General features: G+C 72.4%; 97 protein-coding genes and 1 pseudogene (1 of these 98 running past the window's edge). 51 read left to right on the top strand and 47 right to left on the bottom strand.

Annotated features, from left to right (window positions below):
* The coding region (locus tag ABGB05_RS06455) for a tetratricopeptide repeat protein (protein WP_347652256.1) at nucleotides 1–1,198 on the top strand (1,198 nt) is incomplete at its 5' end.
* 62 nt (nucleotides 1,199–1,260) lie between these two features.
* Here ABGB05_RS06455 and ABGB05_RS06460 read toward each other — a convergent pair.
* Nucleotides 1,261–1,425: a hypothetical protein gene (locus ABGB05_RS06460; protein WP_347652257.1), complete on the bottom strand. Its 165-nt coding sequence runs from the start codon at nucleotides 1,423–1,425 to the stop codon at nucleotides 1,261–1,263.
* 80 nt (nucleotides 1,426–1,505) lie between these two features.
* Nucleotides 1,506–3,638 carry an N-6 DNA methylase gene (locus ABGB05_RS06465; protein WP_347652258.1) on the bottom strand — a complete coding sequence of 711 codons (2,133 nt, stop codon included), beginning with the start codon at nucleotides 3,636–3,638 and terminating at the stop codon, nucleotides 1,506–1,508.
* Nucleotides 3,639–3,863: 225 nt separating this feature from the next.
* Between ABGB05_RS06465 and ABGB05_RS06470 the strand changes: the two genes are divergently transcribed.
* From ABGB05_RS06470 to ABGB05_RS06485, 4 genes are read left to right on the top strand one after another with little or no spacing between them, the layout of a single operon-like run.
* Nucleotides 3,864–5,090 (top strand): DNA sulfur modification protein DndB, encoded by a 1,227-nt coding sequence (locus tag ABGB05_RS06470; protein WP_347652259.1) that lies wholly within the window; start codon nucleotides 3,864–3,866, stop codon nucleotides 5,088–5,090.
* 32 nt (nucleotides 5,091–5,122) lie between these two features.
* Complete coding sequence (locus tag ABGB05_RS06475) at nucleotides 5,123–7,588, top strand: AAA family ATPase (RefSeq protein WP_347652260.1); 2,466 nt, start codon at nucleotides 5,123–5,125, stop codon at nucleotides 7,586–7,588.
* A complete protein-coding gene (locus ABGB05_RS06480) occupies nucleotides 7,585–7,956 on the top strand; it encodes a hypothetical protein (protein ID WP_347652261.1) in 372 nt (123 codons plus the stop codon). The genes ABGB05_RS06475 and ABGB05_RS06480 overlap by 4 nt, the downstream gene beginning before the upstream one ends.
* Nucleotides 7,953–8,654 carry a hypothetical protein gene (locus tag ABGB05_RS06485; RefSeq protein WP_347652262.1) on the top strand — a complete coding sequence of 234 codons (702 nt, stop codon included), beginning with the start codon at nucleotides 7,953–7,955 and terminating at the stop codon, nucleotides 8,652–8,654. Before ABGB05_RS06480 ends, ABGB05_RS06485 begins: the two co-directional genes overlap by 4 nt.
* A gap of 89 nt (nucleotides 8,655–8,743) precedes the next feature.
* On the opposite strand, the gene ABGB05_RS06490 is transcribed toward ABGB05_RS06485, so the two are convergent.
* Complete coding sequence (locus ABGB05_RS06490) at nucleotides 8,744–10,219, bottom strand: hypothetical protein (protein WP_347652263.1); 1,476 nt, start codon at nucleotides 10,217–10,219, stop codon at nucleotides 8,744–8,746.
* 283 nt (nucleotides 10,220–10,502) lie between these two features.
* Here ABGB05_RS06490 and ABGB05_RS06495 point away from each other — a divergent pair, with 283 nt between their 5' ends.
* The 8 genes from ABGB05_RS06495 (at nucleotide 10,503) to ABGB05_RS06530 (ending at nucleotide 21,567) form a co-directional block, all read left to right on the top strand.
* The gene (locus tag ABGB05_RS06495; protein WP_347652264.1) at nucleotides 10,503–10,772 is read left to right on the top strand and encodes a hypothetical protein; all 270 of its coding nucleotides are present in this window, start codon (nucleotides 10,503–10,505) and stop codon (nucleotides 10,770–10,772) included.
* Nucleotides 10,773–11,132: 360 nt separating this feature from the next.
* Nucleotides 11,133–11,711, top strand: coding sequence for a hypothetical protein (locus ABGB05_RS06500; protein ID WP_347652265.1), 579 nt, complete (start codon nucleotides 11,133–11,135; stop codon nucleotides 11,709–11,711).
* A gap of 145 nt (nucleotides 11,712–11,856) precedes the next feature.
* Entirely contained in the window at nucleotides 11,857–13,158 is a 1,302-nt protein-coding gene (locus ABGB05_RS06505) for a tetratricopeptide repeat protein (RefSeq protein ID WP_347652266.1), read from the top strand.
* A gap of 268 nt (nucleotides 13,159–13,426) precedes the next feature.
* Nucleotides 13,427–16,072, top strand: coding sequence for a fibronectin type III domain-containing protein (locus tag ABGB05_RS06510; RefSeq protein WP_347652444.1), 2,646 nt, complete (start codon nucleotides 13,427–13,429; stop codon nucleotides 16,070–16,072).
* A 33-nt stretch (nucleotides 16,073–16,105) separates the two neighbouring features.
* On the top strand, nucleotides 16,106–17,101 hold the full coding sequence (locus ABGB05_RS06515; protein ID WP_347652267.1) for a MoxR family ATPase: 996 nt from the start codon (nucleotides 16,106–16,108) through the stop codon (nucleotides 17,099–17,101).
* Between the two features lie 13 nt (nucleotides 17,102–17,114).
* On the top strand, nucleotides 17,115–18,266 hold the full coding sequence (locus tag ABGB05_RS06520; RefSeq protein WP_347652268.1) for a DUF58 domain-containing protein: 1,152 nt from the start codon (nucleotides 17,115–17,117) through the stop codon (nucleotides 18,264–18,266).
* The gene (locus ABGB05_RS06525) at nucleotides 18,260–20,680 is read left to right on the top strand and encodes a transglutaminaseTgpA domain-containing protein (protein WP_347652269.1); all 2,421 of its coding nucleotides are present in this window, start codon (nucleotides 18,260–18,262) and stop codon (nucleotides 20,678–20,680) included. Before ABGB05_RS06520 ends, ABGB05_RS06525 begins: the two co-directional genes overlap by 7 nt.
* Before the next feature lie 56 nt (nucleotides 20,681–20,736).
* Entirely contained in the window at nucleotides 20,737–21,567 is an 831-nt protein-coding gene (locus tag ABGB05_RS06530; protein WP_347652270.1) for a DUF1028 domain-containing protein, read from the top strand.
* A 10-nt stretch (nucleotides 21,568–21,577) separates the two neighbouring features.
* Here the strand turns inward: ABGB05_RS06530 and ABGB05_RS06535 are convergent, their stop codons facing one another.
* The 3 genes from ABGB05_RS06535 to ABGB05_RS06545 form a co-directional block, all read right to left on the bottom strand.
* Nucleotides 21,578–22,258 (bottom strand): maleylpyruvate isomerase N-terminal domain-containing protein, encoded by a 681-nt coding sequence (locus ABGB05_RS06535; RefSeq protein ID WP_347652271.1) that lies wholly within the window; start codon nucleotides 22,256–22,258, stop codon nucleotides 21,578–21,580.
* A gap of 26 nt (nucleotides 22,259–22,284) precedes the next feature.
* Nucleotides 22,285–23,190 (bottom strand): phosphatase PAP2 family protein, encoded by a 906-nt coding sequence (locus ABGB05_RS06540; protein ID WP_347652272.1) that lies wholly within the window; start codon nucleotides 23,188–23,190, stop codon nucleotides 22,285–22,287.
* Between the two features lie 448 nt (nucleotides 23,191–23,638).
* Entirely contained in the window at nucleotides 23,639–26,548 is a 2,910-nt protein-coding gene (locus ABGB05_RS06545; RefSeq protein ID WP_347652273.1) for a glycoside hydrolase family 48 protein, read from the bottom strand.
* A 1,058-nt stretch (nucleotides 26,549–27,606) separates the two neighbouring features.
* Here ABGB05_RS06545 and ABGB05_RS06550 point away from each other — a divergent pair.
* Both ABGB05_RS06550 and ABGB05_RS06555 read left to right on the top strand, forming a co-directional pair.
* Nucleotides 27,607–29,103: a GH1 family beta-glucosidase gene (locus ABGB05_RS06550; protein ID WP_347652274.1), complete on the top strand. Its 1,497-nt coding sequence runs from the start codon at nucleotides 27,607–27,609 to the stop codon at nucleotides 29,101–29,103.
* A 73-nt stretch (nucleotides 29,104–29,176) separates the two neighbouring features.
* The gene (locus ABGB05_RS06555; protein WP_347652275.1) at nucleotides 29,177–30,205 is read left to right on the top strand and encodes a phosphotransferase; all 1,029 of its coding nucleotides are present in this window, start codon (nucleotides 29,177–29,179) and stop codon (nucleotides 30,203–30,205) included.
* Between the two features lie 48 nt (nucleotides 30,206–30,253).
* On the opposite strand, the gene ABGB05_RS06560 is transcribed toward ABGB05_RS06555, so the two are convergent.
* From ABGB05_RS06560 to ABGB05_RS06570, 3 genes are all read right to left on the bottom strand, one after another.
* Nucleotides 30,254–30,676, bottom strand: coding sequence for a roadblock/LC7 domain-containing protein (locus ABGB05_RS06560; protein ID WP_347652276.1), 423 nt, complete (start codon nucleotides 30,674–30,676; stop codon nucleotides 30,254–30,256).
* 3 nt (nucleotides 30,677–30,679) lie between these two features.
* Entirely contained in the window at nucleotides 30,680–33,241 is a 2,562-nt protein-coding gene (locus ABGB05_RS06565; protein ID WP_347652277.1) for a nitrate- and nitrite sensing domain-containing protein, read from the bottom strand.
* Between the two features lie 139 nt (nucleotides 33,242–33,380).
* The gene (locus ABGB05_RS06570) at nucleotides 33,381–34,751 is read right to left on the bottom strand and encodes an FGGY family carbohydrate kinase (RefSeq protein WP_347652278.1); all 1,371 of its coding nucleotides are present in this window, start codon (nucleotides 34,749–34,751) and stop codon (nucleotides 33,381–33,383) included.
* Nucleotides 34,752–35,072: 321 nt separating this feature from the next.
* Here ABGB05_RS06570 and ABGB05_RS06575 point away from each other — a divergent pair, with 321 nt between their 5' ends.
* Nucleotides 35,073–37,220: a chorismate-binding protein gene (locus ABGB05_RS06575; RefSeq protein ID WP_347652279.1), complete on the top strand. Its 2,148-nt coding sequence runs from the start codon at nucleotides 35,073–35,075 to the stop codon at nucleotides 37,218–37,220.
* A gap of 80 nt (nucleotides 37,221–37,300) precedes the next feature.
* On the opposite strand, the gene ABGB05_RS06580 is transcribed toward ABGB05_RS06575, so the two are convergent.
* Entirely contained in the window at nucleotides 37,301–38,332 is a 1,032-nt protein-coding gene (locus ABGB05_RS06580; RefSeq protein WP_347652280.1) for a TetR/AcrR family transcriptional regulator C-terminal domain-containing protein, read from the bottom strand.
* Nucleotides 38,333–38,461: 129 nt separating this feature from the next.
* On the opposite strand from ABGB05_RS06580, the gene ABGB05_RS06585 reads away from it, so the two are divergent.
* Complete coding sequence (locus ABGB05_RS06585) at nucleotides 38,462–39,106, top strand: GNAT family N-acetyltransferase (protein ID WP_347652281.1); 645 nt, start codon at nucleotides 38,462–38,464, stop codon at nucleotides 39,104–39,106.
* Nucleotides 39,107–39,202: 96 nt separating this feature from the next.
* On the opposite strand, the gene ABGB05_RS06590 is transcribed toward ABGB05_RS06585, so the two are convergent.
* The 5 genes from ABGB05_RS06590 to ABGB05_RS06610 all read right to left on the bottom strand — a co-directional run bounded on the left by ABGB05_RS06590 (nucleotide 39,203) and on the right by ABGB05_RS06610 (nucleotide 44,741).
* Nucleotides 39,203–40,075 (bottom strand): DMT family transporter, encoded by an 873-nt coding sequence (locus tag ABGB05_RS06590; RefSeq protein WP_347652282.1) that lies wholly within the window; start codon nucleotides 40,073–40,075, stop codon nucleotides 39,203–39,205.
* Between the two features lie 182 nt (nucleotides 40,076–40,257).
* Nucleotides 40,258–41,466 carry a sn-glycerol-3-phosphate ABC transporter ATP-binding protein UgpC gene (ugpC, locus tag ABGB05_RS06595; protein WP_347652283.1) on the bottom strand — a complete coding sequence of 403 codons (1,209 nt, stop codon included), beginning with the start codon at nucleotides 41,464–41,466 and terminating at the stop codon, nucleotides 40,258–40,260.
* Nucleotides 41,467–41,472: 6 nt separating this feature from the next.
* Entirely contained in the window at nucleotides 41,473–42,309 is an 837-nt protein-coding gene (locus tag ABGB05_RS06600) for a carbohydrate ABC transporter permease (RefSeq protein ID WP_347652284.1), read from the bottom strand.
* A gap of 115 nt (nucleotides 42,310–42,424) precedes the next feature.
* Nucleotides 42,425–43,429, bottom strand: a complete 1,005-nt coding sequence (locus ABGB05_RS06605) for a sugar ABC transporter permease (protein ID WP_347652285.1) — start codon at nucleotides 43,427–43,429, stop codon at nucleotides 42,425–42,427.
* A 73-nt stretch (nucleotides 43,430–43,502) separates the two neighbouring features.
* Nucleotides 43,503–44,741: an ABC transporter substrate-binding protein gene (locus ABGB05_RS06610; RefSeq protein ID WP_347652445.1), complete on the bottom strand. Its 1,239-nt coding sequence runs from the start codon at nucleotides 44,739–44,741 to the stop codon at nucleotides 43,503–43,505.
* A 676-nt stretch (nucleotides 44,742–45,417) separates the two neighbouring features.
* Between ABGB05_RS06610 and ABGB05_RS06615 the strand changes: the two genes are divergently transcribed.
* The 3 genes from ABGB05_RS06615 (at nucleotide 45,418) to ABGB05_RS06625 (ending at nucleotide 48,488) form a co-directional block, all read left to right on the top strand.
* Nucleotides 45,418–45,849, top strand: a complete 432-nt coding sequence (locus ABGB05_RS06615) for a hypothetical protein (RefSeq protein WP_347652286.1) — start codon at nucleotides 45,418–45,420, stop codon at nucleotides 45,847–45,849.
* 48 nt (nucleotides 45,850–45,897) lie between these two features.
* Nucleotides 45,898–46,182 (top strand): hypothetical protein, encoded by a 285-nt coding sequence (locus ABGB05_RS06620; protein ID WP_347652287.1) that lies wholly within the window; start codon nucleotides 45,898–45,900, stop codon nucleotides 46,180–46,182.
* A gap of 185 nt (nucleotides 46,183–46,367) precedes the next feature.
* Complete coding sequence (locus ABGB05_RS06625) at nucleotides 46,368–48,488, top strand: EAL domain-containing protein (RefSeq protein WP_347652288.1); 2,121 nt, start codon at nucleotides 46,368–46,370, stop codon at nucleotides 48,486–48,488.
* Nucleotides 48,489–48,575: 87 nt separating this feature from the next.
* Here ABGB05_RS06625 and ABGB05_RS06630 read toward each other — a convergent pair whose 3' ends face one another.
* On the bottom strand, nucleotides 48,576–49,538 hold the full coding sequence (locus ABGB05_RS06630; RefSeq protein ID WP_347652289.1) for an FAD-dependent oxidoreductase: 963 nt from the start codon (nucleotides 49,536–49,538) through the stop codon (nucleotides 48,576–48,578).
* A gap of 150 nt (nucleotides 49,539–49,688) precedes the next feature.
* Here ABGB05_RS06630 and ABGB05_RS06635 point away from each other — a divergent pair, with 150 nt between their 5' ends.
* On the top strand, nucleotides 49,689–50,729 hold the full coding sequence (locus ABGB05_RS06635) for a polyprenyl synthetase family protein (RefSeq protein ID WP_347652290.1): 1,041 nt from the start codon (nucleotides 49,689–49,691) through the stop codon (nucleotides 50,727–50,729).
* Between the two features lie 111 nt (nucleotides 50,730–50,840).
* Here the strand turns inward: ABGB05_RS06635 and ABGB05_RS06640 are convergent, their stop codons facing one another.
* Nucleotides 50,841–51,230, bottom strand: coding sequence for an FtsX-like permease family protein (locus tag ABGB05_RS06640; protein WP_347652446.1), 390 nt, complete (start codon nucleotides 51,228–51,230; stop codon nucleotides 50,841–50,843).
* A 333-nt stretch (nucleotides 51,231–51,563) separates the two neighbouring features.
* Nucleotides 51,564–51,926: pseudogene (locus tag ABGB05_RS06645) on the bottom strand (ATP-binding cassette domain-containing protein); the annotation flags it as partial.
* A gap of 168 nt (nucleotides 51,927–52,094) precedes the next feature.
* Here ABGB05_RS06645 and ABGB05_RS06650 point away from each other — a divergent pair.
* Nucleotides 52,095–53,021: an acetamidase/formamidase family protein gene (locus ABGB05_RS06650; protein WP_347652291.1), complete on the top strand. Its 927-nt coding sequence runs from the start codon at nucleotides 52,095–52,097 to the stop codon at nucleotides 53,019–53,021.
* A 125-nt stretch (nucleotides 53,022–53,146) separates the two neighbouring features.
* Here ABGB05_RS06650 and ABGB05_RS06655 read toward each other — a convergent pair whose 3' ends face one another.
* A complete protein-coding gene (locus ABGB05_RS06655; protein ID WP_347652292.1) occupies nucleotides 53,147–55,804 on the bottom strand; it encodes a glucosidase in 2,658 nt (885 codons plus the stop codon).
* Between the two features lie 116 nt (nucleotides 55,805–55,920).
* On the opposite strand from ABGB05_RS06655, the gene ABGB05_RS06660 reads away from it, so the two are divergent.
* From ABGB05_RS06660 to ABGB05_RS06675, 4 genes are all read left to right on the top strand, one after another.
* Nucleotides 55,921–57,885: an amylo-alpha-1,6-glucosidase gene (locus ABGB05_RS06660; RefSeq protein ID WP_347652293.1), complete on the top strand. Its 1,965-nt coding sequence runs from the start codon at nucleotides 55,921–55,923 to the stop codon at nucleotides 57,883–57,885.
* Between the two features lie 148 nt (nucleotides 57,886–58,033).
* On the top strand, nucleotides 58,034–59,350 hold the full coding sequence (locus tag ABGB05_RS06665) for a glycosyltransferase family 4 protein (protein ID WP_347652294.1): 1,317 nt from the start codon (nucleotides 58,034–58,036) through the stop codon (nucleotides 59,348–59,350).
* A 149-nt stretch (nucleotides 59,351–59,499) separates the two neighbouring features.
* Nucleotides 59,500–61,683, top strand: a complete 2,184-nt coding sequence (locus tag ABGB05_RS06670) for a protein kinase (RefSeq protein WP_347652295.1) — start codon at nucleotides 59,500–59,502, stop codon at nucleotides 61,681–61,683.
* A 135-nt stretch (nucleotides 61,684–61,818) separates the two neighbouring features.
* Nucleotides 61,819–62,628 carry a metal-dependent hydrolase gene (locus ABGB05_RS06675; RefSeq protein WP_347652296.1) on the top strand — a complete coding sequence of 270 codons (810 nt, stop codon included), beginning with the start codon at nucleotides 61,819–61,821 and terminating at the stop codon, nucleotides 62,626–62,628.
* Between the two features lie 365 nt (nucleotides 62,629–62,993).
* On the opposite strand, the gene ABGB05_RS06680 is transcribed toward ABGB05_RS06675, so the two are convergent.
* The 7 genes from ABGB05_RS06680 to ABGB05_RS06710 all read right to left on the bottom strand — a co-directional run bounded on the left by ABGB05_RS06680 (nucleotide 62,994) and on the right by ABGB05_RS06710 (nucleotide 70,856).
* On the bottom strand, nucleotides 62,994–63,593 hold the full coding sequence (locus ABGB05_RS06680; RefSeq protein ID WP_347652297.1) for a nucleotidyltransferase family protein: 600 nt from the start codon (nucleotides 63,591–63,593) through the stop codon (nucleotides 62,994–62,996).
* Between the two features lie 172 nt (nucleotides 63,594–63,765).
* Nucleotides 63,766–65,472, bottom strand: coding sequence for a bifunctional 3'-5' exonuclease/DNA polymerase (locus tag ABGB05_RS06685; protein ID WP_347652298.1), 1,707 nt, complete (start codon nucleotides 65,470–65,472; stop codon nucleotides 63,766–63,768).
* Nucleotides 65,473–65,553: 81 nt separating this feature from the next.
* Nucleotides 65,554–66,159: a GNAT family N-acetyltransferase gene (locus tag ABGB05_RS06690; RefSeq protein WP_347652299.1), complete on the bottom strand. Its 606-nt coding sequence runs from the start codon at nucleotides 66,157–66,159 to the stop codon at nucleotides 65,554–65,556.
* Nucleotides 66,160–66,259: 100 nt separating this feature from the next.
* Nucleotides 66,260–67,087: a carbohydrate ABC transporter permease gene (locus ABGB05_RS06695; protein WP_347652447.1), complete on the bottom strand. Its 828-nt coding sequence runs from the start codon at nucleotides 67,085–67,087 to the stop codon at nucleotides 66,260–66,262.
* A 118-nt stretch (nucleotides 67,088–67,205) separates the two neighbouring features.
* Nucleotides 67,206–68,138 (bottom strand): sugar ABC transporter permease, encoded by a 933-nt coding sequence (locus ABGB05_RS06700; protein WP_347652300.1) that lies wholly within the window; start codon nucleotides 68,136–68,138, stop codon nucleotides 67,206–67,208.
* A 20-nt stretch (nucleotides 68,139–68,158) separates the two neighbouring features.
* The gene (ngcE, locus tag ABGB05_RS06705; RefSeq protein WP_347652301.1) at nucleotides 68,159–69,661 is read right to left on the bottom strand and encodes an N-acetylglucosamine/diacetylchitobiose ABC transporter substrate-binding protein; all 1,503 of its coding nucleotides are present in this window, start codon (nucleotides 69,659–69,661) and stop codon (nucleotides 68,159–68,161) included.
* A gap of 232 nt (nucleotides 69,662–69,893) precedes the next feature.
* Complete coding sequence (locus ABGB05_RS06710) at nucleotides 69,894–70,856, bottom strand: MurR/RpiR family transcriptional regulator (RefSeq protein ID WP_347652302.1); 963 nt, start codon at nucleotides 70,854–70,856, stop codon at nucleotides 69,894–69,896.
* A 230-nt stretch (nucleotides 70,857–71,086) separates the two neighbouring features.
* Here ABGB05_RS06710 and ABGB05_RS06715 point away from each other — a divergent pair, with 230 nt between their 5' ends.
* Nucleotides 71,087–72,082 carry a BadF/BadG/BcrA/BcrD ATPase family protein gene (locus tag ABGB05_RS06715; RefSeq protein WP_347652303.1) on the top strand — a complete coding sequence of 332 codons (996 nt, stop codon included), beginning with the start codon at nucleotides 71,087–71,089 and terminating at the stop codon, nucleotides 72,080–72,082.
* Nucleotides 72,083–72,128: 46 nt separating this feature from the next.
* Here ABGB05_RS06715 and ABGB05_RS06720 read toward each other — a convergent pair whose 3' ends face one another.
* The 3 genes from ABGB05_RS06720 to ngcE (ABGB05_RS06730) all read right to left on the bottom strand — a co-directional run bounded on the left by ABGB05_RS06720 (nucleotide 72,129) and on the right by ngcE (ABGB05_RS06730) (nucleotide 75,464).
* Complete coding sequence (locus tag ABGB05_RS06720) at nucleotides 72,129–72,944, bottom strand: carbohydrate ABC transporter permease (RefSeq protein WP_347652448.1); 816 nt, start codon at nucleotides 72,942–72,944, stop codon at nucleotides 72,129–72,131.
* 95 nt (nucleotides 72,945–73,039) lie between these two features.
* On the bottom strand, nucleotides 73,040–73,948 hold the full coding sequence (locus tag ABGB05_RS06725) for a sugar ABC transporter permease (RefSeq protein WP_347652304.1): 909 nt from the start codon (nucleotides 73,946–73,948) through the stop codon (nucleotides 73,040–73,042).
* A gap of 100 nt (nucleotides 73,949–74,048) precedes the next feature.
* Nucleotides 74,049–75,464 (bottom strand): N-acetylglucosamine/diacetylchitobiose ABC transporter substrate-binding protein, encoded by a 1,416-nt coding sequence (gene ngcE, locus ABGB05_RS06730; protein WP_347652305.1) that lies wholly within the window; start codon nucleotides 75,462–75,464, stop codon nucleotides 74,049–74,051.
* 294 nt (nucleotides 75,465–75,758) lie between these two features.
* Between ngcE (ABGB05_RS06730) and ABGB05_RS06735 the strand changes: the two genes are divergently transcribed.
* Nucleotides 75,759–77,177 (top strand): acyltransferase, encoded by a 1,419-nt coding sequence (locus ABGB05_RS06735; protein ID WP_347652306.1) that lies wholly within the window; start codon nucleotides 75,759–75,761, stop codon nucleotides 77,175–77,177.
* A 111-nt stretch (nucleotides 77,178–77,288) separates the two neighbouring features.
* The gene (locus tag ABGB05_RS06740) at nucleotides 77,289–78,638 is read left to right on the top strand and encodes a hypothetical protein (RefSeq protein WP_347652307.1); all 1,350 of its coding nucleotides are present in this window, start codon (nucleotides 77,289–77,291) and stop codon (nucleotides 78,636–78,638) included.
* Nucleotides 78,639–78,669: 31 nt separating this feature from the next.
* Here ABGB05_RS06740 and ABGB05_RS06745 read toward each other — a convergent pair whose 3' ends face one another.
* Together ABGB05_RS06745 and ABGB05_RS06750 are read right to left on the bottom strand one after the other, a co-directional pair.
* Complete coding sequence (locus tag ABGB05_RS06745; protein WP_347652308.1) at nucleotides 78,670–80,367, bottom strand: PucR family transcriptional regulator ligand-binding domain-containing protein; 1,698 nt, start codon at nucleotides 80,365–80,367, stop codon at nucleotides 78,670–78,672.
* A 265-nt stretch (nucleotides 80,368–80,632) separates the two neighbouring features.
* Nucleotides 80,633–81,484 carry an RNA methyltransferase gene (locus tag ABGB05_RS06750; protein ID WP_347652309.1) on the bottom strand — a complete coding sequence of 284 codons (852 nt, stop codon included), beginning with the start codon at nucleotides 81,482–81,484 and terminating at the stop codon, nucleotides 80,633–80,635.
* Nucleotides 81,485–81,597: 113 nt separating this feature from the next.
* Between ABGB05_RS06750 and ABGB05_RS06755 the strand changes: the two genes are divergently transcribed.
* Genes ABGB05_RS06755 through ABGB05_RS06765 form a run of 3 tightly spaced genes read left to right on the top strand, consistent with a single transcriptional unit; the run spans nucleotide 81,598 to nucleotide 82,763 of the window.
* On the top strand, nucleotides 81,598–81,975 hold the full coding sequence (locus ABGB05_RS06755) for a glyoxalase superfamily protein (RefSeq protein ID WP_347652310.1): 378 nt from the start codon (nucleotides 81,598–81,600) through the stop codon (nucleotides 81,973–81,975).
* Complete coding sequence (locus tag ABGB05_RS06760) at nucleotides 81,968–82,297, top strand: metalloregulator ArsR/SmtB family transcription factor (RefSeq protein WP_347652311.1); 330 nt, start codon at nucleotides 81,968–81,970, stop codon at nucleotides 82,295–82,297. Before ABGB05_RS06755 ends, ABGB05_RS06760 begins: the two co-directional genes overlap by 8 nt.
* A complete protein-coding gene (locus ABGB05_RS06765) occupies nucleotides 82,287–82,763 on the top strand; it encodes an SRPBCC domain-containing protein (protein WP_347652312.1) in 477 nt (158 codons plus the stop codon). Before ABGB05_RS06760 ends, ABGB05_RS06765 begins: the two co-directional genes overlap by 11 nt.
* On the opposite strand, the gene ABGB05_RS06770 is transcribed toward ABGB05_RS06765, so the two are convergent.
* The 3 genes from ABGB05_RS06770 to ABGB05_RS06780 all read right to left on the bottom strand — a co-directional run bounded on the left by ABGB05_RS06770 (nucleotide 82,746) and on the right by ABGB05_RS06780 (nucleotide 85,404).
* Nucleotides 82,746–83,531 carry a hypothetical protein gene (locus tag ABGB05_RS06770; RefSeq protein WP_347652313.1) on the bottom strand — a complete coding sequence of 262 codons (786 nt, stop codon included), beginning with the start codon at nucleotides 83,529–83,531 and terminating at the stop codon, nucleotides 82,746–82,748. The two genes, ABGB05_RS06765 and ABGB05_RS06770, sit on opposite strands and share 18 nt — an antisense overlap.
* Nucleotides 83,532–83,815: 284 nt before the next feature.
* Nucleotides 83,816–84,925, bottom strand: coding sequence for an SPFH domain-containing protein (locus tag ABGB05_RS06775; RefSeq protein ID WP_347652314.1), 1,110 nt, complete (start codon nucleotides 84,923–84,925; stop codon nucleotides 83,816–83,818).
* Nucleotides 84,926–84,930: 5 nt separating this feature from the next.
* Nucleotides 84,931–85,404, bottom strand: a complete 474-nt coding sequence (locus tag ABGB05_RS06780) for an NfeD family protein (protein WP_347652315.1) — start codon at nucleotides 85,402–85,404, stop codon at nucleotides 84,931–84,933.
* A gap of 178 nt (nucleotides 85,405–85,582) precedes the next feature.
* Between ABGB05_RS06780 and ABGB05_RS06785 the strand changes: the two genes are divergently transcribed.
* Both ABGB05_RS06785 and ABGB05_RS06790 read left to right on the top strand, forming a co-directional pair.
* On the top strand, nucleotides 85,583–86,932 hold the full coding sequence (locus ABGB05_RS06785) for a serine hydrolase domain-containing protein (RefSeq protein WP_347652316.1): 1,350 nt from the start codon (nucleotides 85,583–85,585) through the stop codon (nucleotides 86,930–86,932).
* Between the two features lie 37 nt (nucleotides 86,933–86,969).
* Complete coding sequence (locus tag ABGB05_RS06790) at nucleotides 86,970–87,491, top strand: N-acetyltransferase family protein (RefSeq protein ID WP_347652317.1); 522 nt, start codon at nucleotides 86,970–86,972, stop codon at nucleotides 87,489–87,491.
* Between the two features lie 41 nt (nucleotides 87,492–87,532).
* Here the strand turns inward: ABGB05_RS06790 and ABGB05_RS06795 are convergent, their stop codons facing one another.
* Nucleotides 87,533–88,345, bottom strand: a complete 813-nt coding sequence (locus tag ABGB05_RS06795) for a DUF3097 domain-containing protein (RefSeq protein ID WP_347652318.1) — start codon at nucleotides 88,343–88,345, stop codon at nucleotides 87,533–87,535.
* Nucleotides 88,346–88,443: 98 nt separating this feature from the next.
* On the opposite strand from ABGB05_RS06795, the gene ABGB05_RS06800 reads away from it, so the two are divergent.
* Entirely contained in the window at nucleotides 88,444–89,235 is a 792-nt protein-coding gene (locus ABGB05_RS06800; protein ID WP_347652319.1) for a hypothetical protein, read from the top strand.
* Between the two features lie 69 nt (nucleotides 89,236–89,304).
* A complete protein-coding gene (locus ABGB05_RS06805) occupies nucleotides 89,305–90,324 on the top strand; it encodes an aldo/keto reductase family protein (RefSeq protein WP_347652320.1) in 1,020 nt (339 codons plus the stop codon).
* Nucleotides 90,325–90,382: 58 nt separating this feature from the next.
* Here the strand turns inward: ABGB05_RS06805 and ABGB05_RS06810 are convergent, their stop codons facing one another.
* The 6 genes from ABGB05_RS06810 to ABGB05_RS06835 all read right to left on the bottom strand — a co-directional run bounded on the left by ABGB05_RS06810 (nucleotide 90,383) and on the right by ABGB05_RS06835 (nucleotide 95,095).
* Entirely contained in the window at nucleotides 90,383–90,796 is a 414-nt protein-coding gene (locus ABGB05_RS06810) for a DUF2267 domain-containing protein (RefSeq protein ID WP_347652321.1), read from the bottom strand.
* A gap of 106 nt (nucleotides 90,797–90,902) precedes the next feature.
* Entirely contained in the window at nucleotides 90,903–91,202 is a 300-nt protein-coding gene (locus ABGB05_RS06815) for a hypothetical protein (protein ID WP_347652322.1), read from the bottom strand.
* Nucleotides 91,203–91,533: 331 nt separating this feature from the next.
* Nucleotides 91,534–92,313, bottom strand: a complete 780-nt coding sequence (locus tag ABGB05_RS06820; RefSeq protein ID WP_347652323.1) for an HAD-IIA family hydrolase — start codon at nucleotides 92,311–92,313, stop codon at nucleotides 91,534–91,536.
* Nucleotides 92,314–92,414: 101 nt separating this feature from the next.
* Complete coding sequence (locus ABGB05_RS06825) at nucleotides 92,415–93,467, bottom strand: ferrochelatase (RefSeq protein ID WP_347652324.1); 1,053 nt, start codon at nucleotides 93,465–93,467, stop codon at nucleotides 92,415–92,417.
* A gap of 90 nt (nucleotides 93,468–93,557) precedes the next feature.
* Nucleotides 93,558–94,334, bottom strand: coding sequence for an enoyl-ACP reductase FabI (gene fabI, locus ABGB05_RS06830; protein ID WP_347652325.1), 777 nt, complete (start codon nucleotides 94,332–94,334; stop codon nucleotides 93,558–93,560).
* A gap of 56 nt (nucleotides 94,335–94,390) precedes the next feature.
* Nucleotides 94,391–95,095: a beta-ketoacyl-ACP reductase gene (locus ABGB05_RS06835; RefSeq protein ID WP_347652326.1), complete on the bottom strand. Its 705-nt coding sequence runs from the start codon at nucleotides 95,093–95,095 to the stop codon at nucleotides 94,391–94,393.
* A gap of 165 nt (nucleotides 95,096–95,260) precedes the next feature.
* On the opposite strand from ABGB05_RS06835, the gene ABGB05_RS06840 reads away from it, so the two are divergent.
* The 5 genes from ABGB05_RS06840 (at nucleotide 95,261) to ABGB05_RS06860 (ending at nucleotide 100,075) form a co-directional block, all read left to right on the top strand.
* Entirely contained in the window at nucleotides 95,261–96,652 is a 1,392-nt protein-coding gene (locus ABGB05_RS06840) for a histidine kinase (protein WP_347652327.1), read from the top strand.
* Nucleotides 96,649–97,317, top strand: coding sequence for a response regulator transcription factor (locus tag ABGB05_RS06845; RefSeq protein ID WP_347652328.1), 669 nt, complete (start codon nucleotides 96,649–96,651; stop codon nucleotides 97,315–97,317). Before ABGB05_RS06840 ends, ABGB05_RS06845 begins: the two co-directional genes overlap by 4 nt.
* 132 nt (nucleotides 97,318–97,449) lie before the next feature.
* Nucleotides 97,450–98,367: an alpha/beta hydrolase gene (locus tag ABGB05_RS06850; RefSeq protein ID WP_347652329.1), complete on the top strand. Its 918-nt coding sequence runs from the start codon at nucleotides 97,450–97,452 to the stop codon at nucleotides 98,365–98,367.
* A complete protein-coding gene (locus tag ABGB05_RS06855; RefSeq protein ID WP_347652330.1) occupies nucleotides 98,364–99,659 on the top strand; it encodes an acyltransferase in 1,296 nt (431 codons plus the stop codon). Before ABGB05_RS06850 ends, ABGB05_RS06855 begins: the two co-directional genes overlap by 4 nt.
* Before the next feature lie 215 nt (nucleotides 99,660–99,874).
* On the top strand, nucleotides 99,875–100,075 hold the full coding sequence (locus ABGB05_RS06860) for a hypothetical protein (RefSeq protein WP_347652331.1): 201 nt from the start codon (nucleotides 99,875–99,877) through the stop codon (nucleotides 100,073–100,075).
* A gap of 82 nt (nucleotides 100,076–100,157) precedes the next feature.
* Here ABGB05_RS06860 and ABGB05_RS06865 read toward each other — a convergent pair whose 3' ends face one another.
* Genes ABGB05_RS06865 through ABGB05_RS06875 form a run of 3 tightly spaced genes read right to left on the bottom strand, consistent with a single transcriptional unit; the run spans nucleotide 100,158 to nucleotide 103,200 of the window.
* On the bottom strand, nucleotides 100,158–101,108 hold the full coding sequence (locus ABGB05_RS06865; RefSeq protein ID WP_347652332.1) for a VWA domain-containing protein: 951 nt from the start codon (nucleotides 101,106–101,108) through the stop codon (nucleotides 100,158–100,160).
* Nucleotides 101,105–102,052 carry a DUF58 domain-containing protein gene (locus ABGB05_RS06870; RefSeq protein WP_347652333.1) on the bottom strand — a complete coding sequence of 316 codons (948 nt, stop codon included), beginning with the start codon at nucleotides 102,050–102,052 and terminating at the stop codon, nucleotides 101,105–101,107. The genes ABGB05_RS06865 and ABGB05_RS06870 overlap by 4 nt, the downstream gene beginning before the upstream one ends.
* Nucleotides 102,049–103,200 carry a MoxR family ATPase gene (locus ABGB05_RS06875; RefSeq protein WP_347652334.1) on the bottom strand — a complete coding sequence of 384 codons (1,152 nt, stop codon included), beginning with the start codon at nucleotides 103,198–103,200 and terminating at the stop codon, nucleotides 102,049–102,051. The genes ABGB05_RS06870 and ABGB05_RS06875 overlap by 4 nt, the downstream gene beginning before the upstream one ends.
* 144 nt (nucleotides 103,201–103,344) lie before the next feature.
* Between ABGB05_RS06875 and ABGB05_RS06880 the strand changes: the two genes are divergently transcribed.
* The 3 genes from ABGB05_RS06880 (at nucleotide 103,345) to ABGB05_RS06890 (ending at nucleotide 105,696) form a co-directional block, all read left to right on the top strand.
* Nucleotides 103,345–103,575 carry a hypothetical protein gene (locus ABGB05_RS06880; RefSeq protein ID WP_347652335.1) on the top strand — a complete coding sequence of 77 codons (231 nt, stop codon included), beginning with the start codon at nucleotides 103,345–103,347 and terminating at the stop codon, nucleotides 103,573–103,575.
* A gap of 196 nt (nucleotides 103,576–103,771) precedes the next feature.
* The gene (locus ABGB05_RS06885) at nucleotides 103,772–104,278 is read left to right on the top strand and encodes a PH domain-containing protein (RefSeq protein WP_347652449.1); all 507 of its coding nucleotides are present in this window, start codon (nucleotides 103,772–103,774) and stop codon (nucleotides 104,276–104,278) included.
* Complete coding sequence (locus ABGB05_RS06890) at nucleotides 104,275–105,696, top strand: PH domain-containing protein (RefSeq protein WP_347652336.1); 1,422 nt, start codon at nucleotides 104,275–104,277, stop codon at nucleotides 105,694–105,696. The genes ABGB05_RS06885 and ABGB05_RS06890 overlap by 4 nt, the downstream gene beginning before the upstream one ends.
* Here ABGB05_RS06890 and ABGB05_RS06895 read toward each other — a convergent pair.
* Entirely contained in the window at nucleotides 105,680–106,831 is a 1,152-nt protein-coding gene (locus ABGB05_RS06895) for a phosphatase PAP2 family protein (protein ID WP_347652337.1), read from the bottom strand. The genes ABGB05_RS06890 and ABGB05_RS06895 overlap by 17 nt on opposite strands.
* Nucleotides 106,832–106,993: 162 nt before the next feature.
* Between ABGB05_RS06895 and ABGB05_RS06900 the strand changes: the two genes are divergently transcribed.
* The 5 genes from ABGB05_RS06900 (at nucleotide 106,994) to ABGB05_RS06920 (ending at nucleotide 111,899) form a co-directional block, all read left to right on the top strand.
* Nucleotides 106,994–107,569 (top strand): PadR family transcriptional regulator, encoded by a 576-nt coding sequence (locus ABGB05_RS06900; protein ID WP_347652338.1) that lies wholly within the window; start codon nucleotides 106,994–106,996, stop codon nucleotides 107,567–107,569.
* A complete protein-coding gene (locus ABGB05_RS06905; protein WP_347652450.1) occupies nucleotides 107,569–108,222 on the top strand; it encodes an ATP-binding cassette domain-containing protein in 654 nt (217 codons plus the stop codon). Before ABGB05_RS06900 ends, ABGB05_RS06905 begins: the two co-directional genes overlap by 1 nt.
* The gene (locus ABGB05_RS06910; protein ID WP_347652339.1) at nucleotides 108,219–110,561 is read left to right on the top strand and encodes an FtsX-like permease family protein; all 2,343 of its coding nucleotides are present in this window, start codon (nucleotides 108,219–108,221) and stop codon (nucleotides 110,559–110,561) included. Before ABGB05_RS06905 ends, ABGB05_RS06910 begins: the two co-directional genes overlap by 4 nt.
* Nucleotides 110,562–110,637: 76 nt before the next feature.
* A complete protein-coding gene (locus ABGB05_RS06915; protein WP_347652340.1) occupies nucleotides 110,638–111,072 on the top strand; it encodes a thioesterase in 435 nt (144 codons plus the stop codon).
* The gene (locus ABGB05_RS06920) at nucleotides 111,069–111,899 is read left to right on the top strand and encodes an MBL fold metallo-hydrolase (RefSeq protein ID WP_347652341.1); all 831 of its coding nucleotides are present in this window, start codon (nucleotides 111,069–111,071) and stop codon (nucleotides 111,897–111,899) included. The genes ABGB05_RS06915 and ABGB05_RS06920 overlap by 4 nt, the downstream gene beginning before the upstream one ends.
* A gap of 105 nt (nucleotides 111,900–112,004) precedes the next feature.
* On the opposite strand, the gene ABGB05_RS06925 is transcribed toward ABGB05_RS06920, so the two are convergent.
* Entirely contained in the window at nucleotides 112,005–113,033 is a 1,029-nt protein-coding gene (locus tag ABGB05_RS06925) for a PfkB family carbohydrate kinase (RefSeq protein ID WP_347652342.1), read from the bottom strand.
* Between the two features lie 140 nt (nucleotides 113,034–113,173).
* Between ABGB05_RS06925 and ABGB05_RS06930 the strand changes: the two genes are divergently transcribed.
* Both ABGB05_RS06930 and ABGB05_RS06935 read left to right on the top strand, forming a co-directional pair.
* Nucleotides 113,174–113,548 carry a nuclear transport factor 2 family protein gene (locus ABGB05_RS06930; protein WP_347652343.1) on the top strand — a complete coding sequence of 125 codons (375 nt, stop codon included), beginning with the start codon at nucleotides 113,174–113,176 and terminating at the stop codon, nucleotides 113,546–113,548.
* A gap of 370 nt (nucleotides 113,549–113,918) precedes the next feature.
* On the top strand, nucleotides 113,919–114,992 hold the full coding sequence (locus tag ABGB05_RS06935) for a lytic polysaccharide monooxygenase (RefSeq protein WP_347652451.1): 1,074 nt from the start codon (nucleotides 113,919–113,921) through the stop codon (nucleotides 114,990–114,992).
* Nucleotides 114,993–115,088: 96 nt separating this feature from the next.
* On the opposite strand, the gene asnB is transcribed toward ABGB05_RS06935, so the two are convergent.
* Nucleotides 115,089–115,343 carry the 3' portion of an asparagine synthase (glutamine-hydrolyzing) gene (asnB, locus tag ABGB05_RS06940; RefSeq protein WP_347652344.1) on the bottom strand. It continues 1,704 nt past the right edge of the window, so only the last 255 of its 1,959 coding nucleotides appear in the window; the start codon falls outside the window, past its right edge; it ends in the stop codon at nucleotides 115,089–115,091.

Below are 115,343 nucleotides of genomic sequence, written 5' to 3' on the forward strand. Positions count from 1 at the left end.
CACCCCCGCACAACCCTGCCCCGAGCAAGCCGACCACGTAATCGGCGAATCCACCCTGCCCCGAAACCACATCGGATCAAATCTATTCAACTGCGATCAACACGAACCGCATCGGTGGATCGAGGCTCAGACGACCGATGTCGATGTAGCTATGGCGGACAGCAGGAGGCGATGTGAACTCGGGGACCTGCGCGGTGCCCTAGAAGCCTTCCGGGGCGTGGCCGCCTCCGGGCAGCCAGATCTTCGAGCAGCGGCGCTCTTCGAGGCTGGATCGGTCGCGATGCAGATGGGTCTACTAGAGGAGGCCAGAGAAGCCTACGAAGAGAGCATCCTGTGCGCACAACCTGGCCACTCCGCGCAAGCCGCACTCAGTCTCGGCAGCCTACTGTGGGAAAAAGAGGCCCGCGACGCCGCTGGAGCAATCCGAGCCTGGACGACCGCAAAAGAGCTCGGCGACCAAGCGACACAGGCAAAAGCCTCCTTCAATATCGGACTCGCATACCATCATGCACAAAACTATCGCGCGGCCGTATCCGAACTTCAACACGCCATGAGACTGAGCGATTCAGGTTTCCAAGCCAAAATAGCCATAATGCTAGCTGAAGTCCACCAGTCCATGGACACTGAAGCCGTGATCGTCGACGACTACTACTACCAAGCACTGCGCGTCGGCGATCCCCACTACTCCCCAATGGCCGCCATCACACTCGGCAGTCGGATTTACTCTCGCGAAGGCCCCAGCCCCGAAGCCCTGAAAGTGACACGTTTAGCATTCACATCACAGAATTTAGAAGCACAAGGTGAAGCAGCCTGGCAACTCGGTCACATGCTGGAGGAGCGAGAGGAATTGGACGAGGCGATAAAAGCATATAAGACAGCAATCGATACCGGTCATGTGGACTGGGCACCTGCTGGACACTGCGCCCTCGGCTTGCTGCACGGCACACAGAACCGGACCAATATGGGAATGCGCCACCTCCGGACGGCCTACGACTCAAGGCATCCCGAATATCGTTTGGAAGCAGCCTACTGGATGGGCATGTTTTATTGGTGGGATGGCGCACACGGAAAGCAAGGAAAGCTCCAGAATGCGGTAATCATGCTTCGGCAAGTCGTGAACAGCGGGCACCCAAAATGGGGACCCCGTGCAAGCTCCGCACTATCCGATATACTGAAAAATCCCGAAGCTCGGGATTAAATAATTAATGACGACAGTGCACCCGGGGAACCACCCAAACTTCCGCGACGTCGCGGCCGCCGTCAGGCGGCGTCGGCTCGCGGCTCTGTCCGGCTTTCGACGATTCGGCGCAGCACGTCCAACGCGCGCACCGCCTCGTCGCGATCCACCGGCAAGCCGTTCAACGAGGCTTCGCCCACTTTGCCGCGTTGCCGGCGGCCTGCGTCGTACTCCTTGAGCCTCGGCAAGACGCTTCAACGAGAAGTGCGGCACCAGCTTCACCGACGAGGCCATCTGTACGGCGGACTGCCCCGACGCGGTGTCGGGATCAGGAGGCGCCGGGCGCGGGCGGCGGCAGCAGGGCGCCGCCGGTGAGGCCGGCCCCGAGGGTACGGGCCGACTCGTCGGCGAGCCGCCCCGCGAGTTCCGCGGCGGCCCGCAGGTCGTGCAGGTGCCGGAAGGCCCGACCGTACCGCCGCTGATCCACCAGCGGTAGCAACGGGACACGAAGCCGACGCGGGTCGAGTCGGACGATGGTGCTGCCGGTCGCCGCCGCCCGCACGTTCTCCTCCGCGCCAAGGAAGCCGGCGAGGAACCACGGGTCGAGCCGCCCCGGGTCCGGGCGCAGCAGGATCATCTGCCGTCCGAGTGGCGTACCGGCGTCCCGGTCGTCGGCGACCCAGGCCGACGACGCCCCGACGCCGGACGACAACCCGCCACGGAGCAGCTCAGGCAGCAGGACGTCGCCGGCCCGGACGGTCAGCTCCGGGTCGGTGGGCGCCTCGTCAAGATTCCGGGTCGTCGCCGGCGCGCGCAGCAGGGCGAGCGCGTTGCCGCGCAGCAGATCGGCGACGGTGGCGGTGCGCCAAGGCTGCCGCTCCTCCCCCGCCGGCGACCAGCCGTCGCCGCCGGTCAGCGCGGTCAGCTCCGCCGCCGTCGCCCGCAGCCGGGCCAGCAGCGCGGACCCGGCCTCGGCCAGCTCCTCCGGTGCGGCGGCGGCCGGTGCGGTCCGGACGTGTCGGGCCGGGGTCAGGTCGACGGTCTCGTCGAGCAGGTCGATGACCGGGACGGCCCGGGCAATCCCGGGTACGCCGTCGAACGTCTCCGGGTCCGCGCGCCAACGCTGCCACACGTCGAGCACGGTCTCCCGCAGGCTCGGCCAGTCGATCGCGGACCGGCCACCGGTCGACCCGCCACCGGTCGAGGTCGACGTGGTGCGGGCCGAACCAGACGTGACCCGCAGCGCGGCAGACGTGTCCGAGGCCAGCGGTGACGCCGGCTCGACCGGGTCGACGAAGAGCACCGTCTGCGGTACCGACTCCGCCGGGTCGGGGCGGCGCAGCAGCCAGAGTTGCAGTCCGACGTGCAGCGGGGTGGCGGCCCCGGCCGGCAGCGCCACGACCGCCCGCAGCGCGCCCTTGCGGAGCAGCTCGGCCCGCAGCCGCCGGCCGGCGGAGCGTTCGGCGGTGGCCGGTGACATCAGCAGCACCGCCGGCCCGCCAAGCTTGACGTGGGCCAGGCAGTGCTGCACCCAGGCCAACCCGGGTTCGCTCCTCGGCGGTAACCCGAACAGCCAGCGCGGGTCGCCGGCCAACTCGGCGTGCCCCCAGTCCCGGTCGCCGTACGGGGGTGCGCAGAGCGCGGCGTCGGCGGTCAGCTGCGGAAAGGCGTCGGCCCGCAGGCTGTCGCCGGCCGCCAGGCGGGAGGTGGCGGACGGGTCCAGCACCCGCAGGCGTACGCCGGTCAGCGCCGCCTGGACCGTCACTACATCCTGCCCGGACAGTTCCCGGGCCCCGAGACCGAGGGCGGCGACCAGCAGACTCCCCGCCCCGCACGCCGGGTCGAAAACCCTGGTCGGGTACGACGTTCCCGGCTCGGCGATCAGGGCCGCCATCAGCTCGGCCAGTGGTGCCGGGGTGTGGTAGCCGCCGCTGGCTCCGGTCACCTCGGTGTCGTGGTCGGCGAGCACCTCGGCGGCGGCGGTCGCCCCGTCCCGTCGTACGCCGTTCAGCAGTGCGCGGAGCAGGTCGGCGTGTGCGACGGGGAATGCTGGCGTGTCGTCCGTGCCGGGCAGTTCGTCGGCGGCCGACCGGGCCAGTTCGGTGGCCCGGGTGCCGAGTCGGGCATCGGACAGTTCGGCCAGGGCGTCGACCTGGTCGTCGGAGAGTCGGGAGACGGCGAGCACCAACGGCAGCAGTCGCAGCGGCAGGTGGTGGCCGTGGTCGTCGGCGGCCCGCAGTGCCACCCGCAACTCGTCGGCCGCGGAGTCGACCGGCAGTTGTCCCCGGCCCGAGAGCCAGCTCCGGACCGCCGCCAGGTCGTACGCCGGGCTCGCCTCGGTGCCGCCGGTCGGGGCCGGAAAGTCGGCGTGTCGTCGACGCCAGTTGCTGACCGTTGCCCGGGTGACGCCGGCCAGCCGAGAGATCTCGGCGGCGGTCACCAGCGCGCTGGACTTCGGCATCGGCACGTCCTGTCGGGGGCGGGGCAGCGGGTACTGCGGTGATCACCGTACACCGACAACCCTAGAACGCGTAAACGCGTTTGACAACGCTTTCACTGCATGGTCTCCTAGATGAGCTTTCATCGGTCGGCGCCCATGCCGCCGATACCGCTCCCCCCTGCCTGCCTGCCGTCAGATCGCCGGCTCCCCCTCCCGCACCAGTTGGCCTTCCGAAGGAGTTCCCTCGTGTCCATCACCCTGCCCACGGCCGCCGTCGAGGGCATCCAGCTGACCGTCATCCCGTTCCGCACCGATGCCGTGGTCGGCACGGTCGGGCTGCCCGCGCTGCTTCAGCTCGTACCGTCGCCGAAGCTGGAGGAGGACCGGCGGGCCATGCGGTACACCCCCGGCGCGATGCGCCGACACGCCGAGATCCGTAGCCTGGTCCAGCGCACCCTCAAGGCCACCCAGAAGGGGCGCAACGTCGAGGCGTACGCCCGCTACATCGCCGCCGGCATCTCCGGCGACTTCGGATCCGGCTGGTCGACGCCGCCGATCACCCTCTGGCTCGCCGACGAGCCGGGCGCGGTCAGCGAGGAACTCGTCCCGGGCAGCGGCATCCGGCGGATCACCCTGCTCGCCAACTCGCCGGTCGTGGCGATCGACGGCGAGACCCAGGTGACCGCCCTGCACGAGCTGTACGACGACCCGGAGCGCTTCGACCTCACCTACTCCGCCCTCGGCGCGGTCCGGCTGCCGTTCGAGCTCTACTGGGGACTTGCCGTCGAGGACGCCCGACAGATCTTCTACGACCGCAACGTCGAAGGCGTCCCGGTCGCCAAGAACCTCGCCATGTCCATGGACCAGCGCGACTTCGGCACCCAGCTCGCGCACCGGATCGCCGACTCGGTCAAGGTCGAACACGAGGGGCGGATCGTTTCCCTCAGCCGGCTCGTCCAGGCCCGCAAGCGCCAGCTGACCCGGACCGACCCCGAGTTGATCACCCTCTCCGCGCTGCGGGTCCTGGTGGTCACCACCATCTTCGGGCGAGCCGGCCTCGGTCGCTCCTCCGCCACCCTCCGCACCGCCGACCTGCCGGAGGGAACGTCGCCGGAGCAGGTCGAGCGACGGGTCGTACCGCTGCTCTCCACGCTGCTCGGTCACCTCTTCCCCCAGCTCGCCGCCCGGTCTGCCGTCTCCGCCCCGGCGGTCCTGGCCGGCCTCGGCATCGCGGCGCACCACGCCACCGGCTGGTCCTCCTCGGGCGGCCCGCTGACCGACGACGACCTGCTCAACCTGCTCGCCGACATCCGCTGGGAGCGCGAAGCCCAGTACTGGGACGGCATCGCCGCCAGCGCCAACGCCGCCGGAACGCTCAACTTCGGCGGAGGCGCCAAGGACTCCGGCGGTCGGGTTGCCGACGCCGTCCTCTACCCCGACACCGAGAGCGGTCGCAAGATCCGCGGCCGGTAGTCCCGCACCCCATCCGAATCCGGAGGTACGCCGTGCCGACCCCAGAACCGGAAACCGTCGACCAGCTCCTGGCCGACCACCTCGACCGCGCCGACCTGCCCGAGAACGCCGCCACCCTGGTCCTCGCCGCCCTGCTCGGCGAGGACGAGTTCCAGCAGGCGCTCGGCGGCAACCCGCCCACCCCGCCACCGACCACATCGGACGAGGCATCCAAAGCCGCCGAACCGATCGGCACCTACCTGACCAGCATCGAGGTGACCGGCTTCCGGGGCATCGGCCCCACCGCCACCCTAAACCTCAAACCCGAACCAGGGCTGACCATCGTCACCGGCCGCAACGGCTCCGGGAAGTCCAGCTTCGCCGAAGCCGCCGAGTACGCCCTCACCGGCGACAACAAGCGCTGGTCCGGCCGCAGCAGCATCTGGCAGGACGGCTGGCGCAACCTGCACGCCGGACAGAACCCGAGCATCCGGGTCCGGCTCGGCGTCGACGGCCACCGCAACGGCGCCACCGTCGAACACCACTGGCAGCCCGAGGACGGCCTCGCCGACGGTACGGCGTTCTTCCAGCTCGCCGGCGAGCCCCGACAGTCCGTCGCCGCCCTCGGCTGGTCCGCCCCACTGGAGCTGTACCGCCCCTTCCTCTCGTACGCCGAACTCGGCGGCCTGCTCAGCGGCCGCCCCAGCGAGATGTACGACTCCCTGCACCGCATCCTCGGACTCGGCCGAATCGTCGAGGTCGAAACCATGCTCAAGACCGCCCGCCGCGAGATGGACCGGCTCCGGAAGCTGCCCGCCGAGACCCTGCCCGCACTGCGTACCGCCCTGGCCGGGCTGGACGACGAACGAGCCCGGCAGGCCGAGGCGGCACTCGCCGGCAAGGTCGCCGACCTCGACCGGCTCACCGCACTGGCCACTGTGGAAAGCAACGACGACGACCGCGACGCCGTCGTACCACTGCGCCAGCTCGACCTGCTGGAACTTCCCAACCCGGACGAGGTCACCAGGCTCGCCGACCGACTCCGGACCGCACTGGCCCGGATCGAGGCTCTCGCCGCCACCCCGGCCGAGACGTCCCGGGCGGTCGCCGGACTGCTCCGCGACGCACTCCGGCACCACCACGAGCATCCCGACCAGCCCTGTCCGGTGTGCGGGGGTCGCACCCTGGACCGGGCGTGGGCCGAACAGGCCCAGCGGGAACTGGACCGGCTCACCCGGGAGGCCGAGGACCTGGAGGCGGCACACCGGACCGTCACCGAGAGCCGGCGGGCACTGCGGGAACTCGTCCCGCCGCAGCCGGCCGCCCTCGCGGCCGACCTCACCGCCGACGGGGTCACCACCGGCGACGTACGCCTGGCCTGGCAGCAGTGGACGGAGCTGGCAGCCGCCGACGACCCGGTGAAGGTCGCCGAGACCGCGCCGGCCGGCTACCTGGCGCTGCGCGCGGCGCTGGAACCGGTCCAGGCCGCCGCCCGGGAGGCGCTGCGGCGCCGCCGGCAGGCCTGGCAGCCGGTCGCCGACCAGCTCCGCGCCTGGGTCGAGAGCGAGCAGGCCGGCCGGCAGGCGGCCCGGATGTACGCCGCGCTGCGCAAGGCGGTCACCTGGCTGCAGCAGGTCGCCGACGAGATCCGCAACCAGAAGCTGGCCCCGGTCGCCGCCGAGGCGACCGGGATCTGGAACACGCTGCGTCAGGAGAGCAACGTCGACCTCGGCGGCATCCGGTTGGCCGGTGCCGGCCCCAGCCGACGGGTCGACCTGAGGGTGAGCGTCGACGGGGTGCCGGGAGCGGCGCTCGGGGTGATGAGCCAGGGTGAACTGCACTCCCTCGCACTCGCCCTGTTCCTGCCCCGGGCCACGATGCCGGAGAGCCCGTTCCGGTTCCTCGTCATCGACGACCCGGTCCAGTCCATGGACCCGGTCAAGGTGTACGGACTCGCCCAGGTGCTGGCCCGGGTCGCCGAACACCGGCAGGTGATCGTCTTCACCCACGACGACCGGCTCCCGGCCGCCGTACGCCACCTGGACCTCCATGCCCGGGTCCTCACCGTCAGCCGGCTGGCCCGCTCCCAGGTGACGGTCGGCGGCGAGGGCGGCAACCCGGCGCTGCGCTACCTCGCCGACGCGAAGACCATCGCATGTGACGAGGAGATGGCCGCCGAGGTCAAGGTGCCGGTGGTCGGCAACCTGGTTCGCGACGCCATCGAGTACGCCTGCCACGAGCGGGTCCGGGCCCGCGACTTCCGGGCCGGCCGGCCGATCGCCAAGACCGAGGCCGCCCTCGACGCGGTGCAGGGGCTGCGGGCGATCCTCGCCCTGGCCCTGCTCGGCGACCCGAAGCGGGTCGGTGAACTCGGTGAACCACTGCGCCGGCTGCACCCCGCCGCCCCGCACGTGGTCCGGGACGCCAACAGCTGCGCACACGGTGGTGGCACCGGCGTCGACCTGGTCCGGCTGGTCGACCAGGCCGGCCCGGTGGTAGAGAGGCTGGCCCTGCCGTGACCCCGCAGCAGTTCCTCGACGCCGCCGCGCGGCTGATGACCGCACCGACCCCGAGCACCCGCCGCTGCTGGCAGCGTGGCAGCGCCTGCCTCACCCGGATCGCCCTCGAACACGGACTGCGCGGGTTCTGGCAGCGGCAGGCCCCGTCGGTGCTCGGCTGCCGGATGCGGCAGCAGCTGATCGTGCTGTCGAGCCTGCTCGACGCCGAAACCGCCCGCACCGCCCGGGCCGCCTGGTACGGGCTGTCCCGGGCGATGCACCACCACACGTACGAGCTGGCGCCGACGGTCGCCGAACTCGACAGCTGGCACCGGGACGTGACCCGTCTGCTCGACCGCCTCGACAACCGCACGGAGGTGCAGCCATGAACCCGCAACCGCCCATCCCGCCGACGACCGGTGACGGCGTACCGGTGAGCCCGGGCGGTTCCGAGCCGCCGCCGCTGCTGCACATCGAGCGGCTGTCGACGCCCCCGACCCGGTCCAGCGCCCGCGGCCCGGTGCCGTGGATCGCCGGCATCGTCAGCGGCCTGGTCCTGGTCGGCGGCGGCATCGTCCTCGGGATCGGCATCGGGAGCAGCGGAAACGCCGGGCGGACCGAGGTCGCCGGTGGCATCGTGAGCACCCCGGCGGCCACCACCGCCGCCGCGACCCCGACCGGTACGCCGACGGCCACTCCCACCCCGGCCGCCACCCCGACGACGTCGAAGCCGAGCGCGCGGCCGACGTACCGGACGCTCAGCGCCCGGCAGTGGAAACTGCTGGCAAAGGACCCCGACTCGTACGTCGGCAGGACCTACCTGGTGTACGGGGTGGTGACCCAGTTCGACGCGGCGACCGGCGACGACACCTTCCGGGCCGACGTCGGGCCGAAGAACATGGCCGACGACTGGGACTACGAGACGAACACCCTGCTCACCGGCACAACCCGACAGTTGCGCAACGTGGTGGACGACGACGAGTTCCGGGCGAACGTGACCGTCCTCGGCTCCTTCTCGTACGACACCCAGGTCGGCGGCAACACGACGGTGCCGCTGCTCCGGATCGACAGCATCCGGATCCTCTGAGTCCGGGACTCCAGATCATGGAGCCGGATCGTCGTTCCCACGACGACCAGACTCCGCGTTCGGGAATCTCTCGGAATCGGGACGGCAGGCTATCCGAAGACGCGGCGGAACCGACGTGGCGGCAGCAGGGAGCGGAGCTTGTCGGCGGCGCCGGCGAAGTCGGAGATGTCGGTGAGGCATCCGTGGCCGGTGTGGGCAAGCCAGAGCGCGCCGTTGCGCTCCGCCACCAGCGCGTCGGAGAGCGGCACCGTGTGCACGTCGCCCTCGCCGTCCACCGTGGAGATGCTGTCCGCGCCGATGACCAGCGTTCCCCGGTTGCGGCGCCGTTTCAGCAGCGGCGGCCGGAGCACCTCGCCCGAGGGGACGTGACGGGTACGGGGACAGGGGTCCTCGGTGCAGCCCGACAGGCTCGGCCTCGCCCCGGACGGTACGACGATCGTCGCGGTCGACAGCCAGCCGGACATCAGGTCCCGCGCCGCCGCCGGGGTGAGGCCGCGAAGTTCGGCCCGAGCGTCCGGGATGTAGCTGTCAGCCGTACCGAACAGCTCCCGCCCGGTCGCGGGCTCGAGTTCCGCGATGTGCCACAGCCACGCCACCGACGCCAGCCTGGCCTGCAGTGCCTCCGGCAGAACCCGGTCGTGCTCCTCCGGCATCTCGTGGTCCAGCTCGGCCTGGTCGGGTCCGTCGCGGACCAGCCGGAGCAGCTCGGTCCAGAGCAGCTCGGCTGCGGCCGCCGCATCGGAATCCCTGGCTCCGCCGCCCTTCGGGCTGACCGTCAGGCCGAACTCGTGCCGGGTGCTGTCGACGGCCAGGAACACGGGATACGCCGTGAGGGCGAGTCCAGCCCGGTCCAGTGCCGCGCCGACCCGCGTCATCAGCACCCGCAGTAGCAGGACCACCGCCGCGCCGGGTTCGGCGCCGAAGGACAGCCCGGGGCCGAGCACGTCGTCGGCGTACCAGATGGGTCCGGTCTGGTGTCTGACCGGCGGCGTGGGGTGACTGACCCGCGGGCCCGGCGGCAGCGGCAGGCGAAGGTCCGGCGGCATGGCGGCGATCGTGGCCAGGACGGTGTTGCCGCTGGTGAAGTACGTCGTGACGTGTCGTCGGATCTCGTCGGCGGTGAAGAGCCGGTAGTCCACGACGGGCCAGCGGGCCAGGCCGGGGCCGGACGGTCCGAACCGTCGGGCGAGCAGCGAACCCCACGGATCCCGCAGGTTCTCGATGTCCGGAAGGTAGCGGTCCTCCGGGTCGACGTCGGCGACCGCGTCAGCCAGTTCCTCCCCCGGCAGGCCGCTGACGGCCGCGCAGATGGCGGCGAAGTGCTCCGCCAACTGCTCCGGCGACCCGGCCGCGGTGAACGACGTGTCGACGATCGAGGTCCCGGCGGTGGACCTGTCCACCCGGCCGGGTTCGGCCCGGCCGAGCAGCGCCTGCACCAGATGGGTCAGGCCGGTGGTGTCGAGTGCCTCGTCTCGGGCACCGCAGCCGACGGTCAGTGTCGCGGCCGGCACGCCCGGAAGGTCCTCCCGGAGGATGGTGACCCCGTCGATCTCACCTCGCCACATGCGCGGATCGTAGGCTGGCCGTTCAAGCCGGCAGCCACGTACGAGACCGGCTCCGCTCGTGGTCCGCCCCTCCGGGGCGGCGTCATCGACCGAGGTCAGCGCGGACACTCACCGGCAGATGACCCGGTGTCTGACATTTACCCGGGAGAGCCCCGGTTCGGCAGATCCGACCACCTCGACGTGTTGCGCGGATGGCGACAACCCCAGAACCCGGACGACCCCATCACATCTATGATCGTCTATCTTGCTCTGGTGATGTCCACCCGATCTCCATGGAGGCGGCATGCGTAGGGTACGGATGATGGCCGCGCTCGCGCTCGCGACCGGAGCGCTGCTGGTCGGCGCCGGCGCGCCGGCGCAGGCGGCGGCCCAGACGAGCGGCAAGCCGACCGTCGGCACCTCGTTCCATTTCGGCACCTACTACACCGTCGAGGCGTGCCGGTACTTCGGCGAGAGTCTCGTGTCGGGCCCGCAGTTCAACTCGTACAGCTGCTCGCCCTACTGGTACCCGAACGACCCGCAGATGTACTGGGCGCTCTACGTCTACCCCTGACCGGTCCACCCCTGACCGACGTGTCGCCGACGCGATCCCCGGCCCGGTCGCCCACCGTCGAAGCGTGGACGACCGGGCCGGGGCGGCACCGTGACCACTCCGGGGTGGGTCGGCGGAACCGGAAGTTCACCCTGAACAGCACATATCCTTCTTGGGGCACTCTGCCGGTCCGGTGGACGCGGAATACCGGACGTCGTCCGGTTCGTCGCCACCTGTCGAGAAACTCCGAGCCGTCGGGTACCTCCGCTGTCGCACGGCTGTGCAAGACTCCCTAGCTGCGTCAACGGACGACATCTCGAGGCCGCGCCCGGCGGTGGAACGACGTGGGCAGGCCGCAGACACAGAAGGAAACCCCCGAACATGCAACCTGACGTGCTCCAGGCCCAGAGCCAGTTCCACATCCGGCAGCGGATCCGGCTGATGGTCAACCAGTACGAGGTCCACAGCGTCAACCCGGACGGTTCCGAGGGCGGGCTGCTCGCCTTCGCCCAGCAGAAGCGGATGGCGTTCAAGGAACAGGTGACCCTCTACACCGACGACACCAAGCAGACGCCGGTCCTCGGCTTCAAGGCCCGCGCGGTGATCGACCTCGGCGCGACGTACGACGTCACCGACGCCGCCGGCAGCCCGATCGGCCTGTTCCGCAAGGACTTCAAGGCGTCCCTGCTCCGCTCCACCTGGCACGTCGAGCAGCCCGGCCTCGGCCAGGCCACCGGCCAGGAGCGCAGCATGCCCGTCGCGCTGCTGCGCCGGTTCGTCGAAGGACTCTCCTGGCTGCCGTACCACTTCGACTTCACCATCAACGGCCAGCCGGCGTTCGAGGTCGTGAAGAAGTGGGGCCTGCGCGACCGGTACGTCGTCACCATCCACCAGCCGCAGCTCGACCGGCGCCTGGTCATCGCGATGGCCGTCGCCCTCGACGCGCTGCAGTCCCGCTGACCTGACAGCGTCCGCCCCCGCACCGGTAAGCCGGGCGCGTCCCGCCTCGCGGGAACGCGCCCGGACCCGGCCGGTACGAGTTGACACCGCACCGCCCTGAGACCCGGCTGGCGCGGCACCCCCGGCAGAGGGCAGCATGACGGGCGTGTCCCAGCCTCCTCAGCTCGCCGCCGTCCAGGACCGCGCCCGGGCGCAGCACGGCGCCGGCGACCTCGCGGGCGCCCGCCGACTCCTCGGCCAGGCCCTCGACGCGGCCCGCCCCGCGTACGGCAACGACCACCCCGAGGTGCTCTCCACCGCACTCCTGCTGGCCCAGTGGCACCGTCAGGCAGACGATCCGGCAGCCGCCCGGCGAACCCTGGAGGAGGCGCTGACCGACGGCCAGCACCGCTGGGGCGATGCCGACCCGTTGATGCTCGCCCTCTCCTTCGAACTCGGTGCGGTCGCCGAGGAACTCGGCAACCGGCACGAGGCACGGCGCAACTTCACCCGGATCGCGACGATCGGTCCGGGGGTGCTCGGCGTCGACCACTGGCAGGTCCGGGCGGCCCGGGACTATCTCGGTGAGCCGCCCTCGACCGGCGCGTCCCCGGAGATGCCCTCGTCCGGCCTGCCGTCGGCCCCACCACCGCCGGTCCAGCCGGCAGCGGTCCCGCCGGCGCCGGTCGCCCAGCCAGGGCCGGTGGCACCGCCACAGCCCATTTCGGCACCGCACGCGCCGAACCCCGTCTCGGCGCCGCACGCCCCGAACCCCGTCTCGGCGCCGGTGGGTATGCCGGTCTCGTCGTCGCCGGCCAGTGCCGCGCCGTACCCGTCGAGCGGGGCGGGGTTCCCGACCAGCGGTACGCCGTACCCGTCCACGGGTTCGCCGGCGGTCCGCGCCACCGGACCCGGTTACGAGCCGGCGACGTACCCGCCGTACTCGGCGCAGTCGGCGGCGCAGCCGGAGACGTACCCGGTGGTCACGATGCCGGCCCCGACGCCCGTCGCGGAACCGGCACCACGGTCGTCGGGCCGGGGCTCGACGGTGGCGGCGGCGGTCGCGGCGGCCGCCGCGGTGATCGCCGCGATCGTGGTGGTGGTCGCCGTGGTGGCCGACAAGGACGCCCCGCCACCCCCGACCACCCAGGACGATCCCGGTGGCGTGGTCATCTCCGGCGAACCGCCGACCGAGGTGAAACTGCTCGACGAGGGGACCGCGATCACGATCACCTGGGCGGACCCCAGCGGTGGCACGGTGCCGTTCCTGGTCACCGGCGCGCAGCGCAACAAGGAGGCGCAGGCGATGGGGCGGGTCAGTGCCGGCGATCCGACGAGTTTCACGGTGAACGCGCTGAATCCCCGACTCGAATACTGCTTCACCGTGCTCGCGGTGTATTCGACGAGTGAATTCGCCCCGTCGGATCTCGTGTGTACCACCCGGGGCACCGGCGCAAGCCCGAACTGATCACGATTCGACACCAGCTTTACGTCGCTGACCTGCCCAAACAACCGTGACGGGAAGGCCAGTCCACAATTCGCGCGGGCTCTGTCCACAACGGCACGTTCCGGGTACCCGGCCGAAGAGGGCGGGCCATATGATGGCACCCGGTTTCGGGGAGATTCGCTGACGAGGGCGGTCGGAGACAGCACCGCCACGATGGGGAGGTCAGCCGGCTGTGGTCACCACAGGCAACGGCTTCACAGGCAGTGACGGCAATGCCGGAGGGGCGGCCGTGGTCGCGCCCGGCGGTCCCACCGCGCGTCGGCGGTCCCGCCGGCTCCGGGGCGGGCTCGTCACCGTCGCCACCGTGGCGGCGCTCGCCGCCGCGATGGGGCTGACCGTGCTCGGTCTGGGCGCGGCGGACAACGCGGTGGCGGGTTACGACGCCAGCTCCTGGCTGTGGAGCGCGGCCAAGAGCGAGCTGGCCCGGGTCAACGGGGTGACCGGCCGGGTCGACACCCGGATGCAGGTGCCGGACGGCCGTGGCCACCAGATGCAGGTCGTCCAGACCGACCGGCTGCTCATCCTGCGGGACCTGAACACCGGCACGATCAGCTCGCTCGACCTCGCCACCCTGCAGGTCATGGCCACCACGAAGAGCACCGCCGGGATCGGCGTCAACATCGCCCTGCACGAGAACTCCGCGTTTGTCGTCGACGCGGTGCAGGGCATCGTCCGACAGCTCGACCCGCGGTCGCTCACCCCGGTCGGTGAGCAGATCAACTATCCGCCGGGGATCACCGGCGGCGCCTTCGACGGCACCGGCAAGCTCTGGGTCGCCGTGCCGAGTCAGGGCACCGTCTCCGCGATCACCCCGGCGGAGCTGCCCGAGAACGCCAACGCCAACGCCGTCCAGGGCGGCGGCGGCTCCGCCGGCGGGATCAGCCCGAAGCAGATCCGCAGCGAGGCGGTCGCCGAGCCGAGCCACGACCTGAAGGTCTCGACCCTCGACGACGGCATCGCCGTGCTGGACCGGACCACCAACACCCTCACCACGCTGGCCGGCGAGGCCGCGCCGCAACCGGTCACGCTGCCGCTGACCGGCCCGGGTCAGCTGCCAACGCGGACCACCGGCGAGCAGATCCCGGTGACGGTGATCGACGACCGCAACGTCGTGGTGAGCGTCAACGCCGCCGTCGGGCAGCGGTTCACCGTCCCCGGTGAGGGGACCCAGCTCGACCCGGCGGTCGCCTGGGCCGGCCGGTTCTACTGCGCCGACCAGGGCACCGGCAAGGTCTACTCGTTCGACGAGGCGGGCAAGCTGCTGGAGACGATCGAGGTGCCGGGCACGAACGGGCCGCTGGAGCTGGAGGTCCGGGAGAACCACCTCTTCGTCAACGCGCCGAACTCCGACCGGGCCAAGGTGATCGACGACCACCACCAGGTCAGGGACGTCAACAAGTACGCCAACGACATCCTCGGCGGCGACCCGCCGCCGACCCCGCCGCCGCCTCCGCCGCCGAAGGATCCGGTGGTCAGCAAGCCGGGCGCGCCGCGCGCGGTGACCGCCTCCGCCGGCAACGCGCAGGCCCGGGTGAGCTGGCGTCCGGCGGCAGCGAACGGCGCTGCGATCACCCGGTACGTCGTCGAGGGCGCCGGGAAGACCTTCCAGGTCGGCGCCGACCAGCGGTCGTTGGAGGTCACCGGCCTGACCAACGGCGAGACCTACCGGTTCTCGGTGCACGCGGTGAACTCGAAGGGTGCCGGCCCGGCCCGGCGCAGCAACCCGGTGACGCCGACCTCCGAGGTGCCGGACCCGCCGGCCAGCGTCACCGCCGAGGCCCGGCCGGACGGCACGGTGGTGGTGAAGTGGCCGGAGGCCAACGGCCAGGGCTACAAGATCAACAAGTACGCGGTCACCGCCATCTCCGCCGGCGCGAACGCACCGGCCGGCGAGGCGACCGGCACCGAACTGGTCATCCCGGCCGGTGAACTCACCTACGGCAGCCAGTACGCCTTCACCGTCGTCTCGATCAACGAGAAGGGCGCCGGCTCGGCCGCCTCCCCGGTCAGCGGCACCGTCGTGCCGTTCACCACCCCGGAGGCACCGGTCAACCTCACCGCCGCCACCGTCGGCAACGCCAAGGGCACCATCTCGCTGCGCTGGACCGCCCCCGCCGACAACGGCCGACCGATCACCGGATACCGGATCGACGCGGGCGGAAAGACCAGCGAGGTGCCGGCGACCCAGACCCAGGCCACGGTCAACGGCTTCGCCGACGGCCAGAACGTCACGGTCCGGGTGCAGGCGGTCAACGAGGCCGGCGCCGGTGCCGCCGCCACCGGCACCGGCCGCACCGTCGCCCCGCCGACGGTCACGGTCACCGGAAGCAGCTCCGACGCCACCTCGGTCACGGTCAGCTTCACCGTGAACGCCGGCGGCGGCACCGCCACCTGCTCGGTCACCCGGTCCGGCGGCGGTGGAAAGGTGAACGGCAACTGCTCCAGCATCAGGGTCACCGGACTGACCCCGTCGACGACGTACACCCTGACCGTCACCGCGACCAACGCCGCCGGCAGCGGCACCGCACAGACCAGCCGGGCGACCGCCGCCGTCTACGGCATCGCCACCTGCAAGAACGGTGAGAACGGTGACACCGCGACGTACTGCGACCGGGACCGGGACGGCCGCAACGGCAACGAGATCTTCTCCGGCACCCAGCAGGACAACGACAAGCAGGTCGGCTGGGCGAGGCCCGGCACCCGGCTGCAGGCGTACTGCAAGAAGTCGGGCGAAGAGGTCTACGCCTACATCTACAACAACGACAAGCGCAGCACCTGGTGGGTCCAGGTGAACTACGAGGGCCGGAACTACATCCCGTGGGCCTGGCTCAACCTGGAGGGCGGGGACAACATCAACGTCCTGCCGACCTGCTGACCGCACCACCCGTACGTCAGGAGCACCACGACCGTGAACCACCACGAGCCGCTTACCCAGCACCATGTGCAGGGCTTCGCCAGTCTGGCCGCCCGGATCGCCGAGAACATCAACTCGGTGGTGCTGGGTAAGCCGCACGTGGTCCGACTCGCCCTGACCGCGCTCTTCGCCCAGGGGCACGTGCTGCTGGAGGACGTACCGGGGGTCGGCAAGACGACCCTGGCCCGGGCGATCGCGGCCACCGTGCACGGCCAGTGGCGCCGTATCCAGTTCACCCCGGACCTGCTCCCGGCGGACGTCTCCGGGGTGACCATCTTCAACCAGGCGAACCGGGCCTTCGAGTTCCATCCCGGGCCGGTCTTCGCCAACATCGTCATCGCCGACGAGATCAACCGGGCCTCGCCGAAGACCCAGTCCGCGCTGCTGGAGGTGATGGAGGAACGCAACGTCACCGTCGACGGTGTCCGGCACCCGGTGCCCCGACCGTTCCTCGTCGTCGCCACCCAGAACCCGGTCGAGATGGACGGGACGTACCGGCTCCCCGAGGCGCAGCTCGACCGGTTCCTGGTGAAGCTCTCGGTCGGCTACCCGGACGAGCTGGTGGAGATCGAGGTGCTGCGTGGTGCCACCGTCCGCTCCCCCGAGGCGTTGGAGCCGGTCACCGACACCACCACCGTCGGCGAGATGGTCCGGATGGCGCAGCGGGTGCACATCGCCGACCCGCTCTACGCGTACGCGGTCCGGCTCGCCGCCGCCACCCGCAACCATCCGCACGTCCGGGTCGGGGTCAGCCCCCGGGGCGTCATCGCGCTGACCCGGGCCGCCTGCGCGTACGCGCTGATCGACGGCCGGGGCTGGATCCTGCCCGAGGACCTCAAGCTGCTCGCCGAGCCGGTCTTCGCCCACCGGATCCTGCTCACCCCCGACGCCCAGGTCCGCGGAGTCACCCCGACCGAGGTGCTGCACGAGGCGGTGGCGTCGGTACCGGTGCCGCTGCCGTCCGGACAGCTCGCCACGGCGCAGACCTGACCGCCGGGGCACCATGACGATCACCTCGCGCGGCTTCGGTCTGCTCGCCGGCGCCGCCCTCCTGCTGCTCGTCGGGTTCCGTTTCGGCTACCCGGAACTCGCGCTGCTCGGCACCACCGCCGGCATCGCGGTCGGCTGCGCGGTCGGCAACGCCGCCTGGCGGCCCCGGCTCGACGTGACCCGGGTCGCCGACCCGGACCGGGTCGGCCGGGGCGAGCCGGCGACCATGACCCTGACCATCCGGAACAGTGCCCGGCTCCGCTCGGCCAACCTGGTCGCCGAGGACCGCTGCGGCAGCCGACCGGTGCCGGTGCCGGTGCTCCGGCTGCGGCCCGGACGGGACACCACGGTCAGCTATCCGGTGCCGACCCACCGGCGCGGGGTGGTCACCGTCGGGCCGCTGCGGATCACCGGCCGGGACGCGCTCGGTCTGATCACCGTCGCCCGCTCGCAGGGCGGCACCGCCCAGGTCTGGGTGCATCCCCGGATCCACCCGCTGACCGCCACCCCGGCCGGGGTGTCCCGGAGCATGGACGGCCGGGTCGACAAGGTCCCCCAGGGTTCGATCACCTTCGACTCGTTGCGAGAGTACGTCGTCGGCGACGAACTTCGCCGGGTGCACTGGCGGACCAGTGCCAAGGTCGGCGAGCTGATGGTCAAGGAGCAACTCGACACCAGCCTGCCCCGGATCGTCGTCCTGCTCGACAACCGGGCGGCGGCGTACCCGAGAGCGGTCGACGGGGTGGTCGAGACGTTCGAGTCGGCCTGCGAGGCCGCCGCCTCGGTGGTGGTGGCCGCCCGCCGCGAGGACCTGCCGGTGACGATGCTGCTGGTCGGCGCCGACCCCGGTGGCGAGGTCCTGGACCGGCTCGCCGCCACACAACTGACCCCGGGTGCCCGGGGCGGCGACGACGACCCGCTGCGTACCGCCACGCTCCGGCTGCGTCAGGAGCGGCTCGGCGACACCCTGGTCTTCCTCACCGGGCCGGCGGGCCGCGCCGACCTGGGCTACCTGAACGGGCTCCGGTCGGCGTACCCGTCGGTGGTCGTCGGGGTCTTCGGCGCCGACGGGCCGACGCCGGCCGGCGGGGCGGGTCTGGTGGTGGTCGACGCGGCGGACGGCGCGGAGTTCGCCGCCGAGTGGGACGGGGTCCGCCGGTGGTGAGATTCCTCAAGACGCTGGCGGTGCCGGTGGCGCTGGTCGTGATGATCGGGCTCGCCGGTGCCGTGCTCGGCCGGGTGTACGCCGGTCCGCTGCTCGGCCAGCTGGTCCTTGGCGCGGCGGTCGGCGCGGTCGGGGTCAGCCTGGCCACCCGGCGGGCGCCGTCCTGGCTGGTCGCCCCGCTCTCGGTGCTGGCCCTGCTCGGCTACACGGGTTTCACGCTCTGGTTCACCGCCCGGCGGGCCGACCTGCCCGGCGGGCTGCCCGACGTCGCCGCCGACGCGGTCCGCAACGGCATCCCCCGGCTGCTCACCGCACTGATCCCGATCGAACCGACCCCGGACACCGTGATCGTGCCGGTGGTCGCGGCCTGGCTGGCCGGACTCGCCGCCGCCGAGGTGGGGATCCGGGCGGCGAGGGTGCTGCTCGGGCTCGCCGCCCCGGTCGGCCTCTACGCCGGGGCGCTCTACGTCGTCGGCCCGAACGCCGAGTCGACACCGTGGCTGACCGTCGCCTTCGCCGGCGCCGCCGCGTTGGCGCTGGCCACCGGCGGACGACCCGACCGACGTGACCCGGCGAACGCGGCCGACGCCGGGGCCGGCCTGACGCCGGCGGTCCGGGCCGCGCTGCGGTTGCGGACCGCCGCCAGCACCGCCGTCGGGCTGGTCGTGGTGGTCGGGCTCGCCGCCGTGGTGGCCCCGGTGGTGGCCCGGCAGGTCGGCGCCACCCCGGTCGACCCGCGTCGCTACGTCGAGCCGCCGCAGGTGGAGAGTCTGGACGAGAACCCGCTGATCCGGATCTCCGGTTGGGCACTGCATCCGGAGCAGACCCTGCTCGAGGTACGAACCACCGGCGCACCGCCACCGGACGAGCCGCCGCCCACCGAGCCGGCTGCCGGTGACGGCGAGGAGGAGCCGCCCGAGGACGGCGAACCGGCCGACGAGGAAAGCCCGGCCGACGCCGCCGAACAGTCCCGTGCGGTACGGATCCGGCTCGCCGTACTCAGTGACTACGACGGGGTGACCTGGCGGGTCGGCGGCACCTACCGCAACGCGGGCCGGGTGCTGCCCGCCACGGAGCAGGTGCCGGAGCCGGCCACGGTGGACCGGATCGAGCAGGAGATCACCATCAGGGAGCTCAGCGGCCGGCTCCTGCCGGCGGTCCCGACACCTCGCGAGGTGACCGGTTCCCGGGTGGCGTACGAGCAGGCCAGCGGCACCCTGATCCGCCCGGAGGGGCTGACCGAGGGTCTGCGCTACACGGTCAGCTCGGAACGGGAACACCCCGACTACAACCTACTGCCGGCGGCGAACGTGCCGTTCGGGGACGCGGTGGCCCGGTTCCTCCGGGTCGAGCCGGGCGCGCCCGAGCAGGTGCAGCGCCTCGCTGACCAGTTGGCCGAGGAGAACGGCGCCCCGTACGACCGAGCGATCGCGATCGAGACGTACCTCGCCGAGCACTACCGGGTGGTCGCCGACGCGCCGAGCGGGCACGCCTATCCCAACCTGGCGTTTTTCCTCTTCGGACCGCCGAACGGGGGCGGGCAGCGGGGCACCTCCGAACAGTTCGCCGCCGCGTACGCGGTGCTCGGCCGGATGATGGGTCTGCCGACCCGGGTGGTGGTCGGCTTCAACTCGCCGACCGGTACCGGCCCGGTCCACGGCGCGGACGCGCTGGCCTGGCCGGAGGTGCTCTTCGAGGGTCTCGGCTGGGTGGCGTTCAACCCGCTGCCGCTGCCGAACACCCGACCCCGACCGGTGGAGGACGAGTTCAAGCCGGAGCCGGAGGATCCGACGCCGCCGCCGGAGGAGACCACCCCGCCCCCGGAGGCGACCCCGGAGGCGTCGGCGGAGGCGGTGGCCCCGCCGGGCGGCGGCAGTGGACCGGGCGTACCGGTGCTGGTCGGTGGCGGCACCGGCGGCCTGCTGCTGGTGCTGACCGGGTTGGCCCTGGTCGTGGTCGGGATGCGGCGGGCCCAACGTCGCCGTCGACTCGCCGACGGTCCGCCGGCCCAGCGGATCGCCGGGGCGTGGCGGGAACTGACCGACGCACTGCGGCTGGCCGGCAGGCCGGTGCCGGAGCATCTGGCCGCCACCGAGGTGGCCGCCCACGCCCGGTCGAGCCTGCGGGAGCCGGGGCAGCCGCTGCCGCCGGGCCCGGAGGCGGGATCGGAACCCTCGGGCGGCGTCGGGGCCGGACCGTCGACCGGTGGGCTCCGGCCGGCGGTACCCGGTGTCGACGACCTCGCCGAGTTGGTCAACCTGGCCGCGTTCGCGCCGGCCGTCGCCACCGACGAGCAGGCGCGACGGGCCGCCGAACTGGCTCTGGCGTACGCCGCCGAACTGCGGGCGAAGCGGTCTTGGTGGCGACGGATGGTCTGGTCCCTGCATCCCGGCCCGCTCCGCTGGCGGGACTGACGACATCCTCGGGCGGAGGCTCGGTACCCGGTGGACGGGAGCGGTAGTCTCGCCGCGTGACGTTCTCGATCGTGGCCCGCTCGGACGACGGCCGGATGCACGGTGTCGCCGTGGCCAGCAAGTTCCTCGGGGTCGGTGCCCTGGTACCGGCCGCCGAGGCCGAGGTCGGCGCGATCGCCACCCAGGCGCACGCCAACCTGGCCTACCGTCCGCAGGGGCTCGCCCTGCTCCGTACCGGGGTGGCCGCCGCCGACGTGGTGGCCGGACTCGTCGCCGCCGACGGTGGGCGGGCACAGCGCCAGCTCGGGGTGGTCGGCGCGGACGGTGCCGGTGCCAGCTGGACCGGGCCGGAGTGCCACGACTGGGCCGGTGGGCAGGCCGGCGACGGCTGGGCGGTCCAGGGCAACATCCTGGCCGGTCCGCAGGTTGTCGACGAGATGCGCGACGCCTGGCTGGGGCTGACCGACCACGGTTTCACGGAGCGGCTGCTCGGCGCGCTCCGGGCCGGTGACCTGGCCGGCGGTGACCGGCGCGGTCGGCAGAGCGCCGCACTGCTGGTGGTGGCCCGGGGCGGCGGCTACGGCGGCGGCAGCGACGTCGTGGTGGATCTGCGGGTCGACGACCATCCTGACCCGGTGGCCGAACTCGGACGGCTGCTCGGGGTGCACACCATGCTCTTCGGCAAGCCGGATCCGGCGACCCTGCTCGACCTGACCGGCGCGCTCGCCGACGAGGTGTCCACGCTGCTCGCCGCCGCCGGTCACCCGGACGACGGCTCCGGGCTGGACGCCCGGCTCGCCGCCTGGGCCGGCGTGGAGAACCTGGAGGAGCGGATCGTCCCGGCCAGAATCGACCCGGTGGTCCTGGCCCACCTCCGCAGAGGCTGACCGACCGAGGTCAACCGAAGGCGGGCCAGCGCACGCCTCGGCGGTCGACCACCTGTTGTTCGGCTCGGGTCAGCGGCGAGCGGCCGGTCGCCTTGGCGATCAGTGTCAACCGGTCCCAGCCCAGCTCGTCGGTGAGCCCGGCCCCGGCCGGGCCGGCGGCGTCGGTGAGCAGCCCGGCGACGAGTTCGGCGGCCGGTGTGGTCAGCCACGGCTCCCGGTCGAGGGCCGCCGCCAGGTCCAGCCCGTGTACGCCCAACTCCACCACCCGGGTGGCCAGGAAATCGTCGACGGTCATCGGATCCCCGTGCCGGGTCCGGACCACCCGCTCCCCCGGCACCCGACCCGTGACGTCGTACGCCTCGCGCCAGGTGCGGTCGAAGTCGGCGGCGAGTTCGCGGCCGGTGGTGAAACCGCTGCCGTCCCGGCGCGCGGCGTCGATCCGGGCCGTGTCGGTTTCGGGAGTGAACTTGGCCGGCCCGAAGTAGCTGGCCGGGTCGACCTCGGCCCGGGCCGGTGCCGGTTGGGCGAGCATGCCGACGATCCGGCCGGCGCCGGTACGTACGTGCCCGAGCAGGTCGCGGACCGACCAGGGTGGGCAGCCGGTGGGGCGGTCGAGGTCGGCCTCGGTGAGCCCGCCGAGCACCTCCGACAGTCGCCCGGCCTCGGCGCGGAAGGCGTCGCGGGTTCGCATGTCGCGACCCTACCCGCCAAGATCCGTCATTCCGTCGCCGCCGGGTCGGGTCGATTGATGCGTCGGGGCACCACCCGGTGCACCGTACGCAGCACCAACGCCATCACCAGCGCGGCGGTACCGGCGATGCCGGCGGCGCTGCCCGCGTACGCGACGAGGAGCCGTCGCCGGCCGAACTCCTCGATCGGGGTCATCCGCTCGCCGTCCGTCCAGCCGATCGCGACCGCCGCCGCGACCACCAGGACCAGGCCACCGATCGCGAGCACGTTTCGGACCACCAGGTGTCCGTCACCGGGCTCCACCTGCACGGTGTCGCCCTGGACCAGCAGCAGGACCAGGCTGGCCAGGCTCCCCCACGCGCCCACCACGAGCAGGGCGGCGACCGCGTCACTCGGCCGGTGCCAACCGGCGGACAGGGTGGCCACGCCGGCGGCCGCGGCGTAGCCGGCGCCGAGCAGGGCGCCCAGGCCGCGCAGTCGCGGCGGCAGGACCATCACCAGCGCGATCGCGACCGAGGCGGCGACCGTGGTGTGGCCACTGGGCAGGCTGTTGCCGGCCGCCGCCCGCTCCGGGTCGATGCCGAAGTCGGGCCGCTCGATGACGTACTTGAGCGCCTGGGTGGTCAGGTTCGCGCCGGCGATGAGCACGATGGTCACCACCGCCAGCCCGATCCGGCCCCGGATCAGCGCGATGAATCCGATCACGACGGTGGCGGCCAGCAACGACAGCAGGGAGACCGCGTTGAGTACGCCGCCGACCACTCCCACGATCCGGTGCTGGCCGATGGAGTTACCGGTGAGCGCGATCGTGTCGAGCAGTTGACCATGCTCGGTGCGGACGGCGAACCACCAGACCGCGACGAGGACCACCACCTGTAGCAGGGTCGACAAGCCGAGCCAACCCGCCGTCAGGACCGTCTTCCGCCCGCTCATGGCGGAAACCGTAGTCGGGCATCCGGTGCTCCGCACGGCGACCCCGGTCGGGTCGCGATTCGCCTGGTGGCGGGCGGTATGCCGGCGGCGGTGCGGGGCGCGGTCGCACCCGTCGGAGAAGCCGTGGGGAAACAGCAGAGGGAGAGGCCGCCACGGGGGAAGCGGCCTCTCCCTCTGCCCGCCAGAATACTCCCTCCGTCCCCGTACGGCACGCCCAGCTGACTGGAAACTCAGCCGGAGGCCGGGGACGGGCCCGGGAGGCCGGTGGGGAGACGCCGCGGGCGGGCGACGTCGTGTCGCCCGCCCGCAGGTCGGTGCTGGGGTCCCGCCCGGGGAGCCCGCCCCGGGTGGGGAGTGGCGGGCCGACCGGATCGCTGCGTTGGCCAATCCGGCCGGACCCGCCACGGGTGGCCTGACCGTGGGAATCAGGCCCGTCTGTCGACCGGCGTCAGCCGAGCAGCCGGTCGTAGTCGTGCAACGCCATCGCGACGTCGATCTGAGCCCAGAACCGGTGGTACGTGAAGGTCGGCACCGGGCCGCCGTTCAGGTACGACTCCACCTTCGGCCAGTCCGGGTCGTCCTCGAGGAACGACCGGATGCTCAGGAACGTCGAGTTGGAGTTGATCGGGTCGCCGTTCGGCATGGTTCCGGTGAACCCGGACGGGATGTAGAGGCCCTGTCCGGTGCTGCTGTTGTAGGTGTCGTCGAAGCGGTTGTAGTCCGCCTTCGTCTCCGGCACCGCCACACCCTTGTCGTCCTTGTGCTGCAGGACGGCGTCGAGCAGCGCCTTGGCGGTCGCGGCCGCCTGGGCGTTGCCGGACCGGGCGGCGTAGTGCACCAGGACTCGGGCGTACGCGCCGGCGACGCCGACGTCCTGGGTGTGGTCGAGGACCTCGACCCGCAGGTTGGCGTTGTTGACCGACGTGGTGCCGGCGCTCCAGCTGCCGCCCGGCTGGCCGGACCAGCGCAGCGTCGACGGGATCTGGTAGGTGGCGCCGTCGACGGTCGTGTTCGCGATCGCCCAGGGCACCCACTTGTCCAGGATCGCCTTGGCCTTGGCGTTGCCGGTCTCGTTGTAGAGCTCGGCGACCCGGCCGAGGCTCCACGCCTGGAAGCCGAACCACTGGTTCGACGGCGGGTCGTGGTAGACCGGCTTCTCGTCGTACACCATGCCGTAGAAGGTCGGCACGCCGGACGGCCGGGCACTGTAGTCGCCGTTCCAGCTGTTGGTGGCCCCGCCGGCGATGGCCCCGTCGGCGGACTGCAGCCAGGTGTAGAAGTCGAGCTGCCGGTCGAGGCTGGTCTGCCAGTCCTGGCGGGCCGTCGGCGACCGCGGGATCAGCTCGGTCACGTTGGACAGCGCCCAGGCCGCGAACGGGTTCTGGTAGCCGCCGTGGTTGTGGCTGGAGCCGATCCGCCACGACCAGCTGCTGCTGCCACCCTGCGAGCCACCCCAGGCGTAGTACCAGGAGAGCAGGTACGCCGCGCTGTTCTTGCCGGTGCCGGTGGCGCAGGACGGTGAGGCGCACCCGGGCTGCTTGAAGTACTTGTCGTACATCGAGTAGCGCAGGTAGTCGCCCATCTTGGCGGCGTTGGCGATGGTCGCCGAGATCTGGCTCTCCGCGCCCTGCTCCTTGGCCCACTTCAGTGCCCAGTACGCGGCCTGCACGGCGCGGGCGTCGGCGTCCGGGGCGTTGGTGTAGCGCCACTGCTGGGCGTAGGACGAGTCACCGATGAAGATCGGCAGGTAGCCGTTCGGTCCGCCGTGTTCGAAGGTCTCGCAGGAGGGGTGCGGAACGGTCTCGAAGACCGACTCCTGCGGGCCCCGCTGGTAGGTGTTGATGTACGCCGGCTTGGTGGTGCCGTCGCCGCACCGGCCGTAGCCGTAGACGTTGTCCACGTCGAGCAGCCAGTGCATGCCGTAGACCCGGCCGCTGTTGTAGGTGGACTGCAGCTCCTGCGCGATCGGGTCCTGACCGACCTGCACGCTGGCGTCGAGCTTGCCGCCCTGCTGCGGGTAGAGGTCGGGCCGGTTGGCCTCGGGCGCGTAGTCGGCCGGGTCACTCGGGTTGTAGTTCGACTGGGTCTCGGACGGGATGATGTACCGGTCCATGACCTGCCAGGCCTGGTTGAACGGGCCCCACTGGCCGGTGGTCCGGCCGTACATCGCCTCGAGGAAGAGCCAGTAGCTGAACGCCTCGGAGGTGGTCTCGTGACCGTGGTCCGGGGCCTCGACCAGCAGCGTCTCGATCGAGTGGTACGGCACGCCCTCGGGGCTGAAGTAGCCGTTGCCCGGAGCCTTGATCTTGTTGTACAGCTCCATGAACTCTTCGCCGTACTCGCCGCTGGGGCCGCCGCCCTCGTCGTCGCTGACGGTCACCTGGGTCACCGACGGCGTGTAACCGCTGGCGCTGGCCGTGATGGTCGCGGTGTCGTTGGTGTCGTCCGCGTCCTGGGCGGCGTTGACCGCGACGTTGACCCCGGTGCTCCAGTTCTGCGGGGTGATCGTCGCGCTGGTCGCGCCGAGCGTGACGTCGGCGTCGCCGGTCTTGCTCAGCGAGACGGTGACGTTGCTGGTCGGCGCGGCGCTGAGCTTGACGTTCAGCTGGCCGCTGGCGCCTTCGGCGAGGGCGAGCGTCGCGGGGGTGACCACGCTGGCCTGGCTGGTGCCGGTGACGGTGAAGGCCACCTCGTCGGTGCCGGCCAGGCCGGCGCTGTCGTACGCCCGGGCCTGGGCGGTGTACGTGCCGGCCGGCAGGGCGGTGTTGGTGTAGCTGTACGGCGCGGTCGTGTCGGTGCCGACCAGCAGGCCGTTGCGGTAGAACTCGACGCGGTCGACGGGGCCCTCGGCGTCGCTGGCGGTCGCGGTGACGGTGACGTCGGCCGGTGCGGTGAAGCTCGCGTTGTTCGCCGGGCTGGTGATGTCGACGGTCGGCGCGGTGTTCTGCGCACCGTTGCAGGCGACGCCGTTCACGGTGAACGAGGTGGGACTGGTGTTGGTCCCGGAGTACGAACCGTTGAATCCGATCGTGGTCGACGCGCCGGTGGCGAGGTTGCCGTTCCAGGACATGTTCGTCGCGGTGACGTTCGCGCCGGACTGGGTCCAGTTGGCCGACCAGCCCTGGGTGACCCGCTGGTTGCCCGGGAAGGTGAACCCGAGACGCCAGCTGGTCATCGGGTCGCCGACATTGCGGATCGTCACGGACGCGGTGAATCCGCTCCCCCAACTGTTGGCGGTGTAGGTGACGTCGCAGCCGGGGGCGGCCTGGGCGACCCCAGGTGCGACAGCGACACCCCCCACCACCAGTACGCCGGCGGCGGCCACCGCTATCCGGCGTCTTGCTGACCTCAACTTCATTCGTGCATCTCCTCGCGGACCAGCCGCGGCGGTGCCGCGGCGAGGCGCCTCCTGCGCGTGGAGCCGGAGCGGTGCGCGTGGGTGGGAAGGCGCCGGGATGGTGGTGGTCAACCCGTCCCGGACCGGGGTCGGCAGACGCCGGAGGAGGCGCCGGACGTGGCGGCTCCGGTGGGTGGGCGCCGTACCGATGTTCGGATGCCCTCGGCGGCCCGCGATCGCGTCGGCGTGGCTCCCTGGCGCGATAGTTCGACAGTCTTGCATGGGAGCGCTCCCGCATCAAGTGGGAGCGGTTCCATGATCCTGAAAAGACGGTCGGGAGCCGTTCTGACCTGGACACTCACCGACCGATCCGGGCACAACGGAGTTTCCTCGACGTTGGCCAGATGTTTCGATCTTATTTTGGGTCTTTCACAAACCCGTGACGCGGGCTACAGTCCAACCAACGTCGATGGGAGCGCTTCCATTGATGAGGATGTAAGTAGCTTGTATCCGCACCACCACGGAGCTCGCGGACGTCGGCCCGACCAATCGTCCGCACTCCCGTTGGCAGGTTACCCGCTCCGGCGAGGTAGCCGCCGACCACTCAGCCACTAGGGCTGACGGCGGGCCAGCCCGGACTCCGCCGCCAGCCGCGACACCACCGTCGAGAGGAGGTGGAACCAGAGCCACTCGCGTGGCCCGGCTCCCGCGCGGCACGCACGACCTGGACGCCAATTCCGCTCGTGCGTGTTGGTAACTCACGGTGGGGACGGGGGTTGCCCTCCCCGTCCCCACACTACCCCCCGACCACAAGGGGGGTGCATCGGTCATCGGTACCACGCCCCGGCGTCGAACCGGTGCTCCGACCGCGCCATCGACATTCCCCGGCGACCGGCCCCGTCGCGACGCGACGCCCGGTCGCCTTGCTCATGGCGCACGTGGGGACGGGCAATGGACGAGGCCCAGACCCGCCATTGCCACCCGAACATCCCATACGCAACCGGCCCAGGGATCACTTACCCTTCTCCATGGGAGCGCTCCCGGCCATCTGCGGAGGGCCCCACACACGAGGAGACAGCATGTCCGTACTGACCCGGCGGCATCTGCTGCGCCGCGCCGCGTTATCCGCCAGCGCCGTTCCAGCCAGCCGCCTGTCGGTCGGCTCGGCCGCCACCGCCGCTGCGGGCACCGGCGCGACACTCACCGGCTGCGACGCCGAGTCCGACCCCGAGCGACGTACCTCGCCCGAGGCGCGCCTCGGACTGCGCTTCCCCGAGGGCTTCGGCTGGGGCGCGGCCACCTCGGCGTACCAGATCGAGGGCGCGGCCAAGGAGGACGGCCGCGGCGAGTCGGTCTGGGACACCTTCAGCCACACCCCGGGTCGGGTCCGCAACGGCGACACCGGCGACGTCGCCGCCGACCACTACCACCGCTACCTCGGCGACCTCGACCTGATGCAGGAGCTCGGGCTCGGCACGTACCGCTTCTCCATCTCCTGGCCCCGGATCCAGGCCGACGGCACGGGTACGCCCAACCAGCGCGGCCTGGACTTCTACCGGCGCCTGGTGGACGGCCTGCACCAGCGGGGCATCGCGCCGATGGCCACCCTCTTCCACTGGGACCTGCCGCAGTCCCTCCAGGACGGTGGCGGCTGGGAGTCCCGGGACGTCGCCTACCGCTTCGCCGACTACGCCGAGGCCGTCTTCGAGGCGCTCGGCGACACGGTTCCGGTCTGGCTCACCATCAACGAGCCCAAGACCGTGGTCCAGAACGGCTACCTGGGCGGCCACCACGCGCCCGGCCTGCGCAACCCCAGCGCGGCCTACCTGGTCGCCCACCATCTGCAGCTCGCGCACGGACTCGCCGTACAGGCACTGCGCGCCACCGGCGCCGACAGCCGGATCGGCGCCGCGCTGAACCTGCACCCCTGCTACCCGGCGGACGACAGCGACGGCGTCGCGGAGGCCACCCGGCTCTACGACGGATACGAGAACCGGCTCTACCTCGACCCGATCTTCAAGGGTGCGTACCCGGCGGACGTGCTCGCCGACCTCGGGCCGGACAGCCGGCTGGTGCAGGGCATCCGCGACGGTGACCTGCGGATCATCTCGGCCCCGGTGGACCTGCTCGCGGTGCAGTACTACACCCCGCTCTACGTCACCGCCGCCGGCGGCACCATTCGCAAGTGGCCGACCTCGATGGCGAGCTGGCAGCAGATCTTCCCCGACGGGATGTACGACATCCTGACCCGGGTGACCCGGGACTACGGCGACGTCCCGCTCACCATCACCGAGAACGGTCTGCCCACCCCCGACGTACTGGGCGCCGACGGGACCGTGGACGACCCGGCCCGGATCGAGTTCCTCCGCGACCACCTCGCCGCCGTACACCGGGCGATCGCCGACGGGGTGCCGCTGGAGAGCTACCACGTCTGGTCGCTGATGGACAACTTCGAGTGGAACGAGGGGTACGAGCAGCGCTGGGGGCTGATCTACGTCGACTTCCCCACCCAGCGACGGGTTCTCAAGCGCAGCGCACACTGGTACCGAGGTGTGATCGCGGACAACGCCATCTGACCTCCTGACCGGCGTACCGGCCACCACCCGGGCGGCGATCCGCCACCCGACCGCACCGCCACCTGGAGGATCCATGGAAGTACAGACCCTGACCCGCCGACACGTCACCGACACCGAACTCCGGATGCTGGTCCATCGCTCCTTCGGTGACCGGGGCGAGGTCGACACCTGGAGCGAACTGACCGGCGGGACCTACAACGCGGCGTACGGGGTCACCCTCACCGACGGCACCGACCTCGTGCTCAAGGTGGCACCGCCGCCCGACCTCAAACTGCTCAGCCACGAGGTCGACCTGATGCGCACCGAGGCGGACTTCTACCGCCGCGCCGGCCGGGTCGGGGTGCCGGTGCCGGAGGTGGTCCACGCCGACTTCGGCCGGGAGATGATCAACACCGACGTCATCTTCCTCAGCCGGATCCCCGGCGCGGACCTGCGCCAGGTCCGGGAGAGTCTGACCCCGGCACAGGTCGCCGCCGTCCGCGGGGAGATCGCCGCACACGCGGCCCTCCTGCACACCGTCACCGGCCCGGCCTACGGCTACCCGCTGCGGGGCAGCCGCAGCTGGCAGCCGTCCTGGCGGGCCGCGTTCGGCGCGATGGTCGACGACATCCTCGACGACGCCGTACGACTGGGCAGCACCCTGCCCCGTACGCCCTCGCAGATCCGCGAACTGCTCCGGCGGCATGCCGACGTGCTCGACGAGGTACGCCGCCCCGCACTGGTCCACTTCGACCTCTGGGACGGCAACGTCTTCGTCGAGGCCGGCAACACCGGCCCGGCCCGGGTCACCGGGCTGATCGACGGCGAACGGGCGTTCTTCGGCGACCCGCTGGCCGAACTGGTCTCGCTGACCCTGTTCCGGAACCTCGACGACGAGCCGGAGATCCTCGACGGGTACGCGTCGGCCGGACACGGCCGGCTCGACCTGACCGACTCCGGCCGCCGCCGGCTCGCCCTCTACACGTGCTACCTGTACCTGATCATGTGTATCGAGGGAGCCACCCGGGGCTGGGACGGCCCGGAGCGGGCCGAGTTCGAGAGCTGGCTCGCCGGGCTGCTGGAGGCACAGCTCGACGGGCTGGACCGGACGCCGGTGCGGTGAGACCGGCGGAACGCGGCAGGCGCCGCCCCGCCGGCCGGCCTCGTCCGGTCAGCGGGGCAACGCCTGCTGCAGTTCCGCCCGCAGCGCCGGGGTCAGCATCTCGCCCGCCGCCTTCGCCAACTTCGCCATCTCGTATCCCACCACACCGATGTCGGCCTCCTTGGCAGCCAGCACCGCCAGGATCGAACCGTCCCGGATCTGCATGACCAGGAAGTAGCCGCGGCCCATCTCGACCACGGTCTGCTTGACGATGTCACCGTCGAACATCTCCGCGGCGCCGGTGGTGATGCTGGACAGTCCCGAGGTCACCGCGGAGAGCTTGTCCGCGTGGTCCCGGGGCAGGTGCTCGGAGACCGCCACCAGCAGCCCGTCGGCGGAGACGACGATGGCGTGCGCCACCCCCGGCACCCGCTCGGTGAAACCGCTGACCAGCCAGTTCAGATCCTTCGCCGCTTGACTGAGCGTGCTCAATACCTATTTCTCCTCTTCGGTGCGAACGCCCACCGGCGTCATCGGTATCACCATCGTGTCCTCGGCCTCGGCCTGCCGGACGCCGCGGTAGTACCGCGACAACATCCCGCCCACCTGGTCCGGATCCGGCTCCTCGCGCGGTCTGGGGACTTTCGGCTGGCTCGGGCCGGAGTTGGTCGGCAACTGGGCCATCGGCACCCGGATCGGCAGGCCCCGGGAGTTCACCCCACCGGTCACCGTTATCGCGGGCGGGGCGTTGCCGGCGGCGGGCACCACCGGGGTGTCGGCCGCCCCGGCCGCCGACACCGTAACGCCCGCCGTGGACCGGCCCTGCCGGGACCACCAGGTGCTCGGCGGTGCCCCGACCGGGCCGGCCGCGCCGAGCACGTCCTCGGCCCGGGTCGGGATCTCCCGTACCGGCCGGACGGCGGGCAGGCCCGGTCCGGACGGGACGACGTCCGAAGTGGCGGCCCGGACCGCCGACGGCTGACCGCTGTGGGAACCGGCGACGGTGGCGAGCATCCGCCGGCCCGGGCCACGGCCCTGCTCCGTCGTCGGGGCCGGTGCCAACAGGCTGGTCGGCAACCGCACGCTGGCCACCAGACCACCCCGGCCGGTGGGGGCCAGCGCCACCCGTACCTGCTGGCGGGCGGCCAGGTGGCTGACCACGAAGAGGCCCATCCGTTCGGAGGCGGCGACGTCGGCCGCCGGCGGCACCGCGAGTACCTCGTTCGCCTCCCGCAGCGACGTCGGACTCATACCCAGACCCTCGTCGACGATCTGCACCAGCACACTGCCGTCCGGATGGGCGGCCGCGTCGATCTGCACCACGGTGTCCGGTCGGGAGAACGCCGACGCGTTCTCCAACAGCTCGGCGAGCAGGTGGACGAGGTCAGCGACGGCGTGCCCGACGACGTACAGGCCGTCGGGTGCGGTGTGCCGGATCCGCTGGTACTGCTCGATCTCGGCGACCGCGGCCAGCAGGACCGTGGAGAGCGGCACCGGCCGGTTCCACCGCCGGGTCGCCTCGGTCCCGGCCAGCACCAGCAGGCTGTCGTCGTTACGCCGCATCCGGGCCGCGAGATGGTCGAGCTTGAACAGGTTCGCCAACTGGTCCGGGTCCCGCTCGTCCTGCTCCAGTTCGTCCAGCAACTCCAGTTGGCGTTCGACCAGCACCTGGCTGCGCCGGGCGAGGTTGACGAACATCGCGTTGACGTGCCGGCGCATCGTCGCCTGCTCCAGGGCCACCGTCACCGCGCTGCGGTGCACCGCGACGAACGCCTCGGCGACCTCGCCGATCTCGTCCATCGACCGCACGTCGGCCGGCGGTACGTCGATCTGGGCGGTCGCCGGGTCTGCGGTCCGGAGCCGTTCCAGCGTCTCGGGCAACTCCACCTGGGCGACCCGCAACGCCTGGCTCCGCAGGATGCGCAGCGACCGGGCGATGGACCGGCCGATGGCGACCGAGGTGAGCAGGGCGGCCAACAGGACCGCCAGCACCCCGCCGGCGGTGAGCAGGGTACGGCGCAGTTGCGCCGCGCTGCGGGTGTCGGCCTCCTCGATCGCGTCGTCGAGCGCCCCCGACTCGACCTGACGCAGCAGGTCCTGCCGGTGCTGACTGGCCGACCACCACTCGGCCGGTTTCAGCAGCGCGGCACCCCGCTGACCGGAGGCGATGGTGCTCTCCTCCAGCTTGATCGCGGTCACGAAGCCGGGGTCGGCGCTCGCGTCGGCGTACCGCTGGATCTGCCGGTCGGTCGCCGACAGCCGGAAGCCGGCGATCCCGCTCAGCTGCTGGGCCCGCAGGTCGGCCAGTTTGACCAGGTCGACGGAGTCGTACCGACCGGAGCGGGCGGCCCCGTACAGCTCGGCCCGGATCCGGGAACTGACCTCCTTGAGCCGGGCGAACTCGACGTACCGCTGGACGGCGTCGGTCAACTCGGGGCGGTCGGTGCCGGGCGACGGCTCGGCGAGCAGCACCAGCAGGACCTCGATGACCCGGTCGTACTCGGCCAGGAGCGGGTCGGGGGTCAGGCCGGCGGCCGGCACCGCCGACCGGACGTCGGCGAGTCGCCTGAGCGCGTCGTCGGCCCGGTCGTAGGAGATCCGCCAGGAGGCCTCGCCGAGCGCCAGTGGGGCGGCCACCTCGCGGAACCGGGCGATGGCCCGGTCGGAGACCGGGTAGAGCGGCTCGAGCGCGGGCAGCGGCCGTCCCGGTTCGACCCGGCCCGGGGTCAGACTCAGTGCGGCCAGTTCGCCGGCGGTCTGGTCCCGTTCCCGCTGCAGCTCGTGCACCAGCGTGGTGATCTCCCTGCCCACCCGGACCTGGTCGGCGAACTCGTCCAGCTGGTCGGCCTGGCCGATCAGCTGGGCGGTCTGCACCCCGGCCATGAGCAGGAACGCGACCGACGGGACGACCAGCACCGCGGCGAGCTTGGTACGCATCCGCCAGTCCCGCAACCGGAAGGGCGAACGACGACGGTGCGGTACGACCCGGACGTCGAGACGGCGTCGACGGTGCCGCGAGACAGCACCGTACGACGGATCCGGGGCCACAGCCACCATGCCTCCTACCGTCCTCGATGCCGGGCGCGCCAAGGAGCCGAGTCATTTCAAATCAGGCCCGGTCCCGCTGTCAATGATCCAGTACGCAGAACAGCTCAGGAAGGATACTGCCGGTGACGCGATCTTGTCGCTGTCCTGACTAGCCCTCGTCCGTCCGGACGATACGTTCGCGACCCTTCGCACCGTCGAGCCGATCGATCGCCACCAGTGCCGCACCGACCGCACCGATCTCCGGATCGGGGACGTGGTGCACCTCGCGCGGCGCCAGCACGGCGGCGAACGCGTGCCGCCACCACGCCGAGGCGGCCATCGCACCGCCGCCGAGTACCACCTGGACCTTGTTGTCCAGGGTGGACTCGATGGCGGCGACACCGACGCCGACCTCGTCGCACAACGCGGCCATCAGCGCGGCCAGGATCTCGACCGCGGAGGTGTCGAGACCGATCCCGTCGACACTGCCGGAGCCCCCCGGGGCCAGGCCGGGTGGACGGTCACCACCGAACCGGGGATCGGCCCGGAGGGTCACCTGGTGCGGCGGGATCCGGGTCAGCGCCTCGTCCAGCGCCGCCCCCTCCGGCAGCCGCAGCTCCCGGCGGGCCCAGGCGTAGAGGCTGCCGCCGGCGGAGAAGGCGGTCCCGGTGATCACGTGCCGGTGGTCGACCCGGTACCGCCAGAGCTCGTCGGGCAGCGGCGGCAGTTCGGTGTCCGCCGGCGCGGACTGGACCAGTCGGACCGCGGCGGAGGTGCCGACGGTGACCGCGGCCCGCCGGGTGTCGTAGCAGGCGGAGCCGACGTTGGAGGCGGCGCCGTCGCCGGTGGGCGGCGTCCAGCGCACGTCCCGCAGCGCCGGCCAGCGACGGGCGTACTCGGCCCGGAGCCGGCCGTGCCAGTCCGCCGGGGCCAGCGGCGGCAGCTCGCCCGGTCGGACCCGGGCCAGCTCGCACGCCTCGACGTCCCAGTCGAGGGTGCGCAGGTCCAGCAGCCCGGTGCCGGACGCCTGGGAGATCGACATCGCCGGTTCCTCGAGCAGCCGGCCGAAGATGTACTCGACGAGGCCGGCGAAGCGTGCCGGGCTGACCTCGCCCATCTCCCGCAACCAGGGCAGCCGCACCGACCAGTAGAAGCGGTGCCACCAGGTTCCGGTTCGGTGGTGGTAGTCGTGCGGGTCGGCCGGCCCGGGGATCCCGGGCGGCGCGGTCGGCCGGGTGTCGAGCCAGGTCAGCACCGGGCCGAGTGGCTCGCCGCCGGGGTCGAGCGGCACCACCGAGTGCCACTGCGCGGAGGTGGCGACCAGCTCGACCCCGTCGAGGTGGCCGGCGGCGGAAAGCTCGTCGAGGCACTGGGTGAACCCGTCGAGGTAGGCCCGCCCGTCGATGGTGGCGGCCCCGCCGTCCACGATCGTGATCGGGGTCTTCCGCCGGGCCAGCGCACCGGGCAGCGGCCGGGCGTCGGCGTCCAGCACCAGGCCACGCACGGACGACGTACCCAGGTCGAAGGCGAGAATGCTCATCGAGCGAAACGTACCCGGTTGTCGTGCCGCTGATGCCGAGGTCACGCCAGTCCGTCCGGCTCCGGGCCGGATCGGCGCGGGCCCGACGGCCGGCGTTGTCCACCTGATGGTCGGTGACACGTTCGGGGCCCCGGATCCGTCCCGGCTCGCCTACACTGACCGTCATGTTCGCGCGACTCAACTCCTGGTGGCCCGCCATTCCGGCGGCCGACCTCCGCGCGTAGCTTTCCCGACGCGGCCGCCCACGTGGCGGCCGCCGATGGTTCCTCTCCTGGACCGGCCACCACGCCGGACGGCCCCCAGCCGAGAGGAACACCTCCGATGACCCAGCTGCGCCACCTGCTGGCCTCGATCGCCGCCGGCGCCGATCCGGGGCCGTTCGCCCTGGTACGCCGGGAGGGCGCCGACACCCTCGAGGTCTTCACCGGTGCGCTGTGCACCGTCGACCGGCTCGCCGACATCCCCCTCGGCGCCGGGCCGGCCGGCCCACGCACGCTCGCCCTGGTGCCGTACCGGCAGATCGCCGAACGCGGATTCGCCTGCGTCGACGACAACGCCCCGCTGGAATGCCTGCGGATCTCCGGGCACGACCGGGTCCCGCTGGCCGAGGCGCTGGACCTGCTGCCCGGCAGCACCGTCCCGGTCCGCGACGGCGGCTTCGACATCTCCGACCCCGAGTACGCGGAGATCGTCGGCCGGGTGCTCCGGGACGAGATCGGGCGGGGCGAGGGCGCCAACTTCGTGATCCACCGCACGTACCGGGGCAGACTGGCCGGACCGCCGCTGCCGGCGGCGCTGGCCGCGCTGCGTCGGCTGCTCACCGACGAACGGGGCGCCTACTGGACGTTCCTGGTGCACACCGGCGGCCGGACCCTGGTCGGGGCGTCACCGGAGCGGCACGTCAGCGTCGAGGACGGCCTGGTCATGATGAACCCGATCAGCGGCACGTTCCGACACCCGGACGGGCCGGCGGACCGGGACACCCTGCTGGAGTTCCTCGCCGACCCCAAGGAGATCGACGAGCTGTACATGGTGCTCGACGAGGAACTCAAGATGATGGCGACGGTCGCCGAGCACGGTGGTCAGGTGATCGGGCCGTACCTGAAGGAGATGGCGCACCTGGTCCACACCGAGTACCTGCTCGCCGGGCGGGGGTCGCTGGACGTCCGGGAGGTCCTCCGGCAGACCATGTTCGCGCCCACCGTGACCGGCAGCCCGATGGAGAACGCCTGCCGGGTCATCGCCCGGCACGAGGACCGGGGCCGGGGCTACTACGCCGGGGTCCTGGCGCTGCTGGGGGTCGACGAGGCCGGCCGGCAGACCCTGGACGCGCCGATCCTGATCCGGACCGCCGAGATCTCCGCGGGCGGTGAGCTGCGGGTGCCGGTCGGCGCGACCCTGGTGCGGCACTCCACCGCCGCCGGCGAGGTGGCCGAGACGCACACCAAGGCGGCCGGGGTGCTGGCCGCCCTCGGGCTGCGTCCACCGGCGGCCGGGCCACGGACCGCCGGACGGCCGGCCGACGTCGGGGTCCGACCCGCCACGCCTGGGGTACGCCCCGGACCGGCAGAACCGGCGGTGGGCACGGATCGGGCGGCGCCGCTGCCGGCCGTGTCGACGGAACTGCGGCTCGCCGACGATCCGGCGGTACGGGCCGCACTGGCCGCCCGCAACCACGAACTGGCGCCGTTCTGGCTGGAGCAGCGGAGGCCGGGGGTGAACGTGCTGCCCCGGCTCGTCGGTCGGCGGGCGTTGATCATAGACGCGGAGGACACCTTCACCGGCATGCTCGCGCACCAGCTACGGTCCCTCGGCCTCACCGTGGAGCTGCGCCCCTGGCACGGGCTGACGGAGCCGCACCGTGGTTCGGCCGACGGCCCCGCCACCGACCTGACCGACGGGACCGTCACCGACCTGACCGACTCCGACCTGGTCGTGGTCGGCCCCGGGCCCGGGGATCCGGGCGACCTGACCGAGCCGAAGATGGCGGTGCTGCACCGCCTCGTCGACAGCCTGCTGGAGACCGGTCAGCCGGCCCTCGGCGTCTGCCTCGGGCACCAGGTCCTGGCCGGGCGGCTCGGCCTGCGACTGCACCGGCGTTCCGCGCCGTACCAGGGTCTGCAGCGCGACGTGGACCTCTTCGGTACGACCCGACGGGTCGGCTTCTACTCCAGCTACACCGCGCTGGCCGAGGCCGACGAGGTCGGCACCGGGTACGGGCCGGTGCGCCTGGCCCGGGACTCCGCCGACGGGGCGGTGCACGGCCTACGCGGTCCGACGTACGCCGGGGTGCAGTTCCATCCCGAGTCGGTGCTGAGCCGCGATGGTCTGGCGGTACTTGCCGACCTGCTCGGCTGGCTGCTGCCGGCCGCTGGCGGGGCGAGTACGGGCGGCGCCACAGCGGACGGGGCGGTGGCGGACGGGGCGGTGGCACCGGCCGGACGGCCGGGAGGCGTCGCCGGGGCATAGCTGTCGCCATCGCGGGTAGCCAGCGTCGAGCCGGTGGTCCGGGCGGGTCGAAAGCCCTCGCCCGGGCCACCGGTGCGGGATCACCGGTCGGTGGCGCGCGACGGACGCCCCGATCCGTCGGCATCCGGCGCCACAGCGCCCCGGGCGGTCAGCGCGTAGCTGATCCGGGTGGGTGGGCCGGGCTCCGTCCGCCGGACCAGCAGCCCTTCGTCGGCCAGCTGACGGAGGCGTTCGGCCAGCACCCGGCGGGAGATCCCCGGGACGGCCCGGACGAGGTCGCTGAACCGGGCCTCCCCCCGACGGAGCACGTCGAGCAGTTCCGGGGTCCACCGCCGAGCGAGCAGGTCCGACGGGGTTCCGGGGCGGGACGGCGCGCCCGACGGGGCAGGTAACCTGGTTACTTCCGTCGGCGACGACGCCGTCCCCGGTGCCGGCTGCCGGAGCACCACCCCGATGCCGTCGAGCACCCGCTGCAGGCCGAACTCGAAGTCCTTGACCAGGGATTCCGGCGCGCCGCCAGCCTCGGGGACCAGCCGGGACAGGGTCGGGAACCGCCCGGTCCGCAGCAGACGAGCCAGTTCCGGGGTACTCGCCGCCCACCACTGCCCGACGCTGATCCCGGTACGCCGTTCGTCCTCGACCGTGCCGTGCACGTACCGGGCCGCGCCCTGCACGTAGTCGCTCACCGCGTAGTAGACCTGGAACATCGTCCGGGCGTCCAACCCGTGGCCGTCGACGGACCGCAGCAGCCACTCGGCGTTGGCCAGCACGTTGGGCCCCAGGGGCGGCCGACGGGTGCCCGCGACGACCGACAGCGCCCAGGGGTGACGCTGGTACATCGCCCACTCCTGTCGCGCCGCCCACGCCAGGCACGCACGCCACCCCGGCGGGCCGGGATCGGGGTAGGCGATCTCGCCGAACACCGACTCCACCATCAGGTCGACCAGTTCGGCCCGGCCGGACAGGTGACGGTAGAGGGACATCACGCCGGCGTCCAGCGCGTCGGCGACCCGGCGCATCGACAGGGCGTCCAGGCCGTACGCGTCGGCGACCCCGATCCCGGCACGCACGATGTGCGCGAGTCCCAGCTGGGTCGACCCACCCCGGCCCATCGCCCGCTCCTCACCCGAGGTTCCGTCAGTGCCTTGACACCGGCGGGGCTGGCATCCCGCACCGGAGTGCGTACAGTGTACCCATCGTCGTTCACGGCCCGGACGGGTCCGCCGAGAGTGCAGGTGATCATGAGCGGTCTGGTGACGGTACGCCGAGCCGGGTCGGCGGAGGCGCCAGCGGTGCTGCGCGCCCTCGGCCAGGGTTGTCTCGACGAGGCGGTGTTCAGCTGGGTGGTGCCGGACGGCGCGGCCCGCCACGAGCGGACGGCCACCTGGGCCGGGGAGGCGACCGCGTGGGTCGACGGCATGCTCGCGACGGGGGTACTGCTGGTGGCGCAGCACGGCTCCGGGGAAATCGCCGGGGTGTCGTGCTGGGAGTTCGTCCCGGCCGACCCCGCACCGTCGCCGCCGGCCGACCCGGCCGAGGAACTCGCCCGGCTCACCTGGGCCTACGGTCCCGAGTACGCGCCGCGGATGGCGTTGGTCAACGAGCTGACCCGACGCCGTCATCCCCGCGGTGAGCCGCACTGGTACCTGCAACAGATGGTCGTGGTGCCGACCTGGCGCGGCCACGGACTCGGCGGCGCGATGCTGCGTCACCAGCTCGAACTCGTCGACGTCGCCAGCGTCGGGGCGTACCTGGAGGCGAGTTCGCGCCGCAACCGACGGTTGTACGAGCGGAACGGCTTCCGGGCCCACGGCGACCCGATCCGGCTACCGGAGGACGGGCCGGCGATCCAGCCGATGTGGCGGCCACCCGTCGGCCAGCGCTGACGGCCGGACCGGTGGCCGCGGCCCGGCCGGAATCGGCGACCGTTCCGCGCCCGCTGGCAGCTGTCCGCCGTCGGGCAGGGTCGGCCACCCGCGCCCCTACCGCGGCTGTCCGCCCTCGAAACCCTCCCGGCCGGTGGAGCGGGTGCTGGCCAGCCAGATTCCGAAGATCATGGCCAGGACGGCGGGTATCTCGACCAGCAGCCGCAGGCCGCCGAACGACATCGTCTCGTGGAAGGCGGTCACCCCGATCAGCACGCTCGCCACCGGGTCGACCAGGGTGATCGCGGTCAGCGGCGCGGCGAGCGGACCGTTCTGGAAGGCGTTCTGGTTCAACGCCACCGCCGCCAGCCCGAGCACGCCGAGCGCGTACAGGTGCCAGTCGGTGAGCACCGCGAGCGGATCGGCGGAGACCCGCCCGGCGAACGTCTTGAGCAGTGACGCCGTGCCCGCGTAGAGCAACCCGGAGGCGGTCCCCAGCAGCGTTCCGCGCAGGGCGCCGGTGACCCGGCAGGCGAGGGCCAGACAGATCGCGATCAGTGTGACGCCGACCAGCCCCACCCCGAGCCAGCCCGTCGGCGAGGGCTCCGACACACCCGCCCTCGGCCGGGCGGCGGCGAGGAACACCGCCAACCCGAACACGCAACAGGTGACCGCCGTGACGTCCCGGGGATGGGGCCGCCGATGGTCCAGGGCCGCCTCGAGCGGGATCGCCAGGAACATGCCGCTGATCATGAGGGGCTGTACGAGGGTGAGCGGGCCCATCCGTAGGGCGAGTGCCTGCAGCACGGTGCCGGCGAGATCAGGGGACTTGGCGAGCAGCCAGCGCCGGCGGCGGAGCAACCGGACGAACAGCCGCGGATCGAACGTCCCGTGCTGCGGCTCCCGCCGGGCGGCACGCTGCTGCAGCGCCGCACCCAGCGCGAAACAACTGGCGGAGACGAGCGCCAGCAGCACCGCGGCGACGATCACGCCCGGACTCCGCCGCCCCAGGTTACCGCCGGTCCCGTACCCACAAAATCACGCTACGTGTTCGAGCCTCCGCTGACCGGCGGTTCTGGCTGGTACGGAACCTGATCCAGGTCCGCGCTCCGGCGGAGGGTGCCGGATCCTGGCCGGCCGGGACGACAAACGCCCGGCCGGCCAGGACGGGGTCAGGTGGCGAGCGCCCCGGCGGACCGCCCCTCGTGCAGAGTCAGGTTACGGCCGTTCGACGGATCGAACAGGTGGATCTTCTCCAGGTTGAACCAGATCCGCCGGTTCTCCCCCTCGGTCACCGGGGACTCCGCCGACAACCGGGTGACCAGGTTCATCCCCGAACCGCTCAGCTCGTCCGCGCCGACGTCCGCGGCCAACTCCTCCAGCTCGGCCGCGCTGGCCCGCTCCCCCTCCACGCTCAGGTAGACGTACTTGTCGGAGCCCATCGACTCGACGATCTCGACCGGCGCCTCGAACTCCATGCCCCGGGACCGGCTACTGTCGTCGATCAGAGCCGCGTCCTCGAAGTGCTCCGGACGGATCCCCAGGATCAGTTCCCGGGGTGCGTTCTCCGCCTCCAGCTCGCGCCGGACCCGGTCACCGATCGGCACCGCACCGAGCGCGGTACGCAGCTGCCCCTCCTCGACCGCCGCATGCAGGAAGTTCATCGACGGCGAGCCGATGAACCCGGCGACGAAGAGGTTGACCGGGTGGTCGTACAGCTCCTGGGGCGGACCGACCTGCTGCACCGCGCCGCCCCGCATGATCACCACCCGGTCGCCGAGCGTCATCGCCTCGGTCTGGTCGTGGGTGACGTAGACCGTGGTGGTGCCGAGCTGCTTCTGCAGCCGGGAGACCACCGTCCGCATCTGCACCCGGAGCTTGGCGTCCAGGTTGGAAAGCGGCTCGTCCATCAGGAACGCCTTCGGGCTGCGGACGATCGCCCGCCCCATCGCCACCCGCTGGCGCTGGCCGCCGGAGAGGTTCGCCGGCTTCCGGTCCAGCAGCGCGGTCAACTCCAGCACCTTGGCCGCCTCGGTGACCTTCTGCTCGACCGTCGCCCTGTCGAGCTTGGCGAGCCGGAGCGGGAAGGCCATGTTCTCCCGGACCGTCATGTTCGGATACAGGGCGTACGACTGGAACACCATCGCGATGTCCCGGTCCCGGGGCGCCCGGTCGTTCATCCGCTCGCCGCCGATCCGCAGCTCACCGGAGCTGATGTCCTCCAGCCCCGCGATCATGTTCAGGGTGGTCGACTTCCCACACCCGGACGGGCCGACCAGGATGACAAACTCGCCGTCGGCGATATCCAGGTCGACGTCCCGGACCGCCGTGGTGCCGTCCGGGAACTGCTTGCTCACCTTGTCGAGCACGATGTCAGCCACGACGATTCACCCCTTGACCGCGCCGGACGTCAGGCCGGAGACGATGCGACGCTGGAAGAACAGCACGAACAGAATGATCGGTACGGTGATCACCACGGCGGCGGCACAGATCGCCCCGGTCGGATCCTCGAACTGCGACTCCCCGGTGAAGAACGACAACGCCACCGGCACCGTGCGGGACCGCTCGGTGGAGGTCAGCGAAATCGCGAAGAGGAAGTCGTTCCAACAGAAGATGAAGACCAGGATCGCGGTGGTGAAGACCCCGGGAGCGGCCAGCGGGGCGATCACCCGACGGAACGCCTGCCCCTGGGTCGCGCCGTCCATCTTGGCGGCCTTCTCCAGATCCCACGGGATCTGCTTGAAGAACGCCGAGAGCGTGTAGATCGCCAACGGCAACGCGAACGTGATGTACGGCAGGATCAGCCCCGGCCAGGTGTCGAAGAGCCCGACCGACCGCTCGATCTCGAACAGCGGCGAGACGAGAGAGACCTGTGGAAACATCGCGATCAGCAGGGAGACCCCGACCAGCGCCTTCTTGCCCGGGAAGTCCAGCCGGGCCACCGCGTACGCCGCCATCGTGCCGAGCACCACGGCGATCACGGTGGCGATCAGGGCGATCCCGATCGAGTTGACCAGCGCCCGGACGAACTGGTCGGTGGAGAAGATCGTCCGGTAGTTGTCCACTGTCCACTCCCGGGGGATGAAGTTCCCGTCGGTGAGTGTCGCGGTGGTCTTGAACGACAACGACGCGATCCAGAGCACCGGGACCAGTGCGAAGACCACCACAACAACGTCGAGCAGTCCCCACCGCAGCCGGGCACGGGTGGTGGTGTCGGCAGCCATCAGTGTCTCCTCCCGTTCGCGACTGCGGGGCTCCGCTTCGCTACGCTCCTCGCGCTCACCGGAGCCGCCCCTTCGTTCGCGACTGCGGGGCTCCGCTTCGCTACGCTCCTCGCGCTCACCGGCGGCCTCCCTCTGCTGAGCTGCCCGGGGCAGCCGTGCCGAAGAGCTTCACGAAGACGAACGCGATGACCGCCACGGTGAGGAAGATCAGCACCGACATCGTCGACCCGATCCCGAGGTTCAGCCCGCGCATCAGGTTGTTGTAGGCGAGCATCGACACCGACGAGGTCTCGTTCGCCCCGGCGGTCAGCACGTAGATGTTGTCGAAGACCCGGAACGCGTCCAGGGTGCGGAACAGCAGCGCCACCAGGATCGCCGGCTTCATCACCGGCAGCATCACCCGGGTGAACCGTTGCCAGGCGGTGGCGCCGTCCATCGACGCCGCCTTGAGCAGGTCCTCGGGCACCAGCGCCAACCCTGCCATCAGCAGCAACGCCATGAACGGGGTGGTCTTCCAGATCTCCGCCACCATGATGATCGCCAGGGCGCTGGCCCGCTCGGTCAACGGAGCCCCCTCGCCGAAGAGGGTGGCCAGATAACCGGTGCCGGGCGTCCAGGCGTACCGCCAGGAGAAGGCGGCGACGACGGTGACGATCCCGTACGGGATCAACGCCGCCGTGCGGACCAGCCCACGCCCGACGATCGTCCGGTGCATGACGATGGCCAGCCCCATGCCGAGCACCAGTTCCACCGCAACGGTCACCACAGTGATCAACATGGTCACCCCGAACGCGGTCCACCAGTACTCGTTCGTCAGCACGGTCGCGTAGTTGGCCAGGCCGACGAACTTCCGCTCGTCCGGGAACTTCAGGTCGAAGCGCTGCAGCGACAGCCAGACCGAGTAGAGGATCGGGTACGCCGTGACGGCGAGCATCACCAGCGCCGCCGGGGCGCAGAGCAGCCAGCCGAGCCGGCGCTCGGCCCGCTTACCCTCGCTCGATCGCGCCCGGCCGCCAGGCCGGGTCGGCTCCACTCCCCGGGGCGCCGGAACCCGGGGCGCCGCGTCGACGTCATGACCTGACCCATCCGGCCCGCTGATGACCTCGCTCCGCTCGGTCATGACCTCTCCTCGCTACGCTCGTCGACGCCATGACCCGGCCGACTGCACCCGCTGATGACCTCGCTCCGCTCGGTCATGGCAGCACCCCCTTTGATTCGAGCGCGTCCTGCGCCGCCTCGCGCATCTGCGCCGCGGTCCGCTCGGGCTGGATCTCCGACGGCGGCGAGAGCATCGCCGACAGCACGGTGGAGATGTTCTGGTACGCCGGACTGCGCGGTCGGGTCGTGGCGTCCTTCAACTCCTCGAGGATGGTCTCCTTCATCGGGTACGCCTCGTCCATCTCCGGATCGGCGTAGACGCTCTCGATCGTCGGCGGCACCCCGTCGTTGATCGCGGAAAACTTCTGGTGCTCGGCGTCGCGCAGGCAGGCGGCGGCCGCGAAGGACTCCTCCGGGTGCCGGGAGTATCGGCTCACCGCCAGGTTGAAGCCGCCCACGGTCACCCGGCTCGGCCGGTCCGGATCCACCCCCGGGTACCGGGCCCAGCGGACCTTCTCCGCCAGCGCCGGGTCGGCCTCCTGCATCGCCGGATAGACGAAGGGCCAGTTGAGCTGGAACGCGCCGGCACCGGACTGGAAGTCGAGCCGGGCCTGGTCCTCGTAGGTGTTGGTGAAGGACGCGGTGGTGATGCCGGCGGTGGCGAAGCGGCGCAGCACGTCCAGCGCGCGAACCGCTCCCGCGTCGAAGACCGCCCGGGTGCCCGCGTCGTCCAGGATCTTTCCGCCGGCACTGGCGACCAGGTTGTTGAAGAGGACAACAAGGCCCTCGTACTGGGCCCCCATGGTGATCACCTGGTACGGCTGGCCGCGTCCCTTGAGCTCCTGGGCCGCACTGATCATTTCGTCCCAGGTGCGCGGCGGCTGCGGCACCAGGTCGGTGCGGTACCAGAGCAGTTGCACGTTGGTGTTCTTCGGCGCGGCGTAGAGCCGGCCCTCGTACCGGGCCGTCTCCAGCGGCCCGGCCAGGGTGCCCCGTTCGGCCTCGGTCTTCCGGTCACCGGTCCACTCCCGGAGCCAGCCGGCGCTGGCGAACTCCTGGGTCCAGGTCACGTCGAGACCCAGCACGTCCATTCCGCTGTCCTCGGCGGCGAGCCGCCGGACCAACTGGACCCGCTGGTCGTCGGCGGCCCGGGGCAGGATCCGGTACGCGATCCGGTACCGGCCCTGCGCCTGGGCGTTGCAGTCGTCCACGACCTTCTGCAGGTTCTGCTCGGGCGAGTAGTACAGGTTCACCGTGGGCACACCGCCGTCGTCGCCGGAGCCACAGGCGGCCAGCGGCACCAGCAGGGCCAGCACGGCGGCCGCGCCGGCCAGCCGGGTCCGGCCACGCCGACCACCCGTACCGACGTCCGCCTCGGTTCGTCGCGGCCCGTTCCTGCTCCGCCCCGGCCCGGCCACCGGCACCCGGTGCCCGCCGTGCGGGCCACCCGTCCGCTCCACAACGGCTCCTCTCGACGACGGCCGGGGCTCATCGGGCGCCCGACACGGCGAAAACACCCGTCCTTCTGGCGGCGGGCCGGATGGCCGTACGCTGACCGGAAGCGGGCGTGACAAACCTGGGCTCCCCACTGCCCCACCACCCCGCCGGCGAAACCTCCAACCCGGCGCGTCGTCCCCGAACCAACCGTTCGCCCGGTTTCGCCCGAAACTGGCCGGCTGACCCGCCCACCCCGGCGGGCGCCGCCGGTCCACGGCGCTCCGAACCGCTCCACAGTGCTATTCCCGGCCGGCGGCGCCTCGGCTACCGTGGTCGTAACCTCCGGCACCAACGGTCGCCGTCGACGCCGACCCGCCCCCGGACGCGCACCCGTCGCACCGGTCGGCACCGGTTCCCCGCCGGGCGACCCCGCCGGCGACCGGGCGATCCACCCCGGCCCTCCGGCGAGCCGATCCGCGACCCCGGCCCGGTCGGCGTACCGCCCCGATCGGGTGAAACCCGCCCCGCCCCCGCGATCCGTTCGGCAGGATCGTCATCAGAGGAGGTGCAGCCGTGCAGGACACCCGGGCCCTCACGCTGTCGTTCGAGGTCAGCGGTCCGCCCCCGGTCAGGACCGAGGCGCTGTCCATCTTCGCGGCCGGACACCGCCAGGCCGCCCGGGTCCGGGCCCTGTTGGAGGCCGCCTGCGGCGCGGCCCAACGTACCGGCTGGACGGCACTCACCGAGCCGGTCTCCCTGGAGGTCGTCCTCCGCTGCCCGCCGGGTCGACGCACCTCGGACGCGGCGACACTGCTCGGCGGCATCGGCGCGGTCCTGCAGGACAAGAAACGGGCGGCCGACATCGGGCTGGCACACCTGGGTGCGCTCGCCGACGTCGCGCTCTACCTCGACGACCGGCAGATCCGGCACATCTCCTACCGGGAGGAGCCGGCCGAGCAGCTGTCCTACCTGGTCCGGGTGGCGGCCCTACCGGCGACGGTTTGACCGTCGGTGCGGACCGGGTAACGCCGACCGGCGACGAAGGAGGTAGCCATGTCGGAGCCACACGTCACGCTCGACGACGACGGGCTCGGCGGGGTGCCGGAGCACCTGCGGGCGCCGCTGGAGGAACAGCTCAGTTCGGCGCTGCGGGCGGCGACCGAACGGGTCCGCGCCGAGTACGCGGGTGAGCCGGTCGAACAGGTCTGCCGGCGCCTGCTCGACGAGACCCGGGCCGGGCTGCATCCCGACATCGCCGACGGCTTCACCCCGGACATGGACGAGTTCTGCCGGGTGGCGGTGGCCATCGTCCGACGGGACCTGCCCGAGCCGACCTGACGATCGTCGGACGGTCCCGGCTGACGGTCGCCGCCGTGACGGTTGACGATGTGGGTACGGCGGCAGCGGTCCGGGCGGCGCCATTGGCGATCACGTCCGGCCTCCGTACACTCGGTTGCCTCACAGCCGGTCATGCGTGCCCGCTGTCCCCTGCCCGGACTCGGCCGATCTCTACGGGAGGCTCAGTGCCCGCACAGCCGAGTGTGCCCGCCGCGGTACTCGACGCCATCTCGACACCGCTGCTGACCACATCGGAGCAGGGCGTTGTCCACTGGTGCAACGAGGCGGCACGGCACCTCGGCCGACTCCTCGGCACGGATCCGGACACGCTGCCGTTCGGCGCCGTGACGCCGGACGGCCCGCCGGTGGTCGTACACCGGGCGGCGGTGGACGGTACCACCCGGCACCTCCGGGTGAGCTGCCGGCGGCTGCCGGCCGGGGCAGGCGGGGAGCCGACGCTGACCGACCCGCACCAGCCGCCGGTCGGACCGGACGACCGGCCGGGGCCGCCGACCACGCCGCTGCTGTACGAGTTCACCGACGTCACCGAGCAGGTGGGCGCAGAGCGCCGGGCCGACGACTACGCCTGGCGGCTGAGCCACATCGAGGAACTGGCCCGGGTCGGCACCTGGGAGTGGCACCTGCCGACCGACCAGGTGGTCTGGTCGCCGACCCTGAAGACGATGATCGGCCTGGCCCCGGAGACCCACCTGGACTACCGGACCTACCGGTCGATGATCCACCGGGACGACCTCGCGCTGGTCGACGCGGAACTCGACCGGGCGATCCGGGAGGCGACCTCGTTCACCTTCACCCACCGGATGAGCCTCCCCGGCGGCCTGCAGACCCGGATCCTGCGGTGTTACGGCGAGGTTTTCACCGACGAGGCCGGCCGACCGCTGCGGATGCTGGGTACCGCGCACGACATCACCGAGTTCCGTCAGGTGCAGGACGAACTGGCGTACCTCGCCGCACACGACCCGCTGACCGGGCTGCCGAACCGACGGGCGCTCACCGCCCGGATGAGCGACCTGACAGCCGCCGGGAGCGGCGCCACCACCGCCCTGCTCCTGCTCGACATCGACAACTTCAAGGACATCAACGACCTGCGTGGACACGCTGTCGGTGACGAGGTGCTCCGGCTGCTGGCCCGGCTGCTCACCGAGCACCTGCCGGCGGAGGCCGTACTCGGCCGGCTCGGCGGTGACGAGTTCGCCGTCCTGCTGCCGGACTGCGACGCAGACCGGGCGCTGGCCATCGGCGCCGGGCTCTGCGACCTGGTCGCCCGGACCCCGCTCGCGGTCCGTGGGGAGCCGTTGCGGGTGACGTTGAGCATCGGCGCGGCACCGCTGGACACCGCCGACGACGACACGCTGCTGCTGGCGCACGCCGACCTGGCGCTCTACCAGGCCAAGGGCGAGGGGCGGAACCGGGCCCGCCTGTTCGCCCCGGAACAGCAGGAGGTGGCCGCCCAGCGGGTGCACGTGGTGTCCCGGGTCCGCCGTGCCCTGGAAACCGGTCAACTGCAACTCGACGCCCAACCGATCATCGACCTGCCCGACGACCGGATCCACAGCTACGAACTGCTGATGCGGGTCCGGGACGAGCAGCGCCGCCAGATCGGGCCGGGCGAGTTCCTGCCCGCGCTGGAGCGCGGCGACATGATCTACGAACTGGACCGTTGGGTGGTGGAGACCGCCACCCAGGCCCTCGCCTCGGCGCGTACCGCCGGTGCGGAACTACGGTTCGACGTGAACATCTCCAGCCGGTCGATGGAGGATCCGACCTTTGGCGACTGGGTGGTCGCCACCCTGACCGGCGCGGGGGTGCCGGCGACCCAGCTCGGTCTGGAGATCACCGAGACGACCGCGATCGCCAACCTCGACGCCGCCCGCCACCTGGCCTCCACCCTGACCTCGGCCGGTTGCCGGTTCAGCCTCGACGACTTCGGCGCCGGGTACGGCTCCTTCGTCTACCTCAAGCATCTCCCGTTCAACACGGTGAAGATCGCCGGGGAGTTCGTCCGGCAGGCCGACCACGGCGGGTCGGACCCGATCCTGATCGACGCCGTGGTCCGGGCCGCGCACGGGCTCGGGATGCGGACCGTCGCCGAACACATCGACCGGCCCGAGCTGGTGCCGGTGCTCCGCGACCTCGGTGTGGACCGGGGGCAGGGATACCACCTGGGCCGGCCGGAGCCGCTGCGGACGCTGATGGCCCGGACCACCACCACCGACCGGACCATCACCACCGACGGGAACGACAGCGCCGCCGCGACCGTCTCCTGCGCCGCCCCACAGTCCTGAACCCGCGCCGCACCACGGTCCGGGCCCCCGCCTGAAGCCACGCCGCACCGCAGTCCGGGCCGCCTGAGCCCGGGCCGCCCGCCGGGGTCAGTCGGGTACGGCGGAGGCCGCCCCGACCAGGGCGACCACCTCGTCGGCGCAGCCCCAGGCCAGGGTCACCCCGGCACCACCGTGCCCGTAGTTGTGGATCAGTCGGGTGCCGTCCGGTCCGGACGGGTCCACCGCCACCCGGGGCCCGCCGTGCCGGGCCGGGCGCAGGCCGGTGAGCTGCCCGAGGACCGGGGCGCCGGCCAGCTCCGGCACGAGCTCCACACACCGGGCCACGATCGCCCGCCCGGCCTCGTCGTCCGGCGCGGTGTCCGTCTCGTACGGCTCGAAGGTGCCCCCGAGCACCACGTCCCGGCTGCGCGGGTGGACGTACGTCGGCCCGCCCGGGTGCCCCTCGTCCCGCATCGAGGTGACCAGGCCGGGATTGGCGACCAGCACGATCCGTCCCCGGACCGGGTGGACGGCGGGATCGTCGGCGAGCACCCCGGCCGCCAGTCCGGTCGCGTTCACCACCACCGGCGCCTGACCGGCCAGCTCGTGCAGGGTTCGTACCCGGTGCCGCCGGATCGGTACGCCGAGTCCGGCGAGTCGGTCCACGAGCCAGTGCAGGTACGGCTCCATCTCCACGGTCGGTACGGTGAACCGCCACTCCCCGCCGTACCCGGGGGGCGGCGGGACCGACCGGAAGTCGGGCACCGCGGCGGACCACCACGGGTCCTCGGCGACCGCGCGGCGCAGCAGCATCCGGGTCGGCCGCAGCACCACCCCGGGGATCTCCCGGCGGGCCTGGTCGGCGAGTTCGTCGAAGGTGCGGCGGGCCCAGTCGAGCACCCGGGGGTCGGCCTCGGTCCGGGTCGGATACCAGACCGCGGCGGCGATCCGGGAGACGGTCGCGACCGGCTCGTCGGCGGCGAGCACGCTCACCCGGACCCCCGCCTCGGCCAGCCGTACCGCGCAGCTGAGTCCCACCACTCCGGCGCCGAGCACCAATACGTCATCCATGGTGTCAAGGGTGCCGGCAACAGATTCGAATGAACAGGGTGAGCACTCTGTCACGCACGGACGACAAAATCAATACAGGTAAATCCCCGCTGCTCTCGCTACTCTCACCGCAGGGCTGGAGGCTTTCCACGCGCGAGGAGGGCAGGCGGCATGACCAGGACGGGAACGGTCACGAAGCTCGACGAACCGGGATGGCTGACGGAGAGTCAGGCAGCGGTACGCCCCGCGATGGCGGCGGCCGTCGGGCACCTCAGGCCACAGATGCGAAGAGTCTGCGAGTACCAGCTCGGTTGGCGTGACGACGCGGGCCGCCCGGTCCAGGCCGGCGCCGGGAAACTGATCCGGCCGACGTTGACCCTGGTGAGCGCGGCGGCGGTGGGCGGTGCGGTGGAGAGCGCTCTGTCGGCGGCGGTCGCGGTGGAGCTGATGCACAACTGCACGCTGCTGCAGGACGACGTGATGGACCAGGACCCGGTCCGCCGGCACCGTCCCACCGCCTGGGCGGTCTTCGGGCCGTCCGCCGCGGTCCTCGCCGGGGACGCGCTGCTGGCGCTCGCCTTCGCGGTCCTGGCGCGTACGCCGGCGCAGCTCGCCGGTACGGCCGCCGCGCAACTCGCCCGCACCATCGACGAGCTGATCGAGGGGCAGGCCCTGGACCTCTCCTTCGAACGGACGATCGGGGTGAGTGTCGCGGACGCGGTACGGATGTCCGCCGCCAAGACGGCCGCCCTGCTCGGCTGCGCCTGCGCACTCGGCGGGCTGTACGGTGGCGCCGACGAGCCGACCCGTGTCCTGCTCGACCGGTACGGCCGGCACCTCGGCCTGGCCTTCCAGCACCGGGACGACCTGCTGGGGATCTGGGGCGACCCGGAACGGACCGGCAAGCCCGCGATGGCGGATCTGCGCCGGCGCAAGAAGAGTCTGCCGGTGGTCGCCGCCCTGGCCGCCGACAATCCGGCCGCCGCCCGGCTCCGTACCCGCTATGCCGACCCGACCCCCTTCGCCGACCCCGACGAGCTGCGGGAACTCGCCGCGCTGGTGGAGGAGGCCGGCGGCCGGGACTGGTCGGAACGGGCCGCCGGGGACGAACTGCGGCAGGCCGCCGGGGTGCTGGGCGAGTTGGGCCGGGTCGGGGTCGCCACCGACCGGCTCGCCTCGATCGGCGAACTGATCGTCACCCGCGACGGCTGAACCGCCCCGACCGACGCCACCCGCCGACGGGGCCGGCCGGGCGCGCCCGAGACCGCGCCGTCCGGCCCCACCCCCGGGCTCCACCGCACCGCCGGGGCCCGAGCGGCGGGCTCACTCGCGGATGCCGGCCAGCTCGACCGGACCGGACCGCAGGGCGAGCCGGATCGGCAGCAGCGCGCCCAGCAGCGCCAGTACGGCACCGGTCGCGGTGATCACCGCGACCGTCCCCCAGGGCACGGTGACCGGGGTGGGGCCGACCAGTTGTCCCAGGGCGAGCCGCAGTCCGGCCAGGTTCACCGCCGACGCGCCGGCCGCCAGCAGCACCCCGACGCCGACGACCAGCAGGGACTCGGCCGCGAAGACCCGCAGCGTCTGACCTGGGGTGGCCCCGGCCAGCCGTAGGATCGCCAGGTCCCGCCGCCGGTCGGCGGCCGCCATCACCAGGGTGTTGACGACGGCGATGAAGCAGAAGACGATCGCGATGCCCAGCACCAGCACCATGCCGAGGGTGCTCGCCTCGCGGTTCTCGCCGCTCTCCTCGCCGAGCCACTGCTCGGCGGCGACCACGCGGGCGCCGAGCCCGGCGGTCGCGGACGCCAGGGCGGCCCGGACGGCCGCCGGGTCGGCGTCCGGGCGCAGCGTCACGTAGATCCGACGGGCCAGCCCGGTGGAGGCGTACGCCGCGGTGCCGGCGAACCGCTCGCTCAGGTAGGCAACATCGTTGCTGCCGGTGGTGGCGGAGAGGACGGCCGCCACCCGCAGCGGCGCGGTGCCACCGTCGGCGAGCAGTACCTCGACGGTGTCGCCGACGTCGGCGAGGAAGGCCGCGATCCGGGCCCGGTCGGGCCGACGGCCGGCGAGCCGCAGCGGCAGTGCCACGTTCTGTTCGGCGGTCAGCGCGGGCAGCAGGTTGAACGCCTGGAAGACGAAACCGACCCGGTCCCGCCGGAGCAGGGTCAACCCGGTCTCGTCGAGCCCGGCCAGGTCGGTACCGGCGATCAACACCCGCCCGCTGGTCGGCCGGTCCAGCCCTGCTGCGCACTGCAGCAGCGTCGACTTGCCGGAGCCGGACGGTCCCATCACGGCGGTGAAGCTGCCGGCCCGCAGGCGCAGTGACACGTTCCGCAGCGCGGTCACGGTGTTCCGGCCCGACCCGTAGGTCCTGCCCAGCGATTCGAGACGTACGACGTCATCCACAGCGACGAGCCAATCATCGACCGTCACATCGACACATCGGACCGAACCCTGAGACGTCCCCGAGCGTCGGCCCTGAGATGTCCCGGGTCGCCACCCCGACCCGGCATCGCGCCGCCGAGCCGGGCCGGCACCTACCCCGGCCGGTCGGACAGCCATTAGCCTGCCCAGATGCGACACACCCTCACCCCGGACGACGCAACTCTGCACGGCTACTTCTCCCGGGACCTTCCGCCGGTCCTCACCATCGAACCCGGCGACACGGTGAGCTACCGGACCCTGGACTGCTGGTGGTCGGCCGGGCCGTACCCGGGCGGACGCAACCGGGAACGGCCCCGGGTCCCGCAGTACCAGCCCGACTACGGTCACGCCCTGATCGGACCGGTCGCGGTCCGCGGTGCCCGGGCCGGCCAGACCCTGGAGGTACGGATCGACGCGGTCGTGCCGGCGGCCTGGGGCACCACCGTGGCCGGCGGCTGGCCGAGCGACTTCAACCGCAGCTACGGCGTGGAGGAGGAGGGAGTGGTGCACGCCTGGCAGCTGGACCCGGTCGCGATGATTGGCCGCAACCAGCACGGGCACACCGTCGCGCTCCGTCCCTTCATGGGGGTGCTCGGCATGCCGCCGGCCACGCCGGGCCGGCACTCCACGGTGCCGCCCCGGTCACACGGGGGCAATCTGGACTGCAAGGAGCTGGTCGCCGGCAGCACGCTGCTGCTGCCGATCCCGGTCGACGGTGCGCTCTTCTCGGTCGGCGACGGGCATGCCGCCCAGGGCGACGGCGAGGTCGGCGGCACCGCCGTCGAGTGCCCGATGGACGAGGTGACCCTCACCTTCGGCGTACGGGACGACTTCCCGGTCACCGGACCGGTGGCCCGTACCGCCGACTCCTGGGTGACCATGGGGGTCGGGACGACCCTCGACGAGGCGACCTTCACCGCGTTGGATTCGATGCTGGACCTGCTGCAGCGGCAGTACGGGGTGAGCCGGGCCGACGCGGTGGCGCTGGCCAGTGTCGCGGTCGACGTACGGGTGACGCAGATCGTCAACCAGACGGTCGGCGCGCACGCCGTGCTCCGGGACGGTGCGATCCGCTGAGAGTGCGATCCGCTGAGAGTGCGATCCGCTGACGGGCCGTCGAGCGGGAACATCCCGACGGCTGACGGCGCGCGGGGCGGGAGGGGGCCCGTCCACGACCGGAAAGGACAGTGGCGGGCCCTTGGCTACCGGCGGAGGGTGAGGATCAGGTCGGCGACCAGGGCGGTCCAGCCGGTCTGGTGCCAGGCGCCGAGGCCGGCGCCGTTGTCGCCGTGGAAGTACTCCGGGAAGGCGATCAGGTCCTTCCAGTCCGGGTGCGTCTGGAAGAGTTCGGCGATGCCGTAGATGGGGCGGCGGCCCCACTCGTCGGGCAGGAACAGTGAGATCAGCCGGGCGGAGAGGTCGTCGGCGATCTCGGTCAGCGTGTGCTTGCTGCCGGACCGGGTCGGGTACTCGACCAGCAGGTCGTCGCCGAAGAAGGCGGCGTGGTCGCGCAACGCCGAGATCAGCATGAAGTTGGTCGGCATCCAGATCGGACCCCGCCAGTTCGAGTTGCCCCCGAAGAGTCCGCTGGTCGACTCGGCCGGCTCGTAGCCGACGGTGAACTCCTGCCCGCCCAACTCCACGCTGAACGGCTCGGCCAGATGCCGCCGGGAGAGGGTCCGCAGCCCGTACGGGGACAGGAACTCCTCCTCGTCCAACATCCGGGCCAGCAGCCGGACCACCTGGTCCGGGCCGACCATGGAGAGCAGTCGCTGCTGCCGGCCGTCGCCACCGAGCCGCCGCGCGCCGATCACCCCGGCGTACTCGGGTTTGTTGGCCAGGAACCAGCGCAGCCGGGCGGTCAGCTCCGGCAGCCGGTTGAGGGTGACGGTGGTGAGCCGGGTGATCGCGGCCAACGGCAGCAGCCCGACCACCGAACGTACCTTCAACGGCACGTTGCTGCCGTCCGGCAGCCGCAGCACGTCGTAGAAGAACGAGTCCTCGTCGTCCCAGAGCCCCTGGTCGTACGCGGCCGCCGCGATGTACGCGAAGTGTTCGAAGAACTTCGTCGCGATGTCGGAGTACGTCGGGTCGTGCACCGCCAGGATCAGCGCCATGTCGAGCAGGTTGAGCGCGTACATGGCCATCCAGCCGGTGCCGTCGGACTGCTCCAGCACCCCGGCGACCGGCAGCGCCGCCGACCGGTCGAACGGGCCGACGTTGTCCAGCCCGAGGAAACCGCCCTCGAAGACGTTGTTGCCGCCGACGTCCTTGCGGTTGACCCACCAGGTGAAGTTCAGCAGCAGCTTGTGCATCATCCGGGCGAGGAAGTCGAAGTCCCGCCCGCCGTCGATCTCGAAGACCTTCAGCGCCGCCCAGGCGTGCACCGGCGGGTTGACGTCACCGAACGCCCACTCGTACGCCGGGATCTGCCCGTTGGGGTGCAGGTACCACTCGCGCAGCAGCAGGAGCAGTTGCGCCTTGGCGAAGCCGGGGTCGACCCGGGCGATGCTGACGCAGTGGAAGGCCAGGTCCCAGGCGGCGTACCAGGGGTACTCCCAGGGGTCCGGCATGGAGATGACGTCGAAGCTGTTCATGTGCCGCCACGAGCTGTTGCGGCCGTGCCGGCGCCCGGCCGGCGGCGGCGCGGCGGCCGGGTCACCGGTCAGCCACTGCTGCACGTCGAAGTGGTAGAACTGCTTGCCCCACATCAGCCCGGCGATCGCCTGCCGGGCCACCTCGGCCTCCTCCCGGGACGCCCGGTCCGGGATCAGCCGGGCGAAGAACCCGTCCGCCTCGGCCCGCCGGGTCGCCATCGTCGCCTCGAAGTCGGCGCCGAGGTCGAGGGCGGGCGGCGGCTCCTCGCTCGGCGGCGGCGCGGTCAGGGTGAGCCGCAGCCGGATCCGGGTCTCGCCCCGGGCCGGTACGTCGAGTACGTAGTGCAGCGCCCCCCTGGTCCCCTCCCCCGCCGGGTTGACCGTGTCGGCGCCGTTCACCACGTGGTCGTTGATGCCGTCCTTCGGGTACCGGCTGCGGCCGGGCAGCCCCCAGAGCCGTTCGGTGTTGGTCTCGTTGTCGCAGAGCAGCGCGGCCGGCTCCCCGTCGCCTTCCAGCACCAGCTGGCCGAGCACCCAGTGCTCGCCGACCAGCCGGCCGGGCGTACCGACCAGTTTCGGCACCTGGTCCCGGCCGGGCAGCCCCCAGGACCAGGTGTTGCGGAACCAGAGGCCGGGCAGGACGTGCAGCCGGGCCGGCTCGGGACCCCGGTTGGCGACGGTGACCAGGACGCACAGGTCGGTCGGCGACGCCTTGGCGTAGTCGACGGTCACCGCCCAGTACCGGTCGTCGTCGAAGACACCGGTGTCGACCAGCTCGTACTCGGGCTCGTCCCGGCCCCGGGCCGCGTTGACCGCGACCAGGTCGTCGTACGGGAAGGCGGCCTGCGGGTAGTGGTAGCGCCAGCGCATCCAGGAGTGGGTCGGGGTGGAGTCGAGGTACCACCAGTAGTCCTTGGCGTCCTCGCCGTGGTTGCCGCCGTCGCCGCCGAGGCCGAACATCCGCTCCTTGAGGATCGGGTCCGCGCCGTTCCACAGCGCGAGCCCGAAGCAGAAGGTCTGCCACTCGTCGCAGACCCCGGCCATCCCGTCCTCGTTCCACCGGTACGTCCGGGACCGGGCGTGGTCGTGCGGGAAGTAGTCCCAGGCGGTGCCGTGCTCGCTGTAGTCCTCCCGGACCGTGCCCCAGGCACGTTCGGACAGGTAGGGGCCCCAGGCCCGCCACGGCTGCTCGCCGGCGTCGGCCTCGGCCAGCCGGGTCCGTTCCGCGTCCTGCCCGTCGTCCATTCGCTTCCCGCCCGTCATCCGACCGCTCCCGTACGGTCATCCTGCCGATCATTGTCGTCGGTTGCCCGCGACCGGCCAGGATCCGACGGATCCTCAGGGTGTGTCCGGGGCGCTGACCGGGCATCATGGGCGCCATGCTGCCTATCGGGTTCGGACCGCGGGTCTGCGGTCGGCTGACGTCCGCGACCGACCGGGAGTGGCTGGTCCCGGACGGCCTCGGCGGGTACGCGATGGGCACGGTCGGCGGGCTGCGGACCCGGCGCTACCACGGACTGCTCGTGGTTTCCGGCGCCACCCCGGCGGCCCGGCGGCTGGCGCTGGTCAGCCTCGACCCGGAGCTGACCCTGCCGTCCGGCGCCACGGTCCGGCTCGGCGCGCACGAGTGGCGGTCCGGGGCCGTCGACCCGGCCGGGTTCGAGCTGCTGGAACGCTTCGACCTGGTCGACGGGCTGCCACGCTGGCGGTGGCGGATCGGGGACCTGGTCGTCGAGCGCGAGCTGGCCATGGCGTACGGCCGGTCCTGCCTGGCGGTGCGGCACCGGCTGCTCTCCGGCGGGCCGGCCCGGCTGGGGCTGGCTGCGGTGGTCACCTGGCGGGACGCGCACGGTGAGCGGCGCGCGGACGGGCCGGCGCCGGTGGTCGAGCCGGTCACCGGCGGTGCGGTGGTCGAGGGTGCGTTCCGGCTCGCCGGGCCGGACTGGTCCCCGGCGGGCCGCTGGTGGTACGGGGTGCACCACCGGGCGGAGGCGGCCCGGGGCCTGACCCCGGAGGAGGATCTGTGGTACGCGGGCCGGTTCGCCGGCGCGCTCGACAGGCCCGGCGACACCGTCTCGGTGCTGGCCTGGGCCGGCGACCCGGACACCCTGGCGGTCGAGCCGCCGCCGGCCGGCGAGGTGATCGAGACGGCCCGGCGCCGGAACCGTCGGGTGGTGGCGGCGGCGAAGCCGGCGGACCCGGTGGCGGCGACCCTGGCCCTGGCCGCCGACGCGTTCGTGATCCGGTCCGGGGGTGCCGGGCGTGCTGAGGCGGCGCCGGACGTGGTCGCCGGTTATCCCTGGTTCGGGGCCTGGTCCCGGGACACGATGATTTCCTACGAGGGGCTCTTCCTGGCCACCGACCGGGCCGACGAGGGCCGGGACCTGTTGCGGGCGTACGCGGCGACGCTGTCGGACGGCATGCTCGCCAACACCGCCGACACCGGGCGGGTGGAGTACAACACCGTGGACGGCACGCTCTGGTTCCTGCACGCGGTGGCCCGGCACGTGGCCGTCGCCGGGGACACCGACCTCGCCGCCGAGCTGCTGCCGGCGCTGCGGGACGTGGTCACCCGGCACCTGGCCGGCACCGGCCGGTACGGGATCGGCGTGGACCCGGCGGACGGACTGCTCGCCCAGGGCGCCGCCGGGGCGGCGCTGACCTGGATGGACGCCCGGGTCGACGGCGAACCGGTGACCCGGCGGGCCGGCAAGCCGGTCGAGGTGAACGCGTTGTGGATCAACGGTCTGGCCGCGGTCGCCGAACTGGCCCGGCTGGTCGGCCAGGACCCCGGCCCGGCCCCGGCCGCCCACGACCGGGCCCGGGAGTCGTTCCGGCGTCGCTTCCCGGCCCCGGCCGGCTGGCTGTACGACGTGGTCGACGCCCCGGCCCCGGCGTACCCGCGCGGTGCCGCCGACCGGTACGACGACGACCTGCTCCGGCCGAACCAGCTGCTCGCCTGGTCGCTGCCGTACGCCCCGCTGGACCCGGACCCGGCGGTGCTGGCCCGGATCGGTGCCGCCCTGCTGACCCCGCTCGGTCCGCGCAGTCTCGCGCCGGGCAGTCCCGGTTTTGTCGCCCGGCACCGGGGCGGCCCGGCGGACCGGGACTCCGGCTACCACCAGGGCACCGTCTGGCCCTGGCTGGTCGGCCCGTACGCGGACGCCGCCCGGGCCGCCGGCCTGCCGACCGCAGACCTGTTCGCCGGGCTGGAGGCACACCTGTCGGAGTTCGGCCTCGGCTCGGTGAGCGAGACCGCGGACGGGGCGGCCCCGCACGCGGCCACCGGAACCCCCTTCCAGGCCTGGTCGGTGGCGGAGCTACTCCGGGTCAGGGCAAGGTGACCGACCAGCGTTACATGCCCGCAACGGCCACGTCTTCGCCGGTTTTCCCCCAACCGGCAGTATGGGCGTCAACCCAATGACGCGTAGGCACCCGTAACCGGTGTCTGTTCGCGTCTGCGCTGGAACCATCTGAAAAAGGGGGCCGGGTATGTCGCCGAACGCCGAGGTCATCGATTTCCCCGCGGCCCGCCCGCAACGCGTGCTGATCCTCTCCTGGGAGTACCCGCCGGTGCTCGTCGGCGGCCTCGGCCGGCACGTGCACGCGCTGGCCACCTCGCTCGCCGCCGCCGGGCACCAGGTCACCGTCGTCACCCGGCACGACGAGGGCGCGCCGGTGGAGGCGTACCTCGACGGGGTGCACGTGCTGCGCGCACCCGAGGACCCGGTCGGTTTCCCGCTGGCGACCCCGAGCCTGCTCGCCTGGACCATGGCGTTCAACCACACCCTGACCCGCACGGCGCTGCGGGCCACCCGCAACCAGCGGTACGACGTGATCCACGCACACGACTGGCTGGTCGCGCACACCGCGATCAACCTCGCCGACCACCTGGACATCCCGCTGGTCACCACGATGCACGCCACCGAGGCGGGCCGGCACCAGGGCTGGCTGCCGGAGGAGATGAACCGGACCATCCACTCGGTGGAGCACTGGCTGAGCCAGGAGTCGCACCGGGTGATCACCTGCTCGGGTTACATGCGGGACCAGGTGGCCGCCCTGTTCGGGCTGCCCGCCGGGCACGTGGACGTGGTGCCGAACGGGGTCGACGACCGGGCCTGGGCCGCCCAGCCCCGGGCCGTCGCCGCCGCCCGCAAGCGGTTCGCCGGGGACGGCCCGCTGGTCGGCTTCGCCGGCCGGCTCGTCTACGAGAAGGGGGTGCAGCACCTGATGCACGCCGTACCCCGGCTGCGGGACCGACACCCCGGGCTGCGGGTGGTGATCGCCGGAGATGGGCCGTACCGGTCGGAACTGCAGGAGCAGGCGTCGCGGCTCGGGCTGGAGCCGACCGTACGGTTCGCCGGCTTCCTGACCGAACGGCAGCTGCCGGCGCTGCTCGCGGCCACCGACGCGACCGTGGTGCCGAGCCTCTACGAGCCGTTCGGCATGGTCGCCCTGGAGGCCGCCGCGGCCGGGGCGCCGCTCGCGGTCGCCGCCACCGGTGGGCTCGCCGAGATCGTCGAGCCGGGGGTCACCGGGGTCACCTTCCCGCACAGCGACCCGGAGGCGCTGGCCGGTGCCGTCGACTCGCTGCTCGGCGACGAGGTCTTCGCCCGCCGGGTGGCCCGCCGGGCCCGCACCATGGTCGCCGAACGGTACGGCTGGGCGAGCATCGCCGCCCGGACCGCCGCCGTGTACGCGAGTGTGGCGAACGCGGGGCCGGCACCGCGTACCCGGTCCGGTGCCGGGTCGGCGCGGATCGTCGTACCGGACGGGAACCTGTTCGCCCTCGACGGCGCCGCCTGCTGACCCCCGGTCCACCGACGGGTCTGGGGCCCGGCGGCGGGGTGAAGAGATTTCCGATCAGTGGGCGGAGCTGTGCCGACGCGTTGACGGGTGATGCGAAAGGCACAGTCCGCTCGCTATCGTGTACGGCGGGTAACAGAGGGGAACCGCCGGTGCAGCAGGTACGGATCGCGGACCGCTACCTGCTGCTGCACACCGTCGGCAGCGGCGGGATGGGCCGGGTCTGGCTGGCCACCGACGAGATGCTGCGCCGCCCGGTGGCGATGAAACAGGTGGTCCCGCCGGCCTGGATGACTCCCGACGAGCGTGCCGAGCTGTCGGTCCGGACCCTGCGCGAGGCGCGGACCGCCGCCCGGCTGAACCATCCCAACGTGGTACGGGTCTACGACGTCGTGCACTCCGCCGACTCCCCGTGGATCGTCATGGAGTACGTCCCCTCCCGCTCGGTGCAGCAGGTTCTCGACGCCGACGGCCCGCTCTCCCCCCGGCGGACCGCCGAGGTCGGCCTCGCCGTGCTCGCCGCGCTGCGCGCCGCGCACGCCTCCGGGGTGCTGCACCGCGACGTGAAGCCGCACAACGTGCTGATCGCCGACGACGGCCGGGTGGTGCTCACCGACTTCGGTCTCGCCACCGTGGACGGTGGTGACGGGGCACTGACCCGGGACGGTGTGGTCCTCGGCTCGCCGCAGTACGTCTCCCCGGAGCGGGCCGCCGACGGTTCCTCGACGGTGGAGTCGGATCTGTGGTCGCTCGGCGCCACCCTCTACGCGGCGGTGGAGGGGCGGTCGCCGTACAGCCGGCCGACCACGATGGCCACCCTCACCGCGTTGGCGGTGGCACCACCCGATCCGATGAGCCGGGCCGGTCCCCTCCGTCCGGTCCTGGCCGGGCTGCTCCGCCGCGACCCCCGACAGCGGCTCACCGCCGACGAGGTCGAACGGCTGCTGCGCCGGGTCGTCGATCCGCCACCGCCCCGGTCCGGCCGGCATCCGCTGGCCCTGGCCCGTTCCCTGACCCGCCGGACGGAGCCGCCGCCGGACGAACCGCCCACCGACCCGGACGGGCCCGCCACGCCGCCGGATCCCGCCGAGCGGCCACGACGCCGTCGTACCCCGAACCAGCGTCACCAGCCGGGGCCGCGCCCGTACCCGGATCCGCGGCACCAGCCGAACCAGCGACCGCCGGTCCCACCGCCCTCGATCGTGCCGCCGTCGGCCGTGTCACCGCCGAGCGTGCCGCCGAACCGGCGTGATCCGGATCAGCCGGGTCCGGACGACGGACGGGACCGGTCCGACCCGGCCGACCCGACCCGTCGGGCACAACCGACCCCGGCCGGGGGAAGCCCGGGGGACGCGGACCGGCCGCCACACCCGGAGCGACCGCATCCGGTGTCGGGACGACGCCGCACGCCGGACCGCGATGTGCCGGAGAACCCGTCGGCCGCTCCGACGCCGCCCACGGCTGGTGGTCCCGGCCCGTCGTCGCCCGGGAACGGCCGTCCCGGGCCGCCTGACCGGCCGGACGTGCCGGGACCGGCCGGCACCCCGACCTGGGTTGGGACGCCCGCCCGGGGCGACCCGGGGGCGCTGCCCGCCGGGGCCGGACGCCGGGACGGGATCTGGTCCGGTCGGCTGCCGTGGACCGGCGCCCGGCCCCGCCGCTTCTGGCGGATCCTGGCGCTGGCCCTGACCTGCACCGTGCTGGCCGCGCTCGGCGCCGGCCTGGCGGTACGGGCCCAGCGCGGCGGTGAGGCCCTTCCCGGGCCGACGAGTTCCCCGACACCGCCGGCCGGCCCGACCGGACCGGCGGCCTTCCCCTGTGGACGGCCGCCGGGGCAGAGCGTCGCGGTCACCTCGGCGCCCCGGCCGCCGGAGGAACGGTTCGGGTTGATCGAGAACTGGACCTGGTACACCGACCCGTCGGGTTTCCGGATCGCGGTGCCGATCGGTTGGCAGCGCTACACCGACGGCACCGTGGTCTGCTTCCGGGAGCCGGTCGACGGTACGGCCCGGCTGCTCAGCGTCGACCCGGCCACCCCGCCGACCCGCAACGCCGAGGCGTACTGGCGGGCGGAGGAGCACCGGCTGCTCGTCCGGGGTGTACTGACCGGCTACGAACAGGTGGAGATCGGGCCGCTCGACCTGCGGGAGGGCGGCGCGGTCTGGGAGTGCCGGTGGACCGATCCGCGCGGCGAACGGGTGCAGGCGGTCCGGATGCTGATCAACACCTCGAACCGGCGGGCGTACACCGTCTCCTGGTTGACCCGGGAATTCGACTGGGGGGTCAACCAGAGTTACCTGCGGATGCTGCAGACCAGCTTCCGCCCGTCGGCCTGACCGGCCCGACCCGGCGGGTGTCGCCACCACGACACGCCGGGCGGTCAGTGTGGATCTTCAGGTGATTGCCTGCCGCGCCGCCGTTTGACACAGTGACTCCGCAATGTGGGTGTTCCCTGGGGAGGATGCATAACGATGATGGGGCCATCCCATGCCCTGTCCGGCGCCGCCGTCTGGCTGGCCGGCTCGTGGGCGCTGGACCAGTTCGCCGGCTACGAGCAGTCGCCGTTGGCGATCGCCGTCGGCACCGCGGTCTGCGCGGGCGGGGCGCTCTTCCCCGACCTCGACATGTCCGGCAGGGTGACGGCGAACAAGGGCGGTTCGACGGTCGCGCGCTCGTTCGGCGTGGTCTCGCTCTTCATCGCGGAGGTGATGGAGAAGATCTCGCTCGGTGTCTACCACGCCACCCGGCTCAGCAAGGACCCGGACCGGGACAACGGGCACCGCACCCTGACCCACACCCTGCCGTTCGTCGGCCTGGTCACCTGGGGCACGATCGCGCTCTGCGCCTCCGGTGGCAAGTGGGCGGTGATGGGCGTCCTGTTCTTCATGATCGGGCTGGCGCTGCGGGGCCTCTTCGACGAGTGGGCCAAGCGGGCCGGCTGGGTGGTGGTGACCCTGCTGTCCGCGGCGGCGGCCTACTTCACCTACCTGCACCTGCCCAGCGACCGGGGCTATCCGATGATCGGAGTGGCGCTCGGCGTCGGCTGCCTGGTGCACATCCTCGGCGACATGATCACCCGGGCCGGGGTGCCGATCCTCTGGCCGATCCCGATCAAGCGCCGGATGTGGCGGATGATCGGTCTGCCCGACGCCATCTCCTTCCGGGCCGGCAGCAAGGTGGAGACCGTGGTACTGCGGATGGTCTTCACCGTGGTCGCGCTCGTCTCGGCGGCCGGTCTGGCCGGCACGTCCATCCTGCGCCGGTTCAACATCGAACTCTGACGAGGGTCCCGGTCGCCCGGGTCGGCACGCCGGAACCGGTGTGCCGACCCGGGCGACTGTCGTACCGGGACGTCATACCGGGGGACCCTACGGACCGCCCTCGACCGACGACCGCCGGCTGTTCCTGCTCCAGCAGCGGCTACTCAGGTCCGGCGGTCGAGAACGCGCATGACGTCCCCCGACCCACGCCGTTCAACTCGTCGAGGGTCAGCGGTTCGGCGGTCGCCTCGGGGCCGACCAGATCCGTCGGTGGGCGGCCGGACCGACCGGGGTGGGTCGCCGCGACGTCGGGTACGGCAACAGGCCCGGATCTCCGCCCCAGGCCAGCCGCGCCGACCGGTCCGGCCGGCGACGGCTGCGCCGGCTCACACCGCCACCCGCTGGGTGGGCACCGGCACGCTCAGCCCCCAGGCGGCGAGCAGTTCCGGGGTGTTGGCCCGGCTGCCGTCCGCGACGGTGTCGCAGGCGATGTCGACGATCTCGTCCTTGTGCGCCATCAGGTAGGGCCGGGCCCCGACGTCGGCGTTGGCCAGGGCGGCGATCCCGGCCCAGTGCCGCCGTCCGAAGAGCATCGGGTAGCCGCGCAACCCCTCGTAGGTGGCGCAGACCAGGGCCTCCGGGTACGGCAGCGCGGCGACCCGGCGTACCGCCGCGACGGTCAGTCCCGGCATGTCGACCGGCACCACGACCACCGCCTCGGTACGCGGGTCGGGCAGTGCGTCCAGACCGAGCCGGATCGACGATCCGATCCCGGTGCCCCAGGAGCGGTTGACCACCACGATCGCGTCGCCGAGGTCGGCGGTGGCCCGTACCTGTTCGGCCGCGGCCCCGAGGACCACGACGACCGGCCCGCACCCCGCCTCGCGCACGGTGTCGAGCACGTGGTTCACCAGCGGGCGTTCCCCCCGGTGCAGCAACGCCTCCGGGCCGCCGATCCGACGTCCCCCGCCCGCGGCGATGATCATTCCAGCGATCCGGCTCAGTTGCGTCACCTTCCGTCGGGGCGCACGACGCCCCGCCGCGCGCACATCGGCCGCGCGGCCCCTGCCGCGCGCACACCGGACCCAACGAACGGGCTTAAGCCGAGTATCGGCACTAAACGGACGAATTTGGAGCTTTGTGTTATCAGCTGTTGAATCAGGCCGCGTCCGCGTAACACTCCACGACCGAGACGTCCAGCGGGAACCGCACCGGCGTGTCGCCGAAGAGCAGCCGTCCGGCCTGGTCCGCCGCGTCGTGCACCAGGGCGGCCACCTGCTCCGCCTGGTCCGCCGGACAGTGCACCAGCACCTCGTCGTGCTGGAAGAAGACCAACTCGGCCGAGCCGTGCCCCAGGGCCGCGAGCCTGGTCCGCAGCAGCGCCAGCAGGCTCGACGCCCACTCCGCCGCCGTCGCCTGGACCACGAAGTTGCGGGTGAACCGCCCCCGGGCCCGCGCCGCCGCCCGGGCCCGGGGACCGAACGGGTCGACCTCGGCCACCTCGAGCACCGCCCCCTCCCCCTCCTCCGACTCCCGCACCGAGACCGAGGAGGGCGGGCAGGTACGTCCCAACCAGGACCGGACCAGACCGCCACCCTCACCGGTGCGGGCCGCCGCCTCGACGTACTCGAAGGCGGTCGGATAGCTGCGGCGCAACACCGCGAGCGCGGGGATCGCCGAGCCGCCGGTCTGCCCGTACATCGCGCCGAGCAGCGCCAGCTTGGCCCGGGCCCGGTCACCGCCGAAGCTGTCCCGGGCCAGTGCCGCGTACAGGTCACCGGAGGCGCCGGCGGCGGCGAACCGGGCGTCGCCGGAGACCGCCGCCAGCACCCGGGGCTCCAACTGGCCGGCGTCGGCGACCACCAACCGCCAGCCCGGGTCGGCCCGGACCGCCCGTCGGACCACCTTCGGGATCTGCAGCGCCCCGCCACCCCGGGTCGCCCACCGACCGGAGACCACCCCGGCCGGCACGTACTCCGGGCGGAACCGGCCCCCGGAGACCCACGCCTGCCGCCAGGCCCAGCCGTGCGCGGTCCAGATCCGGTAGAGCTCCTTGTATTCCAGGACCATCGGGACCGCCGGGTGGTCGACCGAGCGCACCACCCAGGACCGGGTGTTCGGCAGCTCGTGGCCGGCCCGGGCGAAGGCCCGGAGCAGTTCGGCCGGGGACTCCGGGTGCAGTTGTCGTACCCCGAAGGCCTCGGCGATCCCGGCGGCCAGCTCGACGAGTCGGCGCGGCGGCCCACCCACCGGTGACGGCTCACCGAGCAGCTCGACCAGGAGCGCGTCGTGCACGTCGGCCCGCCACGGCAGTCCGGCCGCACCCATCTCGACGGCGACCAGGGCCCCGGCGGACTCGGCGGCGACCAGCAGCCGGAACCGGCCGGGGTGTTCGGTCCCGGCGATCCGGGTCTGCTGGTCGGCGTAGACCCGGGCCAGCGCGTCGATCCCGACCGGCGGCGGTCCACCGACCACCTCGAAGAGCGCGCCCTGCTGGTCGCCGGGAGGCGCGGCGGCCCGGGCCGGCGGATCCGCCGGCACCGGCGCTCCGGTCAGCCGGGCCCAGGCGGCGGGCAGCCCGCGCGGTTCGCCCCAGCGCCCGGCGTGGCCCAGCAGCAGCGCCTCGGTCAGCTCGACGTCGTGGCAGCGCTCCACCCGGACACCGGCCCGGAGCAGTCCCGGATAACACCCGGCGGTCGACGCCCAGAGCCACCGGGGCTGGTCCCGACGTTCCCGCTCAGCGATCGCCGCGACCAGATCGGTGACCCGCTCGACCGGACCGGCCGGGCGGCCGTCCGGATGCAGTGGCCGGAGGGTGCCGCCACCCCCGTCTCCGTCGCCGTCCGCGACCACCGCCACCAGCACGCCAAGGATTCTGCCCGGACCGACCGACACTCCCGGTCGCCGGCGGCCGGACCGGGTTCCACACCACACCCGGCCCCGTGATCAGGCGACCGGGGCCGCCGGGAGGTCACCGTCCGTGCGCAGCCGGGCGTGCACGTGTACGTCGTGCCAGCCGTCCGCGTGCCGCAGCGCGCTGCGCATGGTCCCCTCGAGGGCGTACCCGCTCTTGTCGGCGACCCGGCACGACGCGGCGTTCGCGACCGAGTGCAGCAGACCCAGTCGGTGCAGCCCCAGTGTGATGAAGCACCAGGCGGTGAGGGCCCGGACCGACCGTCCGGCGACCCCGGCGCCCCGGGCCTCCGGCAGCACCCAGTACGACAGCTCCGCCGACGCCTCGAAGAGCGAGATCATCCGCAGGCCGACCTGACCGAGCGGCCGGTCCCGTTCGTCCACCACCGCCCAACTGGCGTCGGTGCCGTTGCGCCACCGGCGGGCCCAGCCGGCGATCCAGTCCCGCGCCTCGGCGTCGCCGTCGATCCGGCGTACGTGCCAGCGTTGGATGACCGGACAGCCGAACGCGGCCCGTACGGTGCCGGCGTCCTCCGGGCGCCACGGGCGCAGCAGCAGCCCGTCGCCGGTGTCGAGGTGGGGCTGGGCGATCGTGGCGAGGAGGTCACCGGGGAGGGCGGGAGTGACGAGCAGCGGCACTCCCCCATCCTTCCGGGCGCCCGAACGCGCCGGTCCGGCGGCCCCGCCCCATCCGCCCGGTCCAGCGGCCCCGGCCCGCTCACCCGGGCCGCCGCCCGGCCTACTTCACCGCGCCGGCGGTGAGGCCGGACTGGATCTGCCGCTGGAAGATGGCGTACACGATGATCATCGGCAGGATCGCCATGCTCAGCGCCGCGAACAGCCCGGACCAGTCCGCCTCGTAGCCGGCGTTCACCGAGATGTCGGCGATGCCCTGGGTGAGCACCCACTTGTCCTCGGTACCGCTGGGCAGCAGCACCAGCGGGAGCTGGTACTGCGCCCACTGGCCGATGATGTTGAAGATCCCGACGCTGATGATGCCGGGCTTGGCCATCGGAAGCATGACCCGGAAGAACAGCCGGGTGTGTCCGCAGCCGTCGATCATGCCGGCCTCGGCGACCGAGCTGGGCAGCGTCTTGAAGAACGCGGCCAGGAAGAAGATCGTGAACGGCAGCGAGTACGCGATGTAGACCAGCACCAGACCGGTGTGCGTACCGAGCAGACCGAGGTTGTCCACCACAAAAAAGAGCGGGACCAGGGCCAGGAAGACCGGAAACGCCAGCCCGGAAACGAACAGGTAGTAGAAGAACCGGTTGCCGATGAACCGGTACCGGGCCAGCACGTACGCGGCCATCGAACCGAGCAGCATGGTGCCGAAGGTGCTGGCGGCCACCACGATCACACTGTTGACGAAGTAACGGCCGACCCGGGCCTCGGTCCAGGCCCGGCCCCAGTTCTCCCAGCGCAGCTCGCCCGGCAGCGTCCACGGACTACCGAAGATCTCCGTGGTGTTCTTGAACGAGGCGAGAAAGGTCCAGAGAATCGGGGCGATGACGATCACCGCCCACACCACCAGGGCCACGTGGCCCAGGCTGGAAAAGAATCCCACCTCGGACCTGTCCCGGCGCCGCCTGGCCCTGGTGTTCCCGGCCGTCGGTGCCGGCGTGGCCCCGGGCTCGCTCGCCGGGCGGTCGGTCTTTTCTGTCGTCGTCATCTGCGGCCCCATGTCAGTACTCGACGCTTTCCCGCTTGGACACCCGCAGCGTCAGCGCCGCGAACGTGAGGGTCAGGAAAAAGAGCGCCACGCCCATCGCGGACGCATAGCCGTACCGGCTGTAGACGAAGGCGTTGCGGTAGATCTCCATCGCCAGCACGGTGGTCGCGCCGTCCGGACCACCGCTGTCCACCGAGAGCACCGCGACGATGGCGAACGCGTCGAACGCCGCGATGCCGAGGTAGACCCAGGCCACCTGCAGGGTGTCCCAGAGCAGCGGGATCGTCACCCGGAAGAACATGGTGAACCGGCTGGCCCCGTCGAGTTCGGCCGCCTCGTAGATCTCCGCCGGAATCGACGCCATGCCGGCCGAGAAGAGCACCACGTAGAACCCGACCGCCTGCCAGACCAGCACCCCGATGATCGACCAGAGGGCCAGGTTCGGGTTGATCAGGAACAAGACCGGGTCGAGCCCGAGCTTCACCAGGACACCGTTGATCAGACCGGACTCGTCCGGCCGGTAGACCATCTGGAACAGCACGGCGATGATCGCCACCGCCAGGACCTGGGGGAAGAAGAAGGCCACCCGGTAGAAGGCGGATCCCCGGACCCCGACCCGCTGCCCGCCCTTGCTGCCGCCGCCCACGTTGAGCATGAAGGCGAAGAACAGGGCGATGATGATGGTGATCAGCGGCAGGGCAAGCAGCAGGACCAGATGGTGCTGGACCGCCTTCCAGAAGACCTCGTCGTTCCAGAGACGCTGGAAGTTGGCGAAGCCAACCCACTTCGGCGTGCCGATGCCCCTCCAGTCCGTCATCGCGATCTGGAACGCCTGGGCGTACGGGCCAATCACGAAGACCGAGTACACGAGCACCGGCAGCGCCAGAAACGAGGCGACGAACCCGTACTTGCTCAACGTGACGGACAGATGCTTGCCCTGCCGCATGATCACTTTGCTCCGATCGACTAGCGCGTGAACTTCGCGACGCTGCTGTCGCTCTTGATGGCGTCGGCCCGCTTCTGGATCCGCTCGGCCCACTGCTCGGCCGAGGCGCGACCGAACATCAGCTCGTTGGTGGCGGTCCGGGCCTCAGTGTCCAGCTCCTTGTACCAGTTGTCGAACATCATGTTGAAGACGTTCGCCCCGGCCGCCTTCAGTGCGGCCTGCGAGCTGGCCACACCCGGCGGGAACTGGTAGCCCTCGCTGCCGGCCGGCACCACGGTCGCCGCACCGACGGTCTCGGTGAAGCCCCGGGCACCCGCCTTGGAGAGCATCTGGCGCATGTACTCCATGCCGCCGCGCGGGTTCTTGCTCTTGGCCGAGACGAAGTAGCCCTCGCCGGCCGCCGCACGGATCGCCCCGGCCGGCAGCTTGTCCGCGGCGGTCAGGCTCGGCACCGGCATGATCTGGTACTCGAAGCCGGCCGGCGTGTTGCTCTTCTGCTCGTTCTCCAGCCAGTCACCGCTGGGGTAGAAGGCGACCTTGTACTGGTTCTGCCGCAGCTGCACGTCGGTGTGCTTGAGCCCCTCGAAGCTCTTGTCCGAGAAGTTCTTGCCGATCTCGGCCCAGGCCCGGGCGGCCTGCAGCACCGGCTCGGCGGTCCAGGCGCCCGGCTGCAGGTTGTCGATGTTCTTCAGCACGTCCGGGCCGCCGACCTTGGCCGCCTGGGAGAGGATGACGTTCCACTGGTAGTAGGCGGCGTTCGCCCCGGCGTAGCCGTACGGGGTGATGCCCTTGGACTTGATCTGCTCGCAGAGCGCGGTGAACTGCTCCCAGGTGGTGGGGGCGGTCCAGCCGTTGTCCTTGAACAGCTTGCCGGAGTACCAGATGCCGTACACGGTCGAGACGTAGTACAGGACGTACGGCTTACGTCCACCGTCCGGGGTGTTGAACGAGCCCTGCTCGATGACGCCGGGGATGACGGTGTCCCGGACCTTCTTGCTCGGGTCGTCGACCGACGGCGCGTCCCAGAGCTCGGTCAGGTCCTGCATCTGGCCGTCGGCGACCAGGGCGCCGAAGTCGAGGAACTTCTCACCCGAGTTGTTGACGAACTCCGGCGGGTTGCCCGAGGCGAACCGCGGCTGCAGCACGGTGGAGACCGCCTGGGTCGCCTGGTGGTTGATCTTCGCCTTGGGGAACGCCGTCGCGTACAGCTTCTCGTGCACGTCGGTGGCGTACTTGTCGCCGTAGCCGCCGTTGAAGATCACGACCTCCAGTTCGGCGTCCTCCTTGACGCCCAGCGGGTTGGTCGCGCTCTTCTCGCCGGTGGCCTGTTCGCCGCCGTCGCCGCTGTCGCCGCCGGTGGCGCAGGCGCTCAGCAGCCCGGCGGCCGGGGTGACGAGCAGGCCGACGGCGGCGGCCCGACGCAGCACGGTACGACGGGAGGCGCTGAGCGCACCCGGCAGGTCCGGTCCGGAGGTGGCCGACGGGTCAATGTGCGCCGACGGGGTGTCGGGGGTTGCGGACATCTTCATCTCCTCGGTTGAGAGTCGGGTCGGGCCGGTCGGAGAAACTCCGGTCGGCCCGGACCGGCCAGCGGTGCGGGTGCTCGTCCCCGGCCGGCGCCGGGAAGGGTTCCCGGTGCCGGGGTCGGGACGATCGGGTCGGAGGCGGATGGGGGATCCTCCGGCCCGACGGGGCCGTCGGGCGCACCGGCGACCAGCGCCGGCTCGACACGACGGACGGTGACCCGTGGCGGCGTCACGGTCGTGTCTCCCTCGCCGCCTTGTGCCCACCCACCGCCCGGGCGGTCCGCTGGAACGCGGCGTGGGCCCGGTCGTGGGTTCGCTGGGCGACGGCGATGTAGAGCAGGTCGAGGACAACAAGCTGCGGGTGCCGGGCGGAGAGCGCGTCCGGCCGGAAGGTCGTCGCCTGGCTCGCGGTGAGCAGGACGATGTCGGCGAGTTCGGCCAGTGGGGACCGGGGGAACCCGGTGAGCGCCACCGTGGTCGCCCCGTGGCTGCCCGCCTCGGCGAGGGTCTCGATCGTCTCGCGGGTCTGGCCGGTGTGGGAGATGCCGAGCGCCACGTCGCCCGCCCGGAGCAGGGCGGCCGAGGCAAGCCCCTCGTGCACGTCGTTCCAGGCCCACGCGGCGACCCCGATGCGGTGCAGGCTGAACTGCATCTCCTCGCCGACCAGCGCGCTGCCGCTGGCGCCGAAGATGTTGACCCGCTCGGCCCGGGCGATGGCCTCGGCGGCCCGTTCGACCTCGGTCAGGTCGAGCAGGGTGGCGGTGTCGTGCATGGCCTGGGTGTCGGCGGCGATGATCTGGCCGAGGACGCGTTCCAGCGGGTCGGTCGGCTGGATCTCCCGTCCGATGTCGACGGTCCAGCCGGCGGTGTGCGCCCGGCCGGTCTCGGCGGCGATGCCGAGCCGGAGGTCGGCGTAACCCTCGAAGCCCATCGCCCGGCAGAACCGGGTGACGGTGGCCGGCGAGGTCCCGCTGCGTTCGGCGAGTTCGACGATGGTGGCCCGGGCCGCCGCGGCGGGATCGCTGAGCACCTGCTCGGCGACCCGGCGCAGGGCGCCGGTGAACTCGGTCAGCCGGGACCGTACCCGGACCAGGACACTGTCCGCCGGGGAGAGCCCGGCGGCGGCCCGCAGGTCGCGCTCGGCATCCACCACCGCGGTGCCCGCGACGGCGTCCGCCTCGTGCTCGACCATGGGCACGCCTTTCCGAAAAGGAAGTTAACTGTTAGTGGTAAAAGTTCTTACTGAAACCCCCTCCTTGTCAAGACGATGAGTGAAGTTTTCAAACTGTTACCTGACCCGCGCTGCCGCGCCCCGGCCGGATCTTGCCCGGCACGGCCGCACCGAGCAGCATGGATGCCGGTCGACGAACGCGGCGCCGGAGAGTGGACGGAGTCCACGCGACAGAAAGGTGGTTGCCGGTCATGTCCGACGGCATCGTGGTGGGACTCGACGTCGGTGGCACCTCGACCCGGGCCACGGTGGTCTCGCTGTCCGGGGAACGGCTCGGCAGCGGACGGGCCGGCGGCGGCAACCCGACCAGCCACGGCGCCGAGCAGGCCGCCGAACAGCTCCGGATGGCGCTGACCGACGCCCTCGCCGACATCGACCCGGGACTGGTCTGGGCCGGCGTCATCGGGCTGGCCGGAGCGGGCCGGCTGTCCGCCGATCCGGCGGGCCGGCTCGCCTTCGCCCGGGTCTGGCAGGAGGTCGGCCTGCGCTGCGAGTACGAGATCGTCGGCGACGCCCTCGTCGCGTACGCCTCCGCCACCGCCGAGCCGGACGGCACGATCCTGATCGCCGGCACCGGCGCGATCGCCGCCGAGGTGCGTGACCTGACCCTGGACCGGGTCGCCGACGGACACGGCTGGCTGCTCGGCGACGCCGGCAGCGGCTTCTGGGTCGGCCGGGAGGCCGTCCGGCAGGCGCTGGCCGATCTCGACCGGCACCGGCCCCCCGGGCCGCTCTCCACCCTCGTGCTGACCGAACTGCTCGGCTCGGCGGAGGTCGCCACGCGGCCCCGGGACACCGTCGACGCCCTGGTGCAGGAGGTGACCCGGCGGCCCGCCGTCGAACTGGCCGCGCTCGCCCCGCTGGTCATCAAGGCCAGCGTCGCCGGTGACCCGGCCGCCACCGCGATCCTCGACGAGGCCGCCCGGCTGCTCGCCGCCAACGTGGACCGGATCCGGCCGGCGGACGCGCGTACGCCGATCGTGCTCGGCGGCGGGCTGTTCTTCGTCGACACGCCGCTGGTGCACACCCTGCGTTCGGCCCTGACGGCACGCTGGCCGGACGCGCCACTGCGGTACGTCCACGACGACGGTGCGCTCGGCGCCGCCTGGCTGGCCGCCCGACGCCTGCCCGAGGTGACCGACCCGGTCGAACTGCACCGCCGGCTGCTCAACCCGTTCGACGACTGATCGCGGTACCGGCCCGTCGACCCCGGCCCGCACTGCCACAGTTCGGCTACTTGAGCTGCCCGGCGGTCAGGCCTGACTGGATCTGCCGCTGGAAGACCACGTAGACGGCGAGCACCGGCAGCATGCCGAGGGTGAGTCCGGCGAACAGTCCGCTGAAGTCACCCTGGTAGCCCTGGCTGACCGCCAGCGCGGCCAACCCCTGGGCGAGCACCCACTTCGACTCGTCGCCCTGCATCAGCACCTGCGGCAGGATGAACTGGTTCCACTGGCTGAGGAAGTTGAAGATCGCCACACTGATCAGTCCCGGTCGCGCCATCGGCAGCATCACCTGGAAGAAGAGCCGGAAGTGGCCACAGCCGTCGATCAACCCGGCCTCGGCGACCGAGGTCGGCAGGGTACGGAAGAACGCGGTCAGGAAGAAGACCGTGAACGGCAGCGAGTAGGCCGCGTAGACCAGGATCAGCCCGGTCCAGCTGTTGAACAGCCCCGCGTCGCGGACCACGAAGAAGAGCGGGACCAGGGCGAGGAAGACCGGGAACATCATCCCGCCGACGAACAGGTAGTAGAAGACCTGCCGCCCCCGGAACTCGAACCGGGCGAAGACGTACGCGGCGGTGGCGCCGAGCAGCATGGTCAGGGTCAGCGAGCCGGCCACCACCACCGCGCTGTTGAAGAAGTACTGGCCGATCCGGGCCTCGGTCCAGGCCCGCGCCCAGTTCTCCAGGCGTAGCGCGCCCGGCAGTCCCCACGGGTCGGCCAGGATCTCCGCGTCGCTCTTGAACGAGCTGACCACCACCCAGAGCAGCGGCAGCGTGGTCAGCAGCGCCCAGAGCAGCAGGAAGCCGTGCGAGAAGACGTTCAGTACGCCGAGGTCACGCCGGGGTGCCCGGTCGCCGGACCGGGCCCGGTCGGCACGGTCGTCGGCGGGTACGGCCGGGGCGGAGGTGTCCACGGTGGTCACGAGTACTCGATCCGTTCACGTCGGGCGGCCCGCAGCGCCAGCACCGCCACCGACAGGGTCAGGAAGAACATCACCACGCCGATCGCCGAGGCGTACCCGAACTTGGTCTCGCTGCCGAAGGCGGTGTTGTACATCCGCAGGCCGATCACGTCCGAGGAGTGGTTCGGGCCGCCGTCGGTCATCTGCTGGATCAGGATGAAACCGTCCAGCGCGGCGATGGCCAGGTAGATCCAGGCGACCTGGACGGTGTCCCAGAGCAGCGGGATGGTGACCTTGCGCAGGGTGGTCCACCGGGACGCCCCGTCGAGCATCACCGCCTCGTAGATGTCCCTGGGAATGGCCTGCATGGCGGCGCCGAAGAGCACCACGTAGAAGCCGACGCTGCTCCAGACCATCACCGCCAGCACCGCCCAGAACGCGGTCCGCGGGTCGCCGAGCCAGGTCGGGGCGGGCAGCCCGATCCCGCGCAACGTGGCGTTGAGCAGGCCGTTGTTCGGGTGGTAGACCTCCTTCCAGAGCAGCGCGATGATCACCACCGAGAGGACCTGCGGGAAGAAGTAGACCAGCCGGTACACCGAGGAGCCGCGTACCCCGACCACCCCGGCCCGGCCGCGCCGACCGCCGGTGTTGAGCATCGTGGCGAAGAAGAGGCCGAGCACGATGGTGAGGACCGGCAACAGCACCAGCAGGATCGCGTTGTTCTTCACCGCGTTCCACAGGTAGCCGTCGCGGACCAGGGTCGCGAAGTTGTCCAACCCGACGAAGTTGATGTCGGACGAGTAGCCGAGCCAGTCGGTGCCGGCGATCGGGAACGCCTGCAGGTACGGCCAGAGGACGAAGAGTCCGTACAGCAGCAGCGGCGGCACCAGGAAGGTGATGATCAGCGGGTACTTGCCATGTTTCACGAGACCGACATCCTGCCCACTCCACGCGGGATCACTCCCGCGACACTCGCGCGCCGGGGGTCGGCCCGGACCCGGACCGACCCCCGGCGCCCTGCCCCGACTAGGCCCGCTTGTACTTCTTGATGCTGCTGTCGGCGGCGATCTGGTCGGCGCCCTTCTGACAGGCCTCGAGGAAGTCCGCCGGCGTGCTGCGGCCGCTGAAGAACTCGCCGCAGGCCGCGTCGACGAGTTCGCGCTCCAGCTTCCGGTAGTAGTTGTTGTAGACCCAGTTGAACCCGTTGGCGCCGGAGGCGTCCAGAGCCTTGACCACGCTGCTCAGCCCGAACGGCAGCTCGACGCCCTGGGTGGAGCCGGCGACCACGGTCAGGCTGGAGACCCGCCGGGTGAAGTCCTGGGCGCCCTTCATCGAGAGCATCGTCCGGAAGTAGTCCAGCCCGCCGGCCCGGTTCTTCGCCTTGGCCGGCACCATGAACGGCTCGCCGGCGGTGCCCCGGAGCGCCTCGAACGGCAGCTTGTCACCGCTGCCGAGGCTGGGTGTCGGCGCCACCGACATGTTGAATCCGGGCGGGGTGACGTTCTTCTGCTCGCTCTCCAGCCAGGACCCGCAGGAGATGAAGGCGGCCTTGCCCTGGCACCAGGCGGTCTGCGACTGGACGTGGTCCAGGCCGGGCGAGCCGGAGAGGATGTAGCCGTCCTTGACGATCTGGTACCAGGCGTCGGCCGCCGCCTTCATCGCCTCGGACTTCCAGGCGTTCGGCTCCAGGTTGTCGATCGCCTTCGCCACGTCCGGGCCACCGAACTTGACCGCGGTCGCGATCACCGGCCAACTCATGTAGCGGGGGTGCTTGCCGGCGTACGTCCAGGGCGCGATGCCGGCGGCCTTGATCTCCCGGCAGAGCGCGATGTGGTCGTCCCAGGTCTTCGGGTACGCCCAACCGCGGTCGGCGAAGAGCTTGGTCGAGTACCAGATGCCGTAGACGGTGTAGGTGTAGTTCAGGACCAGGAACCTGCCGTCGTACGAGCCGACGTCGACCGCGCCCGGCAGCAGGGTCTGCCGGACGGTCTTGCCGGGGATGTCGAGGCTCGGCGCGTCGAGCAGTTCGCCGAGGTCGGCGAGGGCATTCTGGGAGACGAGGCCGTTGAAGTCGATCTGACCCGCGCCGGAGTTGTTGACCACGTCGGGTGGGGTGCCGTCGACGAAGCGCGGCTGCAGGGTCTTGTTGATCTCCTGGGTGGCGGAGTGCTTGATCTGCGCCTTTGGATATCTCTCGGTGTACATCGCCTCGTGGGACTTGGCATACTCCTCTCCGAAGCCACCGTTGAAAATGACCACTTCGAGCGGCGCGTCCTCCTTCACCCCCAGTGGATTCTGCTCGCTCTTGGTCCCCACATAGGTCTCGCCGCCGCTCTCCTCGTCGCCGCCGCCACCGAGGGCGCAACCGGTCAGCAGGCCGGTGGCGGGGGCGGCCAGCAGACCGGCCGCCGCCGTACGACGCAGGATCTCACGCCTGTTCATAGCTTCTCCTCGGATCCGGTTCAGGTGGACGCCGCGACCGGTGGAGGCGACGCCCGCCATCGAGGCACGGGGTCTTGCACGGCTGCTCTTCTTGCTGAGTTGCCTGTCTCACAGAGTTGCTTGTCTTCACTTCACGGGAAGTTATTGAAGGATTCTTACGGAAGTGGGTGCCGGCAGCAAGCCCCGACGACCGAACCGTTACTGACCGGCAACCGGCCAGGGAGAATGCCGCCGCCTGCGGGGATCTGCCGGATAACCCCGCCACCGCCCCGGTCGGATCGATAGCCTGGCCGCATGCGCCGCCTGCGGGAACTCGCCGGCCGCACGCCCGCCCGCCGGGAGCGCTACGTCGACCTGCTCCGCGCGGTGGCGATCACCATGGTGGTGCTCGGCCACTGGCTGATCGCCGTCATCGACCACGACCCGGAAGGGGACCTGCGCGGCCATTCCGCGCTGGAGACGCTCGTCGCGGCCCGCCCCGGCACCTGGCTGTTCCAGGTCCTGCCGCTGTTCTTCCTGGTCGGCGGCTACGCCAACGCCGCCTCGCTCGAGTCGCACCGACGACGCGGCGGCGACGCCGGCGAGTGGCTGCGCGACCGCAGCGGACGGCTACTCCGGCCCACCACGGTGCTGCTGGTGCTGCTCGCCGCCACCGGCCTGCTGGCCCGGCTGCTCGGCGTCGAGCCGGTCCAGATCCGCACCGTGGTCTGGTACACCACCATCCCGCTCTGGTTCCTCTCCGCGTACCTGTGCGTGGTCCTGTTGGCCCCGGTCATGTACGCCCTGCACCGGCGCTTCGGCCTCGCCGTACCGGTGGTGCTGCTGCTCCTGCTCACCCTCGGTGACCTGGGTCGACTGCTCTCGGCGGGCTGGCTGTCGTACGGGAACTACCTGTTCGGCTGGCTCGCCCTGCACCAGGTCGGGTTCGCCTGGCGTACCGGGTCGCTGCCGATGCGACCCCGGGTCGGGCTGCCACTGCTGGTGGTCGGCCTGGTCGGGGTGCCGCTGCTGACCGTGCTCGGCCCGTACCCGATCAGCATGATCAACCAGCCGGACCAGCGGATCCAGAACATGTCCCCGCCGAGCCTCGCCCTGCTCGCCCTGGCCACCGCCCAACTCGGCCTGATCATGCTGCTCCGGGGCCCGGCCGAGCGCTGGCTGCACCGCCCCCGGCCGTGGACCGCCGTGGTCGCGGTGAACGCGGTGGTCCTGACCATCTTCCTCTGGCACCTCACCGCGGTGATCCTGCTGGCCGGCCTGCTCGACGCCCTCGGTGTGCTGCCCACCCCGCCGGTCGGCAGCACCGCCTGGTGGCTCTGGCGGATCGCCTGGCTGGCCGCGCTGAGCGTGGTACTGGCGCTCCTGGTCGGGGTCTTCGGCCGGATCGAGATCCGCGGCTCCCGCCGGGCCACGCACCGGCCGGGCTGGCTGCCGACCGGGCTGGCCCGGTTCCTCACCCGGCCACCGGTCCGACTGGTCCTGATCCTGCTCGGCTTCGGCGCGACCGTGGTCGGCCTGTTCAGCAACAGCGTGGCCGCCAGGTCGGGCGCCTATCCACTGGGCCTGCCGACCGGTGCCCTGGTCAGCTACCTCGCCGGCGCCGCCCTGCTCCGACTGCTCCGGTCCGTGCCCAGCGCAGGCGAACCCGGCCCGGGACAGCCGGGCAGTGCCGGCCCGGGCCGTCCGGGCGGCGGGCACGGCCGGTCGGGCTGAACCCGGGGTGACCGCCACAGCGCCGTCCCACGCCCCCGGCCCGGCCCGTCGACCCAGACAAACTGCCCACGCCGCGCCGCGCGTCACGATCGTCGCGGCCTACTATGGCGTGTGACCAACGGACAGTTCCAGCGGTTGGAGAGCTTCTCCTTCCCCGCCCACTCGTTCGACCCGCAGACCGGCCAGGTGTCCCTCGACTACACGCTGACCGGCCCGGACGGCGAGCTGCGGTTCACCGAGACGATCACGCTGCCGGTGCCGCCGGCGCCGCCGTCGGCACAGACCCGCCAGACCCTCGACCGGGTCCTGGAACTGCTGCACCTGGTCGCCGGGGTCAGCTACTACAAGGCCGCCGCGCCGCCCCGGCTGCTCCTGCCGGCGCCGCTGGGCGAGGCCGCGACCGCGCTGGTCACCGCCGTCTACACCAAGGGCCTCGCCGAGTACGCCTACCGCAACCAGCTGCCGCACGTCCTGGAACTGGCGCCCACCGTGCCGCCCGGCCGACCCGCCGAACCGGTCGCGGTCGACAACTCCGACCGACGGCCGCTCTCCACCGTCGGCGGCGGCAAGGACTCGATCGTCAGCCTGGAGGCGCTGCGCCGGGCCGGCCTCGACCCGGTGCCGTTCTCGGTCAACCCGAACCACATCATCACCTCGGTCTTCGACGCCTCCGAGCTGACCCCGCTGACCGCCCGGCGCCGGATCGACCCGGAGCTGATCGCGCTGAACGCGGCCGGCGCCCGGAACGGGCACATTCCGGTCACCGCGATCAACTCGCTGATCGCCGTCGCCACCGCCGTCCTGCACGGGCTGGGTCCGGTGGTGATGGCGAACGAGCGTTCCGCCTCCGACCCGAACCTGATCTGGAACGGTCACGAGGTCAACCACCAATGGTCCAAGGGGGTCGAGGCGGAGGGACTGCTCCGGGCGGCGCTGGCCGGGCACGCCGGGCTGGCCGAGCCGTACTTCTCGCTGCTGCGGCCGCTGTCGGAACTGCACATCGCCCGGCTGTTCGCCCGGTTCACCCGGTACGACGACGTCGTCACCAGCTGCAACGCCGCGTTCAAGCTGCACGACCCGAGCGCGCGGTGGTGCGCGGACTGCCCCAAGTGCCGGTTCATCTTCCTGGCGCTGGCCCCGTTCATGCCCCGGGAGCGACTCGTCCGGATCTTCGGCGCCGACCTGCTCGCCGACCCGGCGCAGACCCCCGGCTATCTCGACCTGCTCGGCATCGACGGCCACAAGCCGTTCGAGTGCGTCGGCGAGGTGGAGGAGTCGGTGGTCGCGCTCGGACTGGTCGCCGAGCACCCCGACTGGCGGGACGCGGCCGTGGTCCGGACCCTGCTGGCGGCGGTGCCGGCCGAGGCGTGGACGGCGGCGAACTCCACCGACGTCTTCACCCCGGCCGGCCCGCACTTCGTGCCGCCGACGTACGCCAAGGCACTCACCGCGATCTCCTGACCGCCCCCGGGGGCGCGGGACGCCGACCGGCTCAGCCGTCCCGTACCGCGTCCAGGGCGAGCAGCGCGACGTGCAGCGAGAGACAGTCGTCGACCGAGTCCAGGTCCACGTGCAGGATGCGGGAGATCCGGGCCAGCCGTTCGTAGAACGCCGGACGGGACAGGTGGGCGGCGGTGGCGGCGGCCGACTTGTTCCGCCCGCTCTCCAGATAACCGCGCAGCGTGCCGAGCAACTGCTCCCGGGGGTGCTCGGCGTCGTACGCCAGCAGTGGGCCGAGTTCCCGCTCGACGAAGGTCTGCAGCCTCGGCTCCTCCCGGAGCAGGTGCAGCAGCCCGGCCAGCCCCACCTGGGGAAGCCGGAACACCCGCAGGTCCCGCCGGCCCCGGCGGGCCGCGTCGGCGACCTGCCGGGCCTCGAGCAGCGAGCGTCGCGCCTCCCGCAGGTCGGCCACCCCGGAACCGGCGGCCACGATCACCGCCCCCGCCGACCGGGCCGCCGCCGGGGTCGGACCCGCGCCCTCGCGTACCCGGTCCAGGGTCGGACCCGCGCCGTCGCGTACCCGGTCCAGCGCGGTCGCGAAGGCGGCCAGCGCGGCGTCCTCGTCGCCCGGGCCGCGCAGCGCCAGCAACACTCCGACCGCCTGGTCGTCCAGGGTGCTCGACAGGCCGGACAGCTCCGCGTCCCGGACCGCCTGGCTGACCGCCTCTGCCAGGTCACTCAGCCGGGCCTGGTGGGCCGGGGTCGGCCCCGGTTCATCGGCACGGAACCGGACCACCACCCCTACCAGGTGCCGCCGATCCAGCGGAACCCCGAGCGCCCGGGCCCGCAGCGCGACCTCGTCCACCGGCCGGCTGTGGTCGAGCAGTGCGGTGAGCAGGTTTCGGTGGATCTGCCGTTCCAGCCCCTCGGCGTCGCGCCGGATCAGCCGGCCCAGCGCCAGGGTCGAGGCGGCCCGCTCGACCAGGATGGTCAGCCGGTTCGGCGGGGTCGGGGCACCGGTCGACAGGTCGCCCGGCCAGCGCAGCAGCAACCTGCCCCAGTCCTGTCCCCGGGCGCCGACCATGGTGACCAGCCAGCCCACGTCCGGGTCGTACGCCGTCCGGCCGACCTGCCGGATCCGCCGGGAGTGCTGCTCCCAGCCGCGCAGCAGCAGGTCGGCGCTCTGCCCGGCGGTGGCGTAGCCGAGCACCTGCCGGGAGAGGTTCTCCAGCACCACCGGGCAGCCGGCCAGCTCGGCGGCCTGCCGGACCACCTCGGCCGGTTCCGCCCCCTCCACGGACAGCTCGGTGAACCGCTGGTGGATCTCCTCGGTGGCCCGCAGCTCGGTGAGCTGGGCGTCGACGATGAGCGCGTGCACCGCCTCGGTGATCGGGACGAACGGCGTCACCCGGCACAGCTCGACCAGCGGCAGGCCGCGCCGCTCGGCCGCCGCCACCATGCTCTTCGGCACCGTGCCCGAGTACCGCCGACCCAGCTCGACCATCAGCCCGGAGACGCCGGCGTCGGCCAGTTCGTCGATGAAGGCGCGCAGCCCGGGGTCGTCGGCGGGCAGTCCGATGCCGGTGGTGAGGACCAGTTCGCCGCCGCTGAGCAGGGCGGCGATGTCCGGGACCTCGGCGGCGTGCACCCACCGGACCAGCCGGTCGAGCCCGCCCGCCCCGGCGACCACCCGGGGTCCGCCGTGCCGGACCGGATCGAGGGCCAACACCTCACGCACGGTCGGAAACACGCGGTCGACGGTACCGCCCCCGGCCCGACCGCCGACGGGCGCGACCAGCGGCGCCGCGTTGCGGACCGGGTTTGCTGACCGGGCCGGACCGGATCAGGCGCCGCCGTGCGCAGCGGGCCGGGCCGGATCAGGCGGACGTCTCCGCGCGGAGCTGCCGGAAGAACGTCCGTATGTCGGCGACCAGCAGGTCGGGTACCTCCATCGCGGCGAAGTGCCCGCCCCGGTCGAACTCCGTCCACCGCACGCCGCCCGAACGGCAACCGCCTCACAGCGGGTCGTCGCGACCCAGCTCCCAGAAGGCGACCGCTGCGGCGGCGGCCACGTTCAACGAATCCACTCCGCGCCGCATCGGGAGGACCACCCGTACGTCGCTGGCGGCCTGGGCTGCGGCGGTGAGGCCCGGCCCCTCGGCCCCGAGCAGCAACGCCGCCCGCTCCCGCTGCGCCGGGGTGAGCCGCTGCATCGGTACGGCGTCCGGGGCGGGCGTCATCGCGAGGACCGTGAAGCCGGCGTCCCGTACCTGGTCCAGGCCCTCAGGCCACCGCTCGAACTTGGCGTACGGCACCGCGAACACCTCGCCCATGCTGACCCGTACGCTGCGCCGGTAGAGCGGATCGGCGCAGGTCGGCGAGAGCAGCACCGCGTCTATGCCGAGCGCCGCAGCCCCTCTGTAGATCGCTCCGAGGTTGGTGTGGTTGTTCACGTCCTCCAGCACCGCCACCCGGCGGGCGTCGGCCAGCACCTGCGCCGGGCTCGGCAGCTCCCGGCGGTGGAACGAGGCGAGGACGCCCCGGTGCACGTGGAAGCCGGTCGCCTGTTCCAGCACCGACTGGCTGGCGGCGTAGACCGGTGCGCCGCCGGTCGGTAGGTCCGTGAGCTGGTCGACCCGCTTGGCGTCGACCAGGAAGGAACGCGGCCGGTAGCCGGCCCGCAGCGCCCGGCGCAGCACCAGCTCGCCCTCGGCGATGAACAGTCCGTGCGGCGGCTCCCACCGGGTACGCAGCTCGACGTCGGTCAGCGCCCGATAGTCGGCGATCCGTGGGGCGTCCGGGTCGGTGATCTCCTCGACGACAACACCGGACGGGTCAGTGGTCTGGTCGGTCTGGTCAGCGGGCACGTCCCGATTCTCCTCCGGGCCCGATCTTCGTGATCGGCCGGGACGAGACCACGCGACACGTAGGATATCTCCTACCATTGACTGGCAGGAGATGTCCTACCTATGATCCACCCATGACGATCAGCCGAATCCAACTGCTCTCCCTGCCGGTGACCGACCAGGACCGGGCCCGGGACTTCTACGTCGACGTTCTCGGGTTCGACCTGCTCGGCGACAACCCGATGGGCCCCGACCGACGGTGGGTGCAGGTCGCCCCGAAGGGCGCCGACACCTCGATCACCCTGGTCACCTGGTTCGACGCCATGCCGCCCGGCTCGGTCAGGGGCCTCGTCCTGGAGACCGACGACCTCGACGGCGACGTCACCGAACTGACCCGCCGGGGCGTACGGATCCAGGGCGGCGTCCAGGAGGCGCCCTGGGGCCGGTTCGTCACCTTCGACGACCCCGACGGCAACGGCATCGTGCTCCAGGCGACCACCGCAGATGTCTGAGGTCGACGTCTTCGCCGCGCTGGCCAACCCGACCCGGCGGCAGCTGCTCGGCCTGCTCCTGGCCCACGAGAGTCGTCCGGTCCAGGAGTTGGCGGAGCACTTCGACATGCGCCGCCCGAGCCTGTCCGAACACCTGAAGGTCCTCAAGGACGCCGGGCTGGTGGTCGAACGCCGGGTCGGTCGGCAGCGGCGGTACTCGCTGCGCCCGGAACCGCTGCGCGACGTGGCGCAGTGGCTGACGCCGTACGAGCGGTTCTGGCGGGAGAAGCTCACCAACCTGCGTGACCTGCTCGATGCCGAGAGGAGCGACGATGACCACTGACCAGGGTGTGATCCGGGTCGACCAGTACCTCGGGCATCCACCCGCCCGGGTCTGGCGCGCCCTCACCGACCCCGAGCTGTTGGCCCGCTGGTTCATGCCGAACGACTTCAAGCCGGTGCCGGGACACCGGTTCACCTTCCGCACCAACCCAAGGCCGGACCAGGGCTTCGACGGCGTCGTGCACTGCGAGGTCCTCGACCTCGATCCGGAGCGACGACTGCGGCTGGCCTGGCGTGGTGCAACCCTGGACAGCACGGTCAGCTGGACGTTGGCCGCCGAGGGGCGGGGAACCCGCCTCTTCGTCGAACACTCCGGCTTCGACCCGGACGACCCGGACCACCGGCGGACCTTCGCCATCATGTCCGGCGGCTGGCGTTCCCACGTACTCCGCCGGTTGGCCGCGACGCTCGACACGACAGCGGAGACCGGATTGACACCCCACCCACGGTCAGGAGGTGGCGGGTGAGGTGACCACCGCCACCCCGTCCCCGGCGGGTACGGTTGCCGCCACCGCGCCGGGGCGACTCGCCCTGGTCAGGCGGGCCCGCGCGGTCGACGGCAGCAGGCGGCCTGCCCGCCAGCCCACCCCGACCCCGGCGGCGAGCAGGACCACCGCGCCGAGGCTGTGCAGCGCGGCGGCCACCATCCCGCCGACGCCGAGCATCGGTGCCGCGATCATCACCATGACCCCGTCGCCCCGGCTGAAGACACCGGACCGGAACAGGGCCAGTCCGGTCAGTCCCCAACCGAGGGAGTAGAGCGCGCCGCCGATGACCGCGATGACCCGGCCGGACGTACCGAAGGTCGCCGAGTCGTCGGGGAGACCGCCGAACGGCAGCAGCAGCATCGTCCCGGCGATCCCGACCAGCAGCCCGGCGGTGGCGAGCAGCCGGGTCCGGGCGGCGACCAGCAGACCGGTGAGCGCCAGCGCGGCGAGCACGCCGAGCCAGAGCGCGCCGATCCAGCCGAGCAAGTGCGCCGGTCGGCCCTGGGCCAGGAACGGGGCGTCGCCGGCACCGACCAGGGTCACCGAACCGTACACAATGGCGTAACCGGGCAGGATCCAGACGGCACGGCGGGCGGCCCGGCGTACCGACCAGGCCCAGGTCGCGTTGCTGGCGGGGCGACCGGGGGTGCGCTCGTACCCGAACCGCATCAGGGTGAATCCGCCGTACGGCCAGCGACCCGAGAACCGGTCGACCTGGTAGCCGATCGCCGTCCCGCCGCCGGTCACGACCGGTTCGGTCTTTCTCGGCCGCTTCGGCCGCTTTGCCGCGACGTTGGTTGTTTCGGAGGGGTTTTCCGGACCGGCGGTACGCTCTGCCGGTTTCGAGGGGTGGGTCACGCGCGTCACCTCGCTCACCTGGTACGCGGGTGGGCGCGGGCGCATCCGCTGCGGCGCCCCGGCTCCTGGTCACCACCCGTCGCTAGGACCGATCGTGTCAGGTGCCGGGGTGCCGCGCGGACGCTTCCGGCGAATCGTCCCGGGGCTGCCCCCGGGCCGGGCCGGCGGGTCGGTCAGCCGCGCTCCGTCGACCGCTGCTCCACAGTGGAGTCGTCGAGCAGACTCGCCGGCGAGACCGGCTCCGGCGCCGGCAGTTGCTGCGGCCCGGTGCCGCCGACCTGCGCCTCGGCGACGCGTACCTCGTCGGTGACCTCGCGCGCCGCCTCCGCCGCGGCCGCGGCCGCCTCGGCCGCCTCCCGTTCGACGGCGCCGGAGTCGACCGCGGCATGCGGTTCGTCCCCGGCTGTCCGGCTCAGCCCGCCGAGCGCCCCGCCGAGCCCTTCGAGGGCCTTGGTCAGCTCGGCCGGCACGATCCAGAGCTTGTTCGCCTGGCCGTCGGCGATCTGCGGCAGCGCCTGCAGGTACTGGTAGGCGAGCACCTTCTGGCTCGGGTTCGCCTGGTGGATCGCGTCGAAGACGGTACGGATCGCCTTGGCCTGCCCCTCCGCCTGGAGGATCCGGGCCTGCCGGTCACCGTCGGCGCGCAGCACCGCCGCCTGCTTCTCACCCTCGGCGGTGAGGATCTGCGCCTGCTTGTGCCCCTCGGCGTTCAGGATCGCGGCCCGCCGGTCCCGCTCGGCCCGCATCTGCTTCTCCATCGAGTCGCGGATGCTCGGCGGCGGCTCGATCGCCTTGATCTCCACCCGGGTGACCTTGATGCCCCAGCGTCCGGTGGTCTCGTCGAGCACACCCGACAGGTGCCGGTTGATCTCCTCCCGGCTGGTCAGCGCCCGCTCCAGGTCCAGCGAGCCGATCACGTTCCGCAGCGTCGTGACGGTCAACTGCTCGATGGCCTGGAGGAAGTGCGAGATCTCGTACGTCGCCTTCACCGAGTCGACGACCTTGAAGTACAGCACGGTGTCGATCGAGACGACCAGGTTGTCGGAGGTGATCACCGGCTGCGGCGGGAAGCTGACCACCTGCTCCCGCATGTCGACCTTGGTCCGGACCGCGTCGACGAACGGGACGAGGAGGTTGAGACCAGGCTTGAGGGTGCGCTTGTACCGCCCCAGTCGCTCGACCACGTCCTCACGCTGTTGCGGCACGATGCGTACCGCCCGGATCAGGGTGATCACCACGATCAGGGCCACCGCGCCCAACACCAGACCGATCACACTTTCCACATCGCTCACCTCTCGCTATCCGGTTGCTCGTCGGTGGTGAACTCGTCGCGCCAGACCAGCGCGGTGACACCCTTGACCTCGATCACCCGGACCCGGTCCCCGGGAGAGATCACCTGGGTGGCGTCGTAGGCGCGGGCGGCCCAGATCTCACCGTCGATCCGGACCACCCCGCTGTCGGCATCGACCCGCTCCAGCACCAGCGCGCCGCTGCCCGCGATCGCCTGTACGCCGAACGCCTGCTCGCCGTCCCCGGACACCTCCGACTGCCGGTTGCGTCGAATGGCCGGCCGGGCGAAGAGCAGGGTCAGGGCCGAGACGGCCGCGAAGACCACGGCCTGCAGTGACACCGGGGCGCCGAGCGCCGCCGCGCCGGCCGCCGCGAACGCCCCGATTCCGAACATGAGAAGGAAGAGCGTCGTCGTGAAGATCTCCGCCACGGCGAGCACGACACCCAGGACAATCCACAGGAGGGGCTCCACCCCTCGATCCTGGCACGCAGGTGCACGTCACGACCACCGGCGGGCATCGCCGACGGTAAGATCCCGGGACACGGGCACACGTTCCGGACTCCCGGGTCGGCAACGGGCCGACCCTGGCGCCGGCCGGTACGCCGCGGTCCGGAGACGGACCCGACCACCTGCCGAAGGAGGCACGACCGTGACCCCGTCGCCGGAGACCGCCCCGCTGCTGCCGGAGACCATCCGCCGGGTCGACACCCTGGTCAGCCAGGCCCAGACGGCCGGCCACGCCCCGTCGCTGATCATCGGCGTGGTCCGGGCGGGGCGACTCGTCCACGTCGCCACCGCCGGCCGGACCCCGGCCCCGCATCCGGATCTCCAGTACCGGATCGGCTCGATCAGCAAGACGATGACGGCCGCGCTGCTACTCGGTCAGCGTGACGAGGGACGACTCGACCTGGACGATCCACTCGAGCGGCACCTGCCCGACGGTCCACTCGGCACGGTCCGGCTGCGTCAACTGCTCAGCCACATCGGCGGCCTGCAGCGTGAACCCGACGGCGACTGGTGGGAACGGTCCGCCGGAGCCGACCTGGAGACCCTGCTGGGCGGACTCACCGCCGACACGCTGACCCACCCGCCGCACCGGGTCTTCCACTACTCCAACCTGGCATACGGGCTGCTGGGGGCGGTGCTGGAACGCCGTACCGGCGAGTCGTGGTGGAAACTCGTCCAGTCCCGACTACTCGATCCACTGGGGATGGTCCGCACCTCGTACCAGGCGACCGAGCCGTTCGCCCGGGGTTACGTCGTCCATCCCTGGCACGGCACGCTGCGGGAGGAGCCGCGTACCGACACCGGGGCGATGGCCCCGGCCGGACAGCTCTGGGCCACCCTCACCGACCTGGCCCGCTGGGCCGCGTTCCTCGCCGACCCGGACCCGGAGGTGCTGGCCCCGGAGACGCTCGCCGAGATGTGTACCCCGGCGGTCCTCGCCGACCTCGACTCCTGGACCGCCGGCTACGGACTCGGTGTGGAACTGCACCGCCTCGGCGACCGGGTCTACGTCGGACACGGCGGCTCGATGCCGGGCTACGTGGCGACCCTCTCGGTACACCGCCCCTCCCGGACCGGCGTCGTCGGCTTCGCCAACTCGTACGGCTTCCGGTCCGGGGCGCTGTCGACGCTCGGCCGGCACCTGCTCAGCACGGTGCTCGACCTGGAGCCGGGGCCGGTTCCCGGTCCCTGGCTGCCGGCCACCGCGCCGCCGCCACCCGAGATCGCCGACCTGACCGGCCGGTGGTGGTGGATGGGACGGGAGTACGAACTGTCCTGGGATCCGACCGCCGAGGAGTTGGTCTGCGCCAACCTGCTGCCCGGTGGCACCGTGGCGTGGCGGTTCGGCCGGGACGCCGCCGGACGGTGGCGCGGCCGGATCGGGATGAACGACGGGGAGATCCTGACCGTACGCCGGGACCCGGCCGACCGGGTGACCGCGCTGGAGATCGCCACCTTGGTTTTCCCCCGGACCCCGGACGACCTCGGATGACCCGCCGTCGTGTGGACCCGTACGGCGGGCGGTGCCGGTGGCGCCCCCGCACCGGGAGACCACCCCGGCGACCGCCGCCGCCCTGGCGGCGGTCGCCGAGATCTACGCCCACTACGTCACCGGCAGTGTGGTGACCTTCGACGAGACCCCGCCCGACGTCGGCCAGTGGCGGCAGCGGCTCGCCGACCTGACCGGGCGGGGCCTGCCCTTCCTCGTCGCCCGGGTCGACGGCGTCGTCGCCGGGTACGCCTACGCCGGGCCGTACCGCCCCAAACCCGCCTACCGGCACACCGTCGAGGACAGCATCTACCTCGCCCCGGACCGGACCGGTCAGGGGCTCGGCCGGGCCCTGCTCGGCGCTCTGCTGCCGGCGGCCACCGCCGCCGGGGCGCGGCAGATGATCGCGGTGGTCGCCGACAGCGGCGACGAGGCCTCGACCGCGCTGCACCGCCGGTTCGGCTTCGTCGAGGTGGGTCGGCTCGTCCGGGTCGGTCACAAACACGGCCGCTGGCTCGACACCGTGCTGATGCAGCGCAACCTGACCGCCAAACCCGGCTGAGCGGGGTCGGACCGGCCGGGTCGACGCGGACCGACCCGCGCTCAGGACGGCTCGGTCACGAAGTCGATCAGTCGTTCCATCGCGTTGATCAGCGGGGTCTCCACGTCGTGGAAGCTGTTCACCCGCCCCAGGATCCGCCGCCACAACTCGGCCGGCTCGGCGACGCCGAGCGCCGCACAGACCCCCTCCTTCCACGGCTGTCCCGGTGGCACCACCGGCCAGGCCGGGATCCCGACCACCGCCGGCTTCACCGCCTGCCACACGTCGACGTACGGATGTCCGGTGACCAGGACGTGCGGCGAGGTGACGGCCGCCACGATCCGGCTCTCCTTCGACCCGGACACCAGGTGGTCGACCAGCACCCCCAGCCGGCGGCCCGGTTCCGGCCCGAACTCCCGTACCCGCTCGGCCAGCGCGTCGATGCCGTCCAGCGGTTCCACCACCACGCCCTCGATCCGCAGGTCGTCGCCCCAGATCCGCTCCACCAGGGCGGCGTCGTGGATCCCCTCGACCCAGATCCGGCTGGCCTTGGCGACCTGGGCGCGTACCCCGGCCACGGCGACGGAGCCGGAGGCGGTACGTCGTCGGGCCGGCGTTGCCGCCCGGGCTGCCGGTCGACGCAGCGTCACCGGCGCGCCGTCCAACAGGAACGCCGCCGGCAGCAACGGAAAGTGGCGGCGCCGTCCGTTGCGGTCCTCCAGTACCACCGCCCCGGCCTCGAAACCCACCACCGCACCACAGAAGCCCGAGTCCGCGTCCTCGACGACCAGATCGGGTGCCGCGTCCACCTCGGGTACCACCCGGCGCCGTCGCCAGTTCCCGGCGAGCACGTCGTCGCCGTACCTTCTCCCCATGGGGGGCGAGGCTAGCCGCATCCGGACGTTGGGTGACGTAGCCGCGCCGCCGCGCGGGGCCGGGAGACAGGGGCGGGCTGAGCACGTACCCTAGCCGCATGTCCCCCGCAACGGGCGCGGCGACCCTGACGGCGCGCCGCTCGAGCCGCTTTGTCGCCTGGGTACGCGCCTGGCGCGCCGGCCTGGTGCCGTTCGACGAGATCGCCGACGAGATCGAGCGTGGCGAGGAGCACCTGGTCGCCGACGCGCCGGGCACCTGGACCGACGTACCGCTGCGGGCGGCGCTCCCGGTTTTCGCCAAGCTCTCGCCGGACGAGATCCGGCTGGTGCTGCCCGCCCCGGGCGATCCGCGCGGACTGCCCGGCCCGGGGCCGTTCAGCTCCGCCGCGCTGCTCGCCGGCGAGGCGGTGGTGGCCCGGGGTCTGGGTGTGATCCCGGAGGTACGGACCCACACCTCCGGGTCCGGGGTGACCTTCGAGACGGTGCTGTGGCGGGTCCACCCGCTGGCCGAGGACGCGCCGAACGCGTCGCTGGGCAGTCCCGGCGCCGCCGAGGCCGAGGCGGAGCTCTCGGTCAGCCTGGCCGAGGCGACCGCGGCGCTGGCCCGGCTCGACGTGGCGCAGTGGCGCCCGGAGCTGGCCGGGGCGCTGGCCGCGCTGCGGCGTCCGGACAGCGCGGTCGACCTGCCGCCGGGCTTCGACCCGCGCTCCCGCCGGCTGTTCGCCCGGGCCAGTGTGCTCGACCAGGTACTCGCGCTGGCCGAGCACGCGGCACCCGGCGGTTCGGTCAACGCGCACGAGGCGCGGCAGCGGGATGCGGCGCTGCGCCCGCTCACCGCCGCCTGCCGGCGGGCCGTCGTCGCCGCCTGCAACGCCCCGCTGTCGGCCTGACCACCCGGCAGCCCAGGCCCGACTCGGCGGGACAACGTGCCGGCCGCGGGAAGGCTAGAGTGATTGATCATGGAGCATCGCCATCTCGGTCGCAGCGGCCTGCTGGTCAGCGAGATCACCTACGGGAACTGGCTCACCCATGGCGAGTCGGTCGCCCGGGAGGCGGCGTTGGGCTGCGTACGGGCCGCGTTGGAGGTCGGTGTCACGACCTTCGACACCGCCGACGTGTACGCCCGGGGTGCCGCCGAGGAACTGCTCGGCGAGGCGCTGCGGGGCGTACGCCGCGAGTCGGTGGAGATCGCCACCAAGGTCTGTCTGCCGGTCGGGGACGGACCGAACGACAGGGGCCTGTCCCGCAAGCACATCATCGAGTCCTGCCACGCCTCGCTGCGCCGGCTCGGCACCGACCACGTCGACCTCTACCAGGCGCACCGGTACGACGACCGTACGCCGCTGGAGGAGACCCTGCTCGCCTTCGACGACCTGGTCCGGCAGGGCAAGGTGCGCTATCTGGGTGTCTCGGAGTGGACGGCGGCACAGATCCGTGCCGCGCTGGACGTCGCCGACCAGCTCGGGATCCGCCGCCGGATCGTGTCGAACCAGCCGCAGTACAACATGCTCTGGCGGGTGGTCGAGCCCGAGGTGGTGCCGCTCTGCGTATCGGAGGGCATCGGTCAGATCGCCTTCCAGCCCCTCGCCCAGGGCGTCCTGACCGGTAAGTACCGTCCGGGTGAGGCGCCGCCGCCCGGGTCCCGGGCGACCAGCTCCGGCCGCGCCCCTACCTTCATCCGGCGGGTCCTCGGCGAGCCGCTGCTGGACCGGGTGCAACGACTGCGACCGATCGCCGACGAGGCCGGGCTGTCGATGGCCCAGCTGGCGATCGCCTGGACCCTGAGCCGGCCCGGGGTCAGCACCGCGCTGATCGGTGCCTCCCGCCCGGAGCAGGTCGTCGAGAACGTCGGGGCGGCCGGCGTACGGCTCGACGACGAGGTGCTGCGCCGGATCGACGAGACGCTGGGCGACCTCGTCGAGACGGATCCGCACAAGACCGCCCGGATGATGGCGGTGAAGCCGGACTGGGCGGGGTGACCGGACGCGGTGGAGCGCCTCCCCGTCCGTCCGGCCCCCTGAACACCGACATTGCGTTCTAGTGGCCCCAGCGGCGCCCACCGTCGGACGGGCCGACCGGTGCCAACAGCTCCCCGAGTTCCTGCGGCAACTGGGCCACCATGTCCTCGAACTCGCGGAGCTTGACCGCCTCCCGCAGGGTCGTGAAGACCGCCTGGATACCAGCGCTCGCGACCGGCACGTCCACGTCTGCCCGGGCGGCCACCCGCCGTACGAACTCGCCGCGCCCGAACGGGTCGGCGGGCTCGCGGGAAGCCGGTTTGTAGAGGTGCTCGGCCAGCCGGTCCGGCAGCAGGGCGGCCAGGTCCGCCGCCTCGCCGCCGCTGATCCGGTCCGCCAGCGTCTCCAGGGTGGCGTGGCTGATCGCCGTCGCCTGCGGGGCCGACAAGCGTGCCCGTTCCGCCACCGCGTCGACAAAGTCCTCGTAGCTCATCCGGATCTCCCTCCAGCCGCCGCGTCGCCTCCCCGCGCGCACCTGTCATCCTGTTCAGCTGGTCCAGCGGCCGGGCCGCAGCCGGTCCAGCCCGTCCTGCCCGTCCTCAGCCCGGACGGATGCGCTTGCGACCACGCCCGATCCGCCGGCCCTTGCGCATGCTGACCCGGGTGCCCGCGATGCCCCGGGTGTCCGCGCGCACGCTGCGTGTGGTGTGCCGGCCACCACGCTCGGTCTTCATCGGACGTTTACGTCCCGCCTTGGTGGCCTTCCGCCCCAGCAGCACCCCCACCTGGCTGGCGAGCTCCTCGGCCCACCTGGCGAACGAGACACGTCGCCGTTTCGTCCGGTTCCGTGGCGAACCACCTCGTACGCCGATACCGCTCGCCCTCGCGCCGCGGCCCATCGTCACCACCCCCCACCGTGCCGACCCCACCGTCTTCCCGCCAGCCCGGAGGCCATTCCCCCGGCCGGCGGAGGGCGGAGGGCGGAGGGCGGTGGGCCCGCCGCCGGGCGAGCGGCGTCTCGCCCGTGAGTGGGGCGACCAGGTAGCGAGCACCCCTCCGGCAACGTACAGGGCGAATCCGACAAACGACCGTAACCGCTCGCCGGGGAAGAGTCGGCGGTCGACGCCTTCCTCGACAAGCTCGGGATGCCGGAGCAGATAGTGGAAGAACGTCGACCGACTCGTGCACAGCGACGCGCCCACGATCGCGTGGCAGGCGACCGCGGCGGGATCAGATCTCGTCGATCAGGTCGGCGACCGAGCCGACGATCCGGGACGGCCGGTACGGGTACCGCTCGGCCTCCGCCCGGGTGCTGATCCCGGTCAGCACCAGGATCGTCTCCAGCCCCGCCTCCAGGCCACAGAGGATGTCGGTGTCCATCCGGTCACCGATCATGGCGGTGGTCTCGGAGTGCGCGTCGATGGTGTTCAGCGCCGAACGCATCATCATCGGGTTCGGCTTGCCGACGAAGTACGGTTCCACCCCGGTCGCCTTCGAGATCATCGCGGCGACCGAGCCGGCGGCCGGCAGCGCCCCCTCGGTCGACGGACCGGTCGGGTCCGGGTTGGTGCAGATGAACCGGGCCCCGCCGTCGATCAGCCGGACCGCCTTGGTGATCGCCTCGAAACTGTAGGTCCGGGTCTCCCCCAGCACCACGTAGTCCGGGGCGTAGTCGCTGAGCACGTACCCCACCGCGTGCATGGCGGTGGTCAGCCCGGCCTCGCCGATCACGTACGCGGTGCCGCCGGGCCGCTGGTCGGCCAGGAACTGTGCGGTGGCCAGCGCCGCCGTCCAGATCGACTCCTCCGGTACGTCGAAGCCCATCCGGTTCAGCCTGGCCTGCAGATCCCGCGCCGTGTAGATCGAGTTGTTGGTGAGGATCAGGAACGGCTTGCCGGACGCACGCAGCCGGCTGACGAACTCGGGGGCGCCGGGCACCGGCTGCCCCTCGTGCACCAATACGCCGTCCATGTCGGTGAGCCAGCTCTGCACCGGCTTGCGCTCGATCATGCCGCGCCTCCGTGTCGGACGGCCCACTGGCGTGCCTGCTTCATGTCTCTCCCGAAGGTTCGGAGGGTAGGGGGGCCGGCCACGGTTCATCGTGGCGTGGATCAACGCGGCCCGGGGCGCCGGGGTGGCTGGCAGCAGTCGACCGCACAGGTGTCCCAGACCGGCAGCCGGGGACGGTCGGCCGGACCGGCGACCCGGCGCGGCACCGCCGTTGCCGGTTCGAGCCGCTCCAGTACCAGTTCCCGGACCATCGTGACGAACCGCGGGTCGGTGCCGGGGGTGCCGGCCCGGACGAAGTCCATTCCCAGCTGTTTGGCGGTGTCGGCCGCCTCGGTGTCCAGGTCCCAGACCACCTCCAGGTGGTCGGAGACGAAACCGATCGGGCTGACGACCACCGAGGTGACCCCTTCGGCGACGAGGTTGCGCAGGTGGTCGTTGATGTCCGGTTCCAGCCACGGCACCTGGGGCGGTCCGGAACGGCTCTGCCAGACCAGGTCGTACCCCAGGTCGGGGGCGGCCGCGGCGGCGACCAGCGCGGCCGTCTCCCGCAGCTGGGCCTCGTACCGGCCGCCCTCCGGTCCGGCGCTGGCGGCCATCGAGACCGGGATCGAGTGGGCGGTGAAGACCAGCCGGGTGGTGATCCGGCGGGCCGGGTCGAGGGTGGCCAGCGCGGTACGGACCGCGTCGGCGTGCGGCTCGACAAATCCGGGATGGTCCCAGTACTGCCGCAGCTTGTCGATCCGGGGCGCGTCGGGCCCGACCGCCGCCCGCGCGGCCGCGATGTCCTCCAGGTACTGCCGGCACGACGAGTAGCCGGCGTAGGCGCTGGTCACGAAGCCGAGCGCGGACCGGATACCGTCGTCGCGCAGCTGCGCGACGGTGTCGGCGAGCATCGGATGCCAGTTCCGGTTGCCCCAGTAGACCGGCAGGTCGAGACCGTGGGCGGCGAAGTCGGCCCGGATCGCGGCGAGCAGGTCCCGGTTCTGCTGGTTGATCGGCGACACGCCGCCGAAGTGCCGGTAGTGTTCGGCGACCTCGGCCAGCCGCTCCGGCGGCACGTTGCGACCCCGGGTCACGTTCTGCAGGAACGGCAGGACGTCATCGGGCCGCTCCGGGCCGCCGAACGAAATCAACACCACCGCGTCGTACGACATGCCACCCATTCTTGCCCGCCGCTCGGAGCGGTCAGGAGGGGGCCCTTCCGCGCTGCCGGCTACCGCCCGGCATCAGAAAGGGCCCATTCCTCACATCTTGCCGGCACCGAGGGCGTGGTAGCCGCCGTCGACGTGAACGATCTCACCCGTGGTGGCCGGGAACCAGTCGGAGAGCAGGGCCAGGCAGGCCCGGGCCGCCGGCTCCTGGTCGGTCAGGCTCCAGCCCAGCGGGGCCCGCTCGGTCCAGGCGTTCTCGAACTGTTCGAAGCCGGGGATCGACTTCGCCGCCATGGTGCGCAGCGGACCGGCGGAGACCAGGTTGCTGCGGATCCCCTTGGCGCCCAGGTGCAGGGCCAGGTAGCGGGAGGCGGACTCCAGTCCGGCCTTGGCGACACCCATCCAGTCGTACACCGGCCAGGCCTTGGTGGCGTCGAAGGTGAGCCCGACCACCGCGCCGCCCGGCGGCATCAGCGGCAGCGCGGCCATCGCCAGCGACTTGTAGGAGTACGTCGAGACGTGGATCGCGGTCGCCACGTCCTCCCAGGGCGCGTCGAGGAAGCCGCCGCCGAGGCAGCTCTGCGGCGCGAAGCCGATGGAGTGGACCACCCCGTCCAGCCCGTCGACGTGCTCACGGACCCGGTCGGCGAGGGTGTCGAGGTGCTCGGTGTTGGTCACGTCGAGTTCGATCACCGGGGCGGGCTCGGGCAGCCGCCTGGCGATCCGTTCGACAAGCGACATCCGGCCGAAGCCGGTGAGCACCACGGTCGCCCCGGCCTCCTGGGCGAGTTTCGCCACCGAGAAGCCGATCGACTGGTCGGTGATGATTCCGGTGACGAGCAGCCGCTTGCCGGCCAGCAGTCCAGACACGTGCAGATCCTCCCTGCGCTCGGGCTGAAAAGGTGAAGCGGTGACGCCGCCGGCGGTCAGTGGCCCAGGCCGAGGCCACCGTCGACCGGGATGACGGCGCCGGAAATGTAGCCCGCGGCGTCGGAGGCGAGCCAGGTGACCACGCCGGCGACCTCGTCGGCGCTGGCCATCCGGCCGGCCGGGATCGACTTGAGGATCTCCGCCTTGCGGTCGTCGCCGAGCACCGCCGTCATGTCGGTGTCGATGAAGCCGGGCGCGACGACGTTGGCGGTGATGTTGCGGGTGCCGAGTTCGCGGGTGATCGACCGGGCCACCCCGACCAGGCCGGCCTTGCTGGCCGCGTAGTTGACCTGGCCGGCGCCGCCGGAGAGGCCGACCACCGAGGAGATGAAGATCATGCGGCCCCAGCGGCCCCGGACCATCCTGGTGGCGGCCCGCTTGGCACAGCGGAACGCGCCGGTCAGGTTGGTGTCGAGCACGTCGGTGAACTGCTCCTCGGACATCCGCATCAGCAGGGTGTCCTTGGTGATGCCGGCGTTCGCGACCAGCACCTCGACCGGGCCGAACTCCGCCTCGACGGCGGAGAAGGCGGCGTCGACCTGGTCGGCGTCGGTGACGTCACACTTGACGCCGAACAGGTCGGCGGGCGGGTTGCCACTCCGGTGGGTCACCGCTACCCGGTCCCCCTGCTTGGCGAAAGCCTGGGCGATGGCCAGGCCGATGCCCCGGTTACCCCCGGTCACCAGCACAGTTCGGGCCACGGTGTCTCCTCCTCTGACGTGACGTATGCGCACGGTGGTGCGCGATGGAGACTAGGCGCTACCGGCAGGTAATCAGTAACCGGGGCGCGTCGTACCCGGGTATGACGTGCGGAATCGCACCCAGGGGGCAGGACGGGGAGATCGTCCGCCCGTACCCTGACGGTGGTGGAGGACGGCACCGGCGAGGTACTGCGGACAGCCCTGGGTGACCTGCGGCGTCTGCTGGTCGGCCCGGACTACCCACCGGCCACCCCGGTCCGCCCACGCCGCTGGTGGCGGCGGATCCGGGGGTACCTGGTCCCGGTGCTGCTGCTGGTGCTGGTCGGGCTGACCGCCGCCGCCGCGCAGTACCTGACGGACGAGCGGAAACTGCCGGTGCCGGCCGCGGTGCTGATCGGTGTCGGCTCCACCCTGCCGGCGGCGCTGGCCCCGTACCGCCCACTGCTCGCCTGGCGGGTCGGTTACCTGGCGATCCTGTTCGGCACGTTCAACACGACCAGGGACGAGGCCTGGCCGTGGAATCCGGTGCAGATCATCGTCTTCCTGTTCGTGCTCCTGCTGGTGGCCGGCCGGGCCGACACCGGGGTGACGGCCTGGGCGGGGCTGCTCACCCTGCTGCCGGTGTACGGCCTCACCGCCAACTCCGCGAACGCGCACGGCGTCACCGTGTTCCTCGCGGTGCTGCTGATCCTCGGCGACCAGGTGCGACGTCGCCGACAGAGCCAGCGTGCCCTGGTCGAGCAGGCCGAGCGGAGCGAACTGGAGCAGGCCCGCCGGGCCGTGCTGGAGGAACGCACCCGGATCGCCCGGGAGCTGCACGACGTGGTGGCCCACCACATGTCGATGATCGCGGTGCAGGCGGAGACCGCGCCGTACCGGCTCACCGGGCTGGCCGAGCCGGCTCGCGCCGAGTTCAGCGCGATCGCCGGCTCGGCCCGGGAGGCGCTGACCGACATGCGCCGGCTGCTCGGCGTACTGCGCAGCGAGTCGACCACCCCGGAGACGGCGCCCCAGCCGGGGCTGGCCGAGCTGCCGGAGCTGGTCGAGGCGGCCCGCCGGGCCGGGATGTCGGTGACGGTCGACAGCCCGTGGGGCGACGGCCGGCGCCCGGTCCACCCCCCGCCGACGGACCGGACCGACGGCCCCGAGCCGGCGGACGGGGTCGGGGCGACCGATGGGGCCGGGCCGGCAGGGAACCCCGCCGGACCGGTCACGCCGGTGGACCCGGCCGGACAGCCACCCGAGGCGGTCGCCCTGGCCGCGTACCGGATCGTCCAGGAGGCGCTGGCGAACGCCGCCCGGCACGCCCCGGGTGCCGCCGTGCGGGTCACCCTGGACACCGACGGGACGGCGCTGACCGTCGACGTCCGCAACGGGCCCGCCGGACCGGGTGGCTCCGGCGGTCGGGGAGCCGGCGTCGACCGTGGGCCCCGGCACGGACTGACCGGCATGCGCGAGCGGGCCCGGCTGCTCGGCGGCACGCTCACCGCCGGACCGACCGACCAGGGGTACGCGGTACGCGCGTACCTGCCGTACCGAGCGGAGGAGAGCCGTTGATCCGGGTGTTGATCGCCGACGACCAGGCGATGGTGCGGCAGGGCTTCGGGGCGCTGCTGGCGGCCCAACCCGACCTGCTGGTGGTCGGCGACGCCGCCAACGGTGCCGAGGCGGTCGCCGCCACCCGCCGGCTGGACCCGGACGTCGTCCTGATGGACATCCGGATGCCGGTGCTGGACGGGCTGGCCGCCACCCGGCAACTGGTCGGGGACCGACCCGACCAGGACGGTCCACGGGTCCTCATCCTCACCACCTTCGACCTCGACGACTACGTCTACGAGGCGTTGCGGGCCGGGGCGAGCGGCTTCCTGCTCAAGGACGCCCCCGCCGCCGACCTGGTGCACGCGGTACGGGTGGTCGCCGCCGGCGACGCGCTGCTCGCCCCGGCGGTGACCCGGCGACTGATCGCCGAGTTCGCCGCCCGCCCCGGCCGGGCGGATCGGCCCCGGCCGACCTCGCTGGTCGGGCTCACCCCCCGGGAGACCGAGGTGCTCCGGCTGATCGCCCGGGGCCGCTCCAACACCGAGATCGCCGGTGACCTGTTCGTCGCCGAACAGACCGTGAAGACCCACGTCGGCCGGATCCTGGCCAAGCTCAACCTGCGGGACCGGGCCCAGGCGGTGGTCGTCGCGTACGAGTCCGGGCTGGTCACGGCGGGCGAGTAGTCCTCCGGACGCCGCCCTGGTCCCCTGGTAGCCGCTCCGTGGGGTGACGACCCGACCCCCACCACCGTCGCACGCTGAGCCCATCCCGACCGGTCGTGCCGGCCGGCGGCGGTGTGAAGGGGGACGGGACGAATGGTGTGGCGACGAGCGGCACGCGGCACGGTGGGTGGCCTGCTGGCCCTGGGTCTGCTGGTGCCACCGCCGGCGGAGGCGGGTCCGCCGACGGTGCCGGTCGGCTTCGTGGGCAACTGTCCGTCGGTGGCCGCGGCGATGCGGGCCGCCGGGGCGCCGTACGCCGACTGGGTCGCGTCCGGCCGGACGTTCCTGGCCTTCGACCCGCACGGCGACGGCCGGATCGTGGAGGTGCTGGGTGACCTGGCCGCCGCCGACCGGATCGTGGTGCTGGTGCCCGGGGTGGCCAACACACTGCGTGACTTCGACCGGGGACTGGGCGGGGTGACCCGACGCGCCCCGGCCGCCCAGGCCCGGGCCCTGTACGACGAACTGCGTGCCACCGGGCCCGGCGCCCGGGTCGCGGTACTGGCCTGGTTGGGCTACGACCCGCCGGACGGGATCGGCCTGGCGGCAGCCCGCCCGGACAGTGCCCGGGCCGGGGTGCCGGCCCTGGTCGGACTGGTCGACGTGCTGGTCCGGCACCGTCCGGCGGCGACGGTGACGGTGGTCGGGCACAGCTACGGTGCGCTGCTGGTCGGGCTCGCCGCGCCCAGCCTGCCAACCCAGGTGACCGCCCTGGTGAGCGTCGGTGGGGTGGGGATGGGGGTGGACCGGGTCCGGGAGCTGGGCACCGGGGCCACCGTCTGGGCCGCCGAGGCACCGGACGACTGGATCCGGCGGATCCCGCCGCTGCGGCTCGGTGATCTCGGGCACGGCGTACGGCCGGCGGCGCCGGGCTTCGGTGCCCGGTCGCTGCCGGTCGACCGGGTCGGTGGACACGACGGCTACCTGGTGCCGGGCAGCGCCACCCTGCGCGGGATCGCCCGGGTGGTACTCGACGCCGGGGCGGTCACGGCCGGGACGGACGCCCGATGACCCGCGACGGCAGCCATGGCGGACCTGTCCTGGACGCCGTCGGCCGGGACCGGGCGGTGGACGGACTGCGGGCGTACGCGATCGCCGGGGTGGTGCTCGGTCACTGGCTGGTCACCGCCCTGGTGCTGGCGCCGGACGGCGCACTGGCCACGGCGAGTCCGCTGCGCGCCATGCCGGAGCTGGTGCCGGTGACCTGGCTGCTCCAGACGCTCGGGCTCTTCTTCTTCGTCGGCGGGTACGCCTCGGCCCGGTCGCTCGGGGCGGCCACCGGGCGGGGTGTGGAGCCGGGCCGCTGGCTGCGGCGGCGGCTCGGTCGGCTGGTCCGACCGGTCACCGTCCTGCTCGGCGGCTGGGCGGTGGTGCTGGCCGGAGCGGCGGCGTCGGGCGTGCCGGCGGCGACCCTGCGCACCGCCGGGACGCTGCTGGTCAGTCCACTGTGGTTCCTGCTGCCGTTGTCCGTGCTGTTCGCCCTGACCGGCCCGCTATCCCGCGCCCTGGACCGGCACGGGACGGTCCGGCCCGCCGCACTCGCGGTCGCGACGGTCGCGGTGACCGACCTGGTCGGCCGGCTGACCGGCCCAAACGGCGGCGCCGGTCCCGCGGACGGGGGCTGGCGGGTGCCGGTGGCACTGCTCGCCGCCTGGTCGGTGCCGTACCTGCTCGGTCTGGCGCTGGCCCGGGACAACCCGGCCGGAGACGTCGGGCAACGGCGTACCGGCGGCCTGCTGCTGCTCGGCGGCGGTGCCGGGATGGCGGTGCTGGTGCTCTTCGCCGGCTACCCGGCCAGCGCGGTCGGCGTGCCGGGCGACGGCTTCTCCAACCTGGACCCGCCGTCGCTGTTCACCGTCTGTCTGGCGTTCGCCCAGGTCGGCGTGGCGCTGATGGTCCGCCCCCGGCTGGCCGGCTGGCTGTCCCGGCCGCACCGGTGGCGTCGGGTACGCCGGGTCAACGACGCGGCGATGGGGATCTACCTCGGGCACCAGAGCGTCCTGTTGGGAGTCACCGCGGTGGGCGCGCTCGGCGCCCGGCTGGCCGGGGTCGACGGCGTACCCGGACTGCACACCGCGCCGGACGGTGCCGGCTGGTTGCTCGCCCGGCTGGCCTGGCTGCCGCTGTTCGGCCTGGTCCTGGCAGGTCTGGTCGGGCGTCCGGGGCCCGGGGCCGAGGTGGTCGCGGCCGGACGGACCGGACCCAGGGCGGACCGTCGGTCGGCACCGCGACGGCGTCGGATGAGCGACAGTCGGGAGGACGTCCGTCGATTTCAGCCCGACGACCGCCCGGGTGTACGATGACTCCCGTTCCCGGCCCCGTCGACGTGTTGGAGGTGATCGCTGTGCGAGATAGCGATCCTCCCAGTCGTGGCCGGGCCGCTCGTCAGTCCGCCTGAGCCCTGACTCACCCGGCCGACTGACCCAGCCTCGCTCCACCCCGCCGCATCGCCCGCCCGGTCCTCCGGGTACGCCGGTGCGCTGCGCGTCCCGGTTCCCGTCGGATCCGAGTCGTCAACGTGGAGCTGTCCGGTCACGACTTCGTGTGCGCGTCCGCTGATCCCCAGATTCACCCGTCGTCCGGCCCCGCGCCGGTTCCGGAGAGTCTCAGTCGCCACCCGGAGAGCAGAATCATGCACCGTTACGTCGCCCCGCTGGGCTTCACTCTCGCCGCGGCCTGGGTCGTGGTCCTCTTCGTGCTGGTCCGCGCCACGCCGTGACCGGCGCCCGCCGGCCGCCCGCCGAGGGGTACCGGCGCCCGGTGGATCCCGGCCGGGCAGGCCGGGATCCACGAGACGTCCGCTACACCAGCCGCGAGGTCCAGAGCAGGCTCATCGCGGCCGCGCAGAGCGCCAGGAGCAGCGCGATCCCCGCGTACCAGTGGGTGATCTCCCGCGCCTCGGTCCGGAACCCGATCGAGCTGCCCATGTCCTGGTAGACCTGCTTCAGCTCGGTGACCGAGGCCGCCTCGTAGAAGAACCCCTGGGTGGTCTCGGCGAGTTCGGCGAGCGCCAGCCGGTCGACCGGCACCCGCTGCACCTGGTTACCGATCTCGACCTGACCGGAGTCGGTGCCGAAGGCGATCGTCGAGACCGGGACGTTCGCCGCCCGGGCCGCCGCCGCGGCCTCCTCGACCGACCGTCCGGCCGTCCGGTAACCGTCGGAGAGCAGCACGATCCGGGCCGGCGGAATGCCCTGCGCGCCGTCCGCCGGCACCGACCGGATCGCCTCCAGGCAGGTGAAGACCGCCTCGCCGGTCGCCGTCGCCTCACTCAGCACCAGGCCGTCGATGGCCTGGGTGACCGCCCCCCGGTCCTTGGAGGGCGGGACCAGGACGTTCGCCGACTTGGCGAAGGCCACCAGTCCCAGGTTGTAGCTCGGCGGCAACTCGCCGACGAACTGCTTCGCCGCCTCCTGGGCCGCCTCCAGCCGGTTCGGCGCCACGTCGTCGGCCTCCATCGACAGCGAGACGTCGATGGCGAGCATGATCGTCGCCCGTTCCAGCGGTTCCTTCCGGTCCACCGACGGGCGGGCCATGCCGGTGGCGAGGACCAGCAGGGCGAGCAGGAACACCCCGGCGGCGGCGTGCCGCCGCCAGCCCAACCCCTTCGGGGCGAGGGTACGGAGCAGCTCCACGTTGGTGAACCGCATCGCGTACGTCCGGCGGTGGAACTGCCGCCAGACGTACGCGCCGGCGAGGGCGAGCACCGGCAGGACGGCGAGCAGCCACCACGGTTCAAGAAAACGGATCATCGAGTCGTCCCCCGGGTACGGGCGTGTCGCTGCGCCGCGACGAACCGCACCATGTCCAGCAGCCAGTCAGAGTCGGTACGCAGCCGCAGGTGCGCCGCGCCGGCGGCGCGCAACGCGTCGGCGATCGCGGCGCGTTGGGCGGCGGCCGCGGCGGCGTACCGCTGCCGCAGCCGAGGGTCGGCGGTCTGCACCTCGTGCAGCTCACCGGTCTCCGGATCGACCACGGGCAGCACCCCGACGTCCGGCAACTCCAGCTCACGCGGGTCGACGACCTCGATCGCGAGCACGTCGTGCCGGACACCGAGTTTGCGTACCGGGCGACCCCACTGCTCCGGCGGAGCCAGGAAGTCCGAGATCACCACCGCCATGCCGCGCCGCCGGGGCGGCCGGTTCAGCGCGTCGATCAGGGCACCGAGGTCGGTACGCCCCGGCTGGATCTCGATCCCGGCGATGGTCCGGAGCAGCCCCTGGGCCTCCTTGCGGCCCGGCCGGGCGGGCAGCCGCAGCACGTCGGGCGTACCGGCACCGGGGCGATGACCACCGCTGCCGATCACCGCGCCGATCCGGTTGCCGCCCCGGGCGGTCAGGTGGGCGATCGCCGCCGACGCGGCGATGACGAGGTCCCGCTTCAACCACCGTCCGGTGCCGAAGTCGAGGCTGGCCGACAGGTCCACCGCCAGCCAGGTTTCCAGCTCCCGGTCGGCGACCGTACGCCGGACGTGCGGCACCGTGGTCCGGGCGGTCACCGGCCAGTCCATCCGGCGTACGTCGTCGCCGGGGCGGTACTCCCGGGACTCCCCCGCCTCGGTGCCCGGCCCGGGCAGCAGGCCGAGGTAGTCGCCCTGGAGCAGGCCGTCCAGCTTCCGGGTGACCAGCAGCTGGAGTCGGGACAGGACCGCCTCGGCGCGGCCCGGGTTGACGCTGATCGCGGTCCGGTCGATCATGCCGGCGGGCGTCCCGGCCAGGCCGGGCCGGAGACCGGTGAGACCGGCCCGGGGCCGGGCCCGTGCGGCATCCCGGGCGCGGCTCCGGTCGGGGTGGCGTGCTGCCGGGGCGCGACCGAGGGAAGCGGGATGGTCGACATGATCCGGTCCACCACGTGGTCGGCCGGGATGTTGTCGGCGAGCGCGTCGTAGCTGAGCACCAACCGGTGCCGGAGGATGTCCGGGGCGATGTCCTGGACGTCCTGGGGCAGCGCGTAGTCCCGACCACGCATCAGGGCGAGCGCGCGGGTGGCCCGGACGATGCCGAGCGAGGCACGCGGGCTGGCGCCGTACTGGATCAGCTGGGCCACGTCCGGCATGCCGTGCTCGGCCGGGGTCCGGGTGGCGAGGACCAGCCGGACCGCGTAGTCGACCAGGGCGTTGTGGACGAAGACCTGGTCGGCCTTCTGCTGCAGCGCCATCAGCTCGACCGGGGTGAGCACCGACGAGGGTTCCGGCGCGCTGATCCCCATCCGGTAGACGATCTCCCGCTCCTCGACGTCGGTGGGGTACCCGACGATGATCTTCAGCAGGAACCGGTCCCGCTGCGCCTCCGGCAGCGGATAGACGCCCTCCTGCTCGATCGGGTTCTGGGTCGCCATCACCAGGAAGGGGTCCGGCACCGGATGGGTCTGCCCGCCGATCGACACCTGCCGCTCGGACATCACCTCGAGCAGCGCGGACTGCACCTTGGCCGGCGCCCGGTTGATCTCGTCGGCGAGCAGAAAGTTCACGAAGACCGGCCCGAGTTCGACGTCGAACTTCTCGCTCGACTGCCGGTAGATCCGGGTACCGACGATGTCGGCCGGCACCAGGTCCGGGGTGAACTGGACCCGGGCGAAGGTGCCACCGACCACCTTGGCCAGGGTCTCCACGGCGAGGGTCTTCGCCACCCCGGGTACGCCCTCCAGCAGGCAGTGCCCCCGGGCCAGCAGAGCGACGAACATCCGCTCCACCATCCGGTCCTGTCCGACGATCACCCGCTTGACCTCGAACAACGCGCGTTCGAGCAGGGTGGCGTCCTCGGCCGGCGTGGTGCTGCCCGGGGAGGGGGCGGCACGGGACACGTCGGGCGGAACAGGGGCGTCGGGCGTGGTCGGCTGGGCCACCGGTCCTCCACAGCAGGGTCACGGGATCAGATGCGTCGGCGACGGGCGCCGCCCCAACTCTCGCACGTCCGCTCGACCGACCGCGAAGGGAGAACCAGGATTGCCCGCCGGGCGGGTCGGCGGGTACGGCGTACACTCGCCGCCGTGACGGACAGCTCCCCCGGCGAGGTACCACCGATCTGCTCGGCCCGGGGCTGCCGTACCGCGGCCAGTTGGGCGCTGCGCTGGAACAATCCCCGGCTACACGAGGCGGACCGGCGGAAGACCTGGCTCGCCTGCACCGAGCACCGGCAGTTCCTCGGCGATTTCCTCGGGGCGCGCGGGTTCCTCCGTGAGGTCGCCCCGGTCGACCGATCGCCTACGCTCGACACGTGAGGCGAGCGAAGCGAACGAGGCACACGACGTGAGCGAACCCGGCCACGCGCACCGCAACGGCGACCCGGGTGGCGACGGCCGCCAGCCCGACCTGCCCACCACCGGCCCGGCCGTCCCGGACCTGTCCTCTCCCGGCCCCGCCGCCCCGGCCCTGTCGTCGAGCGGCCCACCCACCACCGGCGCCGCCGACCCGGACCTGTCGTCGGCAGGGCCGACCGACCCGTTGGAGCCGTGGCCGGAGACCGTCCGGTGGCGGTCCGTCTCGCAGAACCTGATCTGGGTGGAGACGGTGCAGCTCGGCATCACCGTGCTGGTGGTCCTGACCGGTCTGGGCATCGGCCTCGCGCTGACCGGACACTGGCTGTTCGGGCTGGGCATCGGGCTGACCGTCGGGCTGACACTGTGGCGGGTGGTCGTCATCGTGCGTGCCGTCCGCGCCTGGGGGTACGCCGAACGCGACCACGACCTGCTGGTCCGGCACGGTCTGCTGGTCCGGCGACTGTCGATCGTGCCGTACGCCCGGATGCAGTTCGTCGACGTCACCGCCGGGCCGTTGGAACGGGCCTTCGGCCTGGCCACCGTGCAGCTGCACACCGCCGCCGCGGCCAGCGACGCGCGGGTGCCGGGCCTGCCCCCGGCCGAGGCGTCCCGGCTCCGCGACCGACTCACCGCCCTCGGCGAGGATCGGGCGGAGGGTCTGTGAGCGGCGGCGAGGCCGCCGAGCCACGCCGGCGGCTGCATCCGCTGAGCCCGCTGCTGCACGGCGCGAAGTCGCTGGTGGTCATCGTCGCCGCGCTCTCCTGGTCGACGCTGTCCCGGGTCGGGTTCGGCTGGTTCGCGGTGCTGGTCGCCGTACTGGTGCTCGGCGCGCTGGTGCTCTCGGTGGTCAGTTGGTACAACACCGGCTACCACGTGGTCGGCCGGGAGCTGCGCATCCACGAGGGCCTGGTGTGGCGGCGGACCCGGGCGATCCCGCTGGAACGGCTGCAGGCGGTCGAGGTGGTCCGGCCGCTGCTGGCACAGCTCAGCGGGCTGGCCGAACTCCGGCTGGAGGTGGTCGGCGGCGGCAAGACGGAGGCTCCGCTGGCGTACCTCACGGTGACCGACGCGGTCGCGCTCCGGGAACGGCTGCTGAGCCTCGCCGGTCCGGCCCCCCGAACCGGGCCGGAGCAGGCGACCGGGGTGGCCGCCACGCCGGACGCCGTACCGCCCGGTCCCGCGTCTGCCGGTGGAGCCGCCGGTACGGCGACGCCGGCCGTGCCGGTGCCGGGTCTGCCGGGGATCACCATCGGCGCCGGTACGCTCCCCGGCCGGCACCTGCACACCGTGTCGAACCGGGACCTGCTGGTCAGCCAGTTGCTCACCCCGCAGGCGTTCCTGCTGCCGTTCGGCGTCGCGTTCGTCCTGGTGCAGTTCCTCACCGAGGGCTCGTGGTCGTTCATCGCGGTGGCCAGCACGCTCACCGCGATGGCCGGGGTGATCCTCCAGCCGATCCGGCGGGTCCTCGACGACTGGGGTTTCCGGCTCGCCCGGGACGACGCCGCGCTGCGGATCCGGCAGGGACTGTTGGAGACCCGGGCGCAGGCGGTACCACTGAACCGGCTGCAGGCGATCACCGTCACCTGGCCGCTGCTCTGGCGGATGAAGGGCTGGCTGCGGCTACGGCTGTCGGTCGCCGGGTACGCGGCCGGCGAGTCGACCGACCGGCCGCAGCCGGCCCGGCTGCTGCCGGTCGGCGACCTGCCCACCGCCCAGCGCATCGTCGCCGAGGTGCTGCCGGGGGTGGCGCTGACCGGCACGCTGACCCCGCCGCCGGCCCGGGCCCGCTGGGTGCATCCGGTGGCCCGGAACGCATTCGGCGCCGGTCTCTCCGCACGGGTCTTCGCGGTCCGGTCGGGGCTGCTGACCCGGGAGCTGCTCATCGTGCCGTACGCCCGGATCCAGTCCGTCCGGGTCGTGCAGGGTCCGCTGCAGCGGCGGCTACGGTTGGCGACCGTCTACGCGGACACCGCCGGCGGGCCGAGCGCGGCGGCCCAGGACCGCGACGTGCACGAGGCGTGGGCGTTGGCGGCCGAGTTGACCGCGCGGGCCCGCTCGGCCCGGGTCAGCGCCCGAGGCTGACCGTCCGGTCCGGCTCCGGGCCGGGCCTCTCCGGCGCCGGACCCGACGTCACCGGCGCAGGTGACGCCGGTGTCGCGCCCGGTGCGGCCTGGCCCGGGACTGTGCCGGTCGGCGCGGGGTCGGGGGTCGCCGCCGACTCCGGCTCCGGACCGCCGTCCACGGGTTCGGGTCCACCGGTGTGCCGACGTGCCTTGCGGGCCGCCCACCACCGTTCGGCCAGTCCGACCACGAGGAAGGTCAGCCCGACGTACGCCCAGCCGACCAGGACGTCGATCACGTAGTGCTCACCGGCGTAGACCAGCGTGAAGGTCATCGCCAGCGGATAGCAGAGCAGCAGCGGCCACCAGCGGCGTCGGGTCGCGCCGAGGAAGAAGACCACCACGAAGAGCGCCCAGGCGGTGTGCAGCGACGGCATCGCGGCAACCGGGTTGGAGGCGATCTGGCCGGCGTTGAGCAGGTTGCCGGCACCGTGCATGCCGAACTCGCGCCAGCCCCGGGTGGAGATCCGGGCGACGTCCGAGAGCATCCCGTACTGGGCGGCCCACCACGGCGGCGCGGCCGGGTAGGCGAAGTAGGTGACCAGACCGGCCGCGCAGAGGAAGCCCCAGCGGCGCATGAAGGCGCCCCAGCGGGCGCGGCTGCGCAGCCAGAGCACCACCGCGGCGGTCAGGGTGACCACGAAGTGGGAGAAGTACACCCAGCTGACCAGGACGTCCCACCAGTGGATGCCGTCCGGGTCGTAGAGGTGGTCCTGCAGCCAGATGGTCGGCACCTGGCCGTCCGTCAGCCAGCCGAACATCCAGCGGTCGGCGGCGATCAGCTCGTACGCGTGCGGGGTGGCGCCGTTGTCCGCGAACCCCCGGGAGAGGTTGTAGAGGGCGAGCAGCACCACGACCGGCAGCCAGTCGCGGGCGAACCCGAGGTGGGTACGCCAGGGCCGGTCGCTGCGCCAGGCGATGGTGGCGGCCCAGAGCCAGGCGAAGGCGTAGAGCGGGTCGGTGGGCAGCCCGATCAGCAGCCAGCAGGCGACGAAGGCCACCGCCCAGATCGACATGGCGACGAGCCGACGGCGGCGGCCCGGCGCGGAGCCGCCGGGCGGCGTGGCAGGTGGGGTGTCTGTGACGGTGGCGTGCATCGCCGTCCAGGTTAACGGCGCCCCAACCGGGGGCCGAGACAGGGACATCTCGGCATGACCATCACCTCCCCGACCTGCCGGACAGCCACCGGCGGAAGGTGACGAGCCGACGAAGTAGCAACGTGGTTGCTACCGTAGCAACCGAGTTGCTACTGTGCCGCAATGTCGGTCTCCCGGATCCTGCTCGGCCTGCTCGAGCCCCACTCCCAACACGGTTACGTGCTGCGCCAGCGCTACGACGAGTGGTTCGGCGCCAGTCGCCCGCTCAAATCCGCACAGGTCTACGCCACCCTCGGCCGACTCGACAAGGAGGGTCTGGTCGGGCTGGCCGGGGTCGCGTCCGGCGTCGGCCCGGACCGCCACGTGTACGCGATCACCGAGGCCGGGGTGGGTGAACTCGAACGCTGGCTCGACGAGCCGGAGGTGCCCGAGGTCACCGGCAGCCGGAAGGTGCTCTTCGCCAAAGTCCTCATCGCGCTCTCCAGCGGCCGGCCCGCCGCGCCGATGCTCGACCGGCAACGCCAGGCCCACCTGGCCCGGATGCGTGAGATGCGGGCAAGCCGCCAGGCCGGTGACCTGATCAGCCAACTCGACGCGGACTTCGAGATGTACCACCTCGACGCCGACCTCAGGTGGATCGACGGCGCCGTCGCCCGACTCGACCGACTCGCCGCCCTGGTGCACCGCGCCGACCAGCGAGCCGACACCGACACCCACCCCGACGAGGAGACCCGGTGATTCTGCACGGCAGCCACCTCAGCCTCCGGTTCGGCCAGACCGACGCCCTGGACGACGCGGAGATCACCGTCGACTCCGCCGAGATCGTCGCCGTCATGGGGCCGTCCGGCTCGGGCAAGTCGACGCTGCTACACGTACTCGCCGGAATACTGCGACCGGACCAGGGCGAGGTCACGTTCGACAACCAACGGATCGACAACCTGCCGGACGGCCGCCGCAGCCGACTGCGACTGCGCTCGTTCGGCTTCGTGCTGCAGTTCGGCGACCTGGTCCCCGAACTGTCCCTGCGGCAGAACGTCGAACTGCCACTGCGACTGCTCGACGTACCCCGGTCCGAAGCGCGGACCCGGGCCGCCGAGTTGCTCCGGCTGCTCGAGGTCGACGACCTGGCCGACCGCCGTCCCGGCCAGGTCTCGGGTGGCCAGGCGCAGCGCGCCGCGGTGGCCCGGGCCCTGGTGCACCGGCCGGCGGTGGTCTTCGCCGACGAACCCACCGGCGCGTTGGACAGCGCGGCCGGTGAGGTGGTGCTGGACGCACTGACCGGGCTGGCCCGCAAGGAGGGCAGCGCCGTCGTGCTGGTCACCCACGAGTCCCGGGTCGCCGCGTACGCCGACCGCACCGTCTTCCTGCGCGACGGGCAGGTGACGGCGTGACCGCCCCGTCTCCGGGCAGCCCGAGAGGCCGCACGACGATACGGCGCTGGATCTGGCTCGGGCTGCGGCTGTCGGTCGGCTCCGGCCGGGGTGGGCTGCTGCGGACCGCGCTGATGTCGTCGGGGGCGGCGCTCGGCGTACTGCTGGTGCTGGCGTCCCTGGCCACGGTCTCGGTGGCCGCCGCCCAGCACGGACGGGCCGAGGCGCGTACCGCGGTCCGGGACGACACCCGGACCAGCCCGTCCCCACTGCGGATGCACGAGATCGGGGACGGGATCGACGGTCGGATACTGCGTCGTACCGCGGTGATCGGCGCCGACCCGACCAGCCCACGCCCGCCCGGCATCGCCGCGCTGCCCCGGCCGGGGGAGATTGTGGTCTCCCCCGCGCTGCGCGACCTGATCACCACCGACCCTCGGGCCGCCGGCCGGTTCCCGCAGCGGATCATCGGCACGGTCGGCCCGGCCGGGCTGCTCGCCCCGGACGAACTCCTCGCCTACGTCGGCGCCGAGCCGGTGCCGGTGCCGCCCGATGCGGTCGGGTTCTACGAACACCGTCCGGTGACCGGGTTCGGCGCCCCGCTGGTCTACGCCCTCGGCGCGCAGTCCGCCGGACCGGACGTCTTCACCCCGGCCCGGCTGCTGGCCATCGCCTTCGGACTCTTCGTCCTGGTCCCGTTCGGCGTCTTCCTGGCCACCTGCGCCCGGCTCTCGGCCTCCACCCGGGACCGCCGGATCGCCGCACTCCGACTGCTCGGCGTGTCGGCCCGGCAGGCGACCCTGGTCAACGCGGTCGAGACCGGGGTGGTCACCGCCGGCGGCGCGCTGCTCGGCCTGCTCGGCTACCTCCTGCTCACCCCGCTGTCCGAGAACTGGCGGATCGGCCGGTTGCACTGGTACGCCGCCGACGTCGCCGTACCGGCACCGGTGACCGCGGCCGTGCTCGCCCTGGCCGTCGGCTACGCGGTCGCGATCGGCACCTTCGCCACCCGGCCGGCCCGGCTCAACCCGCTGGCGGTACGCCGTGACGCGCCGGCCGGCCGCCCCCGGCTGTGGCGGCTCGGGCCGCTGGTCGCCGGTCTGGTCGGCGCGGTGCTGGCTGGTCTGCTCGGCCGGACCGGTCCCGGGCTGCCGGAGGGCCTGCTCTTCGCCGGCTCGCTGCTGTTGACCGGGCTCGCCCTGCCGCTCGCCCTGCCGACCCTCGGGTACGCGCTCGCCGCCCTGCTGGAGCGGCTGCCCGGCACCCCGGTCTGGCTGGAACTGGCCGCTGCCCGGCTGCGGCACGCACCCGGGGTCGCACCCCGGCTGGTCGCCGCGCTCACCGTGATCGTCTACGTGGTGGGGCTCGGCTCACTCGGCGTCGGCCTGATCGCCAACGACCGCGACCTGGTACCGACCGAGTACCCGCCCGGAGCTTCCAAGGACGCCCGGCTCTACCAGCTGCTCGGTCCGGCACCGGCACCGGACGGGCCGCTGCGTGCGGTGGCCGGGGTGCAGATTCTCGACCTGCGCAGTGTGCCGGCGACGGTGGGCGGTGTCCCCGGCAACCTGCTGGTCGGCGACTGCGCCGACCTGACCGGCCTGTACCGGCTCGACCCCGGCGAGTCCTGCCGGGACGGCGCGGTCTACCGGCTGGACGACGGCTTCTCGTTCAGGTCTGTTCCGCAGCCGGGGACCGAGGTGGTCACCGAGGGCGGTACGACGATCCCGGTGCCGGACCAGACCCTGCACCTGAATCACCGGTTCGACCTCGGTATCTCCGGCGCGCTGCTGGTGACCCGGCAGGCACCGGTCGCCGCCGCCCTGTCGGCCACTCCGGATCCCTGGCCACTGCTGGTCGCCACCGACCTGAGCACCGCCGACCGGGCCGCCCAGGTGCTCGCCGCGCACGCCCCGGCCGCATACCTCAGCGGCGATTTTGACCTCCGCCAGGGCTTCGACGCCGACCTGCTGGTCACCCTCCTGGTCACCGGGCTGGTGGTGAGTTTCCTGCTCGGCATCGGCGCGTTCGCCGCCGCCGCGGTCGACCGGACCATGGAACGGCGCCGGCAGAACGCCACCCTGGCGGTGGTCGGGACCAGCCCGGGCACCGTCGCCGGCAGCGAACTCGGCTTCGGGGCGTTGCCGCTGGTGATCGGGCTGGTCCTGGCCAGCCTCGCCACGGTCACCGTGGCCAGCGTGCTGGCCGGGCTGCTCGACGTCGGGGTGGGGGTGGTACTCGACCGGGTCGCCCCGACGCTCTGGCTCGCCGCCGGTGCGCTGCTGGCCGGGCTGGTGCTGATCGCCGTACCGGCCTGGCTGACCCAGCGGATCACCGCCGAGCAGCTCCGCCGACCCTGACCACCCGGAATCTCCCGGGGACCGAGTCGGCGGTCCCCGGCGGATTCCGGTCGCCACAGGACCTAGGCTCTGCCTCATGGAGCAGGAACAGTCCGGGGCGGGGCCGACGCCGCCGCAGCCGGAGAGTGTCTTTCCGCCGGGCCTGACCGCCCGGGTCGAGCTGACCGTCGGTGACGCCGACACCGCGCAGGCGGTCGGCTCAGGTGACGTACCGGTGCTGGGTACGCCCCGGGTGCTGGCGCTCGCCGAGGCGGCGACGGTCGCCGCCACCGCGAGTCGGTTGCCGGCCGGGATGACCACGGTCGGGATGCGGGTCGAACTCGACCACCGGGTGCCGACCCCGGTCGGCCGGACCGCCGTCGCGCTGGCCCGGCTGGCCAAGGTCGACGGTCGGCGCCTGCTCTTCGAGGTCGCGGTCACCGAAGGCGCGACGACGGTCGCCGAGGGCCGGGTCGAACGGGTCCTGGTCGACCGCCACCGGTTCGTCGAACGCGCGCTCGGATCCGCATGAGCCCCACCTTCACCGAGGTCGGCGACCGGGTGTACGTCCTGCGTCAGCCGCTGCTCGACGTGAACGTGACCCTGGTGGTCGGGGACGGGGCGGCGCTGGTCGTCGACACCCTCTCCACCGCCGGTCAGGCCGCCGAACTCGTCGCCGCCGCCCGTGAACTGACCCCGGACCCGTTCGTCGTGGTCAACACCCACCACCACTTCGACCACTGCTTCGGCAACCACACGCTGGCCGCCGACCCGGCGTGTCCGGTCTACGCCCACCCGCTGACCCTCGAACGGCTCCGCGACCAGCCGGAGCTGGTCCGCCGGCAGGCGTACGACGAGGTGCTGCCCGCCGAGCCGGCGCTCGCCACCGAGGTGGCTCGGACGAGGATCCTCGCCCCCACCCATCCCGTGCCGTACGAAACGACGCTGGACGTCGGCGGCCGGCCGGTGCTGCTGCGTCATCTCGGTCGGGGCCACACCGACGGGGACCTGGTGGTGCAGGTCCCGGACGCCGACGTCCTCGTCGCCGGTGACCTGATCGAGGAGAGCGGGCCGCCGGCGTTCGAGGACGCGTACCCGTTGGAGTGGGTGGAGACGGTCGCCGCGCTGCTCCGGCTCAGCACGCCAGCGTCGGTGGTGGTCCCCGGGCACGGCGCCGTGGTCGGCCCGGACTTCGTCCGGGCCCAGCACGAGGACCTGGCCGCGCTGGCCTGGCTGATCCGGGACGGCGACGCCGACCACTCGCCGGCCGAGCAGCTCGCCCGGCACGCCCCGTTCGGTCCGGAGGTGGCGTTGACCGCCGTCCGGCGTGGCTACGCCGAGCTGCACGGCGACGCCTGAGCCGGTCAGCCCGGCGAACGGTCGGAACGGTCGGAACGCCCGGGCCGGTCACGTCGGGAGGCGACCCGCCGGCGGTCAGGCCGGGAAGCGCCGGCTCACCGGCGGTCAGGCCGGGAAGCGGCGGGCGACGTCGGACCGGGTCGGCATCGCCACCGCGCCGCCCGGTGACTCGCAGACCAGTCCGGCGACCCGGAGCGCGAACCCGACCCGGTCCCGCCAGCCGGCCGGATACGCCGGCAGGCCATCGGCGAGCAGGTCCGCGACCAGCGCCGCCATCACGGCGTCGCCGGCCCCGGTGGCGTCGACCGCGTCGACCGGTGGCGCCGGCAGCCACTCCGGGCCTCCGGTCGGTCCGGCCCAGACCAGCGCGCCCCGGGCCCCGCCGGTGACCACGACCGTGCCGGCACCGAGGGTGCGCAGCCGCTCCGCCGCGCGCTCGGCGATCCCGTCGCCGGCCCTGCCGGTCGTCCGGTCGCTGTCAGTGCCGGCCGCCCGGTCGCGGTCACCGCCGCCCGGCGCGGGTGGTGCGCCGGCGTCGTCGCCGTAGAGCACCTCGGCGTCGGCGACACTGAGTTTCACCAGGTCGGCGGAGGCGGCGAACTCGGCCACCACGTCCCGCAACTCGTCGACCGCGGACTGGTCCGCGAGCAGCCGGGGTCGGACGTTGGGGTCGAAGACCTTCCAGCCGGTCGCCAACCCCCAGGCCCGCCGGGCGGCGGCCCGCACGGGTGGGCTGAGCAACGCGATCGAGCCGGCGTAGAGCACCCCGGCGCCCTCCACCAGCGGTACGTCGAGTTCCTCCGGCCCGAGCAGCCCGTACGACGGAGGCGTGCCGTAGAAGCGGAAGTCGGGTTCGGCACCGGCGAAGGTGACCACCCCGAGGGTGGTGGCGACCGGTCGCCGTACCACCCCACGCTGGCCGACGCCGACCGTACTCAACAGGTCCCGGATCCGTCCGGCGAGTACGTCGTCCCCGAGCGAGCCGACGAACTCCACCGCTCCGCCCAGCCTGGCCACCCCGACCGCGACGTTGAGCGGTGCCCCGCCGACCGCCTGCCGGTAGACGGGCGCCCCGGCGCACTCCCCGTCCAGCAGGTCGACGAGCGCCTCGCCGAGCACCACCGCGTACCCCATCCGCCTGCCCTCCCGAACCGGCCGGCCGCGACCGGACGACCGTACGCCCGGGCGGGCCCGGCCACGACCTGTCCCGACCGACAGTCCGACCCTGACACACCGGCGGGTCCTGTCACACCGACCTGACATACTCCGCCGCCATGATCAAACAATCCGAGACGGTATCCCGCTACTGGACGGCCTGCGAGGGGCGGGACTGGACGGCGGTCGGCGCCCTGCTGCGCGAGGACGTGGTCTACGACCTGCCGCAGACCCGGGAGCGGATCGTGGGACGGGAGCGGTTCCTGCGGTTCAACATCGAGTACCCGGGCGACTGGCACGTGACCGTGGAACGGGTGGTCGGCGAGGGGCGACACGGGGCGTCCTGGATCCGGGTCGGGTACGAGGGGTCGGAGCTGGCGGCCCTCTCCTTCTTCGAGTTCGACGACGACGGGCTGATCAACCGGATCACGGAGTTCTGGCCCACGCCGTACGACCCGCCGGCCGGGCGGGAGCACCTCGTCGAGCGGTACTGAGATCGAGCGGTACCGAACCGGTGGAATTTCCCCATCGAAAGTTACCTATTGCATCCGGCGTCGATCCGTGATGCGATAGCGCGTACCGAGCCAGTGCGGGGGCTGACGCGCTGTGCCGGGTGCCGGCAGGGCCACGCGAAGGGCACACACATCCGTGATCGGACTGTGCGCCCCGTCGCCACCTGCCTCCGGCGGATACCAGCCCACCACCTTCGCCGGGGCAGCTCGACGACAGCGCGCAGTGTCGGACGCGGGCGCCCGCGAGGGTCCCCCGCAGGTTGTCCGCAGCGCCGTCCCACGCGACTGCGGCACTGCCCCCACGAAGGAGAACTCGGTGAAACGTCTACGCAGGATCGCGGTCCTCGGTGCCGTGGCCGCGCTGGCCGCCGGTGTCATCACGGTGGTCAATTCCGCTCCCGCCAGCGCCCACGGTGCCGCCATGACGCCCGGCAGTCGTACCTTCCTCTGCTGGCGGGACGGGCTCAGCCCGACCGGTCAGATCATCCCCAACAACCCGGCCTGCTCGGCCGCGGTGGCGCAGAGCGGTGCCAACACGCTCTACAACTGGTTCAGCGTGCTGCGTTCCGACGCGGGGGGCCGGACCACCGGATTCGTCCCGGACGGGCAGCTGTGCAGCGGCGGCAACACCTCGTTCAGCGGCTTCAACCTGGCCCGCAACGACTGGCCGCTGACCCACCTGACCGCCGGCGCCACCATGGAGTTCCGGTACAGCAACTGGGCCCACCACCCCGGCACGTTCTACTTCTACGTGACCCGGGACGGGTTCAACCCGAACAGCCCGCTGGCCTGGAGCAGCCTGGAGTCGACGCCGTTCCTGACCGTGACCAACCCGCCGCAGCGCGGGGCGGTCGGCAGCAACGACGGGCACTACTACTTCAGCGGTCGGCTGCCGACCGGTAAGAGCGGCCGGCACATCATCTACTCGCGTTGGGTCCGCTCGGACAGCCAGGAGAACTTCTTCGGCTGCTCCGACGTCACGTTCGACGGCGGCAACGGTGAGGTGACCGGGATCGGTTCGGGCAACGGCGGGCCCAGCAACCCGCCGACCACCACCCCGCCGGGCAACCCGCCCACCACTCCCCCGGGCAACCCGCCGACCACCCCGCCAGCCGGGTCGGCCGCCTGCACCGCCAGCTACCAGCTCACCGGCAACTGGTCCGGCGGCTTCCAGGCCGACGTCACCGTCCGCAACTCCGGCACCTCGGCGCTGAGTGGTTGGACCACCAGCTGGACCTTCGCCAATGGCCAGACCATCGGCAGCCTGTGGAACGGCCAGCACACCCAGAGCGGAAGCTCGGTGACGGTCCGCAACGTCGGACACAACGGCAGCCTCGCCCCAGGGGCGAGTGCCACGTTCGGCTTCGTCGGCAACGTCAGCGGCGGTACGAACGCCGTACCGACGCCGACCTGCAGCAGCCCGTAACCACCACCGCACAACGCGACGGGCCCGGTGCCGATGGCACCGGGCCCGTCCCGTGTCCGGAGTTCCCCCGTCGGGCGGTCCGCTTCCCGCCGCGCGTCAGCGGACCATCGAGCCGACCACCGGCTTGGTGAGCAGGGCGGACTGGTTGCGCTCGATCCCCGGGTCGAGGGTCTTGGCCACGAAGATCGCGTGCCAGATGCAGAAGACCAGCACCGTCCAGACCTTGCGGGAGTGGTCCGCCTCGCCGCGCTTGTGCTCGTCGAGCAGCCGCATCGCGTACGAGAGGTCGAGCAGGTCACCGGCGCCGGAGATGGAGAAGACGTGCCGGGCCCACTCGTACATCTCGCCGGC

The organism is Plantactinospora sp. B5E13, assembly GCF_039871775.1.
In the GTDB taxonomy this organism is placed as follows: domain Bacteria; phylum Actinomycetota; class Actinomycetes; order Mycobacteriales; family Micromonosporaceae; genus Plantactinospora.

Coding starts and splice junctions, on each gene's coding strand:
- ABGB05_RS06870 (WP_347652333.1), bottom strand. CDS start 102,052: ATGATCGACCGGACCGCGATCAGCGTCAACCCGGGCCGCGCCGAGGCG.
- ngcE (WP_347652305.1), bottom strand. CDS start 75,464: ATGAACAGGCGTGAGATCCTGCGTCGTACGGCGGCGGCCGGTCTGCTG.
- ABGB05_RS06630 (WP_347652289.1), bottom strand. CDS start 49,538: ATGGATGACGTATTGGTGCTCGGCGCCGGAGTGGTGGGACTCAGCTGC.
- ABGB05_RS06815 (WP_347652322.1), bottom strand. CDS start 91,202: ATGGGCCGCGGCGCGAGGGCGAGCGGTATCGGCGTACGAGGTGGTTCG.
- ABGB05_RS06485 (WP_347652262.1), top strand. CDS start 7,953: ATGAACCCGCAACCGCCCATCCCGCCGACGACCGGTGACGGCGTACCG.
- ABGB05_RS06925 (WP_347652342.1), bottom strand. CDS start 113,033: ATGGGGTACGCGGTGGTGCTCGGCGAGGCGCTCGTCGACCTGCTGGAC.
- ABGB05_RS06755 (WP_347652310.1), top strand. CDS start 81,598: ATGACGATCAGCCGAATCCAACTGCTCTCCCTGCCGGTGACCGACCAG.
- ABGB05_RS06805 (WP_347652320.1), top strand. CDS start 89,305: ATGGAGCATCGCCATCTCGGTCGCAGCGGCCTGCTGGTCAGCGAGATC.
- ABGB05_RS06565 (WP_347652277.1), bottom strand. CDS start 33,241: ATGGTGGCTGTGGCCCCGGATCCGTCGTACGGTGCTGTCTCGCGGCAC.
- ABGB05_RS06620 (WP_347652287.1), top strand. CDS start 45,898: ATGTCGGAGCCACACGTCACGCTCGACGACGACGGGCTCGGCGGGGTG.
- ngcE (WP_347652301.1), bottom strand. CDS start 69,661: ATGTCCGCAACCCCCGACACCCCGTCGGCGCACATTGACCCGTCGGCC.
- ABGB05_RS06850 (WP_347652329.1), top strand. CDS start 97,450: ATGGTGTGGCGACGAGCGGCACGCGGCACGGTGGGTGGCCTGCTGGCC.
- ABGB05_RS06575 (WP_347652279.1), top strand. CDS start 35,073: ATGACCCAGCTGCGCCACCTGCTGGCCTCGATCGCCGCCGGCGCCGAT.
- ABGB05_RS06810 (WP_347652321.1), bottom strand. CDS start 90,796: ATGAGCTACGAGGACTTTGTCGACGCGGTGGCGGAACGGGCACGCTTG.
- ABGB05_RS06660 (WP_347652293.1), top strand. CDS start 55,921: ATGCTGCCTATCGGGTTCGGACCGCGGGTCTGCGGTCGGCTGACGTCC.
- ABGB05_RS06710 (WP_347652302.1), bottom strand. CDS start 70,856: ATGGTCGAGCACGAGGCGGACGCCGTCGCGGGCACCGCGGTGGTGGAT.
- ABGB05_RS06540 (WP_347652272.1), bottom strand. CDS start 23,190: ATGAGCGGGCGGAAGACGGTCCTGACGGCGGGTTGGCTCGGCTTGTCG.
- ABGB05_RS06535 (WP_347652271.1), bottom strand. CDS start 22,258: ATGCGAACCCGCGACGCCTTCCGCGCCGAGGCCGGGCGACTGTCGGAG.
- ABGB05_RS06655 (WP_347652292.1), bottom strand. CDS start 55,804: ATGACGGGCGGGAAGCGAATGGACGACGGGCAGGACGCGGAACGGACC.
- ABGB05_RS06580 (WP_347652280.1), bottom strand. CDS start 38,332: ATGGGCCGGGGTGGGTCGACCCAGCTGGGACTCGCGCACATCGTGCGT.
- ABGB05_RS06680 (WP_347652297.1), bottom strand. CDS start 63,593: ATGATCATCGCCGCGGGCGGGGGACGTCGGATCGGCGGCCCGGAGGCG.
- ABGB05_RS06495 (WP_347652264.1), top strand. CDS start 10,503: ATGCGTAGGGTACGGATGATGGCCGCGCTCGCGCTCGCGACCGGAGCG.
- ABGB05_RS06855 (WP_347652330.1), top strand. CDS start 98,364: ATGACCCGCGACGGCAGCCATGGCGGACCTGTCCTGGACGCCGTCGGC.
- ABGB05_RS06520 (WP_347652268.1), top strand. CDS start 17,115: ATGACGATCACCTCGCGCGGCTTCGGTCTGCTCGCCGGCGCCGCCCTC.
- ABGB05_RS06865 (WP_347652332.1), bottom strand. CDS start 101,108: ATGATCCGTTTTCTTGAACCGTGGTGGCTGCTCGCCGTCCTGCCGGTG.
- ABGB05_RS06600 (WP_347652284.1), bottom strand. CDS start 42,309: ATGGCTGCCGACACCACCACCCGTGCCCGGCTGCGGTGGGGACTGCTC.
- ABGB05_RS06545 (WP_347652273.1), bottom strand. CDS start 26,548: ATGAAGTTGAGGTCAGCAAGACGCCGGATAGCGGTGGCCGCCGCCGGC.
- ABGB05_RS06550 (WP_347652274.1), top strand. CDS start 27,607: ATGTCCGTACTGACCCGGCGGCATCTGCTGCGCCGCGCCGCGTTATCC.
- ABGB05_RS06490 (WP_347652263.1), bottom strand. CDS start 10,219: ATGTGGCGAGGTGAGATCGACGGGGTCACCATCCTCCGGGAGGACCTT.
- ABGB05_RS06825 (WP_347652324.1), bottom strand. CDS start 93,467: ATGTCGTACGACGCGGTGGTGTTGATTTCGTTCGGCGGCCCGGAGCGG.
- ABGB05_RS06635 (WP_347652290.1), top strand. CDS start 49,689: ATGACCAGGACGGGAACGGTCACGAAGCTCGACGAACCGGGATGGCTG.
- ABGB05_RS06675 (WP_347652296.1), top strand. CDS start 61,819: ATGATGGGGCCATCCCATGCCCTGTCCGGCGCCGCCGTCTGGCTGGCC.
- ABGB05_RS06820 (WP_347652323.1), bottom strand. CDS start 92,313: ATGATCGAGCGCAAGCCGGTGCAGAGCTGGCTCACCGACATGGACGGC.
- ABGB05_RS06735 (WP_347652306.1), top strand. CDS start 75,759: ATGCGCCGCCTGCGGGAACTCGCCGGCCGCACGCCCGCCCGCCGGGAG.
- ABGB05_RS06555 (WP_347652275.1), top strand. CDS start 29,177: ATGGAAGTACAGACCCTGACCCGCCGACACGTCACCGACACCGAACTC.
- ABGB05_RS06795 (WP_347652318.1), bottom strand. CDS start 88,345: ATGGGGAGAAGGTACGGCGACGACGTGCTCGCCGGGAACTGGCGACGG.
- ABGB05_RS06465 (WP_347652258.1), bottom strand. CDS start 3,638: ATGCCGAAGTCCAGCGCGCTGGTGACCGCCGCCGAGATCTCTCGGCTG.
- ABGB05_RS06715 (WP_347652303.1), top strand. CDS start 71,087: ATGTCCGACGGCATCGTGGTGGGACTCGACGTCGGTGGCACCTCGACC.
- ABGB05_RS06605 (WP_347652285.1), bottom strand. CDS start 43,429: ATGACCGAGCGGAGCGAGGTCATCAGCGGGCCGGATGGGTCAGGTCAT.
- ABGB05_RS06900 (WP_347652338.1), top strand. CDS start 106,994: ATGTCGGTCTCCCGGATCCTGCTCGGCCTGCTCGAGCCCCACTCCCAA.
- ABGB05_RS06895 (WP_347652337.1), bottom strand. CDS start 106,831: ATGCACGCCACCGTCACAGACACCCCACCTGCCACGCCGCCCGGCGGC.
- ABGB05_RS06500 (WP_347652265.1), top strand. CDS start 11,133: ATGCAACCTGACGTGCTCCAGGCCCAGAGCCAGTTCCACATCCGGCAG.
- ABGB05_RS06640 (WP_347652446.1), bottom strand. CDS start 51,230: ATGGTGCTGGTGCTGGGCATCGCGATCGTCTTCTGCTTCATCGCCGTC.
- ABGB05_RS06930 (WP_347652343.1), top strand. CDS start 113,174: ATGATCAAACAATCCGAGACGGTATCCCGCTACTGGACGGCCTGCGAG.
- ABGB05_RS06585 (WP_347652281.1), top strand. CDS start 38,462: ATGAGCGGTCTGGTGACGGTACGCCGAGCCGGGTCGGCGGAGGCGCCA.
- ABGB05_RS06665 (WP_347652294.1), top strand. CDS start 58,034: ATGTCGCCGAACGCCGAGGTCATCGATTTCCCCGCGGCCCGCCCGCAA.
- ABGB05_RS06765 (WP_347652312.1), top strand. CDS start 82,287: ATGACCACTGACCAGGGTGTGATCCGGGTCGACCAGTACCTCGGGCAT.
- ABGB05_RS06920 (WP_347652341.1), top strand. CDS start 111,069: ATGAGCCCCACCTTCACCGAGGTCGGCGACCGGGTGTACGTCCTGCGT.
- ABGB05_RS06760 (WP_347652311.1), top strand. CDS start 81,968: ATGTCTGAGGTCGACGTCTTCGCCGCGCTGGCCAACCCGACCCGGCGG.
- ABGB05_RS06915 (WP_347652340.1), top strand. CDS start 110,638: ATGGAGCAGGAACAGTCCGGGGCGGGGCCGACGCCGCCGCAGCCGGAG.
- ABGB05_RS06570 (WP_347652278.1), bottom strand. CDS start 34,751: ATGAGCATTCTCGCCTTCGACCTGGGTACGTCGTCCGTGCGTGGCCTG.
- ABGB05_RS06650 (WP_347652291.1), top strand. CDS start 52,095: ATGCGACACACCCTCACCCCGGACGACGCAACTCTGCACGGCTACTTC.
- ABGB05_RS06800 (WP_347652319.1), top strand. CDS start 88,444: ATGTCCCCCGCAACGGGCGCGGCGACCCTGACGGCGCGCCGCTCGAGC.
- ABGB05_RS06700 (WP_347652300.1), bottom strand. CDS start 68,138: ATGCGGCAGGGCAAGCATCTGTCCGTCACGTTGAGCAAGTACGGGTTC.